Here is a 113,741-nt window from a genome sequence, read left to right on the forward strand (position 1 = left end):
GCCTCGGACGGACGGCCGATGACCCGCGCAGAGACCCTTCGCACTGCATCCGCTGCTGTGCCGCGCGCCGACCACGCATCCGATGTCCATCCCACGTCGCCGGCGGAGGTGGGTGACCCGTGTTGGCCCAATCTCTGACCTGCGCGGGCGTAGCGGTGCTCTGTTGGCCACGGGTGCGCGGCGCGGCAGCCCGCCTGCGGGCGCTCACCCCACCGGCCGAGCGGCGGCCTCTCCCGAAGCTTCGGCCGGCGTTCGCGGTGGCACTGGTTCCCGTGTTGTTCTTCGTACCGCCGATGGTGTGCGCCGCCGTGGTCCTGCTCGGCTGGGCCGGGTGGCGCCGGTGGCGCGCCCGCCGCGCGGCGAAGGCAGGGTTGGCGATGCGCCGGGCGCTGGCCGAGGCATTGCACGCCATGGTCGTCGATCTCCGGGCGGGCGCGCCGCCCGCGTTTGCGGCGGAATCCGCGGCAGCGGACGCGCCCGGTCCGGTCGCCGACATCCTCGAAGCCGTGTCCGGCGCCGCCCGCCTTGGCGGCGACCTCGCTGCGGCTCTGGCGACGGTCCCGACCGCGGACCCACTGCTGCCTGCCCGGGGACGACTGGTGCGCGCATGGGTGCTGAGCCAACGGCACGGGCTCCCGCTCGCCGACTTGCTCGATGCGGTCCGCCGGGACATCTCCGCCGAACTGCGCTTCACGAACCAGGCCGCGGCCGCGATGGCCGGCCCCCGTGCCAGCGCCGCGGTGCTCGCGGCCCTGCCCGGATTCGGGCTGCTGCTGGGGGAGGGGATGGGCGCGCATCCGGTGCAAGTCCTTCTCGCGACCGGCGGCGGCAACCTGCTCTTGTTGCTCGGCACCGGGCTGGTGATCGCGGGCGGGACGTGGAGTGCCCGGATCACGAGCCGAGGAGCGCGGCGATGAGCGCGGCCGCCACCGTCGTCGCGTTGCTGGGCGCGGCGCTGCTGACCCTGCCGCGCAGGCCGGTTCCCGGTCTACGGCTGGCCCGTTTCTCCCCCGCGCCACGGGCACCGGCTCGGCTCCAGCGGCGCCGGCGGCGCAGCGACCCGCTCGACCTCGCCGCGACCTGGGACCTGCTGGCCGCTTGTTTGCGCGCCGGGCAACCGGTCCCGGCCGCACTGCGAGCGGTGGCCGATGACGGGGTGGGACCCGAAGCCCAGGCCCTCCGCGCGACGGCCGGTCTGCTGGAACTCGGCGCGGATGCGAACGAGGCGTGGGCGCCCGCGCTGGTCTGCTCCGGCACCGCCGAATTCGCGCGCGCGGCCCGGCGGACCGCACGCAGCGGGACCACCCTCGCCGACGCAGCCGCGGACCTGGCCCACGGCATCCGCGCCGACCTGGGAGACCGGGCCGAGGCACGCGCCCAGCGGGCGGGCGTGCTGATCGCCGGGCCGCTGGGACTCTGCTTCCTCCCGGCCTTCGTGTGTCTCGGGGTCGCGCCCGTGGTTCTCGGTCTGGCCGGCCGCCTCAACGTGTTCTGACCATCCACAGTAGAGAGAAGGGGTACACCCATGTTGTTCCGCTCGAAGTCCACCGGCCGTCACGCAGCCCCGGCCCCGCCCCGGTGGTGGCGCCGCTGGTTCCGCCCGGCGCTGGCTGCCGACGACGGGATGAGCACCGCCGAGTACGCGATCGGCACGATCGCCGCCGCTGCCCTCGCCGCCGTGCTCTACTCCGTCGTGACGGGAGACTCGGTGGTCGGCGCGCTCACCGGGCTGGTCCAGCAAGCCCTCACCCCGGGGTTCTGATGGCGACCCGTCCACGCGCGGGCCCGTCCGGAATGCGCCAGGGCCCGGTGCCGGCTCGCCGTGCCGGCCGGCCGGCCGCGGATCGTGGGGCCGTGACGGTCGAGGCGGCGATCGCGCTGTGCGCCCTGACAGTGGTGGTCGGGATGGTGCTCGCCGGCATGACGGCCGTCTCCGGTCAGCTGCGCTGCACCGACGCCGCCCGGGAAGCAGCACGGCTCGTCGCCCGGGGAGAACCGCAGCTGGCGGCGCAGGCGGTCACGCAGATCGCCCCCGCGGGTGCGCAACTCTCGGTGCGGACCGAGGGTGATGGCATCACCGTCGAGGTGCGGGCGTCCGCGGCCGGCTCGCTCCTGCCGGGCCTGCACCTGACTGCCACTGCCTTCGCGGTGCTCGAACCGGGAGCCGGGGATGCACCCTGACCCGCGGTCCCGAGACGTGGAGCAGCGCGCACTGGACCAGACGTCCGGCCGGATCCCGCCGGCTCCGCCCACGGGAGGTGCTGAGCGAGCACCAGATGTGCAGCCGCGGACCAGCCCCGGAGGGTGGCGACGCCCCGGTCCACCGGCGGCGCCCGAGCTGAAGAGAGGACCACGCCGCCAAGCCTCCCCGCGGGCCGCGGCCGACCACCACGAGCTGCGCGAGCGTGACCGCGGTGCCGCGACCGTGTGGGCCGCCGGCGCGATCGCCGCATTCGTGGTCATCGCGGGGCTGCTCTGGGGCCTCGGTGCCGCGACGATCGCACGGCACCGGGCCGCCGGGGCCGCCGACCTGGCCGCGCTGGCCGCCGCGGGGCAGACCCTCCTCGGTGTGGACGTCGCGTGCGGACGGGCGCAGTGGGTCGCCGACCGGATGGCGGCCCGGATGGTGAGCTGCCGGTTCGACGGGTGGGATGCGCTCGTCGAGGTGTCCGTCGACACCGGCCTCGGGTCGGCGGCGGGGCGGGCTCGGGCCGGGCCGTGATGCGCCCGCAGTAGATGCGGTCGGCCACGCGGCGGACCACCCGCCGCGTTGCCTGCTCATCGCGGCTCGGCGGCGGGATGAGTCCGGAGACGCGAGCGGGCTGCTCCGCGCGGCGGGGCTGCGCAACCCGTGCGGAGGCGGGGCCGGACCCCGCTCCGGGGTGGGGTGAGTGGTGCGACGAGTGGTTGCCGCCGTGGTGAGCGGTGGGTGAGCGGGCGCCGGGTGGACGGTCGCCCTCGTGCGGCGAGCGGTCACCGGCTTCGGCCGGCGACCGGGCCGCGAGTATCGGGAAAACAACGGTACGCAGGAGAAACGTGTGCTGGAGATCACGTGCGGGTGTCGAGGCCGGACGCGTTTCGCCGCCGGGAGGGGATCGGCCGTGGGTGTTCGGCCGGGCCGAGCGGGCTGGTTCGCTCGTCGCCCCGGAGCGGCCGGTTGTCGCGCGGCGGGTTCCGGCACTGTGCAACTTGCCGTTTATTGAACACAGGCAGCCACCGCGAGCGGTGGAACAAGCAAGGAGTTGTGGACGGAAATGTTGGACACGGATTGGTCGGACAGCTGGCGGGGCGCCTTCCGCATCGAGCTTCGTGCGGAGGCCATCGGCCTTGCCTGGCACGGGTGGCCGGTGCTGCCCGGTACCTTTCCGGCGCACGCCGACGCCGGAGGCTCCTGGACCGGCCCGGTGCCCGTCCACCAGGACTGGGCCGACCGGCTCGACGCCCACCCCAACGAGGTGGCCACCTGGTGGAACGGCCGGCCGTACAGCCTCCTCGTCGCGACCGGCACCGTGCTGGACGCCGTCGAGGTCCCCGATGAACTGGGCAAGCGGGCGGCTCGACTGCTCCGGGCGACCGGCCACCCCGCGCCGATCGTGGCCACGCCCGACGGCCGCTGGCTGTTCCTGACCACCGTCGCCGACTGCCTCCCGGAGGAACTGGCGGCCGCAGGCACGGTCCGCCGGCACGGGCAGGGCAGCTGGATCCCGCTCCCGCCCACCCCGTTCCAGCACGGTGTCGTCCACTGGCGGGTCAAGCCGGACGTGTGGGGCTGGCGCCTGCCGACCGCCGACGCCGTGCACTCCGTGCTCGTCCGCGCTCTCGACCAGCAGGGTGCTGACCAGGCCGCCTTGGCCGGCGCCGGTCAGTTCGCCGCAGCCTGAGCCACCCCGTGGCCGTGCCGGGCGCCGTGAGAACTGACCGCCCCGAGCACGGTGTCCAGCACGGCCACCGCCCCCGCCTTGTCCAGTGGATCGTTACCGTTCCCGCACTTCGGTGACTGCACACAGGACGGGCATCCCGCCGGGCACTCGCAGGAGACGATGGCCTCCCGCGTAGCGGCCAGCCACGGGACCACGGCAGCGAAACCGCGATCGGCGAATCCCGCGCCTCCGGGATGGCCGTCGTGCACGAACACCGTCGCCTCCCCGGTGTCAGCGTGCAACGCGGTCGAGACGCCGCCGATATCCCACCGGTCGCACGTAGCGAACAGCGGTAGCAGGCCGATCGCCGCGTGCTCGGCGGCGTGCAGGGCGCCGGGGATGCGCGCCGGATCCAGACCGGCGCCCCCCGGCGCCCCGCCGACCTCCAGCAACTCCGGGGTGATCGTGTACCAAACCGCCCGCGTTTCCAACGTCTGCGCCGGCAGGTCCAGCGTCACCTGATCCAGCACCTCGCCCGACGGGCGGCGCCGCAGATACCCCACCACCTGCGAGGTCACCGCGACCTCGCCCAGGCACACGCTCACCCCGCCGTAGTCCACCCGCTCCTGGGTGCGCAGCACGGCGATGTCGGCGACCTCCCGTGCCGACGTGGTCCACTCCGGGTCCTCCGCGTGCACCAGTGCGATTCCGGACTCCAGATCCAGCTCATCCACCACGTACGACGAGCCCTGGTGCAGGTACACCGCCCCCGGGTGCACGGTCGTGCACGCCGAACCCGGGTCGACCGTCCCCAGCAGCCGGGAGGTGTCCGCCTCGACCACGGCGATCTGCTCGCCACCCGAGCCGCGGATGTCCACCTCGTACTGCGGTCGGTCTCGTGACGTCCAGTACCAGCCACTCGGGCGGCGGCGGAGCAGCCCCTCGGCGACGAGCCGGTCCAGCACCTCCCGCGCCGCGACGCCACCGAACGTCTCCAGCTCACCGCTGGTCAACGGCAACTCCGCCGCCGCGCACGCCAGCTGTGGCGCGAGCACGTACGGGTTCGACGGGTCCAGCACCGCCGTTTCCACCGGCCGCTCCAGCACCGCCGCCGGGTGGTGCACCAGGTATGTGTCCAGCGGATCGTCCCGCGCCACGAACACGACCAGCGCGTCGTCTCCCGACCGCCCGGCCCGGCCCGCCTGCTGCCAGAACGACGCCAGCGTGCCCGGGTACCCGGCCAGCACCACCGCGTCCAGCCCCGCGATGTCCACCCCCAGCTCGAGCGCGTTCGTCGTCGCGACCCCCGTCAGCTCCCCCGACAGCAGTGCACGCTCCAGTGCCCGCCGCTCCTCCGGCAGGAACCCGGCCCGGTACGCCGCCACCTGCGAGGGCAACTCGCTGTCCACTTCGGACAACAAGCGCCGGGCGCCCAGCGCGGTCAGCTCCGCGCCCCGCCGTGACCGGACGAACGCCAGCGTCCGCGCGCCCTCGATGACCAGCTCCGCGAGGATCCGGCTCGCCTCCGCCCCGGCCGACCGGCGCACCGGGGCACCGTGCTCGCCCAGGTGGTCCTCCAGCAGCGGGGGCTCCCACAGCGCCACCGTCCGCGCCCCGCGCGGCGACGCGTCCTCCACGACCGGCACGCAGTCGGCGCCGACCAGCCGGCACGCGAACTCGCCAGGCTCGGCCGTGGTCGCCGACGCCAGGATGAACACCGGCGACGACCCGTAGTGCCGGGCCACCCGCTGCAGCCGCCGCAGCAGCAACGCGACGTGCGATCCGAACACGCCCCGGTAGCTGTGGCACTCGTCGATCACCACGTAGGAAAGCTTGCGGAACAGCCGCGCCCAGCGCGAGTGCGCCGCCAGGATGCCGCGGTGCAGCATGTCCGGGTTCGTGAACACCCACCGCGCGTGTGCCCGCACCCAGTCACGCTCGGCCATCGGCGTGTCCCCGTCGTAGGACGCCGCGCGCACCCCGGCAACGTCCAATCCGGACACCGCCCACAGCTGGTCGGCGCCCAGCGCCTTCGTCGGTGAGAGGTACAGCGCGCACGCCTTGTCGTCAGCGGTCAGCGCCGACAGCACCGGCAGCTGGTAGCACAACGACTTGCCCGAGGCCGTGCCCGTGGACACGACGACGTGCTGCCCGGCGAAGGCCAGCGACGCTGCCTCCGCCTGGTGCGCCCAGGGCCGCTCCACGCCGCCCGACCGCAGCGCCGCCACCACCCGCTCGTCCGCCCAGTCCGGCCACTCGGTGTGCCGCGCCGCGCGGGCCGGCAGGTCGGCCACGTGGGTGACCGGGTTCGCCGGGATGCCGGCGGTGACCCGGTGCAGCAGCCGCCGCGCCCGCTCGGTTCCCGCCACGACTTCCACGGTAGACAGCTTCGCACACGTGTACGACAGAACCGGCCGGGCGGGAAAAGATCATGAACCGTGAGCAGGGTCACATGTACGGAGGGTGATCGTTAGGGGACGCCCTGACCGCGCGGATTCCATTACCAATACACTCCGGGCAACCGGCACCACTTGTGGTGTAGATCCCATGCCAGCGTCGGCACGGCTTCCCCTAGGCGGGCTGTCACTGGCGACAGGAACGTTTCCAGGAGGACGGATGTCCCGGCAGACCCTCGCGGAGGGCCTCGACTTCTCCGGAGGTGACTACGGCATCGTGGCCGTGGTCGCCGTCATAGCCCTGGCCGCTCTGGTCATCGGCTGGTTCCTGCTCAAGGAGGTGCTGGCCGCGGGCCAGGGCACCGCCAAGATGCAGGACATCGCCAAGGCCGTGCAGGAAGGGGCGGCCGCGTATCTCAAGCGGCAGCGCAACACCCTCTCGATCTTCGGGGTCGTGGTGTTCCTGCTGTTGCTCGCGCTGCCCGCGGACGACTGGAACGAGCGCATCGGCCGTTCCGTGTTCTTCCTCGTCGGCGCCGTGTTCTCGTTCCTCATCGGTTACACGGGCATGTGGCTGGCGACGCGGGCCAACCTGCGTGTCGCCGCTGCCTCGCGGGAACCGGGTGGCCGGGAGAAGGCGATGCGCGCCGCGTTCCGCACCGGTGGCGCGGTCGGCATGTTCACCGTCGGCCTCGGCCTGTTCGGCGCCGCGGTCGTCGTGCTCGCCTACACCGGTCAGGCCCCGAAGGTGCTCGAAGGCTTCGGTTTCGGTGCCGCCCTGATCGCGATGTTCATGCGGGTCGGCGGCGGCATCTTCACCAAGGCCGCCGACGTGGGTGCCGACCTGGTCGGCAAGGTCGAGCAGAACATCCCGGAGGACGACCCGCGCAACGCGGCCACGATCGCCGACAACGTCGGTGACAACGTGGGTGACTGCGCCGGGATGGCGGCGGACCTGTTCGAGTCCTACGCGGTGACGCTCGTCGCCGCGCTGATCCTGGGCAGCACCGCCTTCGGCGTGCACGGCCTGCTGTTCCCGCTGATCGTGCCGGCCATCGGGGTCATCACCGCGGTCATCGGCGTCTACATCACGCGGGCCCGCACGGGTGAGAACGGCCTGGTCACGATCAACCGCTCGTTCTACATCTCCGCCGCCATCTCGGCGGTGCTGTGCGCGGTCGCGTCGTTCGTGTACCTGCCCGGGTCCTTCGCCGACTTCGGCGCTGCGCACGCCGGGGTCGCGGGCAACCCCGCGGTCATCGCGTTCGTCGCCGTGATCATCGGCATCGTGCTGGCCGGTGTCATCCTGCGGCTGACCGGCTACTACACCGGCACCGAGCACGGCCCGGTGCGCAACGTCGGCGAGACCTCCCGCACCGGTGCCGCGACGGTCATCCTGTCCGGGATCTCGGTCGGCTTCGAGTCGGCCGTCTACACCGCGCTGGTGATCGGTGCCGCGGTGTTCGGTGCCTACCTGCTGGGCGGCACGGTCGCCCTGTTCGCGGTCGCCCTGGCCGGCACCGGCCTGCTGACGACCGTCGGTGTCATCGTCGCGATGGACACCTTCGGTCCGGTCTCGGACAACGCGCAGGGCATCGCGGAGATGTCCGGCGAGGTCGACGAGGACGCGGCGCAGATCCTGACCGAGCTGGACGCGGTCGGCAACACCACGAAGGCCATCACCAAGGGCATCGCGATCGCCACGGCGGTGCTCGCCGCGACGGCGCTGTTCGGTTCGTACCAGGACTCCATCTCGAAGGCGCTCGCCGACATCGGTGAATCCGCGGCGGGCGTGAAGTCGTTCGTGGACACGATCGTCAGCCCGAACACCCTGGTCGGCGTGATCGTCGGTGCCGCGGTGGTCTTCCTGTTCTCCGGTCTCGCGGTCAACGCCGTGTCCCGCGCCGCGGGTGCGGTGGTGTACGAGGTGCGCCGCCAGTTCCGCGACATCCCGGGGATCATGGAGGGCACCACACGGCCGGAGTACGGCAAGGTCGTCGACATCGTGACCCGCGACTCGCTGCGGGAGCTGGCCACCCCGGGTCTGCTCGCGGTGTTCGCCCCGATCGCCGTCGGCTTCGGTCTCGGCACCGGTGCGCTCGCCGGGTACCTGGCCGGCGCGATCGCCACCGGCACGCTGATGGCGATCTTCCTGGCCAACTCCGGTGGGGCGTGGGACAACGCGAAGAAGCTGGTCGAGGACGGTCACCACGGTGGCAAGGGTTCCGAGGCGCATGCCGCGACGGTCATCGGCGACACCGTCGGCGACCCGTTCAAGGACACCGCGGGCCCGGCCATCAACCCGCTGATCAAGGTGATGAACCTGGTTTCGGTGCTGATCGCGCCGGCGATCGTGCAGTTCTCGATCGGGCCGGATGCCTCCGCGGGGGTGCGGATCGCGATCTCGCTGGTCGCCGTGGCGATCATCGTCGTCGCGATCGTGGTGTCGAAGCGGCGCGCAAGCGTCATGACCGACACGCCGAGCGAGGACGCCACCCCGGCGAAGACCGTCTGATCCGCTCTGCCGGAGCCGGGCCCGTCACCACAGAACGTGACGGGCCCGGCTTTTTGTGCTGCCCGACGGTTGCGGTCCGCAATCGTCTCGGTACCGTCGGGTAAGAGGTTGGCGTCGACAGGAGGTGCGTGCGTGCGGCCCGGGAAGTCCGTGTTCCTGGTGGTGCTGACCGGGTTGTGTGTGGGCCTTTCCGGTTGTGGCCGGCCACCCGCGAGCACCGACCCGGGCGGGCCGGGGCTGTCGCGGCAGCAGGTTCAGCTGCAGGACGCCGAGGCCCGCTGGGCGGACGACTACTGCGTCGCGGTCGGCTCCCTGGTCGAGAACCTGGTGACCATGCCGAGCGTGGACCCGAGCACCCCGCAGCGTGCCGTGCGGTCCTCCAGCGAGCTGCTCGGCTCGGTGATCAACGGGCTGGACCGCGCGCTGGACGGACTGCACACGATGCCGCCGTCGCCGGTGCCGGAGGGCGAGGTGGTGCGGGAGCGGGCCGTGACGGACTTCCAGGGCGTGCGCGACCGGGCGGCCGCCGCGCGGCAACGGCTCGATGCGGTCGCGCCGGGCGACATCGACGCGGACACCCTCGGGCAGGCGAACGGGCCGCTGACCGAGGTGGCGAGTCTCGATCTGCTGGACCGTTTCGATGCCGTGCCGGAGCTCGCGACCGCGGTCGCGCACGCCCCGGTGTGCCGGCAGCTCGCCGCCCAGGTGACGGCCGCGCCGCGCTAGTTCATGCGGGTCCGGGCGTAGGCGCCCATGGCATCGCGCAGGTACTCGGCGAATCCCGGCTGGATGGCCTCGTACTGGTTCCGGAACCGCTCGTCGTCGCTGTAGAGGCGGCCGAGCCCGGCGTAGGACGTGGCATCCGGCGTCCAGAAGTGCTCCAGCCACGCCCGGTGCGCCGCGACGGCGTCGAGCGCGCGCTCGTCGTCGGCCGGCACACCTTCGCGGGCCAGCTCGGCCAGCCGATCGGTCGCCTCGGCGCCCTCCCGCTTCACCGCGGCCCACTTCTCGTCCGGCCAGGTTTTGCTTCGTTCGTGTGACCGGACGGCGTTCTCACCCCACCGTTCGGCTGCTTCCTGCGCGAGCCATTCCGCCTTCTCGGAGTGCGGTGAAAACCCCTCGAACAGTTCGTGCGCGGACATGTGGTCCCCTCCTTCGAGTTCGGCGATCGTCCGGGTGACGGTGGTGGCGAGCCGGTCCAGCCGGTCGCGCTCCGCCAGCAGCCACTTCCGGTGCAGCCGCAGCGCCTGGGCGTGGGACACCGACCCGCCGAGGATCTCGGCGATCGTGTCCAGGCCGAGGCCCAGCTCCCGCAGGAGGCGGATCTGCTGCAACCGGATGAGCTGTTCCCGCTGGTAGAAGCGCCTCCCGCTGCTGTCGACGGATGCCGGTGGGAGCAGGCCGATGTCGTCGTAGTGCCGCAAGGTCCGGGAGGTCACCCCGGATACCTTCGACACCTGTGCGATCGACAGCGGCTCGTCCATCTCGTCTCCTCCGTCCCCGTCCAAATCCACGCTAAAGGTTGACGCAGCGTCAACTTCAAGGACTTTTTCCCCGCGACGACTCGCGGGAAATCGAACGCGTGTTCTACCCTGTCCGCTGTGGATCAGATGTCGCTCTTCTCGGCGGAGGCGAGCGGCCCGGACATCGCCGACCTGAGCGGCGTTCTGTGCGGGCAGGGCCAGATCACCGGCTTCGCGCGCACGGCCGCTCGCCTCACGGTGGAGGTCGACGAGGCGTGGCGCGCGAGTGTGCTGGCCGCGGAGTTCGGCAGGCGCGGGGTGTCGGCCGAGCTGAGCCGCACCGAGGACGGCACGCCGGTGATCCGCACGGCCTTCCGGCGCGACCTGATCGCGCTCGCGCGGGCCTGGCTGGGCGGCGAGGGGACGGGGAAGGTGCTGCCGGGCCGGTTCCGGCTCACCGGGGCGGCTCTGCGGCTGTGGGCGCTGGCGTCGGGCCGGCCGGGCGTGCAGGGGTACCTGCTGGCCGTCGACGCGCGGGCGCCGGACACCCACGAACCGCTCGCCGAGGCGTTTCGCCAGCTCGGCCTGCCCGCGCAGCTGGTCGGCCCGAAGGGCGGCGGCCCGGCGGTGCGGGTCACCGGGCGACGGCGGCTCGCGACGCTGGCCGAGCTGATCGGCATGCCGCCGCCGGGCGCCGAGCCGGTGTGGCCGCGGCACGCACCCGCCCGGCAGGCGGTGTGATCAGGCGGGAACGGGCAGCGGCAGCGCGGCAGGCTTGGGCAGCCGGCAACCGTCCCGGACGAGGCTGAGCTGGTTGTTCCGGGTGAAGCAGGCCGGGACGCGGTAGGTCTGCTGGCCGTAGGTCAGGCCCCGCTGGGCGAAGACCTCGCCGTTTTCGTCGACCTCGCACGGGTTGTCGAACGTGCAGGCTTCGCCCTTGTCGTTGCCCGTGTTGTGGATGCCGACGATCTCGCCGCTGCCCTCGTCGACGACCGGGGCACCGGAGGTGCCGTGGATCGTGTTGCAGCCCGGCGCGTAGCGGATCGAGTCCTTCCACGTCCAGCCGCCTTCGCGCACCGAATACACGATCCGGTCGATCGAGCAGTGCCAGGTGCGGGTGAAGAAGCCGGAGACGATGCTGACCGGGGTGCCGACGTTCGCCGGTGCGGCGGCGAGCGTGAGCGGGTGGCCGCCGAGTTCCCGGGCGATGTCGCGGTAGGACGCGTCGACGGCGTAGAGCGCGATGTCGGTGTCGGTCATCGTCGCGTACACGACCTTGGACGCGTGGAGCAGGCCGAGCTGGTGGCCGTCCGCGCCGAGCAGCGCCATCTCGCGGCTGACCGGCTGGTTGACCACCACTTCGCCCGGATCGGGCATACCGGACTCCAGGCAGTGTCCGGCGCTCAGGACGAGCGCCCGGTCCAGTTCGCTCGACTGGGGCAACCGGACGAGTGAACCGGAGCAGTTGCTGAGCTTGACGATGCCGCTGTAGCCGCCGGCTGCGGCGGTGGCGGTGACGGCCCCGGTCAGGCCGGGCACGAGGAGCAGGACGGCCAGTACGGCGAGCAGGCGGCGGAACATAGCGCGGAGCGTAGCGGAACGGCTACGGAAAGGCCCCGGTCGGCGTGTGTCCGGTATCACGTGCTAGGTGTGGAAAGGGGACGATGCCGCACGCTGTTGCCCATCCCGGACGGGACGCGCGACGGCGTGTTACGTCACCTCGGGGGACATCACCGGCAGGCAACGTGCACACTTGCTGGTTGAACCGGCGCCGCTGCGTGGACAGCGGTGGGATCGAAGCAGGAGAGCGGACAGCGTGGCTGGATCGACGAAGACGAAGAAGAACGACGCCGGGGCGAACGGCGCCGGTCGTCGACGGCTCGTGATCGTCGAGTCGCCCGCCAAGGCCCGCAAGATCGCCTCGTACCTCGGCCCGGGGTACGTGGTGGAGTCCTCGGTCGGGCACATCCGCGACCTGCCGTCCAGGGCCGAGGACGTCCCGGCCAAGTACAAGGGCGAGTCCTGGGCGAAACTCGGCGTGAACGTCGACCACGACTTCGAGCCGCTCTACGTCGTCTCGCCGGACAAGAAGGCCAAGGTCACCGAGCTCAAGGGCCTGCTCAAGGACGTCGACGAGCTCTTCCTCGCCACCGACCCCGACCGTGAGGGCGAGGCCATCGCCTGGCACCTGCTGGAGACCCTCAAGCCGAAGGTCCCGGTGCGCCGGATGGTCTTCCACGAGGTGACCGAGCAGGCCGTGCGCGCCGCCGCCGAGGACACCCGTGAGCTGGACGGGGACCTCGTCGACGCGCAGGAGACCCGCCGCATCCTCGACCGGCTCTACGGTTACGAGGTCTCGCCGGTGCTGTGGAAGAAGGTCATGCCGAGGCTGTCGGCGGGCCGGGTGCAGTCGGTGGCGACCCGTCTGGTGGTCGAGCGCGAGCGCGAGCGCATCAAGTTCACCTCGGCCTCCTACTGGGACATCTCGGCCACGATGTCGAGCGCGGACGCTGGTGCCGAGGAGCCGCGCCAGTTCCCGGCGCGGCTGGTGTCGGTCGACGGCGCTCGCCTGGCGACCGGCAAGGACTTCGACGCCTCGGGGCAGCTGAAGGCGAACGCCCAGGACGTCCGGGTGCTCGACGAGGCCGGCGCCCGGGCGCTGGCCCAGGGCCTGCACCAGCGGGACTTCAAGGTCACCAGTGTCGAGGAGAAGCCGTACACGCGGCGCCCGTACGCACCGTTCATGACCTCGACGCTGCAGCAGGAGGCCGGCCGCAAGCTGCGCTTCAACGCCGAGACCACGATGCAGATCGCGCAGCGGCTGTACCAGAACGGCTACATCACCTACATGCGTACCGACTCCACCACGCTGTCGGAGTCGGCGCTCGCGGCGGCGCGCAGCCAGGCGACCGAGCTGTACGGCAAGGACCACGTCTCGCCGACCCCGCGGCAGTACACGCGCAAGGTCAAGAACGCGCAGGAGGCCCACGAGGCGATCCGCCCGGCCGGTGAGGTGTTCCGGACGCCGGGCCAGGTCGCGGGCGAGCTGCAGGCCGACGAGTTCCGGCTGTACGAGCTGATCTGGCAGCGCACGATCGCCTCGCAGATGGCCGACGCCAAGGGCACCACGATCTCGGTGCGGATCACCGGCACGTCGAGCACCGGGGAGGAGTGCACCTTCGCCTCGTCCGGGCGGACGATCACCTTCGCCGGTTTCCTCAAGGCCTACGTCGAGGCGGTGGACGCCGACTCCGGTGCCGAGGCCGACGACAAGCAGAGCCGCCTGCCGCGGCTGGTCGAGGACCAGCCGCTGACGGCGGGCGAGCTGTCCCCGGACGGCCACGCGACCACGCCGCCGGCGCGTTACAACGAGCCCAGCCTGGTCAGCAAGCTGGAGGAGCTGGGCATCGGCCGCCCGTCGACGTACGCGTCGATCATCAAGACCATCCAGGACCGCGGCTACGTGTGGAAGAAGGGGTCCGCGCTGGTCCCGTCGTGGGTGGCCTTCGCCGTGGTCGGGCTGCTGGAGCGGCACTTCGAGCGGCTGGTGGACTACGACTTCACGGCGGCGATGGAGGACGAGCTCGACCGCATCGCGGCCGGGAACGAGCAGCGCACCCGCTGGCTGTCGCGGTTCTACTTCGGCGGCGAGCAGGGCGTGGACGGCTCGGTCGGGCGCCTTGGCGGGTTGAAGAAGCTCGTCAGCGGCGGGGTGGAGGACATCGACCCGCGCGAGATCAACTCCATCCCGATGTTCGAGGACCACGACGGCCGCACGGTGTACGTGCGGGTTGGCCGGTACGGCCCGTACATCGAGCGCGAGGTGGACGGGAAGCCGCAGCGCGCGAACCTGCCCGAGGACCTGCCGCCGGACGAGCTGACCGCGGAGATCGCGGAGAAGCTGTTCGCGACGCCGCAGGAGGGCCGGTCGCTGGGCGTGGACCCGGTCACCGGGCACGAGATCGTCGCCAAGGCGGGCCGCTTCGGGCCGTACGTGACCGAGGTGCTGCCCGAGCCCGAGGAGGCCGAGGACGGCAAGAAGACCAGTAAGGCGAAGAAGCCGAAGCCGCGCACGGGCTCGCTGTTCCCGTCGATGAACATCCAGACGGTGACCCTGGACGACGCGCTCAAGCTGTTGTCGCTGCCGCGTGTGGTGGGCAAGGACCCGGAGTCGGGTGAGGAGATCACCGCCCAGAACGGCCGCTACGGGCCGTACCTGAAGAAGGGGACCGACTCGCGGTCGTTGTCGAGCGAGGACCAGATCTTCTCGATCACGCTCGACGAGGCGCTGAAGATCTACGCCGAGCCGAAGCAGCGTGGTCGCCGCGGCCCGGCCAAGCCGCCGCTGAAGGAGCTGGGCGAGGACCCGGTGTCGAAGAAGCCGATGGTGGTCAAGGACGGCCGGTTCGGGCCGTACGTGACCGACGGGGAGTACAACGCGACCCTGCGCAAGGGGGACAGCATCGAGGGGCTGACCCCGGAGCGCGCGTCCGAGCTGCTCGCCGAGAAGCGGGCGAAGGGCCCGGCGCCGAAGAAGAAGGCGCCGGCGCGGAAGGCCCCGGCGAAGAAGGCGACCGCCGCGAAGAAATAGAGCTCGAACAGCAGTTCGACCGAAATTGTCGGTGCCCGGGTGCACACTGCCCGCGTGACGACGATCGACGAACTGCTGACCGAGGCCGCCCGGCCGGTGCTCGACGCGGTGCCGGAGCGGGCCAGCACCTGGGACCTGTACGCCCCGTTCGCGACGGACGAGGACGTGGAACGGATCCGGTACCCGCTGAGCCGCTCCAGCGATCCGGCCGACCTGGTGGCCGAAGCCGAGGAGCACAACGCGTGGATGGCGCAGCTGCGGGACTCGCCGTTCGTCGAGGGCGGCGACCTGACCGACGACGCCATGCGGGCGTTCGCGCTGATGCTGCGCGGCCCGATCCGGATGGTGCTGACCGGCGTGCACAGCGGGCTGGCCGGGCCGCTGGACGTGCGGGTGTACGCCGACACGGCGGCCGGTGTGCTGTGGAGCTGGCGGCCGGACGCCACCCAGGTCGGCGGATGGGGCTTCCGCGAGCTGCGGTCGCTGTTCGACCGGGTGGTCGGGTTCGTACCGGAGCGGCGCCGGGGCCGGTTCGGTTCGCTGATGCTGCACGCCGGCCCGTCCGGTGAGCTGACCGGGCGGGACGCCGAGCAGGCGGTGCTGGTGCGGGAGTTCCTGCGCCGGCCGCGCACCGGCACCACGGTGGTCGACCTGATGGCGTTCGACCGCCGCTGCGCCCAGTTCCCCCGCCTCGGGTACGTGGTGGTGGACAACGACCTGGGCCGCCACGTGCTGGCGACGGTCACCGAGCCGGGCGAGGGCGGGCAGCTGTTCCTGGTGCCCTCCGACCGTGACCGGCTGGCGCAGTGGATGACCGAGGCGGTCGAGGCGGCGATGACCTGTGCCTGATCATCCGATCGCGGACAGTGATCACCAGGTGGCCCGGATGGGCGCGTGCTCGCCGGGAATTGCCCACTACCCTGGGACGAGGTGTTTCCAGACGCACGGGAGTGGTCAGCATGAGTCCGGCGAAGGACGACGCTCGTTTCGACGGCGACGGCACGCAGTCCGGACTGCAGCCGCTGACGTTCGGCGACGCGGTGTCGGGATCGGTGGACGACGGCGAGCGGTACGAGCCGCTCAAGGTGGCCAAGCCGGTCGAGCCGGACCCGGAGAAGGTGCGTCAGATGATCGAGGCCATGGCCGACAAGCCGGCCGCACCGGCCGCCCCGGCCGCACCGCCCGAGGTGCCGGTGGACGACACGCCGCCCGCGGCCCCGGCTCCGGCGGTGCCGCCCGCGCCGCCGCTGGGCATCCTGCCCCGGCAGCGCACCTGGCGCGGCAGGCCGAAGCTGGGCTCGTGGTCACGGCCGTCGTTCCGGCTGCCGCGGCCGGGTCAGGGCGGCACGGTCCGCCGCGCGAAGCCGTCCAGCGGGTCGGCCGCGTTCCTGGTCGCGGTGCTGTTGATGGTCGTGTTCGGCGTGCTCGCGATCCAGTTCCTGACCAGTCTGATCGACACTATCGGCGGAATCTTCCGCTGACGCCCATCCGGGCGATCCCGGCGAATCGGGCGGGTGCGGCCCACCAGGACGGGCACTCTCAGCTCGGCACAGCTACCCTGGCTCCACGGTTGGGGGACACCGGCTTGTTGCGCCAGGGGTTCCTCAGCGCCACGGGAGTGAGTGGGGTGGGTTCGATCAGCGAGGTCATGCAGGGGCAACCCGGCGCGGGGAAAGACGCGCCGGCCGGGCGTGACACCTCGACGATCCACCGGGCCCGGCGGGTGCTGGCGATCCGCCCGTTCCGGCGGCTCTGGGGGATCACCTACCTTTGCAGTGTCGCCGACTGGCTGACCCTCCTCGGTCTGTCGACCTACGCGGCTCAGATGACGGGCAGCTACACCGCGAAGAACTTCGCGTTCACCGGTGTGGTGCTGTCCGCGCTGCTGCCCGGCCTGATCTTCGCCCCGATGGGCGGGCTGCTCGCCGACCGCTTCGACCGTCGCAAGGTCATGTTCGTCGCGGACCTGTTGCGCTGCGGCTTCCTGCTGTCGGTGACGTTCGTCGGCACCTGGTGGTGGCTGTACATCGCCAACTTCCTGACCAGCGCGAGCGCGATGATGTGGATCCCGTCGAAGGAAGCGGCGGTCCCGAACCTGCTCAAGCGGCCCGACCAGGTGGAGACGGCCAACCAGCTCGGCATGGTGATGACCTACGGGCTCGCCACGGTCACCGCGGGCGGCGTCTACGCGGTGATAACCCGCATCGTGGCGGCGGTCGGGCTGCCCGATGGGTTCCTGGGGGAGCTGGGCGTCGCCAAGGTCATCATCGTGCTGATCGCGCTGCTGTACCTGGCGAGTGGCGTCCTTTTGCTGACCCGCGTCCCGGAGCTGTCGATCCGCAAGCCGCGAATGGCGGGGCTCGCGCACGAGCAGGCGGAGAAGGCCGCGAAGCCGGTCACCGAGGACGCGCCGGGGCTGGGCGCCCTGGTCAAGGACGCCGGCAAGTACATCAAGAGCACCCCGTTGGTCCGCGGCCTGCTGATCGGCGCCGCGGGTGCGTTCGCCGCGGGTGGCGCGGTGGTCGGGTCCGCCCAGACGTACGCGTCGAGCCTGAACGCCGGTGAATCCACGTGGGGCCTGCTGGTCGTGGCCGTGTTCATCGGCCTCGCCACCGGGATGGGCGGGGCGCCGAAGCTGGCGCGGCGGCTGCCGCACGACCGGTTGTTCGGCATCTCGATCGTGCTGGCCGGGCTGGCGCTGATCCTGGTGGCGCTGTCCCCACACGTGACCGTGTCGCTCGTCGCGGTGGCGATCGTCGGCGCGTGCGCCGGCGCCGCGTTCCTGACCGGTGTCACGATCATCGGTTCGCAGGTCGAGGACGCGATCCGGGGCCGGATCAACGCGATCTACCAGTCGATGCTGAAGGTCATCGTGTTCGGGTCGGTGTCGCTGGTGCCGCTGCTGATCGCTCTGACGGACTCGCACCGGGTCAGGGTCTGGGGCAACGAGATCACCATCGACGGCACCCGCCCGGTGATGCTCGGCGGCGGCGCGCTCGCCGCGATCGTCGGCATCATCGCCTACCGGCAGATGGACTCGCGGCGGTCCGAGCCGATCATGGCCGACCTGCGCAACGCCATCCGCCGCCGTCCGCGCCGGGTCAACGGCCTGCTCATCGCGCTGGAAGGCACCACGGTCGCGGACACCGCGGCGCAGGCGACCAAGCTCACCGAGTGGCTGTGCTCGGTCAGCCCGCGCCCGGTGGTGCTGGCCGCCGACCCGGCGCTGGACGACGAACGGCTGACCACGATCATCGGCAGCGCCTCGCTGTCCGGGGCGCGTGCTCAGGCGCTCGCGGCGGCGGCGGTCCGGGCCGACATCGTGGAACGCAACGTACAGCCGGCCCTGGACGGCGGCGCGATCGTGGTGATGGAGCGCTTCGTCGACTCGCCGCTGGCGCACCTGTCCGCGGTCGCCGGGCTGGACGCGAAAGAGCTGGAGGGCCTGGCCGACTGGGCGACCGGCCGCCTGCGGCCGGACGTGACCGTACTGCTCGACGCCGATCCCGGCGCCGCCCACGCGCCCGGCCCGATCTCGGTCGAGACCCAGTGGCGCGTGCAGACGCTGCTCAGTGAGATGGCCGCGGCCGACCCGGACCACTACGTCGTGGTGGACGCCGATGCGCCGGAGGACGCGGTCGCCGACCGCGTGCGCACGGCCGTCACCTCGGTGCTCGTGCAGCGCAAGCTCGGGCTCGCGCCGCTCGCCGAGTCGGAGGCCGAGTGACCGCTGTCGTTACCCCGGCCGGGGTGTGGACTCAACTGGTCGGTCAGGACCACGCGGTCGAGGTGCTGTCCGCGGCCGCGCACGCGGCGGCCCGGATCGTCGCCGGCGAACCCGCGCCGCCGGGTGCGATGACGCACGCCTGGCTGCTCACCGGGCCGCCCGGGTCCGGCCGGTCGGTCGCGGCGCGGGCGTTCGCGGCGGCGTTGCAGTGCATCACCGGCACCGGCTGCGGCCAGTGCCCCGGTTGCCGCACCGCGATGCACGGCACCCACGCCGACGTGCGGCTGGTCATCCCGGAGGGCCTGTCGATCTCGGTCGCCGAGATGCGGTCGCTGGTGCAGGCCGCGGCGCGCAGGCCGACGACGGGCCAGTGGCAGGTCGTGATCATCGAGGACGCCGACCGGCTCACCGAAGGCGCGTCGAACGCGCTGCTCAAGGCCGTCGAGGAGCCGCCGGAGCGGACGGTGTTCCTGCTGTGCGCGCCGTCGGACCACCCGGAGGACGTCTCGGTCACCATCCGCTCGCGCTGCCGTCTGGTGACGCTGCGGACGCCGGCGGCCGAGGCGATCGCGCGGGTGCTGGCCGACCGGGACGGCGTGGACCCCGAGCTGGCGGAATGGGCGGCGTCGGTGTGCGGCGGTCACGTCGGCCGCGCGCGGCGGCTCGCGACGGACGACAGCGCCCGCAAGCGCCGGGAGGCGGTGTTGCGGATCCCGTTGGGCCTCACCCGTCCCGGCGACGTGTTCCGGTGCGCGGACGACCTGATCGCGGTGGCCGAGGCGGACGCGACCGAGGAGAGCAAGGTCCGCGACGAGGCGGAGAAGGCCGAGTTGCGCAACGCGATGGGTGGCGATGCGACGGGCAGGGGTGTCGCCGGGGCCAAGCGGGCGGCCGAGGCCGCGGTCAAGCAGCTGGAGAAGCGCCAGAAGTCGCGGGCGACGCGCACCCAGCGGGACACGCTCGACCTCGCCCTGGTGGACCTGGCGGGCTTCTACCGGGACGTCCTGGTCACCATCAGTGGCGCCGACGCCCGGTACAACCACCCGGATCACGCCCAGGACATCGCCCAGGCCGCCCGGCAGTGGACGGCCGAGTCGACCCTCAAGCGCCTGGAAGCAGTGCTGGCCTGCCGGGAAGCGATCCTGTGGAACGTCAAGCCGAGGATCGCCGTGGAAGCGATGCTGACGGCGCTGCGGCACGGCTGACCGCGCTCCGAACGGGAACCGGCCCCCTCCCGCGGCGCGGAGGGGGCCGGACCCAGGAGGAACCTCAGTCCCGCGGCCGTGGCGTCGGCGAAGGCTTCACCACCGCGGCCGTCATCCGGCGCCGTGCCGGGAATGCTGCCACCAGCACGACCCCGAGCAGCAGCAGCGCGGTCCCGGTCCAGAACATCGGCACCGCCGAGTAGGCGCCGGCGGTGTACGCCAGCTTCTGCGGCACGCCGGGCGCGGCGCCACCCGCCGGTGTGGCGGGCGTGGTCGAACCGCACACGACCCCGCCCTCGGGCGCGTACGCCCGGCCGATCTGCTCGCCCAGCGACAGCTGCGCCAGCGACGACGGCAGCGCGTCGTTCCCTGCCGGGAGCAGGTTCTTCAGCCCGGTGGTCGGCAGGATCTGCAGGTCCAGCATCCGGGCGGAGGCGCCCAGCTGGAAGCCCTTGAACGGCTCGGTCAGGTTCTGGCCCTTCTGGGTCAGCTCCGCGATGCTCAGCCGCAGCACGCCCAGGTCGAGCACCTTGCCGGCGGTGTCCGGAACCTGCTGCAGGCCCTTCTGCGCGGTCGCGACCAGGCCGCCGACAACCGGCAGGTCCTGCAGCGGGCCGAACTGCTGCGACAGGCCGGACAGGGGCAGCCCGATCGGGATGTCCTTGGTGGGGTTGGTGGCGTCCAGCGTGTAGAGCACCTTGCCCTGCCGCTCGATGCTGATCACCGGAGCCGTGTACTCGACCTTGGAGGTCTTCTCGTCGCCGGTGGAGGTGATCTTCAGCATCGGCTGGCTGACCACCTTCAGCGTCAGCTCGAGCGGGGTGTCCTTGAGGATCTCGATGTCGGCGGCCTGCAGCGTGGACACCGACTGGACCGCCTTGTTCGGGGAACCGGGGATGTCGACGAGTTGCACCACCGACCGCGAGGACAGCGTGTTGGGCAGGCTGAGCACGGAGTTCGTGCCGTCGGACTTGGTCTGGGTGCCGCCGCTGAGCAGACCGCCGAGCGTCTGCAGGCCCTTGGTGGGGTCGAACCCGTCGGCCAGCTGCACGTTGCTCAAGTTGAGCCCGTCGATCGGCAGGTTCGGCAGCGACGGGATGACGTTCAGCAGGGACAGGCTCGCCACCGACGTGCTCGCGTCGGCGATCGTGCCGACGCACGGGCCGAGGGTGGGGCTGTAGCGCGCGTGCACCTTGCCGTTCAGCAGCCCGACGTTGAGCAGCGGGTTCTGCGGCGCGTTCAGTCCGCCGGTCAGCGGCTGCTCGTTGTCCGGCAGCGCCGTCTGCACGAGGCTGCCCGGCGCCTGGGGGGCGTTCCCGCCCACCGCGAGCCCGAACGGGGACGACTGGGCGATCGACTTCTCGTAGCTGAGCAGGGCCTCGGAGTTCGCCTGCGCGCTGGACAGGCCCATCCCGGCCTCGAGCGCGGACTGCTTGGGCAGCTGGTCCCCGAAGCCCGGCAGGATCGTGCTGGTGGGGACCGAGTTCGGCAGCAGGCGCAGCACCCCGAGCGCGGCGGCCGCGTCACCGACGGCGTGGCCGAGCGGCTGGGGGCCCTCCTGGCCGATGAACGGCGGCTGCCCCGGGTGGGCCGGCTGCGGGGTCGGGGTGGTGGGGATCGTGCTCTCCGCCATGGCCGGCGTGGCCGACAGGACGAGCACGGCCGCGGCGACCGGCAGCGCCAGCGCGCGAGGCATGCGTCGACGCATGTGGATGGTCCTCCCAGTACGACCAGGCCGGTCTGGGGTGACCGGCGTCGCAGAGCCTAACGACACGGGGGGTGCCGAGTGACGCAAGAGGGGTCGCTACACTTGTCCGTGTTGCCGCCTTAGCTCAGTCGGCCAGAGCGGCTCACTCGTAATGAGCAGGTCAGGGGTTCGATTCCCCTAGGCGGCTCCGGCAACAGCAGGGCCTCCCCGGATCTTCCGGGGAGGCCCTTGTGCCGGCTGGGGGAGGAGTGGTGCGGCGGTGGCGACTCGGCACCTGTACGTGGTGCGGCACGGCGCGGCTGATCCGTTCGGTGAACTGACCGAGGTGGGGCGGCGGCAGTCGGAACTGCTCGGCGAGCGGCTGGCTGCCCTTCCGGTCGATGCCGTGTGGCATTCGCCCCTTGCCCGGGCCGTGAATTCGGCGCGGATCATCGGTGCGCAGCTGCCGGGTGTTCCGGTGCGGGAAGCGGCCGAGCTGGTCGACCACGTGCCGTACGTGCCGGCCGAGCCGCCCCCGGCCTGGGCGGGGTTCTTCGACGGCTACGACCCGGCGGAAGCCGCCTCCGGCGCCCGGCTGGCGGAAGCGCTGATCGCCAGGTTCGCGCGCCCCGCCGAAACCGAGACCCACGAGGTCCTGGTCACCCACGCCTACCAGGTGGCCTGGCTGGTGCGGCACGCGCTGGACGCGCCCCTGGTCAGGTGGCTCGGGCTGAGCTGCGGCAACACCGCGCTGACGGCGATCGAGTACCGCGACGGCGTGACGCCGGCCGTGCTGCTGTTCAACGACATGGGTCACCTGCCGCCGGAGCTGCGCTGGACGGGCTTCGGGCCCGGCCCGCGGCCCTGACGCAGCGTCTCGCTCAAGCGGTCCGGAGTACCGCCTGAGCGGCGCGGAGGCGTTCGGTTTCGTCGCGCGGGGAGTGGTCTCCCGCCACGTCGTCTGCCCACTCGAGCAGGCGGTGCAGGTGGGCGTCGGCTGCGGTTGTCACGACCGGCGGCCGGCCGAGGGCCACTTCGCCGCTGGTCCCGTCGATGGTGATGAGGGTGCCTTCGCCGACGGTGCGTCCACCGGCCCGCACCGAGCCCGCCGCCACGTCGACGGTCAGGCCGCCGACGCCCACGACCGCCGGTTTCCGCAGGGCGCGCGCGACGACCGCCGCGTGGCTGGCCGGGCCCCCGTAGGCGGTCACGATCCCGGCGGCGGCGGCCAGACCACGCATGTCGTGCGGTGAGGTCTCCGGGCGCACCAGGACGACCGGCCCATGCGCGGCCATGCGCACCGCTGACTCCGGCGTGGTCGCCACCCGGCCCGCCGCGACCCCCGGGCACGCACCCAGCCCGCGCGCCAGGATGTCGGCGCCCGCGATCGTGATCCGCGGCGTGCGGACGTGCTGGAGATGGTGCGGCGAGATCCGGAGCAGCGCCTCGCGGCGCTCGATCACGTGCTCGTCGGCGAGCTCGGTCGCCACGCGCACCGCGGCGGCGCCGGTGAACCCGCCGGACCGGACCTGCAACATCCACAGCTCGCCGGCCTCGAAGGTGAACTCGACGTAGCAGGCGTCCCGGTAGTGCCTTTCGACCCGATTCAGGGCGTCGAGCAGGCCGGCCCACACCGCGGGTTCCCGGTCGGCGAGCTCGTGCAACGGCCGGGTCAGCGCAGAGCCGGAGACGACGTCGGCACCGATGTGTCCGAAGAGGACTTCACCGAACGGGACGTTCTCGCCGGTGTTGGGGTCGCGGCTGAACGCGACTCCGGTGCCGCTGCGCTCGTCGCGGTTGCCGAACACCATGGCCTGGACGATCACGGCGGTGCCGAGGTGGTTCGGGATGCCGTGCAGCTCGCGGTAGGTTCGCGCGCGCGGGGTGTTCCACGACGAGAAGACGGTCTCCACCGCCAGCGCCAACTGCCGGTGCGCATCGTCCGGGATCGGCCGGTCGCCGGTCATCGCGGCGGTGAAGCCGGACAGGAACCGCTGCCGCGAATCCCGGGCGAACGTGGGGTCGCCCGTCTCGGCTGCCAGCGCGGCCGTGGCCCGGGCGGTGAGGCCGAGGTTGAGGATCGTGTCCATCATGCCGGGCATCGACACGCTAGCCCCGGAGCGGACGGACACCGCCAACGGCCGTCGTGATCCCCCGAACCAGCGCCCGGTGACGGATTCGAGGCCCGCCACGGCTGCCGCGAGTTCGTCGTCGAGTTCGCCGGGAAGCCGCCCGTCACGCAGGAACGCGCGGCACGCCTCGGTGGTGACGACGAACCCGGCGGGCACCGGCAGGCCGAGACGGCGCAGAACCACGAGGCCGTGTGCCTTGTTGCCCAGGAGATCGGCGCTGCCCAGGAGATCCGCGTCGTCCCCGGCTCGCGCGGAGAGCGGGCGGATCCACCTCACCGCGGGATCCCGAGCGTGGCGAGGAGATCTTCGTGCAGTTCCGACCACACCGTGTGGTACGACGCGGTGTGGTCGGCCACGTACTCCAGTGCTCCGGCTGCGGCCTGAGTGAGGGCCTTGGTGAGGCGGACCCGGTAGCGGCCGAACCGGGGCAGCGCCGTGGCCAGCTCGTCGCAAACCACGGTGGCGCGCCGGTGGAATTCGGCGAACCGGTCGAGGACCCGCGTGTCGTAGGTCCGGTCGCGGTGGTCGTTACCGGTCAGGACACCGTCCACGGGGCGCAGTTGCCACGCCGTGCAGAGGTCGAGCAGTTCCGGGTTGAGCGGGAGGAACCTCTGGTAGGCCGCGGTCACGGCGGCGCGTCCAGCGGCCTCGTCCAGCTCGGTGCTGATCCAGTCCGCGTCCGCCGCCCGGCCGTCGTCGGTCAGCATCCACCCGCCGAACTCGCCGGGGAAGTGCGTGACGAGACCGGCGACCGCCAGATCGATCAGTTCGGACTCGACGTCGGATTCGCCCAGCCCGGTGGCCGCCGCCAAGCGGGTGAGGCCGGCGCTGCCGCCGCACCGCAGGGCGTGCAGCACCAGCAGGCGGGCCTCGGTCGCGGGGAGCTCGGGCCGGATCATGCGCCGGCCCGCCGCGGCCGCGTGCTGCGCGGAACGCCGGCAGCGGAGGCCGCGTAGGCGGCGCCCCGGCCGCCGGCTCTGGCGACGATCACGCCGTCCTGGACGCGCACCGCGGCCTCCGTCTCGTCGTCGACCCCGGGCATGCCGACCGCCGCCGCAACCCGGGCCGCGTCGTCGGCGTCGGCGACGACCAGGCGCACCGAGCGCCACGCCTCCGAGGGGAACACCCGCCGCAGGCAGCCGGTGAGATCCCCGATCCGGAGGCGGACCAGGCGACCGGTCTCGGCCGGGTCACCGGTGACCGCGACCACGGTGACCTGTTCACCGGGCCGGGCGCAACGGATCGCTTCCTCGGCGGCGGTGAGCCGGCCGGCGCCCAGCACGGTGATCAGGCCGTCGGCGCCCCACCCGACCTCGTCGCCGCTGATCCGGTCCACCAGCCCGGCGGGCGGATGCCACGCGTCCGCGCACGGCTGCGCGGGCGCGACGTGGGGCAGGTGCGGTGGCGCCCAGGTGTCCGCGAGGTCGCTTCCGGCCAGGTGGCGGCACGCGCGGACCACGTCGAAGGGATCGCCGAAGCCCGGCGCGGTCTCGGCCAGGTGGCTCCAGCCGTCCAGCATGGTCAGCACCAGCTCGGCCAGCCGGACACGCCGGACCGGCGCCGCACCACGTTCGCCGGATTCGAGCGCCACCGCGAGCAGTACCGCTTCCAGCCCGGCCACCTGTGCCCGCACCGTGCGCGCGTGGTCGTCGTCGAGGACACCGGCCAGCGAACGTAGTTGCAGGCGCCCGCCCGCGGCTGTGTCACCGGTCAGCGGCAGCCGCTCGAGCCAGGCGCGGGCGAACGCGGCCAGTGCCTCCCCCGGCGACGCCGGCGGCACCTGCGGTCCGGTTCCGGCCGACCTCTCGACCAGCTCGATCAGCACTGCCAGGTACAGGGCCCGTTTGCTCGGGAAATTCGAGTACACGGCGCCGCGGGTCAGCTCGGCCCGCTCGGCGATCCGGTCGACTTTCGCCAGGGCGTAACCGTGCTCGCCGAACTCCTCCTCGGCGGCCGCCAGCACCGACGCACGGGTGCGTTCCTGCTGTTGCGCACGGGTCAGCCGGACCATCCGCAGCTCCTCCCCTGAAGGCATCACCGGATACTCTACACATTCCGATGTTCACAACATCCGAGTGGGCACGGCGTCAACGGCCTACAACCGCGGGGGATGCGCGGCCGCCGGCTCGTCCGGGTGGCCGAGGTGGCGCGCCAGCAACCGGTCGAGCAGCATCGCGCCGGTCGCCAGCGCGAGGAAGAGCGCCGCGATCACCAGGCAGTTCACCGCGACCCGCGGGTAACCGAGCGCCGTCACGTCGATGAACGGGTACGGGTAGAAGCCGTCGATCGCGCCACGGACCAGGGTGAACGCCAGCCACGCGATCGGGTAGACCACCGACCACCCGATGATCCGCGGCGTGACGGCGCCACGCGGCCCGAACAGCAGCCAGCCGAGCACGCCGAGCAGCGGGGACGCGGTGTGCAGCAGGAAGTCCGCGACCCAGGCCCACCCGCTGAGGTCCTGCAACCCGGCCAGCGCCAGGTGGAACACGATCCCGGTGACCGCGATCGCGAGCACGCCGTCCAGCCGCAGTGTGCGGAACGCGGTGGACGTCCACCGTGGACGGATCGCGAGCAGCAGGCTGGTGGCGCCCACGATCAGGTTGGACTGGATCGTGAAGTAGGCGAAGACGTTGGCCACCCGCGCGGCCGCCGAGTCGTACCGGCCGCCCATCACCCCCGACGTGACGAACAGCTGCGTGACCACACCGAGCAGCACAACCAGGGCGTGCAGCCCGAACCACCAGCGCGCGATCCTCATTCCGGGACGGTAAATGGCCGGGCACCGCTCGCACCGAAGCCACGCCGGGGGTTCATTGGGACACCAGTCCTGAACGGTAGGCTCAGCGTCCTCACCAGCACCAGGAGGACATCGCAGTGGCCGTCACCCCGCCCGGGCAGCGCGAGCGGCTCTCCCCGAACCAGCTCGCCAAGCAGGAGCAGATCGTCGAAGCCGCGCGGCAGGTGCTCGCGCGGGACGGGCTGGCCGGGTGCACGGCGCGGGCGATCGCCGACGCGAGCCCGCTCACCAAGAGCGCCATCCACTACTACTTCAGCGACATCGACGTGCTCGTCGACCGCGCGATGGCCGCGCACGTGACCGCCTTCCTGGACGAGCTGCGCGAGGTCGCCGCCCACCACGACGACCCGCGGGAGAAACTGTGGGCCGTCCTCGAGTCCTACCTCGACAGCTTCGCCAAGGAGGCCGACTCCGCGTTCCTCTGGTTCGAGTACTGGATCGCGGTCAGCCGCGCCGAGCACCCGGAGGCGATCGAGGCGATGCTGCGGTCGGTGACCGAGCTGCTCACCGAGCTCCTCGCCGGGGTCGGCGTGATCGACCCGCGCGCCCGGGCCCGGGCGCTGACGTCCTACCTGCTGGGCGCGGTCGTGCAGCAGCGCGTCCGGCGACGCCCGTTCGGCACCCTCCGTGAGGAGATCGAGTCGCTCTGCCTGCCCTAAGGTTCCGGGTATGCCATTGTTTTCCTTCGAGGGCGTCAGCCCCACCGTGCACCCGGACGCCTGGATCGCGCCCACCGCGACCCTGATCGGCGACGTCGTGATCGAGAAGGACGTCTCGATCTGGTACGGCGCGGTCCTGCGGGCCGACTTCGGCAAGATCATCGTGCGTGAGGGCGCCAACATCCAGGACAACTCGGTCGTCCACGTGAACACCGGCGTGTGCGAGATCGGCCGGAACGTGACGGTCGGCCACATGTGCCTGGTGCACGACTGCACGGTCGGTGAGCAGGCCCTGATCGGCAACGGCTCCACGGTGCTGGACCAGTCGGTCATCGGCGAACGGACGCTGATCGCCGCCGGGTCCACCGTCACACCTGGCACCCAGGTGCCGCCCGAGGTCATCGCGATGGGCAGCCCGGCGAAGAAGTTCGTGCCGCTGAGCGACTCCGCCCGCGGCTGGATCGAGCACAACGCGGCGATCTACCAGCAGCTGGCCAAGCGGCACGCGGACGGTGTCGCACCCGTCGACTAAGCTGGTCGCAACCGAAATGCGACTGGCGCCGTAGAGGTGGAGCACCACCGGGAAGCGACCGACGAGGCCGGCACCGCGCGCCTGGGTGTAGCCAGTGTCAGGAGTAGGAAGATGACGCACCAGCCAGCCATCCCCACGCTCACCGCGGCCGACCCGCAGATCGCCGGACTCGTCGAGGACGAAGCGCGCCGCCAGGCGGAGAAGATCCGCCTGATCGCCTCGGAGAACTACGTGTCCGAGGCGGTCCTGGAGGCCACCGGGTCCGTGCTGACCAACAAGTACTCCGAGGGCTACGCGGGCAAGCGGTACTACGAGGGCCAGCAGTTCATCGACCAGGTCGAGCAGGTCGCGATCGAACGGGCCAAGGCGCTCTTCGGCGTCGACCACGCCAACGTCCAGCCGTACTCGGGCTCGCCGGCCAACCTGGCCGCCTACCTGGCGTTCGCCAGCCCCGGCGACACGGTGATGGGCATGGCCCTGCCCGACGGCGGCCACCTCACGCACGGCTGGTCGGTCTCGGCCACCGGCAAGTGGTTCAACCCCGTCCGTTACGGCGTGCGGAAGGAAACCGGCCGCGTCGACCTCGACCAGGTCCGTGAGCTGGCGCTGGAGCACCGGCCGAAGCTGATCTTCGCCGGCGGCACGGCGATCCCGCGCACCATCGACTTCCCGGCCTTCGCCGAGATCGCCAACGAGGTCGGTGCCGTCCTGGTGGCCGACATCGCGCACATCGCCGGTCTGGTCGCCGGCGGTGCGCACCCGTCGCCGGTGGGGCACGCGCCGGTCATCACCACGACCACGCACAAGACCCTGCGCGGTCCCCGGGGCGCGATGATCCTGACCGACGCCGAGCACGCCAAGGCCATCGACAAGGCCGTGTTCCCCGGCCTGCAGGGCGGCCCGCACAACCACACCACCGCCGCGATCGCGGTGGCCCTGGGCGAGGCGGCCAAGCCCGGCTTCCGCGACTACGCGCACGCCATCGTCGCCAACGCCAAGGCGCTGGCCCAGGCTCTGATCGAGCGCGGCTTCGACCTGGTGTCCGGCGGCACCGACAACCACCTGCTGCTGGTCGACCTGACCAGCAAGCAGATCGGCGGCAAGCCGGCCGCGCAGGCGCTCGACCGCGCCGGTATCGAGCTGAACTACAACACCGTGCCGTTCGACCCGCGCAAGCCGTTCGACCCGTCCGGTATCCGGCTCGGCACCGCGGCCATCACCACCCGCGGCCTCACCCCGGAGCACCAGCCGCAGATCGCGGAGTGGATCGACCGCACCGTCACCGCGGCCGCGGCCGGTGACGAGGAGACGATCACCCGGATCGCCGGCGAGGTGCGCGACCTGCTCGCGGCCTACCCGATCCCCGGTTATCGCGCGTAGCACCGGTCCGGGAGCAGCTCGACCCGAACGAAACGCCCCTTCCCCGCGCGGGGAAGGGGCGTTTCACACGTCCGCACTCAGTGGTGCTCGCCGCCCTCGGCGGCCTCCTTCGCGAGCCGGTCGATCTCCCGCTGGTAGGAGCGCTTGATCTCGGCCTCGGCCTCGGCGCGGCCGACCCACTGCGAGCCCTCGACGCTCTTGGCCGGCTCCAGGTCCTTGTAGACCTGGAAGAAGTGCTCGATCTCGAGCTTGTGGAACTCGTTCAGGTGGTGGATGTCCCGCAGGTGCTCCAGCCGCGGGTCGTCCGACGGCACCGCGAGGACCTTGTCGTCCGGTCCCTTCTCGTCCGTCATCCGGAACATGCCGATCGCGCGGCAGCGGATCAGGCAGCCCGGGAACGTCGGCTCCTGGACGAGCACCAGCACGTCGAGCGGGTCGCCGTCCTGCCCCAGGGTGTCGTCGATGAAGCCGTAGTCGGCCGGGTACTGGGTGGCCGTGAACAGGGTCCGGTCCAGGCGGATGCGACCGGTCTTGTGGTCCACCTCGTACTTGTTGCGCTCCCCCTTGGGGATTTCGATCGTGGCGTCGAACTCCACGGCGTCCTCGCTGACCTCGTCTTTTCCCGCCGATACCGGCGGCTTACGGTTTCGCTAACTTGTCGTCACTAGTGTGGACCACGCGCCGTTGGGAAGTCGCACTGATGTCGTCTTGACAACAGTGAGTCTGCCCGCGGCGTGTCGCCGGTGAGGAGGAGGGGTGCGTGCCGAGCAACGACCAGCCCGAGTGGCCTTCGGAGGACACCGACGCCGCGCGGGAGGAGAACCCCGCTGACGGCGGTGCGACGGCCCAGCTGCCCTTGCCTGGCACGGCTTCGCTGCCGGAGTCCCCGACGGTGTTCGTCCCCGGCCCGCCGGAGCGGCACGACCGGACGGACGCGGCGGCCGGCCTGCCGTCCGAGCAGGAGACCGCCCCGCACCGCGTCCCGCGCGACGAGCGCCCCGGTGAGCAGCCGACCGCACCCCAGCAGCTCCCGCACCGGGCCGGGTGGCCCCGCCTCGCGGGGCCGGATCAGTCCGAGTCGCGATCAGCTGCCACGGGCAGCCCGGACGACGGCGCGCGGTCCGGTGGGCAGGGCGCGGGTGATCCGGGCTCGGGCCGGTCCGCCCAGCACGGCCAGCCGGAACAGTCCCGCCCGCAGCCGGGTCCGCGTGGGCACGCCGAGCGCGACGGTGGCCAGTTCGGCGCGCCGGGTGAACGGGGTGGTGGCGGACCGGACACGGCGCGGCTCGGTGCGCAGGGCGTGGCCCAGCCGGCCTCGGGCCGGCAGGGCGAGCAGGACGGCGCACCGGGACAGCGCGGCCGGGGCGAGCCGGACCAGTCCCGCCCGCAGTCCGGTGTTCAGGGGGCGCACGGTCCCGCCGAGCGGGCGTGGGCGCGGCCGGGCGCCGAGGGTGAGCCGGGCGCGGGTCAGCAGGACCGGTCGTGGCCTGGTGCCCAGGGTGGGCCGGGTGGTGGTCAGCAGGACCGGCCGCGGCCCGGAACCCAGGGTGAGCAGGGGCCCGCCGAGCCGGAGTGGGCCCGGTCCGGCGGCCAGCAGAACACCCCCGGCCGGCCGGATCGCCCCCAGCCGATGCCGCCGTCGGCGGTCCCGCTCATGCAGCCGATGCGCATCGAGCCGAGCGGGGAGATCCATCCCGCCGAGGCGACCACCGGGGAGGAGAAACTCCCGCCCCAGCTCCCGGCCCAACCCCCGGCCGGGCCGAAGCGCCGCCGTGGCCGGGTACTGGCGATCAGCGCGCTGGTGCTGGTGCTGGTCGTCGCGGTGGGCGTCGCGCTGGCCACGCCCTACGTCTCCAACCGGCTGGCTCTCCCGTGGGCGCCGAACCGTCCCAAGGCTGCCGCCCCCGAGCCGGTTTCGGTCGCCCTCTCGCTCCAGCCACCCAGCCCCTCGGCGCCGGAACCGACGCCTTCCGGGGTGTCGTCGGCGCTGGCCGGCCCAGCCCAGAACGGGGCGCTGGGCACGCTCACCGGCTCGGTCATCGACCCCGCGACGGGCCAGATGCTGTGGGACCGCAATTCCGGCCAGCTGCGTACCCCGGCCTCCACCACCAAGCTGCTGACCAGCTCTGCCGCGCTGCTCGCGATGGATGCCGGGACGCAGTTGAGCACGAAGGTCGTCGAGGGCTCCTCGCCGGACACCGCGATCCTCGTCGCGGGCGGTGACATCACCCTGTCCTCCCTGCCGCCCGGTCAGCAGTCGGTCTACCCGGGCGCCGCGCACCTCGACGACCTCGTCGCCCAGGTCAAGCAGGCCAGCGGCGGCGCCGTCAAGCAGGTGCAGATCGACACGTCCGTCTGGACCGGTCCGCAGACCGCGCCGGGCTGGGCTGGGGACGACGCGCCTGTCTACACCGCCCCGATGACGCCGGTGATGCTCGACGGCGGCCTGACCGATCCGAAGAACGACCACTCGCTGCGCGTCATGCAGCCGGCGAACACCGTGCTGCAGACCTTCGCGCAGCGGCTGGGCGCGACGGCGGCCGGGACCGCCACCGCGCCGCGGGACGCGAGGGTGCTCGGCGAGGTCAAGTCGGCCCCGCTGAGCGAACTGATCGCGCACGCGCTGGAGGCGTCGGACAACACGCTCGCTGACGCGATCGGCCGGATGACCGCCAAAGCCACCGGCAACGACCCGTCGTTCGCCGGTGCGGCGCAGGCCACGTTGTCCGTGCTCGCGCAGCACGGGTTCGACGTCTCCCAGGTGAGGCTGAGCGACGAAAGCGGGCTCTCCCCGCAGAACACCGTGCCGGCGAAGCTGCTCGCGCAGATCCTGGCGGCCGCGTCCGGACCGGACGCCAAGGACGCGCGGACCGCTCGGCTGCGCCCGTTGCTGGCCGGGCTGCCGGTGGCCGGGGGCAGTGGCACCCTCGCCGGGCGCTACGAGGACACCGCGTCCCGGTCCGGCCGTGGATGGGTGCGTGCCAAGACGGGCACTCTGTCCGGTGTCCACACGTTGGCAGGAGTAGTGCTCGACGCGGATGGGCGCGTCCTGGTGTTCGCGTTGATGTCCGACGGGGCCGACCAGCGGAGCGCGCGGGCGGCACTGGACGTCGTCGCGGCCTCGCTACAAGGCTGCGGGTGCCGGTAGCTTCGGGAAGGTGGACACGATGAGCGAGGGCACGACCCGGCCGGTCGTCGACTGGTCTCTGGCCGCGTCCACGGGTGCCTTCCTCGTCCGGGGTGGCCCGGTGGTGTCACGCGAGGAGGCTCGCGAGGCCGTCACCGAGCTGCGAGAGCTGACCGTGGACGCCGAGGCGCACGTGCGTGATCTGACCGGACTGGGTGCCGGGCTCCCGCTGCTGCCCGGCGACGTCGTGGACCGGCCCGGCTGGGTGCGCTCGGCCGCCGCCGGTCTCGATGCGCTGACCGCGAAGGCGTTGCCGCCCAACCCGGCCGGGGCGTTCGGCCCGGTGCTGGCCGGTGGTGCGGGAGTGCAGACCGGTGTGGTGCTGGCCTTCCTCGCTTCCCGGGTGTTGGGGCAGTACGACCCGTTCGGCGGGCCGGACGGGGCCGGGCGGTTGTTGCTGGTGGCGCCGAACGTGGTCACCGCGCAGCAGGCGCTGCGGGTGCCGGGCCGGGACTTCCGGCTGTGGGTGTGCCTGCACGAGAGCACGCACCGGTTGCAGTTCACCGCGGTGGGCTGGCTGCGGGACTACTTCGCCGGTGAGGTCGAGCGGCTGGTCAGTGGCCTGACCGGGGACACCGACGGGATGACCGACCTGCTCGGCCGGCTGCCGGACGCGCTGCGCGAGGCCCGCCGTGCCAAGGCCGATGGGCTGGTCGCGGTCGGTCAGCTGTTGCGCTCGCCCGAGCAGCGTGCGGTGTTCGACCGGCTGCTCGCGCTGTCCACACTGCTCGAGGGGCACGCGGACTACGTGATGGACGCGGTGGGGCCGGGTGTGGTGCCCAGCGTGGAGACCATCCGCGCGCGGTTCACCGACCGCCGCAAGGGCGGTGGCCTGCTGGACCGGTTGCTGCGGGCGTTGCTCGGGGTGGACGCCAAGATCCGCCAGTACGCGCAGGGCGCGGCCTTCACCCGGCACGTCGTGGACCGGGTCGGGATGGCCGGGTTCAACGCCGTCTGGACTTCGCCGTACACGCTGCCGACCCGGGCCGAGATCGTCGATCCCGAGGCATGGGTGCGGCGCGTCCACCGGTGACCGGCCCGCACCCCGCGGTGGCCGCGGCGCGCCGCGCGGTGCGGAAGCTCCTCGCGCGGTGCCCGGGCGTGCCGGCGGTCGACGTCGCGGTGTCCGGCGGCGCCGACTCGCTCGCGCTCACCGAGGCCGCGGTGTTCACCGGGCGCCGGCTCGGGCTGCCGGTGCGGGCGCTGGTCGTCGACCACGGTCTGCAGGCCGGGTCCGCACGCGTCGCCGCGGAGGCGGCCGAGGTCGCGCGCAAGCTCGGGGTGGATGCGGCGGAGGTGCTGACCGTCGAGGCGACCGGGCCCGGCGGACCCGAGGCGGCTGCCCGCAACGCCCGGTATGCCGCGCTGCGCGCGCACCACCGCGGCATCGTCCTGCTCGGGCACACGCGGGACGACCAGGCCGAGACCGTCCTCCTCGGACTCGGCCGCGGCTCCGGCCCGCGCTCGATCGCCGGCATGCGTGCGCTGGATCTCCCGTGGGGTAGGCCACTTCTGGACCTGCCCCGGTCGGCCACGCGAGCGGCCTGCCAGGCGCTCGGCCTGACCCCGTGGGAGGACCCGCACAACAGCGATCCGCGCTTCACCCGGGTGCGGCTGCGCACCGAAGTGCTGCCCCTGCTGGAAGACGTCCTCCACGGCGGGGTGGCGGCGGCGCTCGCGCGCACCGCTGCCCAGCTCAGGGAGGACGTGGAGGCGCTCGACGCCCTGGCCGCCGGCTTCCTGGACCGGCACGGCGAACCGGACATCGCGGCGTTGTCCCCGCTGCCGGCCTCCCTCCGGCGGAGGATCCTCCGCGCCTGGCTCACCGCCGGGGGCGCACGCGACCTCACCGACGCCCACCTGCGGTCGGTCGACGCGCTCGTCGGTGACTGGCGCGGTCAGGGCGGTGTTTGGCTACCCGGCGGCTTGGTGGTGACCCGGACACATGGCAGGCTTGCCATGAATCCACCGGAAACCAGAGGGGACTGACCCGTGTACGAAGGCGAGATCGCCTCCGTCCTCATCACCGAGCAGCAGATCGGTGACAAGATCACCGAGCTCGCCAAGCAGATCGCGGCGGACTACGAACGCGAGACGACGGCCGGCGATCTGCTGCTGGTGGGCGTGCTCAAGGGCGCGGTCATGTTCATGACCGACTTCGCCCGCGCGCTGCCGATGCCCGCGCAGCTGGAGTTCATGGCCGTCTCCTCGTACGGCTCGTCCACGTCGTCCTCCGGCGTGGTGCGCATCCTCAAGGACCTCGACCGGGACATCACCGGGCGGCACGTGCTGATTGTCGAGGACATCGTCGACTCCGGCCTCACCCTGTCCTGGCTGCTGAAGAACCTGGCTAGCCGCAACCCGGCGTCGCTGGAGGTCGTGACGCTGCTGCGCAAGCCGGAGGCGGTCAAGGTCGACGTGCCGGTGCGTTACGTCGGTTTCGACATCCCGAACGAGTTCGTCGTCGGCTACGGCCTGGACTACGGGGAGCGCTACCGCGACCTGCCCTACATCGGCACGCTTGAGCCGAAGGTGTACGGCGCCTGAACACTATCCGTGACCACCGGGAATTCCCGATCCCGATCACCCCGGAACGCGTCATGGGTGTCGGTGTGGTGCGTTAGCCTGGCGAGCGAGGGTGACGGACCGCGACGCGGTACCGACATGGGGTAGGGAGAGCTGATGGGGAGCTACGCGGACGCCGCGGCGTTCCGGAACGCCGCCGTGAACGGTCAGCTGGGGGTCGACCCGGACGCCGCGCAGACGGTTCTGACGAAGATCCGGCTCGGCAAGGACCAGGTGGAGAACCTGCTGCGCAACGCCGGGTCCCTGGCCGAGCCGCCGAAGCTGGGGAACAACCCGGTGGGCAACGCCATCGCCGCGAAGTTCGTGCAGCGCGCCGACGGGGGCGGCGAGTCGTACGTGACGGCGTTGCGCAACCTCTACCACCAGTACCAGCAGGCCGAGGATGCGATCGTCGCGGCCATGAGCCACTACGACAAGATCGAGCAGGCCGCCGGGGACGCGCTGGCGTCCGGCCGCCAGGTCTGAGTCCGGGGGGACCGAGCACATGACTTCACCGACCTCACCCACTTCTCCGGGCAGCGAGGCCAGCGGCGGGAGCGTCCAGCTGGGCGACAACGGCGAGGCCGCTGCGCTGGTGCAGCAGGCCCGCAGCAGCGCGGGCGGGTTCACCTACGGCGGCGACCGCGCCATCGGCAGCCCCCCGAACTGGGCGTCCCAGGAGAGCACCCAGCTCTACCTCGGCGCCACCCAGGACAACGACCCGGCCACGGCCGAGGCCACCGGGCGGCACTGGCAGTCCCACGGCGACAGCCTGCACCAGGCCGCCGACGACCTCTACCGGGCGATCACCGAGCTGGGCAACGCCTGGATCGGGCAGGGCGCGGGTTCCGCGCAGGGCGCGCTGGTCGGTATCGCCAACTCCAGCAAGCAGGCCGGCGACGCGGCACACACGATGTCCAGCCGGATGGTGCAGCAGGCCGCCGCGGCCGCCGAGGTCAAGAAGATGCCGGCGCCGAAGGAGTTCGACCCGGGCAAACAGACCGCGGCGATGCTCGCCGGTGGCCCGGCCGCGATGGTCGCGGACATGAAGCAGCAGTCCGACGAGGCCCGCGCCGTGCACGCCCAGCAGGTGCAGTACTTCAACGCGTACACGCAGGCGATGTCCGAGGTGGACAGCGCCACCCCGAGCTTCGGGCCGGAGTCGCTGGGCCTGCCCGCGGACGGTCGTCTCGGCGGCACCTCGGCGCAGTCGCTGGGAGCGGTGTCCGGTGGGGTGACGAGCGGCCTCGGTGCCGTCGGGATCGGCGAGGTCGGTGCGGTCGGCGGGGGTGTCCCCGGTGGCGGTGCGACCGGCTTCACCCCGGGCGGCCAGCCTGGTGGCGCTCCCGCTGGGCACGGTGCCCCGGCGCCCGCGGTCGCGCCGGGCACGGTCAGCGGTGCCGGCCAGGCGGTCCCCGCGCCGACCGGGTCCGGCGGTGGTGGTTCCGCGGTATTGGGTGCGGTGGCCGGGCTCGGCGCCGCGGGTCTGGCCGCGGTGGGCGGCAAGGCCGTCCTCGGGCGGGGCAGCAGGTCCGGTGCCAAGGAGCCGGCCGACGGGACGGCGGCCAGCTCGGACCAGTCCCAGCAGCAGAACAACGGCGCCGCGCAGCAGCAGGGTCTGGTCAACGCCGGTGGCACCATCGGCAGCACCAGCGCGCCGCCCGCTTCGGGTATGGGCGGCGGCATGGGTGCCGGCGGCGCGCACGGGGCGGAGGACGAGGAGCACACCCGCGCGTCCTTCCTCGTGGAGGCCGACCCGGACGAGGCGTTCGGCGCCACCACGGCCACCGCGCCGCCGGTCATCGGGGCCTGGGACGACGAGGACGACGGCTGATCCGGCGCTGAGGTGATCCGGCGCTGAGGCGCGAACCGGAAAGAGGGACTTGATGGCGCGAGCGGAGCTGCTCACTCCGCTGGAACTGGACTTCCTGTGGGAGTCCTTCGGTGCAGGTGAACTGCCGTACCCGTTGGACGTGCGCTCGCACGGCGCGACGATGGACGAGCGCGCCCGGTTGCGCCGGGAGACCCTCGACCGGCTCGCCGCACGGGGCGCCGCGGACGGCCGTGGCCGTCCCGCGCCGCACGTCGAGGAGTTCTTCCAGGTGCTGGCGGCGCCGGAGACCAGCCTGGACAGCGTGCACATCACCGCGCCCGACGCGCCGCCGCTGCTCGCGGTGGCGGCGGCCCTCGCCGGCCGTGCGGTGCTCGCGGTGCACGACCAGCGCGGATTCCACTTCCAGCCGCTGCCCGCGGACGGCCTCGCGAGTGCCATCGTGTCGCTGCTGCCGGCCGCGCTGCGGGGCACGGAGAAGTCCATCACCGTCCCGCTCGAACAGCTCGTAGGGGCCACGGGGGCCGATTTCCTGCAGCGGCGCCCGGTGGCCGGTGCGCGCACCGGTGCCGACGACGACCGCAAGGCCCTGGCCCGGATGCAGGCCCAGCCCCGCCTGCGGGGCGGCCAGATCGGCGCCAACGCGCGCAGCCGCAGCGGCGCCCGGACCCGCCCGCCGGTGCTGAGCTGGTTCGACACCGGGAGCGGCCGCTACTTCACGCAAGCCGGCCGCGGGCAGGACGGGCGCGACTGGATCACCATCGCCCCGGCCGACGCGGCGACCCTGCGGCACCGGCTGGGCGAGATGCTGGCCGGCGCCGCCCGCGACACCCTGGCGCCGGGCGGTGCCTGGTGAACCGCGCGGGGTTCTCGACGTCCTTCACGTTCTTCACGCCGCTGACGTTCGACTTCCTGTGGGAGGCGGCGGGCATCGGCGAGCTGCCGTACCCGCTGCGGGTGCGCTCGCACGGCGCGACCATGGACGAGCGCGCGCGGCTGCGCCGGCTGGCCCTCGAGGAGCTCAAGGCCCGCGGCCTGCGCGACCACCACGGACGGCTGGACCCGCGGGTCGAGGACTGGTTCCGGGTGCTGGCGCAGGCCACGCTCAGCGTCGACGCCGTGCACATCCCGGACTTCCAGGCGCCGCCGGTGTCGATCCTCGCGGCAACCGACGGCGTACTGGGCGTGGTCGCGATCCAGGACGCGTCCGGCATCCGGGTACGGCCCGCGTTCCCGGAGGGGCTGGCGTCCACGGTCGTCGATCTGCTGCCGCCGGGCACGCGCGGTACGGAGGCTTCCATCACACTTCCGGTCGACGAGGCCCTGTGGATCCCGCCGTCCCGGCCGGCCGTCCCGGTCGGTGGGGACCCGAAGCCGCGGCGCCGGTCGCTGTCCGAGCGTCCCGCCGACCCGCGGGAGGCGTACGCGCGGCTCGCCGGCCAGCCCCGCCTGCGCGGCGGTCAGCTCGCCGCGAACAGCCGGTCCGACGTGCACGGCCGGCGCAGGTCACCGGTCCTGGGCTGGTTCGACACGGCCACCGGCCGTTACCTCAGCCTGTCGCGGCCCGGTGCCGACGGGCGGGAGTGGGTGACGGTCTCGGCCGCGGACGGGAAGACCCTGCGTACGAGGCTGTCCGAGATGGTGGCGAGCGTCACCGGGGAGCCGGGCCGCTGACGCGACCCGCCCGGGGAACCCGCGCGCGTGACCGGCCGTTGACCTGCTGGAGACTCGTGCAGGTGCCCATGTCGGCCGGACTGTACCCTGGATGGACGGGGTGTTCCTCGCACACCGCAAGTTGTTGTCTACACCGTGACGGCGGATGTGACATCTACCGCCTAGCCAGGGAGGGTCGAGGCCGAACGGCCGAGGCATATGGACCGGAAGCGCCTGCTCAGGAACCCGCTGCTGTGGATCGTCGCGGTTGTGTTGATCTTCCTCTTGGTCAACACCCTCACCGACAGCGACCGCGGTTACACCCAGGCACCCACTTCACAGGCGATCGCGCAGATCGACGAGAACAACGTGAAGGAAGCCAACCTGGAGGACAAGGAGCAGCAGCTCAAGCTGACGCTCAACAACAAGATCGATGTCGACGGTCAGCAGGTCGATCAGATCATCGCGCCGTTCCCGTCGGAGGCGGCCGGGGCGATCTACGGGAAGCTGATCGAGAAGAAGAACATCAAGTTCACCACCACGGTGACGCAGCAGGGCTTCTTCACGCAGATCCTGTACTACATCATCCCGCTGGGCCTGCTGCTCCTGCTGCTCATGTGGATGATGAACAACGCCCAGGGCGGCGGGAACCGCGTCCTGAACTTCGGCAAGTCCAAGGCCAAACAGCTGAACAAGGACATGCCGAAGACGACCTTCGCCGACGTCGCGGGGGCGGATGAGGCGGTCGAAGAGCTCTACGAGATCAAGGACTTCCTGCAGAACCCGGCCCGCTACCAGGCGCTGGGCGCGAAGATCCCGAAGGGCGTGCTGCTCTACGGCCCGCCCGGCACCGGTAAGACGCTGCTCGCGCGCGCGGTTGCCGGTGAGGCCGGCGTGCCGTTCTACACGATCTCCGGTTCGGACTTCGTCGAGATGTTCGTCGGTGTCGGCGCCTCCCGGGTGCGGGACCTGTTCGAGCAGGCCAAGCAGACCGCCCCGTGCATCATCTTCGTCGACGAGATCGACGCGGTCGGCCGCCAGCGTGGCGCCGGCCTCGGCGGTGGTCACGACGAGCGCGAGCAGACGCTGAACCAGCTGCTCGTCGAGATGGACGGCTTCGACTCGCGCGGCGGCATCATCCTGATCGCGGCGACGAACCGGCCGGACATCCTCGACCCGGCGCTGCTGCGCCCGGGCCGGTTCGACCGGCAGATCCCGGTGTCCGCGCCGGACCTGGCCGGCCGGCGCGCCATCCTCGAGGTGCATTCGAAGGGCAAGCCGCTGGCCCAGGGCGTCGACCTCAACGCGCTGGCGAAGCGCACCGTCGGCATGTCCGGTGCCGATCTGGCCAACGTCATCAACGAGGCCGCGCTGCTCACCGCCCGGCAGAACGGGCACGTGATCACGGACGCGGCGCTCGAGGAGTCGGTCGACCGGGTGGTCGGCGGCCCGGCGCGCAAGAGCCGGATCATCTCCGAGCAGGAGAAGAAGATCACCGCCTACCACGAGGGCGGGCATGCGCTGGCGGCGTGGGCGATGCCGGATCTGGAGCCGGTCTACAAGCTCACGATCCTGCCGCGTGGCCGCACCGGTGGGCACGCGCTGGTCGTCCCCGAGGACGACAAGCAGTTGATGACCCGCTCCGAGATGATCGCCCGGCTGGTGTTCGCGATGGGGGGCCGCACCGCCGAGGAACTGGTCTTCCACGAGCCGACCACCGGCGCGTCGTCCGACATCGAGCAGGCGACCAAGATCGCCAAGGCGATGGTCATGGAGTACGGCATGAGCGCCCGCCTGGGTGCCGTGAAGTACGGCCAGGATCAGGGCGACCCGTTCCTGGGACGCTCCGCAGGGCGCCAGCCGGACTACTCGCTCGAGGTCGCGCACGAGATCGACGAAGAGGTGCGCAAGCTCATCGAGACCGCGCACACCGAGGCGTGGGAGGTGCTCAACACCTACCGCGACGTGCTCGACGACCTGGTGCTGGAGCTCCTGGAGAAGGAGACGCTCACCCGCAAGGACCTCTCGCGGATCTTCGCGACCGTCGAGAAGCGGCCGCACATCACCGTGTTCAACGAGTTCGGTGAGCGCACCCCGTCGGACAAGCCGCCGATCAAGACGCCGGGTGAGCTGGCGATGGAGCGCGGCGAGCCGTGGCCGCCGCCGGAGAAGAAGCCGGCGCCGCGTCAGGTGCCGACCCCGGTCGGGACCGCTCCGGGCGGCGCTGACCTGCCCGGTGGGCCGCCGTACCACCAGCCGGAACCACCGTCGAACCCGTACGCGCCCCCGTCACCGGGCGGCAACTACCCGCCGTCCAACGGCGGCCGCCCGTACGGCCCGAACGGCACCGGCCAGTGGCCGCAGCCCAACGGCGGCAACCAGGCCGGCCCGCCGAACTACGGTGCGCCTCCGGGGTGGACCCCGGCGACGCACCCGGGTGGACCGGGACCGGCGTGGCGCCCGAACCAGGGCGAGCAGCCACGACAGGGTGACCGGTTCGGCGGCTCCGAGGAGGGCCAGCACCGGCGGAACCCCGACGAGCAGGACGGTCAAGATCGACAGTGAGCTGACGCCCGAGGAGGGTCCGGTCTTCGACCAGGCGCGTGCCGAGAAGGCGGTGCGTGAGCTGCTGGAGGCCGTGGGCGAGAACCCGGACCGGGAGGGTCTGCGTGACACCCCGGCCCGGGTCGCTCGCGCCTATCGGGAGATGTTCGCCGGGCTGTACACCGATCCGGCGGCAGTGCTGGAACGCACCTTCGACGAGTCGCACGAAGAGCTCGTGCTGGTCACCGACATCCCGATGTACAGCACCTGCGAGCACCACCTCGTGCCGTTCCACGGGGTGGCGCACGTCGGGTACATCCCGAACAGCCACGGCAAGGTCACCGGCCTGTCGAAGCTGGCGCGGCTGGTCGACCTCTACGCGAAGCGCCCGCAGGTGCAGGAGCGGCTCACGTCGCAGATCGCCGACGCGCTGGTGCGCAAGCTGGAGCCGCGCGGGGTGATCGTCGTGGTCGAGGCCGAGCACCTGTGCATGTCGATGCGTGGTATCCGCAAGCCGGGTGCCCGCACGACGACGTCCGCGGTGCGCGGCATGCTCCAGACGTCCGCGAGGTCCCGGGCGGAGGCGCTGGACCTCATCAAGGGCCGTCGATGACCACCGGCGCGCCGGACCGTTGTCTGGTGATGGGCGTCCTGAACGTCACGCCGGACTCGTTCTCCGACGGCGGCCGGTACCTGGATCTGGACGCGGCGCTGGCTCACGCGCACGAGATGTGGGAGCGCGGCGCGGACATCATCGACGTGGGCGGCGAGTCGACCCGGCCCGGGTCCGCCCGGGTGGACGCGGAGACCGAGATCGGCCGTGTGCTGCCGGTGGTGCGCGCGCTGGCGGCGGACGGCCTCCGGTTGTCGGTCGACACCACCCGCGCGGCGGTCGCGGAGGCGGCGCTGGACGCGGGTGCCCGGATCATCAACGACGTGTCGGGCGGGCTGGCCGACCCGGACATGGCGAAGGTGGCCGCGGCCGGTCAGGTGCCGTGGGTGCTGATGCACTGGCGCGGGCACAGCAAGGACATGAACGCGCTGGCGACGTACACCGACGTGGTGTCGGAGGTCCGGGACGAGCTGCGTGCGCGGGTCGACGCGGCGCTGGCCGCCGGGGTTCCGCCGGAGAAGATCATCCTCGATCCGGGGCTGGGGTTCGCCAAACGCGGTGAGCACGACTGGGCGTTGCTGAACCGGCTGGATGTGTTCCTGGGCATGGGTTTCCCGGTGCTGGTGGGGGCGTCGCGCAAGCGGTTCCTGGGCAGCCTGCTGGCCGTCGACGGGGTGCCGCGCCCGCCGGACGGCCGGGAGGACGCGACGGCGGCGGTGTCGGCGATCGCGGCGGTCAAGGGCGCGTGGGGGGTGCGGGTGCACAACGTGGGTTCCTCGCTGGACGCGGTCGCGGTGGCCGCGGCGTGGCGGAGCGGGCATGCCTGACCGGATCACGCTCACCGGGCTGCGCGTGTTCGGCCGGCACGGGGTGTTCGAGCACGAGAAGCGGGACGGGCAGGAGTTCGTGGTCGACATTGTCGCGTGGCTCGATCTCGCCCCGGCCGCGGCGACGGACGACCTGACGCGGACGCTGCACTACGGCGAGCTGGCGCAGCTGGCGGCGGACATCGTCGGCGGCGAGCCCTACGACCTGATCGAGAGCGTGGCCGGCCGCATCGCGGACGAGGTGCTGAAAAAGGATTCGCGTCTGTCAGCGGTGGAGGTGACGGTGCACAAGCCGTCCGCGCCGATCCCGCTGAGTTTCGACGACGTGGCGGTCACCGTGCACCGGGAGCGTGGGTGAGGGCGGTTCTGTCGCTGGGTTCGAACCTCGGTGACCGGCTGGGACACCTGAAGTCCGTGATCGACTTCTTCCGGCCCGCCGTCGTCGCGGTGTCCAGTGTGTACGAAACGGAGCCGTGGGGTGTCGAGGACCAGCCGGACTTCCTGAACGCGGTGTGCATTGTGGACGATCCGGCCCGGGACGAGTGGGCGTGGCTGCGCGCCGGCCAATCGCTGGAGGCACGTGCCGGCCGGGTCCGCGAGGTGCGATGGGGCCCGCGGACGCTGGACGTGGACGTGGTGACGGTCGACGGTGTCCGCTCGGACGACCCGGAACTGCTGCTGCCGCACCCGGGAACGCCGGACCGCGCCAGCGTGCTGATCCCGTGGATGGAGATCGAGCCGGACGCGGTGCTGCCCGGCCACGGCCCGATCCGCGAGCTGCTGGAGGCGCGCCCCGAGTCGGACCGCGCCTCCGTGCGCCTGCTGCACCCCTTTCCCCGCTGACCGCGGAGCCAGAGGGCGCGCCGGTGCTGGGGACGCTGCTGAGCACGCGATCCGGTCAGGCGCGCAAGGCCGCGGTCAGCCACTCGACCGCTGGTACGCGTGCCGGTATCTCCGGCCAGCCGTTCATGATCGCCATCAGCTGCCAGTACCGTTCGGCCCCGCGGTCGGTCCCGGCGGCGATCCGGTCGGCCAGCGACGTGCGGAACGTGTGGTCGGCCGGGTCCTGCCCGTCCCGCGCCCACGTTCGCGCGATGTCGTCGGCCAGTGCGCGGCCTTCCGGGGATTCCGGCGGCAGCCCTGCTTCCAGCGCCTGTTGTGCCCGCTCGCTCCACCCGGACCACTCCTGCGGCGGCGGGTCGAATTCCGCGCCCGCCTCCACGGCGTCCGCATGCCGCTCGCTCATGCGCCGGATCGCGGCCCGGAACTCCGGGTCCTGGATCAGCTCCGCGAACTCGATCCACGCCTCCAGCTGTTCGGGCGACGGGTCGTCGGGCAGTTCCGGTTTCGCCGAGCGCATCCGTTCGTAGAACTCGGTGTCGACGGCCAGCCCGTCGGTCATCTCCCGCCAGAACTCCGCCACCAGACGCGCCCGCTCCTCATCGGACATCGATGCGAGTTTGTTCATCAGTTCCACCTCCGCCAGTTCGGATTTCCGCTTCACGACCGCACGCAGCACCGCGCGCCGCAGCCGGAGCCTGCGGATCTGCTCGTCCAGCGCGTCCAGATGGCGGCGCGCCAGCCGGGACACGCTCGTCTCCCGGTCCAGCACCGCGGACACCTCGGCCAGCCCCAGGCCGAGCTCGCGCAGCGTCTTGATCAGCTCGAGCCGGGCCATGGCCGTCACGTCGTAGAGCCGGTAACCGGATCCGGTGCGGTCGGCGGGCGGGAGCAACCCCTCGTCGGAGTAGAACCGGATGGTCTTCACCGGCAACCCGGTGCGCCGGCTCAACTCGCCGATGGTGAATGTCCCGTCCACGCGTCCCATGGTCAACCCTCCAGTCACTGGAGAGTCAACTGTGCCAGGACTCGCTGGGTACCGTGGGCCGTATGCACTTCACGCGGCCTCGTGAGCTGGTGATCGCCGGGCTGATCGGGCTGGTGGTCGCGTACCTGCTGTTCCGGTTCGCCTACGGTGACCTGCCCCAGCTGCCGCGGCCGGCCGGCGCGACCCTGCTGGTACTCGCGGTGATCGAAATCCCGCTCGCGTTCTCGATGCGATCACGGGTGCGGTCCGGCCGGCTCGTCAACGCCGTGTCGGCGGCCCGCACGGTGGCGCTCGCGAAGGCGTCCTCGCTGCTGGGCGCGATCATGCTCGGGGCGTGGGCCGGCATCGCCGGCGCGCTGATCCCGCGGGCACCCGAGCTGGCCGCGGCGTCGAGAGACCTCTACAGCGTCGCGATCGGGGCGGTGTGCGCCGCGGTGCTGATCGCCGCGGCGCTGTGGCTGGAACACTGCTGCCGCACCCCCGACGACGACGAGCGTGATCCCGATCATCACCCGACCGGTTAACGCGGCGAACCGACCGCTCGAAGTACCAACTAGGTCTCGGACGGATAACTAGCGGGTACGGTGTTGGTCATGACTGGCGAGGGTGACGAGACGCGCGGCCGCGTCGTGACCAGGCCGTGGTTTCTCATCGGCCTGGTCCTCGTGGTCGGCGCCACGATTCCGCTGGTGCTGGCCGACGACGTGCGCTTCATGCGGCTGGGGATCGTCGCGGCGCTGTGGGCGGCGCTGATCGGCGCTTTCCTCGCGGTGCGGTACCGCCGCCAGGCGACCGACACCGAGGAGGCGGTCGCGCAGGCGCAGGAGGTCTACGAGCTGGAGCTCGAGCGCGAGATCGCCGCGCGGCGCGAGTTCGAGCTGGAGGTCGAAGCCGAGACGCGGCAGCGCATCGAGTCCGAGTCGCGCAGCGAGCTGGACGCCCTGCGTGCGGAAATCGCGTCCCTGCGGGACAACCTGCAGAACCTCTTCGGTGGCGAGGTGCTGCTCGAGCGCGTGGCGCTGACCGCGCAGGCCACCCGCATGCGGGCGCTGCGCGAGGAGCAGCGGGTCGTCGAGCCCGGCCCGGCCAAGCCGGTGCAGATCGCCGCCGCCACGAAGCGGGAGGGTGCCGACCGGCCCACCGAATTCATCGAGCGCGTGCGGGAGAAGGAGGCGGCGCGCAGCGGTGGCCGGCCGAGCGCGCCGGAGCCGCGGCGGCCCGAGGTGTCGCTGGACCTGCCCGCGCGCCGGGTCGTCAACGCCGAACCCGTGGACGCGGAACGGACCCGGGTGCAACCGGCGGCGAAGAAGCCGGAGCGCCCGCAGGCCCGGCCGGTCGAGCCGAGCCGTCCCGCGCCCAATCGTCCGGAACGCGCCCGCCCGCCCGCCGCCACGGCGCCCGTCAAGCGCGAACTGCCGCGCGTCGAGCAGCCGACGGAGGTCGCCAAGGTCGTCGAACCGGACCGCCCGCCGCGCGCGGAACGTCCGGCGGCCAACCTGTCCGCGGCGTTCCCGACGCGCGTGACGCGCCCGGTGCAGCCGTCGGTCGCCCAGCCGCGTGGCGAGGCCGCCCGTGACGAGGGTTCCCGGGCGGAGCCGCCGCGGAACGAGCCGGAACCCGGGAAACCGGCGGTACCGGAGGACCACCCCGCGATCAACGAGACCCTGCCGGTCGAGGTCCGGAAGCTGGCGCAGCAGGGCCGGCCGGGTGGCCGCCGTCGCCGGGCCGAGGAGGACGAGGCGCCCACCGGCCGCCGTCGCCGACCGGTGGAGAGCGAAGCGCCGCGCATCGCCGACGAGCCGGAGGAGGAACGGGCGACAGCCTCACGCCGGTCCACGGCCGGCGCCGCGGTCACGGGCCGCCGGTCGGCCGATTCCAGCGGGTACCGGTCCGGCGCGGCCATCTCGGGCCGGCGTTCCGCGGAAGCCACGACGGGCCGCGCGGCCGAGGAGCCGACCGGCCGCCGTCACCGCTCGGATGGCGAAACCCCGTCCCGGACGGCCACCGGCCGCCGCGCGAAGCCCGACGCGGATGATCCGCGAGCCGGCCGCCGCGCCGTGGTGGACGAGGACACCGGCTCGCACTCCGCGGGGCGCTCGGTGAGCGAACTGCTGGCCGCCAACGGCAAGACGGCGACTCCGCGACGCCGCCGCCGCGCCGAGGACTGACACCCCGCCGGTTGCCCGTCCGGGCAGCCTCCGTCGTGAAACGCGATGATCGTCCGGACGCCGGACAGGCGCTCGCCCGGTCGACCGGTCACCGTAAAGTGCCCGGCTGTGACGGCACCCCCTCGCAGGCTCACCGTGCTCCTGCCCGTGCTCGGCCTCGTCGTGCTGGCCGCGTGCGGCCTCACCGTGCTCGGCGTGGTCACGGCGCAGGTGGGCCCGCTCGCGGTGGCCATCGGCGTCGCCGCGGCGCTGGTTCCGGTCGCGGTCGTCGTGGCCGCCATCCTGTGGGTCGACCGCTGGGAACCGGAGCCGGCGAAGTTGCTGCTCGTCGCCTTCTTCTGGGGCGCCTGCCTTGCCGCGATCACCGCCCTGCTGATCAACAACACCGCCGAAACGGTCGGCGACCTGCTGCTCGGCGAGGGACGCGGCAGCAAACTCAGCGCGCTCCTGTCCGCCCCGCTCGTCGAGGAAGCCGCGAAGGCGTCGTTCGTGCTCGTCGTGCTGCTGCGGCGCGCCGACGAGTTCGACGGGATCATCGACGGCATCGTCTACGCCGGGTTCACCGCCGCCGGATTCGCCTTCTCCGAGAACATCTACTACTTCGGCCGCGCCTTCGCCGACTACGGCTTCGGCGACGCCACCAGCACCGGGGTGGTCGCCGCGTTCGTGCTGCGCGGCGTGATGTCGCCGTTCACCCACCCGCTGTTCGCCGCGCTGACCGGCATCGGTCTCGGCTACGCCGCCCGGGCCGACAACCGGACGGTCAAGATCCTCGCTCCGCTCGGCGGTTACCTCGCCGCCGTCCTGCTGCACGCCCTGTGGAACGGGGCGGCGGTCCTCGGCGGCGCGAAGACGTTCCTCAACGTCTACTTCCTGATCATGGTTCCGCTGTTCGTCGCGGTCGTGCTGCTCATCCTCCTGCAACGCCGGCGCGAACAACGAATCGTCACCGCCGCACTGCCCGCGATGGTGCAGGCGCGGCTCATCGCGCCGTCGGAGGTCGAGTTGCTGTCCACGCTCGCCGGCCGTCGCGAGTGGCGCCGCGAGGCCCGGCAACAGTCCGGGCGGGCCGCGGCGAAAGCCGTCGCCCGGTACCAGGCGAGCGTGACTGAACTCGCCTTCCTGCGCCGCCGCGCGGGCACCCCGGACCACGAGCAGCGCAAGCGGGAACTGCTCGCCACGCTGCGCAGTTCCCGCGCCGACGCGGTGCGGCTGGCGGGTGAGGGTGAGCACTCCCGGTGAACCGGGTCGGGTGAAGCTGGTCACCTGCGCCCGACCGGTGGCGTACCCGCGAGCTACCCTCGCCCCGTCGTCCGGTACCTGCGAGCGGAGCGGGACTGGAACGAGCTGAGGAGTTCTGCTGCCATGAGCGTCCACAGGGGCACGCCGTGAGCCGGCCCGCCCGGCTCGGCGTCGGAGTGATCTCCGCCGGCCGCGTGGGCAGCGTCGTCGGCGCCGCGCTGGCCCGCGCAGGGCACACCGTGGTCGCCGCCTCCGGTATCTCCGCCGCCTCCCAGGCCCGTGCCGAGCGCATGCTGCCCGGCGTCCCGCTGGCACCGCCGGACCAGGTCGCCACCTCCACCGATCTCGTGCTGCTCGCGGTACCCGACGACGAGCTCGCCGGCCTGGTCCGCGGGCTGGCCGCCACCGGATCCTGGCGGCCGGGTCAGATCGTCGTGCACACCTCCGGCGCGCACGGTCTCGACGTGCTCGCGCCCGCGGCGGAAGCCGGTGCGCTGCCGCTGGCCCTGCACCCGGTGATGACGTTCACCGGCCGCTCCGAGGATCTGGACCGGCTGACCGCGTGCAGCGTGGGCGTCACCGCCGAGGCCGGCGACGAGGCGGCGTGGAACGTCGGCGAGGCGCTGACGGTGGAGATGGGCGCGGAGCCGGTGCGCGTGCCGGAAGCCGCCCGGCCGCTCTACCACGCGGCGCTCGCGCACGGCGCCAACCACCTGATCACCCTGGTCGACGACTGCGTGGACCTGTTGCGGAGCGCGGGAATCGCCAACGCCGAGCGCATGCTCGGCCCACTGTTGTCCGCCGCGCTGGACAACGCGCTGCGCCACGGCGACCGCGCCCTGACCGGTCCGGTCGCCCGCGGCGACACCGGTACGCTGCGCACGCACCTCGAGGTGCTCGAAGCCACCGAGCCCGCGATCGTGCCCGCCTACACCGCACTCGCGCGGCGCACCGCGCGGCGCGCGGAAGCGGCCGGCCTGCTCGACGCCGGTGCCGCCGCCGACATCACCGAACTCCTGGAAGGGCCGGGAAACCCGTGACCACACCCAAATTCAGCCGCGGGCGGCTGAACACGTTCCAGACGCCCGGCGACGTCCACCGGGTCACCGCCGCGCTCCGCTCGGTCGGCCGCAAGGTCGCGCTGGTGCCCACGATGGGCGCCCTGCACGCCGGGCACCGTGAGCTCGTCCGCCGCGCCAAGCGGCTGCCGAACACCGTCGTGGCGGTGTCGATCTTCGTGAACCCGTTGCAGTTCGGTGAGGGTGAGGACTTCGACGCGTACCCGCGCCCCCTGGAGCGGGACCTGGCGATCCTCGCCGAGGACGGCGTGGAGATCGCGTTCGTGCCGAAGGTCGGCGACCTGTACGCCGAGGGCCACGCGGTGACCCTGCACCCGGGTCCGCTCGGCGACGAGCTGGAGGGCGCCCACCGCCCCGGGCACTTCGCCGGGGTGCTGACGGTGGTGGCGAAGCTGTTCAACATCGTCACGCCCGACTACGCGTTCTTCGGCGAGAAGGACTACCAGCAGCTGGTCCTGATCAAGCGGATGGTGCGTGACCTCGATCTCGACGTCCGCGTGATCGGGGTGCCGACCGTCCGGGAGACCGACGGGCTGGCGTTGTCCTCCCGCAACGTCTACCTCGCGCCCGAACAGCGGGAATCGGCCGTGGTGCTGTCGGCGGCGCTGGCCGCGGGCGGGCACGCCGGGCCGCGCGGGGCGGAGGCGGTGCTCGCGGCGGCGCGGGACACGCTGGCCGCCCGTCCCGAGGTCGCCGTCGATTATCTCGAGTTGCGCGGAACCGATCTCGGTCCCGCACCCGTCGATGGGGAAGCACGGTTGCTGATCGCCGCCCGCGTCGGGCGGACCCGGCTGATCGACAACGTCCCGGTGGTGCTGGGCGCGTCGGAGGAAGAGAGATAACCATGTACCGCACGATGCTGAAGTCGAAGATCCATCGCGCGACGGTCACCCAGGCCAACCTGCACTACGTCGGGTCGGTCACGATCGACGAGACGCTGATGGAGGCGGCCGACCTGCTGCCCGGCGAACTAGTGTCCATTGTGGACGTGACGAACGGCGCGCGCCTGGAGACCTACGTGATCCCCGGCGAGCGGGACAGCGGCGTCATCGGCATCAACGGCGCGGCCGCCCACCTCGTCCACCCGGGCGACCTGGTGATCATGATCGCCTACGGGCAGATGGACAACGCCGAGGCGGCCACCTACCGGCCGCGGATCGTTTTCGTCGACGACGAGAACCGCATCAAGCACTCCGGCAGCGATCCCGGCCACGCACCCGCGGGCTCGGGGCTGGTCAGCGGCAGCATCCCGATCGGGTCGCCGGACCGGGAGAACCCGTTCCCGGTCGCCGAGACCGTGGACGCGGCGCGCCTCGACGCGCTGCTGCACGCCGAGAGCTGAGCCGCGGTGCTCCTGGCGATCGACGTCGGCAACACGAACATCGTGCTCGGCCTCTACGAGGGCCGGGGGGACACGGCGAAGCTGGTCCGCGACTGGCGCATGCGGACCGACGCGCAGATGACCGCCGACGAGCTGGCGCTGACCATGCGCGGGCTGCTGGGCGCGCACGCCGACGCGATCACGGGGATCAGCGCCCTGTCGACCGTGCCGGCGGTGCTGCGGGAGATGCGGGTGATGCTCGGCCGCTACTACCCGCGGGTGCCGAAGGTGGTCGTCGAGCCCGGCGTGCGCACCGGCGTCCCGCTGCTGGTCGACAACCCGCGGGAGGTGGGGGCGGACCGGCTGGTCAACACCCTCGCCGCGCACCACCTCTACCGCACCGCCTGCGTGGTGGTCGACTTCGGGACCTCGACCAACGTCGACGTGATCTCGGCGAAGGGTGAGTTCCTCGGTGGCGCGTTCGCGCCGGGCATCGAGATCTCGGTGGACGCGCTGGCCGCGCGGGCCGCGGCACTGCGCAAGGTCGAGCTCGCCCGGCCGCGGTCGGTGATCGGGAAGAACACGGTGGAGTGCTTGCAGTCCGGCATCGTGTTCGGGTTCGCCGGCCAGGTCGACGGTCTGGTGCGGCGGATCGTGCGGGAACTGACCGCGCGCACCCACGAACCGGTCACCGTGCTCGGTACCGGCGGGCTCGCGCCGCTGGTGATCGGCGAGTCGGAGACGATCACCGAGCACGTGCCGGATCTGACCCTGCTCGGCCTGCGGCTCGCCTTCGAACGGCAGACGCGTTAGGGCGTGTTCCGGGAGCGGCCCGCGTCGCGGCGTACCGCCCGCCGGACGGTGGTGACGAGCGGCAGGTCGAATTCGCCGCCGGTGGTGGCCGGGTGGGTGCGCAGGAAATCCAGCATCCGGGCCCGGGCCGCGGCGCGCTCGGCCGCATCGGCGACGAGCAGGTACGAGTGCGTGGAAATCGTTTCGACCAGGCTTTCGGGCGTGCGGCGGTGGGCGTGCGGAAAGGCGGTTTCCTCGACCGGGCCGAACGCGGGGTGCTCGACCAGGTTCGCTACCGACCGCGCGCGGGAGGCGAAGCCCGCGACCCGCGCCAGTTCGGCGACCCACGGGACGGATTCGTCGTTGCCGTTCCACAGCCCGGCGACCACCCCGCCCGGACGCAGCACCCGCGCGATTTCGGTGAGCGCGGCCTCGGCGTCGAACCAGTGGAACGCCTGACCGGCGAGCACCGCATCGACGCTGGAACCGGGCAGCGGAATCAGTTCGGCCGTGCCGTCCAGGATCGGCACGTCCGGGTGGTGCCGGCCGAATTCGGCTCGCATCTCCGGGTCCGGTTCCACGGCCGTGACCCGGAGGCCGAGCGCGCGCAGTCCGCCGGTGAGCTTTCCGGTGCCCGCGCCGAGATCCACCACTTCGGCGGCCCGCGGTGGCAATGCCCAATGCAGCGCGTCGAGCGGGTAGTCCGGACGGTGCCGCGCGTAGTCCGCGGCCCGTCCCCCGAATGAGCGGGAGCGCCGGTTCCAGAGGTCACGTTCCGCCGCGGAAGTGGCTTCGCCCACCCGCGCGATGCTATCGGTGATCTCGACCGGCCGATACAGGTAATCCGGTTGGCCCAGCCGGAAGCGGGGTTCGTACCCTGTGCGCATGACGGATTCCCCCTCCCCGGATCGCCCCGTGCCCGCTGACGACCTGCCCGAACAGATGCGGGTCCGGCGGGCCAAGCGCGATCGCCTGCTCGCGGAGGGTGTGGAGCCGTACCCGGTGGAGGTGCCGCGCACCCACACGCTCGCGCAGGTGCGCGCGGCGCACCCGGACCTGCCGCCGGACACCGCGACCGGCGAGATCGTCGGCGTGACCGGGCGCGTGATGTACCTGCGCAACACCGGCAAGCTGTGCTTCGCCACGCTGCGCGGCGGTGACGGCACCGAACTGCAGGCCATGATCAGCCTGGCGAAGGTCGGCGAGGAGGCCCTGGCCGCGTGGAAGGGCGATGTCGACCTCGGCGACCACGTGTTCGTCCGCGGCGAGGTCATCACCTCCAAGCGCGGTGAGCTCTCCGTGATGGCCGACGAATGGCGCATGGCCGCGAAGGCGTTGCGCCCGCTCCCGGTCGCGCACAAGGACCTGGCCGAGGAGACACGTGTCCGGCAGCGTTATGTCGACCTGATCCTGCGCGAGCAGGCGCGCGATGTGGTGCGCACGCGCGCGGCCGTGGTGCGCTCGCTGCGGGAATCCTTCCACCGGCGCGGTTTCACCGAGGTGGAAACGCCGATGCTGCAGACCCTCCACGGTGGGGCTTCGGCGCGCCCGTTCGTCACCCATTCGAACGCGTTCGACATCGACCTGTATCTGCGGATCGCGCCGGAGCTGTTCCTGAAGCGCTGCGTGGTGGGCGGGATCGAGAAGGTCTTCGAGATCAACCGGAACTTCCGCAACGAGGGCAGCGACTCCTCGCATTCGCCGGAATTCGCGATGTTGGAGTACTACGAGGCGTACGCCACATACGACACCAACGCGGTGATGACCCGTGAGCTCATCCAGGAAGCCGCGCAGGCGGTTTTCGGGAGCCTGGAGGTCACGCTGGCCGACGGCAGCACCTACGACCTGTCCGGCGAGTGGACGTCGCTGAGCATGTACGACTCGTTGTCGGACGCGCTGGGCGAGGAGGTCACGCCGCAGACCCCGGCGGAAAAGCTGCGCGGGTTCGCCGAGGCCCGTGGTCTGGAGGTCGACCCGAAACTGGGCCACGGGAAGCTGGTCGAGGAACTGTGGGAGCACCTCGTGGGCGACCACCTGCACGCCCCGACTTTCGTGCGGGATTTCCCGATCGAAACCTCGCCGCTGACCCGCCAGCACCGCAGCAAGCCCGGGGTGGCCGAGAAGTGGGACCTCTACGTCCGCGGATTCGAGTTGGCCACCGGGTACTCCGAGCTCGTCGATCCGGTGATCGAGCGGGAAAGATTGGTGGACCAGGCCCGCCGCGCCGCAGCCGGCGATAGTGAAGCGATGCGCCTGGACGAGGATTTCCTGCGTGCGCTCGAGTACGGAATGCCACCGAGTGGTGGCGTCGGAATGGGCGTCGATCGCCTGCTGATGGCGCTCACCGGTCTCGGCATCCGGGAGACGATCCTCTTCCCGCTGGTGCGGCCCGAATAGTTACGCAACACACCGGGTGCGGTATCGGTAAGGCGATTTGCGTGCCGCCCTGATTCCAGGTATTAATGTCCTAGTCATTGGGTTCTGGTCAGGGCGCCTGCCCCTGCCCGATCATTCGCGGCTGGCCCAAACGGGAGGAAACACATGGCACAGAAGGTGCTGGTGTCGCTCATCGACGACATCGACGGCTCGGAGGCGGACGAGACCGTCGAGTTCGGACTTGACGGCATCTCGTACCAGATCGACCTCTCGGCGGAAAACGCCGAAGAGCTCCGTGACGCGCTGGCCCAGTACGTCGAGCACGCGCGGCGTGCCGGTGGCCGCAAGCGCGGCTCGGCGGGCCGCCCGCCGGCGGGTAAGGCGCCCGGCCGGCCCGCCTCGGTCGATCGCGAGCAGAACCAGGCAATTCGCGCCTGGGCACGGAAGAACGGCTTCCAGGTTTCCGACCGCGGCCGTATCCCGTCCGAGGTGGTGGAGGCCTACCACAAGAAGAACTGAGCTCGGGCAATGAGGGGCGTGGAAGGGCCGCCGGGGATTCCCGGCGGCTTTTTTCACGGCGCGTCGCGGTTGAACGCAGTTCTATCCTGGTGGTCATTCGTGAGTACCTGTCGCCTTTGTTCAAGACATCGGTGGCGCGATTCGGCTGAATGGGGGCATGACGGACCTTCGATCGATGCTCGACCGCGCGGCGCGCGAGTTCACCCGCCTGCTCCGCGCCGTCGAACCCGGGCAACTCGGCAACCGCACGCCGTGCACCGAATACGACGTGCGTGCCCTGCTCAACCACCTTCTTCATTGGGGGCCGTGGCTCGCGGCGGCCCTGCGGCGGGAGCCGGCGCCCGCCGCGGTCGGGGGAGAGCGGGACGCGGACCTCACCCGCGGTGACTGGCTGGGTGATCTGTGCACCCTTGTGGATGATCTTGTGGACGCCTGCGGGCGACCGGGAGCGCTGGCGGGGACGACGAAGTTCGGCTCGGCGGAGATGCCGGCGCGGATGATCGCCGAAATGGTGCTGACCGAGTGGGTGGTGCACGGCTGGGACCTGGCGCGGGCGACCGGGCAGTCGCCGGTGGTCGACGCGGACGTGGCGGAGGCGCTGTTCACCTCCGCCCAGGGGTTGGCCGATCAGGCACGGGAGATGAAGGTCTTCGGCCCCGCGGTGCCCTGCCCTGCCGACGCGCCGGTGCTGGACCGCGTGCTGGCCCTCACCGGCCGGGATCCGGCCTGGCAGCGGCCCGGCGCGTGACGGCCCGCCGGTCGTGAGTGCCCACGGCGGCAGCGGGGAATGTTGCGGAGGTCACCGGCGGCAGGTGCGGGGGCAGCCGTCGCACAGCGGCTGCTCCGGGAGCAGGTAGGAGAAGCAGCAGCTCTCCCGCCGCCGGGCCCACCCCTGTTCCGACCGCCGCAGCCGGCTGGATGCGGTGAGCGGCGGGTGGTGCTCGTCGAGCACCAGGCGGGCGTCGGCGACGCCGGCGTCCTCGTCGCCGGCGTACGACCCGGACCACCACAACGTGCTGTCCAGGGCGTCCGTCGCCGCGGCCCAGAGCGTGCGCCGCCCCAGCCGGCTCACCGGCGCGTACGCCTGCACGAACCGCGCCGCGTGCGCCGTGTACCTGGCGCGCAGCACCGCGGCCAGTGCCCGCTCGTCGGCCACCACGGTCGCCTGGGGCAGGCCGGCCCCCGGGTCGCCGGGCAGGCAGTAGAACTGCTCGCCCAGCACCGCCACGCCTTCCGGGTGCGGGCGGTCCGCGCACAGCCGGAACGCGAGTTCACCCGGCCGCAGCGTGGGTACTCGCCGTTCGTGATGGAGCAGCAACGCAGCGGTGAACGCGGGCACGTGCAGGTACCACGACATGACGAACCCGGCCGTCGTCCGCTCGGGTGCTTGGCCGAACTGCGCCCGCAGCCAGTCGCCGAGCAGCTTGCGCCACACGTCGAACCGCGCCGGGTCGTCCAGCAGATCGCTGCAGCGCTGCCAGGTACCCGTCGCCGGCACGTCGGTGCGCAGCTCCAAGCGGTCCTGGCGGGCGGCCACCCGGGTGATCGACGCGCCGAGGGCATCCGGCGCACCCACCGCCTTCAGGGCCGTGTCGATGGCGGACCTCCCTGCTCCATCCGGGTAATTAGGTTCGCCTTACCTTACTCGTCGCGGCCGCGCGCGCCAGTTCCGGTACCCGCCGGGGTGTTCGCGGTGAGCGGACAAACCCGGGCCCGTGGAATCGCCGGGAGAAGCCGTGCGTTGGACTCTTACGTCAGCGACCAGCGCAGACTCATCGCCGGGCACGTCCGGCGTCTACACCAGCTGTGACCTAATCCGCCCCAGTGGTAGTCCGGCGGGACCGCCTGGCTACTACAGTGGACTCACGGTGCTGAATCCATCGCCACGTGATGGGTGCTCACCGCCGGCGCAGCAGTCGAGGGAGTGGGAATGTTCGAGAGGTTCACCGACCGCGCGAGGCGGGTGGTCGTCCTGGCCCAGGAAGAGGCCCGGATGCTCAACCACAACTACATCGGCACCGAGCACATCCTCCTGGGCCTGATCCACGAGGGTGAGGGTGTCGCCGCCAAGGCGCTCGAATCGTTGGGTATCGCGCTGGAAGGCGTCCGTCAGCAGGTCGAGGAGATCATCGGCCAGGGCCAGCAGGCGCCGAGCGGGCACATCCCGTTCACCCCGCGTGCCAAGAAGGTGCTCGAGCTGTCGCTGCGCGAGGCGCTGCAGCTCGGCCACAACTACATCGGCACCGAGCACATCCTGCTCGGCCTGATCCGCGAGGGCGAGGGCGTCGCCGCGCAGGTGCTCGTCAAGCTCGGCGCGGACCTCAACCGGGTGCGCCAGCAGGTGCTGCAGCTGCTGTCCGGCTACCAGGGCAAGGAGCCGGCCGAGGCCGGCGCCGGCCGTGGCGAGGGCACCCCGTCGTCGTCGCTGGTGCTCGACCAGTTCGGCCGCAACCTCACCCAGTCGGCGCGTGAGGGCAAGCTGGACCCGGTGATCGGGCGCGGCAAGGAGATCGAGCGGGTCATGCAGGTGCTGTCCCGCCGCACCAAGAACAACCCGGTGCTGATCGGCGAGCCCGGCGTCGGCAAGACCGCCGTCGTCGAGGGCCTGGCCCAGAACATCGTCAAGGGCGAGGTGCCCGAGACGCTCAAGGACAAGCAGCTCTACACGCTCGACCTGGGCTCCCTGGTCGCCGGTTCCCGCTACCGCGGTGACTTCGAAGAGCGCCTGAAGAAGGTGCTCAAGGAGATCAAGACGCGCGGCGACATCATCCTGTTCATCGACGAGCTGCACACGCTCGTCGGCGCGGGTGCCGCCGAGGGTGCGATCGACGCCGCGTCGATCCTCAAGCCGATGCTGGCCCGTGGCGAGCTGCAGACCATCGGCGCCACCACGCTCGAGGAGTACCGCAAGTACATCGAGAAGGACGCCGCGCTGGAGCGCCGCTTCCAGCCGATCCAGGTCGGCGAGCCCTCGCTCGAGCACACCATCGAGATCCTCAAGGGCCTGCGGGACCGCTACGAGGCGCACCACCGGGTGTCGATCACCGACTCCGCGCTGGTCGCCGCGGCCACCCTGGCCGACCGGTACATCAACGACCGGTTCCTGCCGGACAAGGCGATCGACCTGATCGACGAGGCCGGTGCCCGCATGCGCATCCGCCGCATGACGGCTCCGCCGGACCTGCGCGAGTTCGACGAGAAGATCGCCAAGGTCCGCCGCGACAAGGAGTCCGCGATCGACGCGCAGGACTTCGAGCGCGCCGCGCGGCTGCGTGACGAGGAGAAGAACCTGCTCGCGCAGAAGTCCGAGCGGGAGAAGCAGTGGAAGGACGGTGACCTGGACGTCGTCGCCGAGGTTGACGACGAGCAGATCGCCGAGGTCCTCGCCAACTGGACCGGCATCCCGGTGTTCAAGCTCACCGAGGAGGAGACCACGCGTCTGCTCCGCATGGAGGACGAGCTGCACAAGCGGATCATCGGCCAGGAGGACGCCGTCCGGGCCGTCTCCCAGGCGATCCGCCGCACCCGTGCCGGCCTGAAGGACCCGAAGCGCCCGTCCGGCTCGTTCATCTTCGCCGGCCCGTCCGGTGTCGGTAAGACCGAGCTGTCCAAGGCGCTGGCCGAGTTCCTGTTCGGCGAGGACGACGCCCTGATCCAGATCGACATGGGCGAGTTCCACGACCGCTACACCGCCTCGCGGCTGTTCGGTGCCCCTCCGGGGTACGTCGGCTACGAGGAGGGCGGCCAGCTCACCGAGAAGGTGCGCCGCAAGCCGTTCTCGGTGGTCCTGTTCGACGAGATCGAGAAGGCCCACCAGGAGATCTACAACACCCTGTTGCAGGTCCTCGAGGACGGCCGCCTCACCGACGGTCAGGGCCGCACGGTCGACTTCAAGAACACGGTGCTGATCTTCACCTCGAACCTGGGCACGTCGGACATCTCCAAGACCGTCAGCCTGGGCTTCTCTTCCGGTGGCGACGAGGGATCGCGCTACGAGAAGATGAAGCAGAAGGTCAACGAGGAGATGAAGAAGCACTTCCGGCCGGAGTTCCTGAACCGGATCGACGACATCATCGTCTTCCACCAGCTCACCCAGGAGCAGATCATCGAGATGGTCGACCTGATGGTGACGCGGGTGGAGACCCAGCTGAAGGCCAAGGACATGGCCATCGAGCTGACCGACAAGGCGAAGGCGCTGCTCGCGAAGCGCGGCTTCGACCCGGTGCTCGGTGCCCGTCCGCTGCGCCGGACCATCCAGCGGGAGATCGAGGACCAGCTGTCCGAGAAGATCCTGTTCGGCGAGATCGAGCCGGGTCAGATCGTGATCGTCGACGTCGAGGGCTGGAGCGGCAACCCGGAGGACCGCGACGACGAGGCGCGCTTCGTCTTCCGCGGCGAGCCGAAGCCGGCCGAGGTCCCCGACGCCCCGCCGGTGAGCATCGGCGCGGGCCACGAGGACGACGCCGAAGGCGAGCGCTGATCGACCAGCCGATCGCGCGAGTGCCCCCAGGGACTTCCCTGGGGGCACTCGTATGTCCGGGACCAGTGAGGCCGCGCCGCGATCTGGAACAGTGGTACCCGTGCGGGTGGCACTGCTCGGCCCGGTGCGGGCCCAGGCGGACGACGGCACGCCGATCGACATCGGCGGCGCCCGGCTGCGCATGCTCCTCGCCCGGCTCGCGCTCGATCCCGGCCGCGCGGTCGGTACCGGCGCGCTCATCGACGGCCTGTGGGGCGCCGACCCACCCGCGGACGCCGGCAACGCACTACAGTCCCTGGTCTCGCGGCTGCGCCGGGCGCTGGGCGGCGCGGGCACGGTCCGCTCCTCGCCCGGCGGCTACACGCTGGACGCCGAGGTCGACACCCACCGCTTCGAGGAACTCGCCGGGCGCGGGCGCCGCGAACTGGCGGCCGGCCGGCACGCGGAGGCTGCCGCGGTTCTCGCCGAGGCCCTGGCGTTGTGGCGCGGGGAGGCACTGACCGGCGTGCGCGACGCCCCGTTCGCGCAGGCGCCGGTCACCCGGCTGGACGACCTGCGCCTCGCGGCCCGGGAGGACCGGTTCGAGGCCGAGCTGGCCCTCGGCCGCCACGCCGAGGTGCTCGCCGACCTGAAGGCGGCCGCGGACGCGCATCCGATGCGGGAACGGCTCGCCGCACTGCGCATGCGCGCGCTGGCGGCGAGCGGGCGACAGGCCGACGCGCTGGCCGTCTTCGACCGGATCCGCGCCACGCTCGCCGAGGAGCTGGGCGTCGACCCGTCCGCCGAGCTCAGCGAGACGCACCTGAAGGTCCTGCGCGGCGAGGTGACACCACCGCGTGCCGAGTCCACCCTGCCGGTGCGGCTGACCAGCTTCGTCGGCCGCGAACGCGAGCTGGACCGGGTGGCGCGGGCGTTGTCGTCCGCGCGGCTCGTCACCCTCGTCGGCCCCGGTGGCGCGGGCAAGACCCGTCTGGCGACCGAGGCGGCGGAGCGCGATCCGGCACACGGCCCCGGGCGCGTGTGGTTCGTCGCGCTCGCGGGTGTGCGGGACGCCGGAGACGTGCCGGCGGCGATCCTCGGCGCATTGGGGCCGCTGGACTTCCGGGTGACCAGCGCGCCGCGCGTGCCGGTGGACGCGATGGCCCAGATCGTGGCGCGGCTGGACGGCGGTGACGCGTTGCTGGTGCTGGACAACTGCGAGCACGTCGTGGAAACGGTGGCGGAGGTGGCGTTCCAGCTGCTCGCCCGCGTGCCCGGGTTGCGCATCCTCGCCACCAGCCGGGAACCGCTCGCGATCACGGGCGAGGCGTTGTGCCAGGTCGGCCCGCTGGAGGTCGCCGAGGCGGTGCGGTTGTTCACCGAACGGGCCGTCGCGGTGCGCCCGGGTTTCACGCCGGCGGGGTCCACCGCGGATGCGGTGACGGAGATCTGCGAGCGCCTGGACGGGATGCCGCTCGCACTGGAGCTGGCCGCCGCCCGGCTGCGGTCGATGACCGCGGAGCAGATCGCGCGCCGCCTGGACGACCGCTTCCGGCTGCTGAACTCCGGCAGCCGCACGGCGATGCCGCGTCAGCGCACGCTGCGGGCGGTGGTCGAGTGGAGCTGGGACCTGCTGGAGAAGCCGGAGCGGATCCTGGCCCGGCGGTTGTCGATGTTCGCCGGTGGCGCCACGGTCGCCTCGGCCGAGGCCGTGTGCGCCGACGAGCTGCTGCCGGCCGAGGACGTGCTGTACGTGCTCGGATCACTGGTCGAGAAGTCCATCGTGGACGCGGTCGCGACGGCCGGTGAGCCGCGGTACCGGATGCTGGAGACCCTCCGCGCGTACGGCGCCGAGCGGCTCGACGAGGCTGGGGAACGGGTGGCGGTGACGCGGCGCTTCGCCGGGTACTTCCTCGCGCTGGCGGAGGAGAACGAGCCGAAACTCCGCGCGCACGAGCAGGTCCGCGCGCTCGAGACGTTCGGCGCCGAGTACGACAACATCATGTCCGCGCTGCGCCGCGCCCTCGACGAAGGGGACTCGGAGACCGCGGCGCGGCTGATCCTCGCCACCCAGTGGTACTGGGTGATCCGCGGTTTCAACGCCGAGCCGGCGCCCCTGCTGGAGGAGGTGCTGCGGCTGCCGGGCCTGCCCGCGGACGCGCACGCGTGCATCACGATCATGCACACGCTGATGACGAGCATGCCCGCTATCCGGCGCGACGACCTGCCCGACCTGGTCGAGGAGTGCGTGCGCAGCGGTGCGGTGGAGCGGTACCCGATGCTGGCGCTGGCCCTGCCGATGAGCTGCTACCTCGGCGGGCACCGGGAGCTGGCCGAACGCGAACTGGCCCGGGCGCGGCGCAGCGGCGATCCGTGGACGATCGCGTGCGCGAGCTGGGTGGAGGGGTTCCTGGCGGACCAGCAGGGCGATCGTGAGCGGGGTGCCCGCGCCCGCGACCGGGGACTGGCCGGGTTCCGCGAGTGCGGTGACCGGTGGGGAACCGCGATGACCGTGGCGATGCAGGCGGAAGCGCATTCGCTGCGCGGTGACCACCTGGCAGCGATCGCGGGGTTCGAGGAAGGGCTGCGGATAGCCCGCGAACTGTCCTCGGCCGACGACGCGGTGCAGCAGCTGACCCGGCTCGCGGAGGAGCGGGCGCGGGCCGGGGACGCCGACGCGGCGTGGCGGGATCTCACCGAGGCGGAGCGGCTGGCGGGTGACAAGATCGACCGGCAGGCGATGATCGCGTTCCGGAAGCTCGAGGTGGCCCGCCGGTGCGGAAAGCTCGACGTGGCGCGCGCGGCACACGCCTGGCTGGCGGCCAACGGGCACCGGGTCGCGTTCCCGGCGGAGATGGCGGCGGAACTGCTCGCGGTCTCCGGGGCATCGCTGCTGGCGAGCGAGGGCCGCACCGCCGAGGCGTGGCGGTTGCTGCCGGAGCCGTTGCGCTCGTCGAGGCGGCGCCGGGACCTGCCGGACGTGGCGCGCGCGGCCACCGTGGTCGCCCGGCTGTGCCACGCCGACCGCGATTTCGAGCGTGCCGCCTGGGTGCTCGGGCTGACCGCGGCGATCCGCGGCGCGTTCGACGACGGGGACCCGGAGCTGCGCGCGGTGGTCGCCGAGCTTCGCGAGGAACTCGGCATGGACGGCTACGAGTCCGCCTACCGGCGCGGCGCGGAGCTGCCCAGCGACCGCGCGGTCGAGGCGCTCGAGGACGCGGTGGCCGACCGGCTGCGCTGACGGGCCTCCGCCGACCCCCAGCCCCGGCGGAGACCCGTCGCGGGCGGTCAGGCCACCCGGTTCCGGTAGGCACGCATCGCGAGCGGGAAGAACACCACCACGATCCCGGCCAGCCAGGCCAGCGCGCCCAGCAGCGGCCCGGCGACCGGGCCGCCGCCCAGCAGCCCGCGCATCGTCTCGGTGAGCAGGCTGACCGGACTGACCTCCGACCACGCCCGCAGCCAGCCGGGCATCGTCCCGGACGGGACGAACACGTTGCTGCCGAAGGTGATCGGCATCATCACCGCCACCATCACGCCCTGCACGGCTCCCGGGCTGCGCAGGAGCATCCCGGCGAAGACGGCGATCCAGCAGAAGCACAACCCGGCGAGCAGCATCAACGCGACGGCGACCAGCAGCGCACCCGGGCCGGCGTGCAGCCGGTAACCCATGATCGTGCCGGTGACCAGCAGCACCGCGAGCGCCACCGCGTAGCGCACCACGTCCGACAGCACCGCCCCGACGAGCGGGGCCGACCGCGCGATCGGCATGCTGCGGAACCGGTCGAACACGCCCTTCGCGACGTCGGTGTTGAGCGAGGTGCCGGTGGCCATGCTGGCGAACACCGTGTTCTGCACCATCAGACCGGGCACCAGTGCCTGCAGGTAGGCGCTCGTGCTGCCGGCGATCGCACCGCCGAACAGGTAGCCGAACATCAGCAGGAACAGGATCGGCTGGAGGGTCACGTCCAGCAGCTGCTCGGGGTTCTTGCGGATCTTCAGCACGCCCCGCCAGGCGAGCGTGAACCCGTCCTGCAGGGCGGTGCCCGGGCCGATCCGCCGGGGCGGGCCGGCAACGGCGGTGGTCACACCAGGCTCCTTTCGGGTGCGGTCTCCTCGGCCGGTTTCCCGGTCAGCGCCAGGAAGACCTCGTCCAGGCTGGGCAGGCGCAGTGCCAGTTCGTCGGCGGTGATGCCGGCTTCGTCCAGTTTGCGGACCACTGTGGACAACAGGACCGGATCGCCCACGGGCGCGGTGAGCAGCCCGGCGTCGTGGTCGCGGCCGGGTTCGGCGCCGGTCAGCTCGGTCAGGATCCGCGCCACCGCCTCGAAGTCCCCTCGCGCGCTCGGCCGGACCTGCATGGTCTGCCCGCCCACGCGGCGCTTGAGCTCGTCCGGGCGGCCCTCCGCGACGACCCGGCCGTGGTCGATCACCGTGATCGTGTCGGCGAGCTGGTCGGCCTCGTCGAGGTACTGCGTCGTCAGCAGCACCGTCGCGCCGTCGTCCACGAGCCGCCGCACGAGCTGCCACACCTCGTTGCGCGCGTGCGGGTCCAGCCCGGTGGTGGGCTCGTCCAGGTAGAGCAGTTGCGGGCGCCCGACCAGGCTGGCCGCCAGGTCCAGCCGCCGCCGCATGCCACCCGAGTACGTTTTCGCGGCGCGCCCGGCGGCGTCGCCCAGCTCGAACTGCTCCAGCAGCTCGGCCGCGCGAGCCTTCGCGCCGGCCCGGCTCAGCCCGAGCAGGCGGCCCAGCAGCACCAGGTTCTCCGTCCCGGACAGGTCCTCGTCCACCGAGGCGTACTGGCCGGTCAGCCCGATCAGGCCGCGCACCCGCACCGCGTCGCGCACCACGTCGTAGCCGCCGACCGTCGCGTGCCCGGCGTCCGGCCGCGCCAGGGTGGCCAGGATCCGCACCATCGTGGTCTTGCCGGCGCCGTTCGGGCCGAGCACGCCGACCACCTTGCCGGTGGGCACCTCCAGGTCGACCCCGTTCAACGCGGTGGTGGACCCGAACCGCTTCACCAGGCCGTCCGCCTGGATCGCCAAGGTCATGAAATCCTCCTCCTGTGTCGGAACCGACTGTGCCGGGGGAACCTGACAGGGCACGCACAGATGACTGTCAGCCGCGCCCGGGGCGTGTCAGGAAGACTGGCCGGGTGGTGTTCTTCGCCGTCCTGGCCGCGGTGTTCGCGGTCTTCGCGGTGATGCGCCTGGCCGGTGCCGACGGCGGGCGGCTCACCGCGTCGCTGATCGCGCTCACGCCGTACTGGGTCGTGTGCGGCCTGCTCCTCGGGGTTGTCGGCCTCGCGCTCCGGCACTGGTGGATCGGCGGGTTCGTGCTGGTGCTCGCGCTCGTGGTGGGCGGCGTGGTGGTGCCCCGCGCGGCCGCCTCGGCCCAGCCGCCGGTGCACGGGCGGACACTGCACGTGATGTCGTCGAACATGTACTACGGCGAGGCCGACCCGGACACGATCGTGCGGCTGGTGCGGGAGAACCAGGTCGACGTGCTCAACCTGCTGGAGCTGACGCCGTCGGCGATGGGCGCGCTGCGGGCCGCCGGGCTGTCCGACCTGCTGCCGTACCAGGTGCTGCGGCCGGCCGCGCGCGCCGCGGGAACGGGGGTGCTGTCCCGGTACCCGCTCACCGAGCTGTCCCTGCCCGGGCCGTCGGTCTTCGCGCAGCCGAGCGCCCGGCTGGACCTCGGCGGCGGGTCGTCGGTGGAGGTCGTCGCGGTGCACCCGACGGCGCCGGTGGCGGACGCGGGGGCGTGGAAGTCGGAGATCGCGGGTCTGCCGCATCCCGACCCGAGCGGCCCGGTGCGCGTGCTGGCCGGCGATTTCAACGCCACGCTCGACCACGGCACGTTGCGGAACCTGATCGCGACCGGCTACACGGACGCCGGCGACGCGACGGGGGAGGGCTTCACGGCGACCTGGCCGTCGAAGCTGCTGCCGCCCCCGGTCGCGATCGATCACGTCCTGGTCGACGCCCGCGCCGCGGTGACGTCCTACCGCGTGTTCCCCATGCCGGGCTCCGACCACCGGGCCGTGGTCGCGTCGATCACGCTCCCGTGAGCTGCGCGTGCCGCACGAACCGCGCCACGTCCCGGGAGGTCGCCGTGGCCGCCCACACGACGTGCAGCTCGCTGGGGGACAGCCCGGTCACCCGCGCGACGGCGATGCCGGTGAGCGGCAGCTCCGGCAGCATCGTGGCGGGCACGAAACCGACCGCCTGACCGAGCCGGACCGCCCCCGCGTACTCCGCGCCGTTGCGCACCCACGGACCCGGCCGCCACTCGTACTCCGCGAGGTCGGTGCCCGTCCAGTACGCGGTCTCCGCCGCGGAGGAGTCCCGCCACCGCGGGAACGCCTCGCCCGCCAGCTCGGCCCGGTCGATCTTGTCCAGCCCGGCCAGCGGGTGCGTGCCGGGCAGCAGCGCGACCCGCTCGTCGACGCGGACCGGGTCGCTGTCCAGGCCGCGGGCGTCGAACGGGACGCGCAGCAGACCCACGTCGGCCGCGCCCGTGCGCAGCTCGTCGGCCTGCACCGGCCAGTCGGCCACCGCCGCCACCGCGGCCGGTTCGTGCTGCTCGTTGTAGGAGTCGACGAGCCGCTGGAGCGTGTCCACGTCGCAGGCTCGCGCCGTCACCCGGAGCCGGGGACCGTCCTGGCCGAGCCGGGCCACGCGGGTGATCGCCGCGCGGGCGTGCTCGTCGATCCCGCGGCCCTCCTCGGCGAGCAGGTGCCCCGCGGCGGTGAGCTCCGCGCCCTGGCGCCCGCGGGTGAACAACGCCGTGCCCACCTCGTCCTCCAGCGCCCGGATCGCGCGGGACAGCGCCGGCTGGGTCATCCCGAGGCGCTGCGCGGCGGCGGTGAAGGTGCCCTCCGCCGCGACGGCGAGGAAGTACCGCAGGTGCTTCAGATCCACTCCGACAGGCTGCCATGCCGGGCGGGCATGGCGGCATGTTCGCGCGGCTTTGGACGGATTCCCGCCAGTCGGCTGGAGTGGAAGCCATGACACAGAAGGCAATCGTGACGGCAGGAACCCGCGGGCTCGGATTCGCGGTGGCGCGGGAACTGTCCCGGCGCGACTACGAGGTGACGATCATCGGACGCGACGCGGAACGCGGGAAGGAGGCCGCGGGGGAGATCGGCGCCCGGTTCGTCCAGGCCGATCTCTCGGTGCTGGCCGAGGTGCGCGCGCTCGGCCGACGGCTGGCCGACGAGGGGCCGTGGCAGCTGCTGGTGAACAACGTCGGCGGAATGTGGTCGGCGCGGTGGGAGACCGCGGACGGTATCGAGGCGAGCTTCGCGGTCAACCACCTGTCCCCGCTGCTGCTCACCGAGGCGCTGCTCGACGCGCTGCGGGCGGGCGGCCCGAGCCGGATCGTGGACGTCACGTCGTCGTCGATCCAGGCCGCGCTGCTCGTCGGCACGCCGACCTACCGGGAGGTCGAGGAGCCCGGCGAGTACTACGGCATGGCGGTGTCCGGGCGCGCCAAGCTCGCGCACCTGGCCTACAACCGGGAACTGGCCGAGCGGTTGCGCGGCAGCGGCGTCGCGGTGCTCGCGGCCGATCCCGGCCCCGCGGCGACGCCGAACGCGGCCGAGATGACGCCGGAGATCCTGCCGCCGGCGCTGCGGCCGCAGTGGGAGCAGATCCGCGAGGCGTGCCGGCGGCCGATCGCCGAGGCGGCGCGCTCGATCGTGTTCGCCGCGACCGAGCCGCTGGAGAGCGGACTGGTGATCGGCCCGGACTGCACCCCGTCGACGGAGCTGACAGCCGCGCTGACCGGCGAGCTGACCGCGGCGGCCCGCGCGCTCACCGAGCGGGTGCTGGGCTAGGAAACAGAACCCAGTGCTCATCGAACCAGTGCTTACCGGATCCGGCCGCTCGGGGGGCGTGACGGCCGGATCCGGTATGCCCGGACGACTGGTGGAGGCACGGTGGCGCCCGTGCGACCGCAGTCCTGTGATGAGAGGGGAGAAGTGGCCCCACGGGACGCGTGGAACCTTCACATTCACCGGATCGGGTGGTGGCGATCAGTAGGTCTTGATCGCCATGCCCTGGTTGGCCACGACGGCCACGAGGTGGTCGCCACCGGCCGCGGCGTGCTCACCGGCCAGCACGTAGGCACCGGCGCCGGAGATCAGGACGTTCGTGTTCGGCATGCTCCGGCCGTGCCCGGCGCGGCTGACCGGCGGCTGGCAGCACGATGTCAGCCACCGAGCAGGGCTGTCAGCGCGGGAAGGGCGGGGTAGGGCAGGGACACCCCGCGGCCGTGCCGGACCTCCGGCTCACGCGGGTTGATGCGGATCAGCGCGCCGGTCGCGGCGGAGGCCAGTTCGGCGTAGCGGCGCACGGTCGGCACCGCGCGGCCGGCGCCCACCTCGACGACGACCGCCCGCCGGTTCGCGCGGCGCCACTCGTCGAGCGTGCGCATCTGCGCGTCGGTGCGTTCGGACAGCCAGTCGAAGTCGCCGAACATCAGGATGTTCGGCCGGGCAGGTGCACCGCAGTCCGGGCACGACGGCAGCGGTGGGCGGGCGCGCATGGTCGATTCGTCGATGTCCAGGGACAACTCACCGGCGGGCCAGATGGCCGGGCCGCACGGGATCGTGCACTGGAGGTGGTGGATGGAGCCGTGCGCCTCGGCGACCAGCCCGAACCCGGCCGCCTGGAACTGCCCGTCCACGTTGGACGTGAACACCGCGGCGCCGCCGGGGAGCCCGGATCCGAACCGCAGCAGCAGCCCGAACCCGGCGTGCGGTGCGGTGCGCCGGTACAGATCGAGCCGATGACCGTAGAAACCCCAGGCCAGTTCCGGATCCTCGGCGAAGTGCCGTGGGTCGGCCAGCTCGGCGAAGCTCAGCCCGAGCCGGGCGTAGGGCGGGTAGGCCCGCCAGAACCCCTCGTCGCCGCGGAAGTCCGGCAGCCCCGAGTCGACACCCATGCCGGCGCCCGCGCAGACCAGGAGCGCGGATGCGCCGGCGAGCATCTCGGCGGCCTCGGCCAGGCCGTCACCGGTCATCAGTCGAGCGGGACGACCTCGAACTCCAGCAGGTTCGCCCCGCTGGCCACCGGACGCGAGCTCTGCCCGGCGTGCGCCTCCTTGGCCGCGCCACCGGCCCACGCCTGGTACGCCTCCTCGGACTCCCACTTCGTGTAGACGAAGTAGCGGTTGTCCCCGGCGACCGGGCGCAGCAGCTCGAAGCCGAGGAAGCCGGGCTGCCCGTCCACCGAGTGGGCGCGGTTGGCGAACCGCTTCTCCAGTTCGGGGCCGGCGCCTTCGGGGACCTCGATCGCGTTGATCTTCACGACTGCCATGACCTCAGCCTACCGAGCGGCCCCGGCGCGCCCGCCGCAGTCGCTATGGTGGACCGTAATGGGGATCACAGATGACGAACGCACACTGGCCCGGGGGCTCGCCGCGGACCTGCGGAGGATCGTTCAGGCGGCCGCTCTCGTCGTCGACGAGGACAGTCCGGCGGAGGAGCTGATCGGCCGGATCGCGGGATACCTCGGTGTCGGGTTCCGCCAGGTCGTGCTGGTCGCGCAGGAGTTCCCGCCGTGGGAACACGCGAACGTCCACCGCGGGGTGGCGGCCTACCTCGCCGAACGCGGCGGCGATCCGGACTGGTTCGGCATCACCGGGGCGAACCGGACGAACGAGGAACTGACCGGGATGCTGACGGCGGCGCGGCGGCACGGCGCGTACGAACTCGGCGCGGTCGACATGGCGACCGTCGCGGTCGGACCGGAGGAGGCCGTCGAGGTCATCCAGTTCGGCCTGGTCGTGACCACCGCCCCGGACGGTGCGCCGGTGATCGTCGCGCTGCGCGGGCCGAACGTGCAGCACGGGCCGCTGGCGGTGTCGCGCGTCGAGGTCCTGGCCCGCGACCACGCCACCGCGGGTGTGGTGCGCGACCGCATCGAGCAGCTCACCCGTGCGCACGACGTGCTGCGCGGGAAGGTCCTGGCGTTCGGCAGCAGCGAGTACCGGGGCAACGAGCTGCTGACGTTCCTGCCGCGGCCGGCGCTGACCGCCGAGCAGGTGGTGCTGCCCCCGGGCGTGCTGCCGACCATCGAGGACCACATCGTCGGCATCGCCGAGCACGCCGACCGGCTGCGGGCCGCTGGTCAGCACCTCAAGCGCGGGCTGCTGCTGCACGGCCCGCCGGGCACCGGCAAGACGCACACCGTGCGGTACCTGATGAGCCGGCTGTCCGGCAGCACAGTGATCATCCTGACCGGCGCGGCGATGCGGTTCATCAGCAAGGCGGCCGAGCTGGCCCGGCGGTTGCAGCCGTCGATCCTGGTGGTCGAGGACGTCGACCTGGTCGCCGAGGACCGCACCACGCCCCACGGTGGCGGCCCCCTGCTGTTCAGCCTGCTCGACGCGATGGACGGGATCGGGGCGGACGCGGACGTCACGTTCGTGTTGACGACCAACCGGCCGGAGGCTCTGGAGGCGGCGTTGCGGGACCGGCCCGGGCGGGTCGATCTCGCCGTGGAGATCCCGCGACCGGACGCCGAGGGGCGGCGGAAGCTGCTGGAGCTGTACGCGCGCGGCGTGGATCTGCGGGCCGACCTGGAGCCGGTGATCGCCGAGACGGAGGGCGTGACGGCGTCGTTCATCAAGGAGCTGCTGCGCCGGGCGGTGCTGCACGAGGTGCGGGCCGGCGCGGACGGCGAGCGGTTGCGGGTGGGCGGGGAAGCGCTGTCGGTCGCGTTGCGGGACATGCAGGATTCACGGAACTCGCTGACCAGGTCGTTGCTCGGCAGCTGATTGAATGACGCGCGTGAGCGTGGTCGACTTCGGTGGCGGCGGCCGCCCGATCGTGGTGATGCACGGGCTGATGGGCCGGGCACGCACGTGGTGGCGGGTGGCGCAGTGGCTGCGCCGGTACGGACACGTGGTCGGCTTCGACGCACGCGGGCACGGGCGGGGGCCGCGCGGCGGGCCGTGGACGACGGAACAGTTCGTCGCCGACGCCGCCGCGCTCGTGCGGTCACTGGGGGAGCCGGCGGTGCTGATCGGTCATTCGATGGGCGGCCTGCACGCGTGGTCCCTGGCGGCGACGCACCCCGAGCTGGTGCGCGCGGTCGTGGTGGAGGACATGGCGCCGGACCACCGCGGCCGGACGGTCGACACGTGGCGCGGGTACTTCGAGTCGTGGCCGGTGCCGTTCCAGTCGCTGGCGCACGTGCGTGACTTCTTCGGTGACGCGGGCGAGTACTTCACCGAGTGCGTGGAGGAACGCTCCGACGGCTACCACCTGATCGCCGCCCTGGACGACCTGTACGAGATCGCGTCGGAGTGGGGGCGGCGGGACTTCTGGTCGGTGGTGGAGTCCGTGCGGTGCCCGATGCTCGTCATCGAGGCTGAACACACCTTCATGCCCGCCGGGCAGCAGGCGGAGATGGCCGAGCGGGCACCCGAGGGCCGGCACCTCGTGGCGCCGGGAGCGAGCCACGTCGTGCACGACTCGGCGCCGCAGTTCTACCGGGGCGCGGTCGAGGCGTTCCTGTCGGAGCTGCTGGGCCGGTAATCCGGCCCAGCACCGCCGGGATGACACCCGGGCCACTCCCGCGGGCGTCGCTACGCGTGTTCTCCGGGCAGGGCGAAGCGGCCGTCGGTGGTTTGTTCCACGAGACCGTCGACCAGGAGGGAGTCCAGGCAGCGGTCCCGCTGGCCGTTGTCGGACCAGACCACGTCCAGGCTGGACTTGAGCACCGGACCGGGAGTGCCCCGCAGCACGTCGAGCAGCAGGCCGCGCACGTGCCGGTCCGTTCCGGCGTACTTCTGCGTCGCCTTCGGCGGCCCGCTGTAGGCCGGGCGGCCGGCCTTCTGCCAGGCGCACTCCGCGTACAACGGGCAGTCCGCGCACCTCGGCGACCGGGCCGTGCACACCACGGCGCCCAGTTCCATCAACGCCGCGGAGAACCGCGCCGCGCGGTTCTCCGCGCGCGGGAGCATCACCTCGACGTCGGCCATGTCCCGCGAAGTGGACGGCGGGCCCGCGTCGCCCGCACCGTGGACCGCGCGCGCCACCACGCGCCGCACGTTCGTGTCCACCACCGGTGCCCGCTTGCCGTACGCGAACGCCGCCACGGCGCGCGCCGTGTACGCGCCGATCCCGGGCAACGCCAGCAGGGTGTCCACATCGGACGGCACCACGTCGCCGTGCTCCGCGGCGATGGCCGTCGCCGCGGCGTGCAGCCGCAACGCGCGGCGCGGGTAGCCGAGCTTGCCCCACGCCCGCAGCACCTCACCCTGGCTCGCCGCCGCCAGTGCGGAGGGCACCGGCCACCGCGCCATCCACTCGTGCCAGATCGGTTCGACTCGCGCGACCGGCGTCTGCTGCAGCATGATCTCGCTGACCAGCACACCCCACGCGGTGCACTCCGGACGCCGCCACGGCAGGTCACGGGCGCACGAGTCGAACCAGTCGATCAGCAGTTCGGGGTCGATGGGCACGCGCCCAGGTTAGTTGCCGGTCACCTCGGTGACCTTGCCGGTGTGCACGTCGTACACGAACCCGCGCACCTTGTCCGTGTGCGGGAGGTACGGGCTCCGCTGCACGCGCCGCACCTGCCGGCGAACGCTGTCCTCGACATCGCCGAACGCCTCGACGGACCAGGTCGGCCGGACGCCGCACTCCGACTCCAGCTCGTCCTTGAAGCCGTCCTCGGTGACCGTCGAGACGCCGCACGCGGTGTGCTGCATGATCAGCACCTCCTCGGTGCCCAGCTTGCGCTGGGACAGCGCGAGCGACCGGATCACGTCGTCGGTCACCACGCCGCCACCGTTGCGCAGGACGTGCGCCTCGCCCTCGGCGAGCCCGAACACCTCCGGCACGCGGATGCGGGCGTCCATGCAGGTGAGGATCGCGACCTTCAGCGCGGGCCGCGCGTCCGACCGGTCGCCGACGGTCTCGGGGTGCTCCTGGTTGCGCTGGAGCAGGGTGTCGATTGCGGTCACATGTGCCTCCCGGGATCGGTTCGGGAACAATTCCACCGGGCGCCCGAACACCGCGCAATGAGCAGGATCACGGTCCGAACCAGTGCTGCTCCATGGTGCGCGGTGGCGCGGACGTGGTGCCGATCCGCAGCTGCGTGGTGAGCGTGATGATCCGCGGCTTCACGTGATCGCCGGAGGACAGCAGCAGCTTCCCCGCTGCCCGGCCCTTCTCCAGCACCGGCTGGTGCACGGTGGTCAGCCCGGCGCGTTCGGCCTCGGCGATGCCGTCGAACCCGGTGACCGTCAGGTCCGCCGGCACCCGCAGGCCGCGCCGGTGCGCCTCGGCGAGCGCGCCAAGCGCGAGGATGTCCGAGGTGCAGATCACCGCGGTGACCTGGGGATGGGTGTCGAGCAGCTGGCGGGCCGCGGTGGCGCCGTCGTCCACGTTGTGCTCGAAGCGCTCCACCACCGGCACGGTCGACCAGTCGACGCCGACCTTGCCGAACGCCTTCGCCAGTGCCTCCAGCCGGGCGCGCTGCACGTGGAAGTGCGCGCTGCGCTGCCGGTCGAGGTAGGCGAAGCCGTCGTTGCGGTCCCGCGCGAGCCGCATGCACAGCACGCCGACCTGGCGGTGCCCGAGCCCGATGATGTGCTCGGCCAGCGCGGTGACGGCCGTGGTGTCGTCGGGGCCGACGCGGTCCACACCCTCGATGCGCGGCTGGTCGATGATCACGGTCGGCACCGGGCGTGCCAGCACGGCACCCAGGTGCGGGTCGTCGTCCGGCACGGAGTAGACGACGAACCCGTCGACCCCCGCCCGGTGCACGGCCACCACGTCGTCGCGGCCGGGGCTGGCCGGTACCAGGTGCAGCCCGACCCCGGCGTCCTCGCAGGCCAGTGCGAGACCTTCGAGCACGCCGATCGCGGCCGGGTCGCGGAAGGCGTACGACAGGTTCTCGGTGAGCAGCAGGCCGACGGCGCCGGCCTTGCGGGTGCGCAGCGACCGCGCCACCGGGTCCGGACCGGGATATCCCAGGCGGCGAGCGGTTTCCAGCACGCGCTTGCGCAGTTCGGGTGACAGCTGGTCCGGGCGGTTGTAGGCATTGGACACGGTGGTCCGCGACACGCCGAGCTCCGCGGCGAGCGACGCCAACGTCGCCTGTCGCCTCATGCGCATAGGACGCCCCATGAGGGAACCGTAACGGTTCAGAACGAAGTCGTGAAGTCGAACGCCGTCCGTGCGTCGTGCGCCACTGCGCAACGTCACGTTCAGACGCCCGTAACCGAGGGGGTGAGATCGTCACCCGTTGGGGTAAGGTGAACTCGAAAACCGTTTCCAATAGTGCCCGAACAGGTGTCCTACCTCGTACTTCAGGAGTGCTCGCGATGAGATCCCCCCGCCTCCTCGGCCTCGCGTCCGTCGCGACGGCCCTCGTCCTCGGACTCACCGCCTGTGGCGGGGGTAACACCGGGAGTGACACCGGCGGCAAGATCAAAGTCGTCGCGTCCACCAACGTGTGGGGCAGCGTGCTCGCCGCGATCGGCGGTGATCAGGTCGCGGTCACCTCGATCATCAACGACGCGAGCGCGGACCCGCACTCCTACGAGACCACCCCCGCCGACGCCATCGCCGCGCAGAACGCCCAGCTCACCCTGGCCAACGGCGGCGGCTACGACGACTTCTTCGGCAAGCTCGCCGACCAGGCCACGCAGGCCCGCAAGCTGACCGCCACCGAGATCGGCGCGACCGGCGACGAGAACGAGCACGTCTGGTACAGCTTCCCGGCGGTGACCAAGGTCGCCGGCCAGATCGCCGCACAGCTCGGCCAGATCAAGCCCGACGCCGCGCAGACCTTCACCGCCAACGCCGCGAACTTCACGGCGCGGCTCGACCAGCTCACCCAGCGGGCGGCGCAGATCGGCGCCGGCCACCCGGGCACGAAGATCCTGGTCACCGAGCCGGTCGCGCACTACCTGATCGAGGCCGCCCAGCTCACCGACGCCACTCCCGCGAAGTTCTCCGAGGCCGTCGAGGAGGAGGCCGACGTGCCGCCCGCCGCGCTCGCCGAGTTCACCTCCCTGATCAACGGCAAGCAGGTCAAGGCGCTGATCAACAACGAGCAGACGGTCACCCCGGTGACCCGGCAGGTCGTCGCCGAGGCGAACCGGGCCGGCGTCCCCGTGGTGGACGTGACCGAGACGCTGCCCACCGGCGCGACGGACTACATTGCCTGGATGACCAGCGAAGTCGACGATCTGGCGAAGGCGCTGAACTCTTGAGCCCCGCGGTCGAGATCACCGGCGCGACCCTCGCGTTCGGTGCGCGCACGTTGTGGTCCGGTTTGGACCTTTCGGTCGAACCCGGCGAGTTCGTCGCCGTCCTCGGCCCGAACGGATCCGGCAAGACCAGCCTGCTGAAGGTGCTGCTCGGCCTGCAGCCCCTGTCGCGGGGCAGCGTGCGCTTCCACAGCGACCACCCGGTCGGGTACATCCCGCAACAGCGGGCGATGGCCGACAGCCTGACGTTGCGCGGCGTCGACCTCGTCGGGCTGGGGCTCGACGGGCACCGGTGGGGCACCGGGCTGCGCGGGCTGTCCGAACGGTCGCGGCGGGTGTCCGCCGCGATCGCGGCCGTCGGCGCGCAGTCGTACGCGAAGCAGCCGGTGGGCAAGCTCTCCGGTGGTGAACAGCAACGGCTGCGGGTCGCGCAGGCGCTGGTCGGCGAGCCGGACGTGCTGCTGTGCGACGAGCCGCTGCTGTCCCTGGATCTCGCGCACCAGCGCGCGGTGAGCGAGCTGATCGACGCCCGCCGCCGCGCGGCCGGCACCGCGGTCCTGTTCGTGACGCACGAGATCAACCCGATCCTGCCCTTCGTGGACCGCGTGCTGTACCTGGTCGAGGGCCGGTTCCGGATCGGCCCACCGGAGGTCGTGATGACGTCGGAGACCCTGTCCGAGCTGTACCGGGCGCGCGTTGAGGTGGTCCGCGTCGGCGGCCAGATCCACGTCGCCGGTGCGCGCAGCGCGGTCTGCGAGGACGAACCCCACCACCTCGACGAACGCGTCTCCTGAAAGCCCCGAAGGTTCCCGCTGACATGCACAAGTTCTTCGACTTCGGTCTGACCGCGCAGCTGCTCGGGCTGCCGTTCGTGCAGACCGCCCTGCTCGCCGCGGGCGTGCTCGGCCTGGTCGCCGGGGTGCTCGGCCCGCTGATCGTGACCCGCCGGATGTCCTTCGCCGTGCACGGCACCGCCGAGCTGGCGTTCACCGGTGCGGCCGGTGCGCTGCTGCTCGGTGTCGGCGTCGAGTTCGGCGCACTGGCCGGTGCGGTGATCGCCGCGTTGCTGCTCGGTCTGCTCGGCGGGCGCGAATCCGACCGCGACTCGGTGATCGGCGCGATCCTGTCCTTCGGGCTCGGCCTCGGCGTGCTGTTCCTCTGGCTGAACCCGGGCCGCACGGCGAACAAGTTCGGCATCCTCATCGGCCAGGTCGTGTCGATCGAGACGACCAACCTGGTCGTGCTCGTCATCGCCGCGGTGGTCGTGCTGCTGATCCTCGCCGCGATCTACCGGCCGCTGCTGTTCGCGAGCGTCGACCCGCACGTCGCCGCCGCGCGCGGGGTGCCGGCGCGCACGTTGTCCGTGGTGTTCGCGGTGCTGGTCGGCGTCGCCACCGCGCTCGGCGTGCAGATCGTCGGCGCGCTGCTGGTCGTCGCGATGATGGTGACCCCGGCGGCCGCGGCAGCACGGCTGACCGCGAGCCCGTGGAAGGTGACCGTGCTCGCGATCGTGTTCGCCGAGACCGCCGCGCTGGGCGGCATCGTCCTCTCGCTCGCGCCTGGAGCACCCGTGAGCGCTTTCGTCACCGGCATCGCGTTCGCGATCTACCTGATCTGCCGCCTCGTCGCCCACCTGCGCGACCGGGCAGGCCGGGTCAGCGAACCGGATGCTGCTCCAGTTGCGCCTGCAGCGCGGTGAGGAACCCGTCGGTCAGGAACGGCAACTGACCACTGGACACGTTGCGCTCCACCGTCTCCACCACCACCACGTCGGAGTTGACGAACATCCCGATCGCCTGGTCCTGACTCGTCTTCGGGGTGAAGTAGGCGAGCATCGTCAGGTTGGCGAACCCGGCGGCGAGGTAACGCGAGGACGCCTTGGTGAACGAGTCGCCGTAGAACAGGGTCTTCTGGTTCACCGTCGAGGACATCGGTGCGGCCAACCGGTAGGACGGCGTGTCGATGTCGGCGATCGTCTGCCCGGTCCGGTCGACGAGGCCGTCCGGCCGCAGGTCGTACAACGTGTTCGTCTTGTCGGCCTTCTTGCCCAGCAGCGGCGGCAGGTCCGCGGCCACGGTGTACCTGCCGACCTGCCTGCTCTGCCAGGTCGCGGTGATCCCGGGCTGCACGGCCTCGGCGACCGCGCGGGTCATCACGAGCGAACCCTCGTCGGCCCAGTGCGTGTCGTTGGACGGGTAGACCGGGTGGCCGACCCGCTGCGCCTCGGCGGTCAGCCCGGGCCGCAGGTCCACCGCGCCGGCCGCGTCCAGCTGCTGCCAGGTCGGCGCCTCGGCGGCGTGGTGGCAGTCCTTGCCGGGGTAGCTCGCGGGCAGGTACTGGGGGACCATCGTGGACTTGTCCGGCGCGACGACCCACACGAACTTGCGGCCGGACCCTTCGATGAGGGCGCGCAGCCGGTTCATCCGGTCCACCGTCTCGGACAGCATGTGGACCGGCGCGCACTTGGCCTCGGCGTCGTAGCCGAAGTACAGCCAGCCCTGCCCGCCCTCGATCACCTGCCGGTAACCGGCCTGGTCGACCGGCCCCGAGGTGGTGGGCTGGTCGTCCGCTGCCGGTGTCTGCGCCGGCGGCGGGCCGCCCGGCAGCGGTCCGGTCCCGGTGGTGCCGCCCTGGTCGCGCGGCGGCGTCTCGCCGAAGAACGTGCGGCTGATCCAGTCCGCCGCCTCGATCGCGGCGTCGCGGAAGACCAGCTGATCGGTGCCCCAGGCGGGCAGGCCGGTGAAGAACGCCCAGCCCTCGCCCATGCTCGGGAAGCCGGTCAGGTGCCGGTTCTCGATCTCGGCGGGCCGCGCACCGAACACCCACAGCAGCGCCGGGGTCGTGAAGAACACGACCGCGCTGATCAACGCGGCGAGCTGCCGGCCGCCATGGCGGGGCCGGTACAGGGAGTGCTCGCGGGGCAGCCACGCCTCGTGCACCGCGGGAAGCTGCTGCGGTTCGTGCGCCACGCGGCACACGGTAACCGTTCATCTAGTGCAGCATCAGCAGTACCTGCAACTCGCCGACGGCGAAACCGATCACGGCGCCCACCGCGATCAGCTTCCACTCCTCGCGCCGGAACGCCGGCCGCAGCAGGTTCTCGTACTCCTCGGGAGTCAGCGCGATCATCCGCCGCTCGACCACGTTCGCCAGATCCATCGCCTCCACCAGGTACGGTTCCGCGTGGCGGAGCAGGTACGGCAGCTGGGCGAGCGAAGCGGTGGCCGCGGTCCCGGTCATCTCCCGCAGCCGCTCACCGCCGACGGCGGCGGACACCAGCGGACGGATCAGCCCGGCCTGCTCGTCCACGGCCCGCGCCACCACGCGCCGCACCAGCGCGGCCAGCCGGTCGGCGCGCGGACCGGTCAGCAGCTCGCCGAGCAGGTTGGGCACGGTGAGCACTTCCCCGGCGATGATCGCGCCGTACTGCCGGGCGACCTCGGCCTTGCGCCGCTGGAACTTGCCGTGCAGCGTGACCGGCCCGATCCGCACCGGACGGCGCGGCACGAAGATCATCTTGATGGCGAGCCAGTCGGTGAACAGCCCGATGACACCGCCGAACGCCGGCAGCACCCACGGGTTCTTGGTCAGCGCCCACACCACTGCCTGCACGAGCCCGAGGGCGAATCCGAAGTAGATCCCGCACCGGGCGATGAAGGTCATCTCGGGCCGGGACGTCTCCCGGATCAGCCGCACCAGCAGGGCGCGGTCGCGGGTCAGGCGCTCGACGATCATGTGCTTGACGTCGAGCACGCCGTCGAGGTCGGCGCGGATCTCGTCGAGCAGCTCCCGCACCAGCCGCGGCGCCCCGGCCTGCAGCTGCTTGACGATCAGGTCCTGGGCCATGGGTGGCAGCGACTCCCACAGCCGCGGGTGGTGCCGGGCGAGCACGTCGCGGGCCAGGTCGTCGATCGCGCGCAGCAGCGGTTGCTCGATCTCCCGCACCAGCCGGCCGGGCTGGATCCGGGCGATCACCTCACGCAGGTCGATCAGGTTCGCGGTGAGCAGGTCGGTCGCGATCGCCGCCATGCGACCGCCGTGTTTGGGCACCACGCCCTGCCAGCCGAAGACCGGGCGGACCCCGACGAACTCCAGCGGGCGGAACATCATCTCGATCGCCACGCGTTTGGTGACGTAACCGATCAGGGCGGCGATGAACGGGATCGCGGCGTAGAGCGGCCAGTGGCGGGCGAGATCGGCCAGAACCGCGTCCATCGCCACCCCCATCCCGGCCCCGCGGAGACTAGTGCAGGAGCACGATCGCCTGGAGCTCACCCACGAGCCCGCCGATGATCGCACCGACCGCGATCAGCTTCCACTCGTCCTGCCGGAACGCCGGCCGCAGCAACTCCTCGAACTCCACCGGCGTCAACCGCCGCATGCGGTCGACGATGGTGTTCCGCACGTCGAGTGCGTTGACCGCGTAGTCCTCCGCGTACCGGATGGTGTCCGGCACGCGCTCGGCGGCCTTGAGCGCGGCGGCCTGTTTCATCTCCTGCCACTTGCGGGTGCCCACCGCCGCCGCGACGAGCGGCTTGACCACGCCGGCCTGCGCGTCGATGGTGCGCTGCACCTCGCGGCCGATCAGGTGGAACAGCCGGTCGGCCTTCGGGCCCTTCAGGATCGCCTCGAGCAGGTTCGGGATGGTGATGATCTCCCGCGCGATCATGTCACCGTAGTCGGCGGCGACCTGGTCGCGGCGCTTCTGGAACACGCCCTGCCAGGTGTAGAGGCCGAGGAACTCGCGCGGCTCGCGCGGCAGGAAGATCATCTTCAGGGCGAGCCAGTCGGTGAACCAGCCGATGCCGAGACCGAACACCGGCATCACGATCGACGACTTGGTCAGCGCCCACACCAGCAGCTGGACGCAGCCGAGGGCGAAGCCGAACACCAGCCCGGAGTTGGCGATGAACCGCATCTCCGGGCGGGAAATGTCCCGGATGAGCCGGTTCAGCAGGCTCTTGTCGCGGACCAGGTTGGTGATGACCATGCTCTTCAGGTCGAGGACGTCCTCGATGTTGTCCGCCAGCTCCCGCATGATCTTCGCGATCACCTTGGGCGCCTCGGCCCGGATGCGGCGCAGCAGCAGTTCGCGCGCGCCGGCGGGCAGTGCCTCCCACAGCCGCGGCTGGTACTGCTCCATGACCTCCTCGGTGATCTCCCCGACCACCTGCAGGAGTGGTTCCTCGATCTCCTTGGCCAGCTGTTCCGGGTCGAGGCGGGCGAAGATCTCCTTCGGGTCGACCAGGTTGCTGGTCAGCATGTCGGTGGCCGTGGCCGCCATGCGCTCCGCGTTGGCCGGCAGGACGCCCTGCCACCCGAGGAACGGCCGGATGCCGACGAACTCGATCGGCCGGAACATCATCTCGATCGCAACGCGCTTGGTGACGTAACCGATGAGGGCGGCGATGAACGGCATCGAGACGTAGAGCGGCCAGTGTTCGGCCAGGTCGGCCACGATCTGCTGCAGTTGCACCGGCCCCTCCCTCGCGAGTCCCGCCGAACCGTATCCCAGCTTCCCGGGGGCCGGTGTGCACCGGATTCAGTTGATCTTCGACAATGGGTCACCCGAAAGTATGGAAACCCAGGTCCAATAGCACTAAGGTGCCCGCATGCCTCCTGCCGAGTCCCAAGATCCCATCGCTGGCAATCCCCTCTTCCCGCTCGTGTTCCGCGGCTACGACCGGCCGCCGGTGGACGAGAAGTTCGCGCAGCTCAACGCCGAGCTCAAGGAGACCGCGGTCTCCCGCGACGAGGCGCTCTCATCGGTTGCCGAGCTGACCCGCGCGCTGTCCTACGCCCAGCAGGAGCTGAGCGAGGCCAAGCAAGCGCTGTCACGGATGGCGAGCGACCCGTCGAGCGCCACGACGATGACCGAGCGCGTGCGCACGATGATGACCCTCGCCGAGGAGGAGATCGCCGAGCTCAAGAGCCGCGCCGACGCGCAGGCGGACGACATCCGTGCCGCCGCCGACAAGTACGACCTCGACACCCGCAAGGCCGCCGACAAGATGGTCGCCGAACGCGAAGCCGAGCTGGCCAAGCGGCGCGACGACCTGGAGCTGGAGTTCCAGGAACGGCACACCGCGCTCACCACCGAGCACGAGAACCTGATGGAGCAGGGCCGGGCCGAGATCGCGCGCCTGAACGAGGAGGCCGCCGAGGAGCGCGCTCGCCTGGACGCCGAAGCAGCCGAGGCGCGTGCCAAGGCCGAGCAGGAGACCGCCGAGGCGCTGGCCCGCAAGACCGAAGAGGTCGAGACGGCTCTGGCGAAGAAGACCGAAGAGGTCGAGTCCGCCCTGGCCCGCAAGACCAAGGAGATCGAGGAGCGGCTCGCCAAGGACACCCGGGAGACCGAGGAGCGCCTCGCCAAGCTGGTCGCCGACACCGAGGCCAAGATCGCCAAGGACACCGAGGAGACCGAGAGCCGCCTGGCGAAGCTCACCGCGGACACCGAGTCGCGGCTTTCCAAGCAGACGTCCGAGGCGGAGAACCGGGCATCCACCCTGGTCGCCGACGCGGAGCGTCAGCTGTCCGAGGCGCAGCAGGCCCGCACCGAGGCGTTCGAGTTCCGCCGCGAGGTCACCGAGCGCCTCACGGCCACCCACTCGGCCCTCCAGGAAGCCCTGGACACCCTCATCCCGGCCGACGACCGGGCCCCGGTCGCCTGACGGGTTTTTTTCGAGGCGCTGGCGCAACGAGGCGCCAGCGCTTTTTCTTTGCCCAGCGCTTCGCCACGAGTTCGCGGGCTGGTCATCCCGGAGCCCGCCGGCCGGCGAGGAGGATCTCTTGATCTTTGTTCGTGGCCTTCAGCGGCTGGTCGGTGCGTTCCCGGGGGCTGTGTGAAATGGGGCCCGTCCAGCGTGCCGCAGCGCGAAAACCGGCGCTGAGGCTCGTGATTTTCGAGGAGCGACTTGGAAATCCAGTGCTGCGGAATGCGCCGCCGGGCGGTGGCAACTCCGGCCGTCGGTGTCCGGCTCGCCTTGATCCCGCCGGAACCGACCTTGCCGGGGACGCCTCACATCCACCCGCGCCGGGTCAGTTCCGCGATGAAGCGCTGGTAGTTCTCCTCGAGCGCGGGCTGTTCCGCGGGAGCCGGATGAATCGTGCTGCTTCCCCCCGGGATCAGGTCCGCCGCCTCCGTCAAGCCGCCCGGCAACACCGCGGCCGCGGCGAGCATCGCTGCTCCGTAGCCGGTTTCGGCTTGGGGTGAGATCCGCAGGTCCAGCCCCGTGACCGTCGCCCGGATGCGTGTCCACAACGGACTCCGGCTGCCGCCACCCGCGGCCACCAGCGAGCCCGTCACGGGCACCCCCAGCTCCCGCAACCGCTCCAACGCCAGCCGCTCCACGAACGCGACGCCCTCCAACCGCGCGCGGTGCAGCTCGACCTCGTCCCGCGGCTCGCCCAGCACGAAGCCGCGCGCCTCCGGCGAGACGAACGGGAAGCGCTCTCCAGCCCGCCGCAGCGGGTACGCCACTACGCTCGCGGGACCGCGCTCCGCTGCCGCCGCGTCCAGCTCGGCCAGGTTCGCCACACCGGCCACGGCCTCGCCGCCGGTGTTCGACGCCCCGCCCGGCAGCCACCACCCGTCCGGGTGCCGGTGGCTGTACATCGCACCCGAGGGATCACGCACCAGCTGCTCGGTGACGCCCTTGAGCACGTACGTCGTGCCCAGGATGCCGGCGAACCGGCCCGGCGTCACCGTACCCGTCGCCAGCTGGCCGGCGCACCCGTCGGTCATGCCGGCCACCACCAGGCACCCCCGGGGCAGGCCGGCGACCGGGCCGGGCAGCTCGCCCAGCACGGTCGTCGGCGGCACGACCTCGGGGAGCCAGTCCACCCCGAAGTCGAACACCTCGGCCGCCCACTCCTCGCGCAACGGGTCGTACCCGCTTTTCAGGGCATGCGAGGAGTCGGTCGCCACCGGGCGGCCGAGGAGTTTCTCACCGATCAGGTCCGGCGTGTGCCGGATGCCGGCCGCCTCCGGGCACGTGCGGCGCAGCCAGTTGATCCGGCCCAGTGCGGCCGTGGGGGACACGCTCATCCCCAGCTCCTGCCACCGCCGCGCGCCCACCTCCGCGGCCTTCGCGTTGTCGTCCGCGCCGCGGCGGTCGTCGTACATCAGGGCCGGGCCGAGCGGCTCGCCCCGCGAGTCGACCGCGACGATCGTGCCCGAGGTGGCGGACACGGCAACGGCCCGCACCGGCTCGGCGACCTCCGCGGTCACCCGCCGCAGCACCGCCTCGACCGCAGGCCACCACGCCTGCGCGTCCTGCTCGCTGCGACCCGACTCGTCCCGCACCGGGGCGGGCAGCGGCGCCGATGCTGTCGCCCGCACCGCGCCGTCGCCGCCGACCGCGAAGGCACGCACCCCCGCGGTCGCGACGTCGACACCGACGACGGTCACGAGCGCGCCGCCGTCACGTCCTGCAAGCTGGCGTCCTCCTCGATCGCCTTCTTCGTGGTCTCCGGCAGCTTGAGGAACCGGGTCAGCACCGCGGCCACGATGTACAGGGCGGCGAAGATGATCACCACGCCCGCCGCGCCGGCCGGACCGAGGAACAGCGACACGATCGCCGGACCGACGAACGCGGCCGCACCGGCGCCGAGGTTCAGCAACGCCATCGCACCGCCCTTGTTCTCCGGTGCGAGCGACGGCAGCAGCGCCGAGATCGGCACGAACCCGGCCAGCGTCGCACCGTAGAGCGCGCCGACGAGCAGGGCCACCCAGTAGTAGTCCGCGCCCAGCGCGGTCGGCACGAAGTACAGCAGCAGGATCGAGATGGCGCAGCCGATCGCGCCGAACCAGAAGATCGTGCGCTGCCAGCCGATCTTGTCCGAGGCCACGCCGAAGATCAGGTTGAAGAAGATGTTCGTGCCGTAGATGACCGACACCAGCAGCAGCCACCGGCCCTCGCCGAACCCGATCTTGTCGGCGAAGATCGTCGGGAAGAACACCAGCATGCCGAACTCGGGCGCGGTGTTGATGACCCGGACGATCATGCCGATGCCCACCCGCGGCTTCTTCCAGGCGATGGACACGCTGGACACCAGGCTCTGCACCGGCTGCACACCCTCCGGCGCCAGCCGCGTGAAGCCGGTCCGCTCCCGCACGCCGAGCACGCACAGCAGGCCACCGATGGCGAGGACGCCGACCGACAGCCACAGCGTGGCGTAGTGCCCGAGCACCGGGTTCGTGAAGCTCGCGACCAGCGAACCCAGCGTGGGCAGGCCACCGGTGAAGGCGAAGTAGAACCAGCCGACCGCGGCACCGAGGCGGGCCACCGGCGCGACCGCGGTGATCCAGACCAGGAACCCGAACGCGAACATCGGGTAACCGAAGCCGCGGACGCCGTAGGTGATCAGCATCAGCGCGAAGTTCTCACTGGGCACCGCGACGGCGAGGAACAGCACGTCGAACACGACCCAGATCGTCAGGCCGATCCACATCACCCGGCGCGGCCCCCACAGCTCGGACAACGCACCGGACAGCCACGACGCGAGCATCACCGCGACGCCGTACGCGGTGATCACGTACGAGGCGTGAATCTCGGTGCCCGCGCCGTTGTCCGCCATGAACGGGGCGATGAACCCGGACTCGACGCCGTCGCCGACCATGAACAGCAACAGGCCGACGTAGCCGAGGAACAGCGGGGCCGGCAGCCCCCACCTGGCGAGGAGTCCGCCGAATCCCCTGTCCGGCTGGGACAACCTCGATGTTGCCGTGTGCGTCATCACGCGCCTCCATGAGTGTCGAACTCAAGTTATCATGGGGCATGTGAAATTCACACGCAAGAGTGTGAACCGATCAGACCTCGGCGAGTGTCACGTTCGTCTGGTCCGCCAGCTCGCTCAGCACGTACTTGGAGACGCCGGAGTCGATGACCAGGTGGTGGAAGTCCTCCACCTCGGCCAGCCGGTGCAGCGCCGTGCGCGGCACCTTGCTGGAGTCCATCAGCAGCACCCGGATCCCCGCGCTGGCCAGCATCGCCCGCTTGACCATCACGATCTCGGGCTCCTGGTGGTAGGTCATCTCGCTGTTCATCGCCGAGGTCGACACGAACGTCGCGTCCACCGTCAGCCGCTCGACCGCCTCCAGGCAGGGCATGCCGAGGAACGAGTCGTGCGTGGGCGAGTAGTCGCCGCCCAGGGCGATCAGGCGCAGGTCGTCGACGTGTTTGAGCACGTCGATGGCGCGCAGGTAGTTCGTGGCCACCGTCAGCGGGGTGACCTCGTGCAACAGCCGGGCGAGCGCGAGAGCGGTGGTGGAGTCGTCCAGCAGGATCGACATGCCCGGCTCGACGAAGCGCAGTGCCTCCCTGGCGATCGCCGCCTTGGCCTCGACGTGCGCGTTCAGCCGGTATTCGGTGTTGCTCTCGAACACCGTGGACGGCTGGGCCGACACCCCGCCGCGGTACTTGCGCAGCAGCCCGCGGCGGGCGAGCTCGTCCAGGTCGCGGTGCACCGTCATCACGCTCACGCCGGTCAGTTCGGCCAGTTCCGCGGCCGATGCCTGGCCCTTCTTCACGACGTAGTCGGTGATGCGCTGCTGCCGGATGTTACGAGAGCGGGCGCTCCCGCTGGACTTGTCTTCCACGGCTCAAGGCTAGGCCGTGGGCAGGTTGAACCGGCGCAGGCTCGTCGCGTCGCCGTCGATCCCGATCTCGGTGAGGGCCGCGTTCTCCACCCGCGGGAAGACCCGGCGGTAGTCGCGGACGGGGATGCCGAGCAGCTCGCACAGGGTCAGCCGGATCAGCGTGTTGTGCGCGACGACCAGCACGCGGCCGTTCTCGCGCGCCGCGATCGCCCGGAGGGCGGCCGCGCCCCGGCGCGCCGCGTCCTCGGTCGGCTCCGCGCCGGGGAAGGCCCCGACCACCGGGTCCGCCCGGAAGGCCGCCACGACCTGCGGGTCCAGTTCGGACAGCACCCGGCCTTCGGCGATGCCGAAGTGCACCTCGCGCAGCTCGTCCAGGACGACTGGCTCGAGCCCGAGCGCGCGGGCGGACGGTTCCGCGGTGACCCGCGCGCGGCCCTGCGGCGACCGGTAGAGCGCGCTGATCCGTTCGCCGGAGGCGGCCAGGTACGCGGCCAGCTGTTCGGCCTGGCGGCGCCCGCGCTCGGTGAGGCCGACCTCGCTGGTGCCGGCGTACCGGTTCTCCGCGTGCCATTCGGTCTCGCCGTGGCGGACCAGCAGCAGCCGGGTTTCCATCCGTCCTCCCGTGACAAGTCTCGGATCCGGTGTTAATTTAACACCAACGGCGTGAAAGGGGTTCTCGCAATGGGTTTCGCCGCGGTGGTGTTCGACCTCGACGGTGTGCTGGTCGAGAGTGAACACCTCTGGGAGGAGAACTGGGTCGCCTACGCGGCGGCGCACGGTGTCGAGTGGACGGCCGCCGACACCGCCACCGTCCAGGGCATGAGCGCTCCGGAGTGGGCGGCGTACCTGGCGGACCGCAGCGGCACCCCGGAGACGCCGGAGCAGGTCGAGAAGGCCGTGGTCGACGGGATGATCGCGTCGATCGCGAACGGGGAGGCCCCGCTGCTCGACGGGGCGGAGGCGATGGTGCGGGACGTGGCGGCCCGCGTGCCCGTCGCGCTCGCGTCCTCGGCGGCGCGCCGGGTCATCGACGCGGTGCTGGAGACGCACGGGCTGACGCGGGAGTTCTCCGCGACCGTGTCCAGCGCCGAGGTGCCCCGAGGCAAGCCGAGCCCGGACGTCTACGCCGAGGCCGCGTCCCGCCTGGGCTTCCGGGGCGAACAGTGCCTGGGGGTGGAGGACTCCAGCAACGGCATCCGCGCCGCCGCGGCGGCCGGGCTGACCGTCATCGCGCTGCCCAACCCGACCTACCCGCCCAAGCCGGACGCGCTGGAGCTGGCCGCGCAGGTCGCCGGGTCCAACCACGACGTCCGGAACCTGCTGCTCGCCTACCTCACCGGAGAGCTGGTGCGCTCATGACCACCCTGGGAACAGCCGACACCTTCAAGCGGGACTGGCTGGACGGTTTCGTCACCGCCTACGGGCGCGAGGTGCGCAAGGTGCCGGACGCCTACGGCGTGCTCGGCCGCGGTGCGCCCCGCCGGGGCAAGGTCGCCGTCGTCATCGGCGGCGGCTGTGGCCACTACCCGGCCTTCGCCGGCCTGGTCGGGCCCGGCCTGGCCGACGCAGCCGTGGTCGGTGACGTGTTCACCAGCCCGAGCGCGGAGCAGGTCTACCGCACCGCCCGCGCCGCCGAGGGGGGCGCGGGGGTGCTGTTCGCCTACGGCAACTACGCCGGGGACGTGCTGCACTTCGGTCTCGCCGCGCGCCGCCTGGCCGCGGAGGGTATCGACAGCCGCACGATCCTGGTCACCGACGACATCGCCAGTGGCCCGGCCGACGCGCCCGGGCGGCGCCGCGGCGTGGCCGGCGACTTCATGGTCTTCAAGGTCGCCGGTGCGGCGGCCGAGCGCGGCGACGACCTGGACGCGGTGTACGCCGCGGCGGTGAAGGCGAACGCGCACACCCGCACGTTCGGCGCCGCCTTCGGCGGCTGCACACTGCCGGGCGCGAACGAGCCGTTGTTCACCGTCGGTGAGTCCGAAATGGAGCTCGGCCTGGGCATCCACGGCGAGCCGGGAGTCCGCACGGTGGGCCGCCTCGGCGCGGCGGAGCTGGCCGACGAACTGGTGGACGGCCTGCTGCCGGAGCTGCCGGAGGGCGACGGCCGGGTCGCCGTGCTGGTGAACGGCCTGGGCCGGACCAAGTACGAAGAGATGTTCGTGACCTACACCCGGATCCACGAGCGCCTCACCGCCGCCGGGCTGACGCCGGTGCACACCGAGGTCGGCGAGTTCGTCACGTCGCTGGACATGGCCGGGGTCTCGTTGTCGGTCCTGGTGCTCGATGACGAGCTGGCCGAGCTGTACGGCGCGCCATGCGACACCCCCGGCTACCGCAGCGGCGGCGCGATCATGGCTCCGGTCCCGCTTTCGTCTACTGTGGACAAGCAACTGGACCGGCCGGAGGGTGACGGCGTCGAGGTCGTCGACCGGGTGCTGACCGCCGCGATGCGCAGCATCGAGGAGAACGAGGCCGAGCTGGGGCGGCTCGACGCGGTGGCGGCGGACGGTGACCACGGCCTCGGGATGACCCGGGGGATGCGGGCCGCCGTGTCGGCCGCGCGCGAGGCGGCCGGTTCGTCGGTCGCCGACACGCTGCTGGCCGCCGGGACCGCGCTCGCGGACGCCGCCGGCGGTGCGTCCGGCGCGCTGTACGGCGTGCTGCTCGCCGAGACCGGCGCCGGGCTGCGGGTCGAGGAGATCACGACGGGCACGGTCGCCGACGCCGTGGACGGCGCGGTGCGCGCGTTCACCGAGCTGGGCAAGGCCGAGCTGGGCGACAAGACGATGCTGGACGCGATCGAGCCGTTCCGGCAGACGCTGCGCAAGCAGGCCGGGACGGGCGCCGCGCTGCCGGACGCGTGGCGCAAGGCCGCGCAGGCGGCCACGCTCGCCGCCGAGGAGACCGCGAACCTGGTGCCAGCCAAGGGGCGCGCGGCCCGGCTGGCGCAGCGCAGCAAGGGGCACGCCGATCCCGGCGCGACCTCGTTCGCCCTGATCGTCACGGCGATCGGGGAAGCTCTGAGCAAGGAGGGGAACTGATGCGGGTCGTGGTGGCCGCGGACAACGCAGGCGTGCTGCTGAAGAACGAGGTGCGGGACCTGCTGCGCGCCGACGAACGCGTCACCGAGGTGATCGACCTCGGCGTGGACAGCCCGGACGACGACCGCGCGTACCCGATCTTCGGGCTGGCCGCGGCCGAGAAGATCGCGGCCGGTGAGGCCGACCGGGGTGTCCTGGTCTGCGGTACCGGGATCGGCGTGGCGATCTCGGCGAACAAGGTACCGGGGGTGCGCGCCGCGGTCGCGCACGATTCATACTCGGCCGAGCGGTCGGTGAAGTCGAACAACTGCCAGATCATCACGTTCGGTGCCCGGGTCATCGGGGCCGAGCTGGCGAAGAAGATCGTCACCGAGTGGCTCGGCTATACGTTCGACCCGGGCTCGCCCAGCGCGGCCAAGGTCGCCCACATCACCGAATACGAACAGGTTCACGCGGCCGGCTGAGGCCCGACGGGTTCAAGGAGGAGCCACAGTGCGCGTTCTGTGCGCGGGAGATGAGTTCGTCGGCAACAACCTGCTGGCCGACGCGGTGCGGGCCGAGCTGCCCACCGAGCCCGAGTTCCGCGAGCTGTTGCTGCCCTGGCCGATCGAGCCGTTCGGCCCGGTCGGCGGGGTGCACGAGGCGAGCGGCACCGAGGAGCAGGTCATCGAGGCGCTGGGCGGGGCCGAGGTCGCGGTCACCCAGATGGCGCCGTTCACCAAGAAGGTCTTCGCCGCCGCGCCCGAGCTGAAGCTCGTGTCGGTGTGCCGCGGCGGCCCGGTGAACGTCGACCTGGCCGCCGCCACCGAGGCGGGGGTCGCGGTGACGTACGCGCCGGGGCGCAACGCGACCGCCGCCGCGGAGTTCGCGATCGGCATGATCCTCGCCGCGATGCGCCGCATCTCGACCTCGTCCGCCGAGCTGCTGGGCGGCACCTGGCGCGGTGACTACTACGCCTACCCCAACGCCGGTCTGGAGCTCGAGGGCACCACCGTCGGCCTGGTCGGGTACGGCGCGATCGGCTCGCGGGTGGCGAAGGTCCTGGTCGCGTTCGGGGCGAAGGTGCTGGTCGCCGACCCGTACGCGAAGCCGGAGCACATCGCGGCGGACGGCGCCGAGCTGGTCGAGCTGGAGGACCTGCTGCGCCGCAGCGCGGTCGTCAGCCTGCACGCGCGGCTGACCGACGAGACCCGGCACTTGATCAACGCCGAGCGACTCGCCCTGCTGCCCGAGGGCGCGGTGCTCGTCAACTCCGCCCGCGGCGGCCTGCTCGACTACGCGCCGCTGCCGGAGATGCTGCGCACCGGCCGGCTCGGCGCTCTGGCCCTGGACGTCTACGACGTCGAACCGCCGCCTGCCGACTGGGCGTTGCGCGACGTGCCGAACGTCATCGCGACGCCGCACCTGGCGGGTGCCAGCCGCCAGACCGCGGAGCGCGCCGCGCGGATCGTCGCCGCCGAGGTCGGTCGTTACGCCCGCGGTGAGCAGCTGGCCAACGTCGCGAACCCGGACGTGCTGCGATGATCATCGGCGTCGACATCGGTACTTCACTGACGAAGGCCGTCGTGTTCGACGACGCCGGGGTATCGCTGCACCAGGCCACCACGCCGTCCGAGGTGCACCACCTGTCCGGCGGCCGCGTCGAGCAGGACCTCGACCAGGTCGTCGGCACGGTCGCGACCGTCGTGCGCGAGGTCGCGGCGAAGCTGGACGCCCCGGTCACCGCGCTCGCGCTGACCGGCCAGGGCGATGGCGTGTGGCTGCGGGACGAGGACGGCAACGCGGTGCGCCCGGCCATCTCGTGGCTGGACGGGCGGGCCAACGCCCTGCTGGCGAAGTGGCAGGCCGACGGCATCAGCCGCGAGGTGTTCCGCCGCACCGGCTCCGGTATGTTCCCCGGCTGCGCCGCCGCGATCCTGTCCTATCTGGACACCCACGAGCCCGAGGTGCTGGACCGGGCGGCGGTCGCCGGTTACTGCGTCGACGCGGTCGTGCAGCGGTTGACCGGTGAGATCACCGTCGACGTCTCCGACGCGTCGCTGCCGTTCCTCGACCCCAAGACGCGGCAGTACGACGACGGCGCGATCGCCGCCGTCGGGTTGTCCCACCGGCGCGGCCTGCTGGCCGAGCCGGCCCCGCCGAAGGCGGTGTTCTCGCTGAACCGCCGGGGTGCGGAACTGCTCGGCCTGCCGGAAGGACTCCCGGTGACGGCCGGACCGTTCGACCTGCCGGCCAGCGCGATCGGCGCCGGTGTGCGCGCGCCGGGCGACGGCATCCTCACGGCGGGCACCACGTTGGCCTGCCAGGTGCTCACGGACAGCGCGGAGTTCGACGGCGAGGGCGAGCCGGCGGGGATGTTCCTGTCGACGCCGGCGCCGGGCGAGTACCTGCACGCGATGCCGGCGATGGTCGGCACCGCCAGCATCGACTGGATCTGCCGCCTGCTGGGCATCGAGGTCACCGGGATCGGGGCACTGCTCGCGCAGAGTCCGCCCGGTGCCGCCGGGGTGCGGGCGCTGCCGTTCCTGTCCGCGTCCGGTGAACGGGCGCCGTTCGTGGACGCGTCCGCGCGGGCGCAGTTCGCCGGGCTGAGCCTGGAGCACGGGCGGGCGGACGTGGTGCGGGCGCTGTGCGAGTCGATCGCATACGCCGCCCGGCACTGCTTCGAGGCCGCCGGGCTGTCCGGCCGGTTGTACGCGTGCGGCGGTGGGGTGCGCTCCGCCGAATGGACGCAGATCTTCGCCGACGTGCTCGGCCGCCCCATCGTGATCCCGAGCGATCCGGGGGTGGGGGCGCGGGGTGCCGTCCTGGTCGCGGCGGAGGCGCTGAACCAGCCGTTCGACGCGGAGCTGTGGGCGAGCAGCTCGCGGACCGTGTCGCCGGTGCCCGAGAACATCGACTTCTACCAGGGCGGTTACGCGGACTACCAGGCGTCGCTGACCGCCGCACGAGGGTTGTGGCGACTGTGATCCTGGCTGACGAACGACGAGCGGTGTGCGAGTACGCGCGGCGGTTGTCCGCCGACGGGCTCGTGGTGGGCACGTCCGGCAACATTTCCGCGCGGTCGGGTGAGCTGGTCGCGATGACCCCGACCGGGGTGGACTACGGCGTGCTGACCCCGGAGGACATCCCGGTGGTGTCGCTCGACGGGTCTATTGTCGAGGGAAAGCTGCGGCCGACGAGCGAGATGCCGATGCACCTCGCGGTGTACAGCAAGGCCGCCGACCCGGACGGCGCGCCGATCACCGGTGTGGTGCACACGCACTCGGTGCACGCCACGGCAGTGTCCACTTTGGTCGACGAGGTGCCTGCGGTGCACTACATGCTCGCCACCATCGGGCCGTCCGCCCGGGTGGCGCGCTACGCCACCTACGGCACCGAGGAACTGGCATCGGCGATGCTGGAGGCGCTGGACGGCCGCCGCGGCTGTGTGCTGGGCAACCACGGGACGATCACCTACGGCGACGGCCTCGCGGCCGCGTACAGCCGGGCCGAGCAGTTGGAGTGGCTGTGCCGGGTGTGGCTGTTGGCCCGGTCAGCGGGTGAGCCGCGGCTGCTGCCGCCGGAGGAGATCGCGCACGTGGTCGAGAAATTGCGGGGATACGGCCAGAAATAGGTCGCGCGGCCCCGGGCGCGGCGGCATGCTGGGCGGGGTGGAGGAGATCGTCACCCATCTCGAGATGACCGGCCCGCCGACCTGCGCCCGGCCCCGCTCGTGCCCGGGGTCTCGGTCGAGCACGTCGCTGCCAGTTCCGAGCTGGTGGGCCCGACCACCGTGCGGATCGGCAAGCCCGACAACTGGCCGAGCTCCCGCTGGAGTGACGACGAGTGGGGCGGCTATCCGCTACGCACTGACCCTGGTGGTCGAACAGGCATGGCACGCCGCCCCGGACGTCCGGCGGATCTGGTTGCACACCTCGAATCTCGACCACCCGCACGCCCTGCCGAACTACCACCGCCGGGGCTTCCGCACGGCCCACGGACAGCGCTGACCGCGAGTGCGGTTTCGCGGCACGGCAGGGGGTTCGACCGATGTTCCAGAGTTTCCATTTGACGCTCGCCGTACGCGGCGGTTCCGGTGTGAAGCGGCGGGAGTTCCTGGACTACGTGATCGATGGGCGGCCCTTGCTGTCGCTCTTCGACGACGTGGACGTGGTCTCGGCGCTCGCTGCTGATCTTCCGGCTCGGGCCCTGATCGGCGCGGTGGACGGGCTGTTGCTCCGCGAAGCGTCAAGCCTTGCCGGCGACCGCTACGTGCTCTACTGCTGCCCGGAGTGTGGTGATCTCGGCTGCGGAGCGATCACAGCGGCGATCGTTCAGCACGACGAACACGTTGTCTGGCGCGACTTCCGCTGGCAGGACTCGGTCGATCAACAGCTCGAACGCTACCCGGACGTCGGTCCGTTCCGGTTCAGCGCCGACGAGTACCGGAGTGCCCTTGAGCAGGTGCGCTGCCGTCAGAACTGGTAGTAGAGGAACGGGCTGAACGTCCCGTTCGCCACGAGGATCGCGGCGTACAGGGCACCGGCGGTCATCACGCCGATGCGCAACCCGACCGCGGGCCGGGTGCGGGCGGATTCGAGCAGCGGCCCGGTCACCGGGGTGGCCGGCAGCGCGAAGATCGCCAGCGCGGCCAGCAGGATCACCACCCGCTGGTTCGTCAGCGCCGCGTCGACGACATCGGTCAGGCCGTCCGCGTCCGGCACCACCATCTGCCCGATCATGGTGAACGCGTGCCCGATGTCGGGCGACTTGAAGAACACCCAGCCGAACACCACGAGCACCAGGGTCAGGATCCGGCGGCCGATCCGGGCGGCCACCGCCGGTGGCGTGCGGTCCCAGCCGAAGCGGCGTTCGAGGATCAGCAGCAGGCCGTGGTAGCAGCCCCACACCAGGAACGTCCAGTTCGCGCCGTGCCAGAAACCGGTCAGCACGAACACGATGCACAGGTTCCGGTAGGTCTTCGCCGCGCCCTCGCGGTTGCCGCCGAGCGGGATGTACACGTAGTCGCGGAACCAGCGGGACAGCGACATGTGCCAGCGCCGCCAGAACTCCGTCACCGTCACCGACGAGTACGGCCGCGCGAAGTTCTCCGGCAACCGGAACCCGAACATCCGGCCCAGCCCGATCGCCATGTCGGAGTAGCCGGAGAAGTCGAAGTACAGCTGCAGCGTGTAGCCGACGGCACCGAGCCATGCGATCGCGAACGTCAGGTCGCCGTCGGACGTCGCGAAGCACGCCTCGACCATCGGGCTCAGCGAATCCGCGATGATCGCCTTCTTGCACAGCCCCAGCGCGAACCGCGGGAAGCCGGCCGCGATGTCGTCCAGCCGGTGCGATCGCCGCTGCGGCAGCTGGTCCGCGATCTCCCGGTAGCGCACGATGGGCCCGGCCACGAGCTGCGGGAACATCGCGATGTAGGTCATGAACGACACCGGGTCGCGCAGCGCCCGCCGCTCGCCCCGGTAGATGTCGACCACGTAGGAGATGTGGTGGAACGTGAAGAACGAGATGCCGATCGGCAGCGCCAGGTGCGCGACCGGGAAGGAGCCGCCGAACAGCCCGGTGAAGTAGTCGATCTGCTGCGTGGCGAACCCGGCGTACTTCCAGATCACGAGGATGCCGATGTCGAAGCAGATCACCGCGCTCAGCAGCGCCCGCCGGCGGGCCGCGGGCGCCGCTGAGCCCGGTTCGAGCGCGGTGCCGGCCGCGAAGTTGACCACCATGCAGGCCAGCAGCAGCAGGGTGAACGCGCCCGCGCCGCTGGCGTAGAAGACCAGGCTGGCGATCGCGATGATGCCGTTCCGCCAGCTCCTCGGCAGCACCAGCACGGCGAACAGCACCGCCGGCAGGAAGTACCAGAGGAACAGCGGTGAAGCGAACGACATCGACCTGAAGTCCCCCTGTGAAGTCCCCCCGTGCAACCGGATCAGCGTGCTGACCTTAACCGACGCAGTTGGTCCGAAGGAGTGAAACTCCCCGCTTCGCGCAACGGACGGTCACCGCTGGTCTTGGTCAGGTCCGGCCCCCCGCCGCCGCGTCGACGGCTGAGGTAGCGGGACTCTGCGTCCGGCGCCGGGTCAGACGCGGCCCGCGGTGCGGCGGCGCCGCGCGACCTCGGCCAGCAGCACCGCCGCGGCGACCGAGGCGTTCAGCGACTCCACCCCGGCGGCCATCGGAATGGACACCGTCTCGTCGCAGGTTTCCCGCACCAGCCGGGACAGGCCGCGGCCCTCGGAGCCGACCACGACCACCAGCGGGTCCGTCGCCAGCGACAGGTCGTCGATCCCGACCGAACCGTCCGCGTCCAGGCCTGCGATCATCAGGCCCTCCTCCGCCCACAGCTTCAGCTGCCGCGTCAGGTTCGTCGCGATCGCGATCGGCATCTTCGCCGCGGTACCGGCGCTCGTCCGCCACGCCACCGCCGTGATACCCGCGCTGCGGCGCTGGGGCAGCAGCACACCGTGCGCCCCGAACGCCGCCGCCGACCGCACCACCGCGCCCAGGTTCCGCGGGTCGGTCACGCCGTCCAGCGCCACCAGCAGCGGCGGTTCACCGGAGTTCTGCGCGATGGCCAGCAGGTCGTCCGGGTGGCTGTACTCGAACGGCGGCACCTGCAAGCCGAGGCCCTGGTGGACCGCCCGGTTGGTCTTGCGGTCCAGCTCCTCGCGCGGGATCTCCAGGATGGAAATGCCCTTGTCCGCCGCCAGGCGCACGGCTTCGGTGACCCGGTCGTCGGCGTCGATGTTCAGCGCCACGAACAGCGTCGTGCCCGGCACGCCCGCTCGCAGCGCCTCGACCACCGGGTTGCGGCCGGCGATGATCTCCGGCCCTTCGCGCCGGTCCCGCGACTTCTCCGCGCGCGCCGCAGCCGCCGCCGCACGCTTCTGCGCCGGGTGCCCGGGACGCATCTCCGCCCGCGGGGTCGGGCCCTTGCCTTCGAGCCCGCGGCGGCGCTGACCGCCGGAGCCGACGACCGCGCCCTTCTTCGTGCCGGTCTTGCGGATCGCACCCCGGCGCTTGGAATTGCCTGCCATTTAAGCTTCTTTCACGGTCCACACGGGACCATCGGGAGTATCTTCGACCGTGATGCCCGCCTTGAGCAGGCGGTCGCGCACGGCGTCGGCCCGGGCGAAGTCCCGTGCGGCGCGCGCCTCCTGGCGCTCCGCGAGCATCGCCTCGACCAACTCGGCCAGTGCGGCCCTCGCCGGCGTCTCCGCCGCCGAGCTCTCCGCCCATTCGGGTGCGAGCGGGTCCAGCCCGAGCACACCCATCATCGCCCGCACGGATCCGGCGGCCGCGTGCGCCTTGCCGTCATCGCCGGAGTCGAGCGCGGCGTTACCCTCGCGGACCAGGTTGTGCACGGCCGCGACCGCCGCCGGTGTGGCCAGGTCGTCGTTCATCGCCGTGACGAACTCGGGCGCCAGCTCGCCGGGCTCGACCGTGCCGGTCCGCTGCGCCGCGCGGCGCAGGAAGCCCTCGATCCGCCGGTAGCCCTGCGCGGCCTCGGACAGCGCCCCGTCGGAGTACTCGATGGTGGACCGGTAGTGCGGTTGCACCAGGTAGTAGCGCAGCTCGACGGCCCGGTAGTCGCGCAGCATCGCCTCGATCGAGACGACGTTGCCCAGCGACTTCGACATCTTCTCGCCGGACAGCGTCACCCACGCGTTGTGCAGCCAGAACCGCGCGAACGGGTCACCGGCGGCCTGCGACTGGGCACGCTCGTTCTCGTGGTGCGGGAACACCAGGTCGACGCCGCCGCCGTGGATGTCGAACTCGGCCCCCAGGTACGTGGTCGCCATCGCCGAGCACTCCAGGTGCCAGCCCGGACGCCCGTCGCCCCACGGCGTCGGCCAGGACGGCTCACCGGGCTTCGCGCTCTTCCACAGCGTGAAGTCACGCGGGTCGCGCTTGCCCTCGGCCAGGGTCTCGCCCTGCTGCACCTCGTCCAGCTTCTGCCGTGACAACGCCCCGTAGCCGGGGAAGGTCGACACGGCGAAGTACACGTCCCCGCCGGCCGCGTACGCGTGCCCGGCGTCGATGAGGCGCTGCATCAGCTCGACCATCTGCGTGACGTGCCCGGTGGCACGCGGCGCGATGGACGGCGGCAGGCAGCCCAGGACGGTGTACGCCTCCTCGAACGCCCGTTCGTGCGTGGCCGCCCACTCCCACCACGGGCGCCCGGCGTCCGCGGCCTTGGTGAGGATCTTGTCGTCGATGTCGGTGACGTTGCGCACGAAGAGCACGTCGAGTCCACTGTGGATCAGCCAGCGGCGCAGGACGTCGTAGTTCAGGGCGCCGCGGACGTGCCCGATGTGCGGGATGCCCTGCACGGTGGCCCCACAGACGTACATGGACGCCGTTCCACTACGGGCGGGGTGGAACTCCCGCACGCTCCTGGTCGCGGTGTCGTAGAGATGAAGGGCCACTCCGAAATGGTACGGGTCACGTTCGCGCCGCTCAGAGCACCCCGTGCGTGCGCAGGGCCGTGAGCAGGCCGTCCGGGCGCTCGGCGGTCGGCAGCGGGTCGACGAGGGCGAACGCGCAGCCCAGCGCCTTCGCCCCGCCGTCGGCCTCCGCGCTGTCGCCGACCATCAGCGTGTGCTCCGGCGCGACGCCCAGCCGGTCGGCCAGCAGCTGGAAGATCTCGGGTTGCGGCTTGATGACGCCGTGCTCGAAGGAGAGCACGAACTCGTCGACGAACTCGCTGTAGCCGCGCATGGCGAACGCCGGCCGGATGTCGAAGGCGATGTTGCTCAGCACGCCGACCTTGACCCCCTTGGCGGACGTGTCCTTCAGCGCGGCCTCGGTGTCCGGGTACGGCGTCCACTCCGCGGGATCGTTCAGACGGCGGTACAGCGCCTCGGCCTGCCCGGCGTTCGCGACGCCGGACTTGCGCAGCACCTCGAGGTAGACCTTGCGGTGCAGGACCGGGTCGAGGTCGCGGTTGTCCCACGCGTACTGGTACTCCCCGGACAGCTCGACCACCTGCCCGGTGGGGGCGGTCATGCGGCGCATCAGCTCGGTCTGGGCCTCCACGTCGAGCGGGGCCCCGTCGGAGCCGGTGAGGTCGGAGAGCCAGCTGGGGTCCTGCTCAAGCCGGAAGAGGGTGCCGGAGAAGTCGAACATCACCGCCTGAATCGTCACAGATCACAGGCTACCGGCGATGACCTTGGGATCGGTGTGGGTTATCCGGCGGGCAGCAGCAACGCGGTGGCGATCGCCGCGATGCCCTCGCCGCGGCCGGTCAGGCCCAGCCCGTCGGTGGTGGTGCCGCTCACGCTGACGGGGCCGCCCGCGGCCTTGCCCAGCACCTCCTGGGCCTCGTCGCGGCGCGTGCCGATCCGCGGCGCGTTGCCGATGACCTGCACCGATGCGTTACCCAGCCGCCAGCCCTCCGCCTCGATCAGCCGCCGCGCCTCGGCCACGAACTCCGTGCCGTGCGCGCCGGCCCACCGCGGGTCGCTGGTGCCGAACACCGCGCCCAGGTCGCCGAGCCCGGCCGCGGACAGCATCGCGTCGCACAACGCGTGCGCGGCCACGTCACCGTCGGAGTGACCGGCGCAGCCGGCCACGTCCGCCCAGAACAGCCCGGCTATCCAGCACTCGCGGCCCGCTTCGATCGGATGGACGTCGACCCCGGTCCCGACCCTCAACCCTGCTCCTCGAGTAGCGCTTCCGCGACGGCCACGTCGAAGGCCGTGGTGAGCCGGAGCGCGGTGGGGTGCCCGGTCACGGTCCGCACGTTACCGGGGAGATCCGACAGCGGGTCCGAGCCGCGGGCGCAGACCTTTCCGAGCACGTCGAGGCGGTAACCGACGGGTGTCTGCACGACCCGGAGCCGGTCCCGGTCCGAGGTGCTCTCGATCACTCCGCCGGAGACGAGTTTGACCGTGTCGGTCACGGGTAGCACCGGGACGATCGCCTCTGCCCCGGCGAGCACCGCCTCGGCCACCGCGTGGACGGTGGCGGGCGGCACGAACGGCCGTGCGACGTCGTGCACCAGGACGACGTCGGCGAACTCCCCGGCCGCGTCGAGCGCCAGCCGGGCCGACTCGGCACGGTCGGCCCCGCCAGCCAGTACCCGGCACCGGGAACCGGCGCCGGGAACGGCTCGGATGATCACTTCACAGTCCCCGAGGGCGGGTTTGGGAACCGCCACCACCAGGCGGTCGCATCCGGACGCCAGGAGGCCCGCCACAGCGTGCCGCAGCAGCGGCGCACCGTGCACGAGCGTGCAGGGGTCCGGCCCCTCGGCGTCGGCGATGAGTAGCGCTGCCACCTTCATCGCCGGTGTCTCATTTCGCGGGACGAGCTGTGTCTCATGAGCTCAGCGTGGTGGATGAGCAGAGTGCCCGGCTCATCTCGCGAGGTCAGTCCGTGCTCTAGACGGCCGCTGTTTCCAGGACCTCGTCGAGCAGCGTCTCCGCCTTGCCCTCGTCGGTGCCTTCCGCCAGGGCGAGCTCGCTGACCAGTATCTGACGGGCCTTGGCCAGCATCCGCTTCTCGCCGGCGGACAGGCCGCGGTCCTTCTCGCGCCGCCAGAGGTCGCGCACCACTTCGGCCACCTTGTTGACGTCGCCCGAGGCGAGCTTCTCCAGGTTGGCCTTGTACCGCCGAGACCAGTTCGTGGGCTCCTCGGTGTGCGGCGCCCGCAGCACGTCGAAGACCCGGTTGAGGCCGTCCTGGCCCACGACGTCCCGTACGCCCACGATCTCGGCGTTGTCAGCGGGCACGCGGACCGTGAGGTCCCCTTGCGCGACCTTGAGGACGAGGTACTGCTTCTCCTCGCCCTTGATCACACGGGTCTCGATCGCTTCGATGAGTGCGGCACCGTGGTGCGGGTAGACGACGGTCTCTCCGACCTTGAAAACCATGTGTCCTCTGCCCCTTTCGCTTCGTCCATCTTAGCACGTCGCGAGGGGGGTCACCTAGCGGGCCGAGATCGTCATCGCAGGTCAGGGGCCATCCGGGGGGTTGACAAACCGACAAAGTGCATGCTCATGCAGGTGATGGGGAACCCTGTCGACAATGTCTTGCTGATCCACTGTGGACGGATATCCGGCCGCTCGGCGCACCCTCGGTGGCGGGCTTTCCGGCCCTGGTTAGGATCAGGCCGGTACGGCTTCTAGGAGGGACTGAGACCGTGAGGCTGCAGAAACGTCGTGTGTTCGGCGCGAGCGTGGTCGCCGTGGGTGCCGCCCTGGCTCTCGCCGGGTGCGGGGCCGGGCAGATCGCCCAGACCAGCACCATGCTGCCCGCGGTCAACGGCGCCCTGGGCCAGGCGGGCAAGCTCGCGGTGCGGGACGCCGCCCTGGTGAGCCGCAACGACTGCGAGCAGGCCTACGCGAGCGGTTCCAGTGCCCCGCTGACGCTGGTCATCGCCAACGACGGCGCCGCCGACGACGATCTGGTCAGCGTGAGCAGCCCGAACGCCGCGAACGCCACCATCGCGGGCCAGAAGACGGTCGTGGCGGGCAGCAAGCTCCTCGTCGGCCCGGCCACCGAGGGCGAGTCGCTCGTGCAGCCGGGGACCGGCTCCGCCACGCCGACCTCACCGACCTCACCGACCTCGCCCGCCGCGCAGGCTTCGGGGTCCCCTTCGCCCACGGCGGGTCCGACCGGGCAGCCGCCGCGCATCGGCCACGCCGAGGTCGTCCTGCAGAACCTGAAGTCGGTCGTGTGGCCCGGCCAGTTGGTCCCGGTCACCTTCACCTTCCGCAACTCCGGCTCGGTGACCCTGCAGCTGCCGATCCAGGCGCCCACCGTCCAGCTCAACTGCCAGGCGCCCGCCTCGCAGGAAGCCGGCGGTCACTGAAACTGTCGGTGGTGCCCGCTAGCGTGACCGGCCATGGTCAAGAAGGGCACCAGCTACCGGTGTGGTGAGTGCGGGTACGAGGCCGCCAAGTGGGTCGGCCGCTGCCCGGAGTGCCAGGCGTGGGGCACGATCGAAGAGCGCGGGGACGCGCGCCCGGCGATCGCCCGGGTCGCGGCCGGTGCGCCGAGCGCGCCCGCGCGGCCGATCGGTCAGGTCGACGTGGAGGCCGCCCGCGCCCGCACCACCGGCGTGGGCGAGTTGGACCGCGTGCTCGGCGGCGGGCTGGTGCCGGGTGCGGTCGTGCTGCTGGCCGGTGAGCCCGGGGTCGGCAAGTCGACCCTGTTGCTCGAAGTGGCGTACCAGTGGGCCCGGGGCGGGACGGGGCCCGCGCTGTACGTCACCGGTGAGGAGTCCGCGGGTCAGGTGCGGCTGCGCGCCGAGCGGACGAAGAACGTGCACGAACGCGTGTTCCTCGCCGCGGAAAGTGATCTGTCGGCGATCCTCGGGCACGTCGACGCGGTCAAGCCGGGTGTGCTGATCGTCGACTCGGTGCAGACCATGGCGTCCCCGCAGGTCGAAGGCGCGCCGGGGGGTGTCACGCAGGTCCGGGCCGTCACCGCCGGGCTGGTCGCGCTCGCCAAGGAGCGCGGGCTGCCGGTCGTGCTGGTCGGGCACGTCACGAAGGACGGCTCGGTCGCCGGTCCGCGCGTGCTGGAGCACCTGGTGGACGTGGTGCTGCACTTCGAGGGCGACCGGCATTCCACACTGCGCCTGGTCCGCGGCGTGAAGAACCGGTTCGGGCCCGCGGACGAGATCGGCTGCTTCGAGCTGCGTGAGGATGGCATCGTCGGCGTGCCGGACCCGTCGGGGCTGTTCCTGAACCGGCGGGAGGACGCGGTGCCGGGCACCGCGGTCACGGTCACCGTCGAGGGCAAGCGGCCGCTGCTGTGCGAGGTGCAGGCGCTGGTGTCCAGCGCCGGTGCGCCGCAGCCCAGGAGGGCCGTGAGCGGCCTGGATTCGGCACGGGTGGCGATGGTCCTCGCGGTGCTGGAGAAGCGCGGCGGGATCAGGCTGGGCGACCGGGACGTGTATTCGGCGACGGTCGGCGGGATGAAGGTCACCGAGCCGGCCGTCGACCTCGCGGTGATCCTCGCGCTGTGGTCGTCGGTGCGGGACGTGGCGCTGTCGCCCCGGCTGGTGGTCGTCGGCGAGGTCGGGCTGGCGGGGGAGATCCGCCGGGTCACCGGAGCCGGACGGCGGCTGGCCGAGGCGGCCCGGCTGGGCTTCACCCATGCGCTCGTGCCGCCGGACCCGGGGAAACTGCCGGACGGCATCCGCGTGCTGGAGGTCGACTCCGTGGCCGCGGCGCTGCACGCGGCCAACCACGCCTGACGCCCCCGGGGTGCGGGGCCGGGCGTGACGAAGGCCCCTCCGGAGCCGGAGGGGCCTTCGACGACGAACGGGTCAGGCGGACAGCAGCTTCGCGCAGCGGATCAGGCCCAGGTGCGAGTACGCCTGCGGGTGGTTGCCCAGCGAGCGTTCCGCGACGGGGTCGTACTGCTCCGGCAGCAGGCCCGTCGGCCCGGCCGCGTCGACCAGCTGCTCGAACAGCTCCTCGGCCTCGGTGCGGCGCCCGGTCAGCAGGTACGCCTCGATCAGCCACGCGGCGCACAGGTGGAACCCGCCCTCACCGCCCGGCAGACCATCGTCCCGGCGGTACCGGTACACGGTCGAGCCGCTGCGCAGCTCGGCCTCGATCGCGGTCACCGTGGACTGGAACCGCTCGTCCGACGGGTCGAGCAGCCCGGACAGCCCGACGAACAGCGACGCCGCGTCCAGGTCCGTGCCGTCGTAGGCCGTGGTGAACGCCTGGACCTCCTCGTTCCAGCCGTGGGTGAGCACGTCCCGGGCGATCTCCTCGCGCAGCTCCTGCCACGCGGCCGGGATCTCCCGCCCGTACACCTCGCCGAGCTTGATCGCGCGGTCCACGGTCACCCAGCACATCACGCGCGAGTACACCCGGTGCCGCGGCACGTGCCGCTCCTCCCAGATGCCGTGGTCCGGCTCCGACCAGCGCCGCGTCACCGCCTCGGCCATGGCGCGCACCAGCTGCCAGTCCTCGTCCCGCAGCTCGCCGCGCACCTGCGCCAGCTCGGCCACCAGCTCCACGACCGGGCCGAACACGTCCAGCTGCACCTGGTGGTTCGCCAGGTTGCCGACCCGCACCGGGCGCGAACCCGCGTACCCGGGCAGCGAATCGATCACGGCCTCGGCGCCCAGCTGGTTTCCGTTGATCGTGTACAGCGGGTGCAGCCGCTCCGGGCCGGCCAGCGTCGACAGCACGCCGTGCAGCCACCGCAGGTACCCCTCGGCCTCGGTCAGCGAGCCCAGCCCCACCAGCTCGCGCACGGTGAACGCGGCGTCGCGGATCCAGCAGTAGCGGTAGTCCCAGTTCCGCACGCCGCCGATCTCCTCGGGCAGCGATGTGGTCGCGGCCGCCAGCACCGCGCCGGTGTCGGCGTTGCACAGGCCGCGCAGCGTCAGCGCCGACCGCGCGACCAGCTCCGCCTCGACGTTCGGCAGCTTCAGCGTGGTGGCCCAGTCGCTCCAGTAGGCGCCGGCGCGGGCGCGGCGGTCCGCTTCGGACAGGTCGTGCGCGCCGAGATCCGTGGTGCCGCAGCGCAGTTCGAGTACGACCGGCTCGTCCGGGGTGGGCTGGACCAGTGCGGTCGCCGTGTCGTGCAGCCCGTCGGAGGTGATCTCCCACGCCACGCCCGGCGAGCGCAGCACGATCGGCTCGGACGTGCCCAGCACGCGCAGGCCCTCGGGGTCGGCCACCAGCCGCACCGGCACGCCACCGAACTCCGGTCGCGGCGCGAACACCACGGACGCGGCGGCGGTGCCGGAGACGACGCGCACCAGGTCGGTGCGGTGCGGCGGGCCCTCCGGTTCGAGGTAGTCCGTCACCAGCAGCCGCGACCAGCGGGTTTCGACGGTCATCGTGTTCGGCAGGTACCGCTGGCCCAGCGGCAGGCCGTTGTGGTGCGGCTTGATCGAGAAGTGGCCCGCGCCGGTGCCGCCGAGCAGGTCGGCGAACACCGCGGGGGCATCCGGACCGGGGTGGCACATCCAGGTCAGCCGGGCATCCGGGGTGACCAGGGCGACCGCGCGCTCGTTGGACAGCATGGACAGCCGCTCGATCGGCGGAGCCTGCTCGCCGTAGAGCCAGTTGCGGCGCTCCTCCAGCATGAACGCCAGGACCGTGGCCACGTCCTCGGTGCCGGGCACCGTGTACGCCGCCAGCGTCTCGCCGTCGCCGACCTTCACCCCGACGTCCGGCCCGGACAGCCGGGCGAACGCCTTCTCGTCGGTGACGTCGTCGCCGAGGAAGATCGCCGCGGTGGCGCCGACCTGGTGGCGCAGTGTGTCCAGCGCACGGCCCTTGTCGGTCTGCACGACGGCCAGCTCGACGACCTCCTTGCCGTCGGTGGTGGTCACACCCTCCCACGTGCACGGTCCACTGTGGACCTCGTCGAGCACGCGGCGGGCGGCGTCCCGGTCGGCGCGGCGGACGTGCACCGCGATGCTGGCGGGTTTGACCTCCAGCGACACCCCGGGCACGTCACCGGCGATGCGCTCCAGCTCCGCCTCGACCCGGCGGTGCAGGTCGCGGGCCTGGGCGTCGAGCTCGTGCACGAAGCCGATGTCGAATTCGGAACCGTGGCTGCCCACGAGGTGAACCTCGTGCGGCAGTCGCGACAGGATGGCGAGGTCGCGCAGCGCCCGGCCGGAGATGACCGCGGTCGTCGTCTCGTGCAGCCCGGCCAGCGAGCGCAGCGCGCCCACCGACTCGGGCAGCGGGCGCGCCTCGTCCGGATTGGTCACGATCGGAGCCAAGGTCCCGTCGTAGTCGCAAGCGACCAGCAAACGCGGCGTGCGGGCGATCTGCACGATCGCACGGCGCAGCTCAGCGGGCAGGGACTCGGCGGTCACCACTCCTCCTTAAGGAGCTCAAAAGCTGTTTTGCTACAGGTGGGCCACTCAGGCGGCCGGTTCGGACCCGAGTGCCTCGAGGAACGACCGAGCCCACCTGTCGACGTCGTGGGTGAGGACCTGACGCCGCAACGCGCGCATCCGGCGTCTGCCCTCGGCAGGGTCGAGCGTAATGGCCGCCTCCAGCGCGTTCTTCACCCCGTCGAGATCATGTGGGTTGACGAGAAAAGCGCTGGTCAGCTCGGCGGCGGCACCGGCGAACTCGGAGAGCACGAGTGAGCCACCGAGATCGTGACGGCACGCGACGTACTCCTTGCAGACCAGATTCATCCCATCGCGCAGCGGGGTGACGACCATGACGTCGGCCGCGCTGTAGAACGCGGCGAGTTCCTTGCGGTCCACCGACTGGTGCAGGTAGTGCACGACCGGGTGACCGACGCGGGCGAACTCCCCGTTGATCCGGCCCACCATCTGCTCGATCTCGGTGCGCATCCGCTGGTAGTGCTCGACCCGTTCCCGGCTGGGGGTGGCCAGCTGGACGAAGGTGACGTCCTCGGGCTGGACGCGGCCCTCCTGGAGCAGTTCGTGCAGTGCCTGCAGGCGCAGGTCGATGCCCTTCGTGTAGTCCAGGCGGTCGACCCCCAGCAGGACCGTCCTCGGGTTGCCGAGGTCGCGGCGCAGCTGGGCGGCCCGCTCCGACACCTCCTTGGTGCGGGCGAGCGAGTCGAGGCCGGCGGCGTCGATCGAGATCGGGAACGCCCCGACCCGGACCGTCCGGTTGCCGACCTGCATCATGCCCGGCCGGGACCGCACGCCGACCGCGCCGCGGCTCGGTTCGAGCCCGAGCAGCGTGCGGGCCAGCCAGAGGAAGTTCTGCGCGCCGCCCGGCCGGTGGAACCCGACCAGGTCGGCACCGATCAGGCCGCGCACGATCTCGGCCCGCCACGGCAGCTGCATGAACAGCTCCACCGGCGGGAACGGGATGTGCAGGAAGAAGCCGATGCGCAGGTCCGGCCGCAGCTCGCGGAGCATGCTCGGCACGAGTTGCAGCTGGTAGTCCTGCACCCACACGGTGGCGCCGCCGGCCGAGACCTGCGCGCTGGCTTCGGCGAAGCGGCGGTTGACCTGGACGTAGGACTCCCACCAGCCGCGGTCGAACACCGGCGGCGCGACCACGTCGTGGTACAGCGGCCACAGGGTGGCGTTGGAGAAGCCCTCGTAGTAGTCGCGGACCTCTTCGGTGGACAGCGACACCGGGTAGAGCACCAGGCCCTCGTCACTGAACGGGTCGACGTCCACGCCCGGCACGCCCGGCCAGCCGACCCAGGCGCCCTTGCGCGAGCGCAGGAACGGCTCCAGCGCCGACACCAGCCCGCCCGGGCTCGCGGTCCAGCGCTGGTTGCCGTCGGCGGTCCGTTCGAGGTCGACGGGCAGCCGGTTGGCCACCACGACGAAGTCCGCCGAGGCCGTGCCGATCCCTGGTTCGCTCACCTGGACATGCTCCCTTGTCGTCCGCTGGAACACTATCTCGCGCCGGCAAACCAGGAGCCACCGCGCGGTGGCTCAAGGACGGCTACTCCAGTCGCCGCTCGCTCGTCTGCAGCGGCCCCGCCATCCGGGGGCCCGCGAGCCTCCGTTCGAGACGGCCGAGACCGGTGCGGACCGGCTGCGCGAGGTACTCCCCGAGTACCACACCCGCGGCCAGCGCAAGCCCGATCGCGGCCGCTTTGATCAGCGTCGAGAGGTTGCCGTTGCTCTGGGTGGCCAGTTCGTACAGGCCACGGTACGTGGACAGACCTGGCAGCAACGGGGTGATCCCGGACACCGCGACGACCAGTGGGGTCACCTTCAGCCGGCGCGCGAGCACACCGCCGGAGAAGCCCACCACGATCGCCGCCACGGCCGAGGAGGTGATGACGTCGAAGCGGCCCACGATCACCAGCGCGCCGTACACGCCGGCGCCGATCGCGCCCGCCGCGGCCGCCACCAGCATGGACCGCATCGTCGAGTAGCTGGCGAGCGCGAAGCACGCCGCCGCGGCCGCGCCCGCGGGCACGATGACCAGCAGGCTGTTGGCCGTCTGCGCGGGCAGCACCGGTTCCGCCGGGGCGAACCCGAGTGCCTTGGCGATGTTCAGCGCGAGCGCGACACCGGTGATCAGCCCGGCACTCATCAGGACCGTTTCCATGGTGCGGCCCGCGGCGGTGACGTTGTACCCGGTGATGGCGTCCTGCACCGCGGAGACCGTGGACAGACCGGACAGCAACACGGTGATGGCCGCCGCGGCGACCAGTGTGGAGAAGCGGGCCGGGACGAGACCGGTGTTCACGGCGACGGTTGCCAGCCCCGTCGCCACCAGGCCGCCCACGGCCTGCTGGAAGAAGAACGGCAGCGCGACGCGGTTCAGCAGCCGGCCGAGCCGGTCGATGAGCGCGGAGATGATCAGCGCGCCGACCGCGACGTCCGCGGTGCCGCTGAGCAGCAGGGTGATGAAGAAGGCCATCCCGCCCCAGGCCAGCGTGGCGACCCAGCGCGGGTAGGGGTGCGGCGCCGTGGTGATCCGATGCAGCTCGGTGTACGACTCCTCGGCGCCGAGGTTGCCGCGCAGGATCTGCTGGACGAGCATCTCCGTCTGCGACAGACGGGTGTAGTCGAGGCTGCGCGACCGGACCACCCGCAGGGCGGTGATCGGGTTGGCGTCGGTGCCCCGGTGGCAGGTGACGGTGATGGACGTGAAGATCACGTCCACCTCGCAGTGCGGGAGACCGAAGGCGGCGGTCAGCGACAGGATCGTCGCGGTCACGTCCGACGCGCCCGCCCCGCTGGCCATCTGCACCTCGCCGATGCGCAGGACCAGGTCGAGCACGAAGTTGACGGTCGCCTCGTCCGGCAGGGCAGGACCGAGTTCGGTGGTCGCGTCCGGCGCCGGCTGGTCGCCGGTCGGCGCTTCCAGGATGTGCCAGGCCCGGCGCCGCGGCTCGGTCGACCGCCGCCGCCGGTTGGCCTTGTCGACGCCCGGATCCACCGGCGCCTCGAGAATGTGCCAGCCGCGCCTGCGGGTCACCGGGCCCCGGACGCGCTGGGTGCTGTTCATGCGGCCGTCACCTCCTTGATTTGGCCTCCCGGCTGGCCCATCGCCTGAATCACGCCGGTCGTTGCAAAGGGGCAACCGTGGCGTGCGCCACTCAGCCGATCATCCACGAAACCGGAGGGCCCAGCAGCGGTTGCTAGGATGGCCCCGGCCAGGCCGACTTAGCTCAGCTGGTAGAGCAGCTGTCTTGTAAACAGCAGGTCAGGGGTTCGAGCCCCCTAGTCGGCTCCCCGTGCGGCCAGGGTGTCCCCCGTGACCGGAGACACCCTGGCCTGCTCGTCTCAGTTTGTTGAGCCGAACTCGTGCCGAAGCGGCTGACGGCCTCCCCGCTGAGCCGTGCCGATGATCGGCCACCCCGTTCCACGCCTGTCGCCGTAACGCCCGCCGAGCGCTGAACATTCCCGCGACCTGCGTGAAGGCGCCGACGCCACGGAGCCCGCCCCGCGCCCGGCCACCGGTCATCCTCGGGTGCCGCATCGCGGCGTGGGGGCTCGAGTGGCTACGCGGTGGCGGGTTGCGGAGCGGTCCGGCGGAGTGCCACGACCACCGTTCCGGCGGCAGCCGCCACCGCACCCGCACCGGAGGCCACGATCGGAAAACCCTCGGCGATCTCCGCCGCGGATGCCTACAGCATGCGACCGCACCCGCACGCACACCTGTCGTCGATCGCCCGCACGATCGGAAGTACCCGAGTTATCGAAATACCGATTTCGATCGCTCGTTCGGCGGAGCCGGGAGTCCGATTGATCCCATATGGTGCGGCCGGGAGGAATGCATGGAGCGAGATATCGGCGGTCCGGGCGGTGGTTCCAAACCCGGGCGCGGCAAGAAGACCGGCCGGGTGGTCGCCGCCGCCGCGCTGGTCGGCGTGGTGGGCGTGGGTGGCGGCGCGGTGAGCCTGGGCGGCGGTGCCGCGGTCGAGGGTGCGGTGGCCGATTCGGGGGCGAACGCCGTGGCCGGCCGCGGACTGAACGCCCGGAAGGCGGACGGCAAACGCTCCGCCGAGCGCGGCAAGCCGGACGAGGCGTGGCAGCGACTCGGGTTGCGTGGAGTGCGGAAGGCGGTGCGGCAGGACGCGTCCTGCCTGCTCCAGTCGACCGGTGAGATCCGCGAATTCTTCCTGCGCGCACCGTGCACGGCCCTGGAGCGGCGATTGCTCGCCGTGGGGGACGGCGACGGGAACACGGCGCTGATCTCCGTGGTCTGGGTGAGTTTCCGCTCGCGCGGCCAGGCGCGCGACTTCGACCGCCTCGAAAAGGTCACGGCAACGGCGACATCGTCCCGCTCGGCGCTGCGTTGATCGAAATGGCAGACGTCCGGTTCACGGCGCGGCACTTCGATTCCCGGGTGAGCGGCAGCACGGTCGTCATCGCCGAGTCTGAGCGCGCGACCGGCCGCGTCAGCGGTGCCGTGCTGGACGCCCTGGCCGAGGTGGCGGTGCACCTGCCGCGCAGCTGACGGGTAACACCGGCGCCGGGCCGGTGCCCTGATGAGGAGCCCTAAGCCTCTGGCCGCGCAGCCCGTCCCGGGTGTCCACTGCCTGGCGCGGCCGCGGCAGGAGTCGGCGGGCGCCGCCCGCCCGGCGCGGCCGGAAGGAGGCACTCATGACTTCCGACGAGCGACGTGAGCGCATGCGGCGGGTGCTGGACCTGATGTGGAACCAGGGTGAGCTCGCCGCCTGCGCGGACCTGTGCGCCCCGAACTGCACCTTCCACGACCCCAGCTTCGAGGTCGACGGAGTCGAAGGGTTCCAGCGCCAGGTCAGTGAGCTGCGCACGGCGAACCCGGACCTGCACATGGACATCCACGACGTGGTCGTCGAAGGCGACCTGTGCGCGGTGCGGTGGACCATGGGCGGCACGGCACGGGCGGAGTTCCGCGGGCTGCCCGCGACCGGCAAGACGTACGTGATGAGCGGGATGCTGTTCGGCAAGTGGGCCGACGACCGCGTCGTGGAGATGTGGACCAACTACGACCTGCTGGGCGCACTGCAGCAGCTCGGAATCATCCCGGAGATGGCGTCGCGCGAAACCGCCGGCTGAGGTCATTCCAGTTCGGCCAGGCGCAGCCGCAGGTGCGCCATCAGCGGTGCGCTCATGCCGAGCGCCAGGGCACGCCGGTACGCGGCCCGCGCGGCTTCGGTGTCGCCGAGGCGGTGCAGCAGCTCCGCGCGGGTCGCGTGCCACCAGGGGTAGCGCGTGAGCCCGGGAATCGCGTCCACCAGGGACAGGCCGGCCGCCGGGCCGTCGCGCTCGGCCACCGCCGCCGCCCGGTTCAGGCGGGCCACCGGGGAGTCGGCCACCTCCAGCAGCACGTCGTACCACGAGATCAACGCGTCCCAGTTCGTCTCGGCGTAGGTGGGCGCCAGCGCGTGGCAGGCCGCGATCGCCGCCTGCACCAGGTACTCCTCCGGAGCCGCCGCGCGGCGCAGTCCGCGGCCCAGGTACGACACGCCCTCCTTGATCGCGGCCACGTCCCAGCGTGACCGGTCCTGGTCGGGCAGCAGCACCGGTACCCCGTCGGCATCCACCCGGGCGGCGCGGCGCGAATTCTGCAGCAACAGCAACGCGAGCAGGCCCAGCGCGGTCGGCTCGTCCGGCATCAGCCCGGCCAGCAGCCGGGCCAGCCGGATCGCCTCGTCGACGAGTTCGGCCCGCACCAGGTCGGCGCCCGCGGCGGCCGCGTAGCCCTCGTTGAAGATCAGGTACACCGTCGCCGCCACGCCTTTCAGCCGGTCCGGCAGCTCGGCCGCTTCGGGCACGCGATAGGGGATGCGAGCCCGGGTGATCTTCTGCCGCGCGCGGGTCAGGCGTTTCGCCATCGTCGCCTCCGGCACCAGCAGCGCTCGCGCGACCTCCGCCGTCGACAATCCGCCCAGCGTCCGCAACGCCAGGGCGACCTGCGCCTCCAGCGACAGCGCCGGATGACAGCAGGTGAACACGAGCCGCAGCAGGTCGTCCGGCACGGCGTCGGCCGGCTCCGGTTCGACGAACGGCATCGCCGCCGCTTCCTTCCCGGACCGCGCGGCCTCGCGGCGGAACAGGTCCACCGCCCGCCGCTTCGCCGTCACCAGCAGCCAGCCGCGCGGATTGTCCGGCACCCCGTCCCGCGGCCAGGTTTCCAGCGCCCGCACCACGGCGTCCTGCACCGCGTCCTCGGCCAGCCCGACGTCACCGGTGACGCGGATCAGCGTGGCCAGCACCCGGGTCCCCTCGTCCCGCACCAGCCGCGCGACCGCGTCACCGGCCTCCATGATCAAAAACCGGGTCAGAACTCGATCACCGGGCGGATCTCCACGACCCCGTCCCACGCCGCCGGGAGCCGCGCCGCGAGCCGCACGGCCTCGTCCAGATCGGCGCATTCGAACAGGTAGAACCCGGACAGCGCCTCTTTCGTCTCGGCGTAGGGGCCGTCGCTGGTCAGGACGTCACCGCCCTTGCCCCCGGACACGCGCACGGTGGTGGCGGTCGAGGTCGGGTAGAGGGCCTTCCCGCCGCGGATCACGGCAGCCGCGGCCTCCCCGAACTCCATGTACTGCTCGGTGGTCTCCGCGTGCTCGGGCGCCGACCAGTCGACGTCCGCGGTGTAGAGCAGGGCGGCATAGGTGGGCATGGCTGCTCCTCGGGTGTGCGCACCGGCGCCGATCGCCGGTGTTCACGATAGGGACGAACAGCCTCCCGCCGCGCTGGACAACGTGGACCGAGTTTTTTTTCCGGCCCGGCAGCGGCGCTACTTGGTGATGCCGCCCAGCGCGCGGACCACCGCGATGCAGCGGTTCTCGATGTAGTCCATGCCCGCGGCTTCGGCGATGCGCCGCGCCTGCGGGGAGACGATGCCCTGCTGCAGCCACAGCGCCTTGGCCCCGATGGCGGCCGCCTGCTCGGCCACCGCCGGTGCCTCCGGGGCGGGGCGGAACACGTCGACGAGGTCCACCGGCTCGGGGATGTCCGCCAGGGACCGGTAGACCTTCTCACCCAGGAGCTCGTCGGCCGAGGGGTGCACCGGGATGATCCGGAACCCGGCGGCCTGCATCGCGGCCGGCACCGAGTGCGCGGCCTTCGCCGGGTCGCGGCTCAGCCCCACCACGGCGATCGTGTTCGCGGCTTTCAGAATCTCTTCGCCCACATCGGCCATACCCGGTCGAACCATCGCCGACCAGGCGTTATTCCACGGCCAGTCCCCGGGCGGCCCGGAACCGCGCCACCAGGTCCATCGCGACCCGCGGGTCGAACGCCATCTGCTGCCGGGCCAGGGCGAGCAGCTGTGGTTCACCGCCCGGCACGCGGTGCAGCCGGTCCAGGGTGAGGTCGCCGGTGAACAACTCGAGGATCGTCGCGCAGAACAGCAAGTACGCGGCGGCCTGGGCACGCAGGTCCGGCAGGCCCGGACCGCTGCTGATCTTCGCCCCGAGCGCGCGCAGCTCACCGGGTCCCTCCGTCGCCGGGATCGCCACCAGGTCCGCGATCAAGCTCGACCGTTCCGGTGACGGCTCGGCGCCGCGGGCCGCGCCGGTGAACGCGTGCGCCTTGCGTTCCAGCTCCCGCTGGACCAGCAGCGCGGCGACCGCGCTCAACGTCTGCCCGGCGGGGATGTCGAGCAGTTCGACGACCGTGCGGCGCAGGTCGCGCGGCAGGCCGCCGGAGAGGCAGTGGCACAGGCACCCGAACTGTTCCGGCAATCCGGGAACCCGGCGGCTGATCCACGCCCGGCTGTCCTCGGGGGTGAAGTTGTCCAGCCGCACCATTTCGGAGAAGGCGCTGTCGAACGCGTCCCGCGCCGGGATGCCGCGGCGTTCGAACGAGACGACGGCGTCGTCGGACACCGACACCAGGAACAGGCACCCGGGCACGTCGAACACGCCCTTGATGTCGTTGACCAGCTCCTGGGCCTTCTGCGGGTCGGCGATCTTGTCCAGCTCGTCGACCGCGATCACGACCCCGTCGGTCACGCCCGCGGCCCGCAGGACCCCGGCCGCGTATTCGGCGAACGCGCGGAACTCGTCGACCACCTCCGGGTAGCTCAGCTGCTGCTCGGCGGTCTGCGCCGACCGGGTCCAGCCGGCCTCGCCCTGGAGCGGCAGGGCGAGCTTGCCGGACCAGCCGGTCGTGTAGGTCTGCAGGAACCGGATGCGGCGCAGTTGCTGCCCGGCCACCGCACGCAGCTCCCGCAGCCGCGGATCGGCGGCCTTTGGCACCGGCCGCGCCCCGCGGGCCACCCGGATGCCGAACGCGACCAGGTTCGCCACGATCGCCAGTGCCACGAGACCGGCGAGCACCAGCACCGCGACCCGCCACCCGGTCAGATCGCCGGTCAGCGGGGGCGGGTCGGTGACGAACCGCACCGGCGACCGTCCCCACGCCCAGCTGCCGAGCAGGAGGGTCACCGTCAGCGCGGCGAGGTGGCCGAGCAGCCGGCGCAGCAGGTGTGCCAGCCGTTCCCGCCGCCGCACGGGCGCCACCAGCCGCGTGAACGTCGCCCACCGTTGCGGCCGTTCGGTGCCGTGCGTGCGTGTGATCACCTCCTTGCACAGCAGTGCGTGCAGGTACAGCACGAAGTCGCGGGCCTCGTAGCGGGCGGGTGCGGAGGCGATCGCGGCGAGTGGTGGCCGGGCCGGATCGCCGAGCACGCCAGTGGCGACGAGCCGGATCGCGGTGCTCTTGCCGGCCCCGCGGTGTCCGGCCAGCGCGATGGCCCCGGTCTCGGACCGGGTGACGGCCGTGCGCAGCCGGTCGACGGCCGCGGTGAGCACCGGCGGGGCGGTCGGTGAGTCGGTGTAGAGGTCCTGGATCGCGCGGTAGGTGAACTCGGTGCTGTCCGGCGGGGTCCGCGTGGCCTCGAGGTAGCGGAGCAACGCCGGCCAGACGATCCGCTCGGCGGCGTGCACGCGCCACAGGTCGTCCACCGGGAGCGTGACGACCCGGGTGAGGAGCCCGTGCAGCGGCTCGACCCAGCGGGACCCGGCCAGGCAGGCGATCGCGAGCACGGCGAGATAACCGGCCACCCCGACCAGCGCCGACCACCACGGCAGGTTCGGCCAGGCGCGGACCAGCAGCAAGTGGTAGCCGAACACCGCGGCGAATCCGGCGGCGAGCCGGACGTGGTCCAGCGCGCCGGGCCGCGGGTACTCGTCGGCCAGCCGGGACACGATGACCCCTTCGAAGGAGGGGTCGCGCAGGAACCCGGCCCTGCCCCCGGCGAGCTGGTCCGCCAGGTCCAGGTCCTGGCCGAGCGCCTCCCGTGCCGCGCGCAGCGGGATGTGCTGTTCGGCCAGCATCCCGCGGGCCCGGTCGGAGAGCAGGACGGCGGTGATCAACGCGTCGTCGTCCCCAGCCGCCACGGGTGATCAGCTTAGTCAGCGCACCACCACGACGTGCTCCCCGCGCGGGACGAACTCACCGATCACCGGGGCACCGGGGATCTCCCCGGCCAGCAGCAGGCCGCCCGAGGTCTGCGCGTCGGCCAGCAGCAGGGCCTCCTCCTCGGGCACCGCGGACAGGTCGGTGTGCGGCCGGACCCAGTCGAGGTTGCGCCGGGTGCCCCCGCTGACGTACCCCGCCGCCAGCGCCGCCCGTGCACCATCCACATAGGACACCGCGGCGGCGTCGACCACCGCGGTCACCCCGCTGGCCCGCGCCATCTTGTAGAGGTGCCCGAGCAGGCCGAACCCGGTCACGTCCGTGGCGGCGGTGATGCCGGCGCCGAGCGCGGCGCGGGCGGCCGGGGCGTTGAGCGTCGTCATCACCTCGACCGCCTCCGCGAACCGCTCACCGGTCGCCTTGTGCCGCGAGTTGAGCACCCCGATGCCGAGCGGTTTGGTCAGCGACAACGGCATCCCGGCCCGGGCGGCGTCGTTGCGCAGCAGCCGGTCCGGATCGCCGGTGCCGGTCACCGCGAGACCGTACTTCGGCTCCGGGTCGTCCACGCTGTGCCCGCCGGCGAGGTGGCAGCCGGCTTCGGCGCAGACGTCCGCTCCGCCGCGCAGCGCCTCCGCTGCCAGCTCGAACGGCAACACCTCCCGCGGCCAGCCGAGCAGGTTCACCGCCACGACCGGGCTGCCGCCCATCGCGTAGACGTCGGACAGCGCGTTGGCCGCCGCGATCCGCCCCCAGTCGTAGGCGTCGTCGACCACCGGCGTGAAGAAGTCCGTGGTCGCGATGAGGGCGAGCCCGTCCCGGATCCGCACCGCCGCCGCGTCGTCGCCGTCGTCCAGCCCGACCAGCAGCTCCCCGGCCGGGGCGGACGGCTGCCGCCCGACCAGCCCGCGCACCACGTCCTCCAGCTCGCCGGGCGGGATCTTGCAGGCGCACCCGCCGCCGTGCGCGTACTGCGTCAGTCGGTAGCCCATGTGCACATCGTGCCGTGCTCGCGCTGCGCCGGCCGTCCGAAGTTGCGATCATGGGGGTGTCCCCCAGGGAGGCGTATCCGGTCTGGTGGCCGGCGCGGTCTTCAAAACCGTTGAGCGGCAGGCACTGTCGCTGGCGGGTTCGATTCCCGTCCGCCTCCGCCACCCAGGGAGGAGCGAGGAGTGGCCGACCCCCGTCGCCGGGTGCCGCGGACCGACGCGCTGCTCGCGCACCCGCGCCTGGCCGCGGCCGAGCGGGTGCTGGGCCGCGGCCTGGTGAAGGCCGCCGTGGTGGCGGCGCAGGACCGCGCGCGGGCCGGGGAGATCTCGCCGGAGCAGGTCGCCGAGCAGGCGATCGCGGCGTTGCCGGTGGCGGCGACGACCTTGCGACCGGTGGTCAACGCGACCGGTGTCCTCGTGCACACCAACCTCGGCCGGGCGCCGCTGTCCCGGGCCGCGCTGGACGCCGTGGTCACCGCGGGCCGTGGCACCGACGTCGAGTTCGACCTCGCCACCGGCCGCCGCGCCCGCCGCGGACGTGGGGCGCTCGCCGCGCTCGCCGAGGCGGTGCCGGCCGCGGGCGCGGTGCACGTGGTCAACAACAACGCGGCGGCGCTGCTGCTCGCCGCGCTCGCGCTCGCGCCGGGCAAGGAGATCGTGAT

General features: G+C 72.0%; 109 protein-coding genes, 3 tRNA genes and 1 riboswitch (2 of these 113 running past the window's edge). Of the genes, 69 read left to right on the forward strand and 43 right to left on the reverse strand.

The features are described 5' to 3' along the window. The 7 genes from FHX45_RS18190 to FHX45_RS18220 all read left to right on the forward strand — a co-directional run. A protein-coding gene (locus tag FHX45_RS18190) for a TadA family conjugal transfer-associated ATPase (protein WP_167103223.1) crosses the window boundary here: on the forward strand, positions 1-22 show its 3' portion. It extends 1,139 nt beyond the left edge of the window; only the last 22 of its 1,161 coding nucleotides appear in the window; its start codon lies beyond the left edge, outside the window; it ends in the stop codon at positions 20-22. 286 nt (positions 23-308) lie between these two features. Continuing rightward, the gene (locus tag FHX45_RS18195) at positions 309-917 is read left to right on the forward strand and encodes a type II secretion system F family protein (protein ID WP_341771516.1); all 609 of its coding nucleotides are present in this window, start codon (positions 309-311) and stop codon (positions 915-917) included. Next, positions 914-1,495, forward strand: coding sequence for a type II secretion system F family protein (locus FHX45_RS18200; protein ID WP_167103229.1), 582 nt, complete (start codon positions 914-916; stop codon positions 1,493-1,495). Before FHX45_RS18195 ends, FHX45_RS18200 begins: the two co-directional genes overlap by 4 nt. A 30-nt stretch (positions 1,496-1,525) precedes the next feature. Then, positions 1,526-1,762: a DUF4244 domain-containing protein gene (locus FHX45_RS28435; protein WP_167103232.1), complete on the forward strand. Its 237-nt coding sequence runs from the start codon at positions 1,526-1,528 to the stop codon at positions 1,760-1,762. Between the two features lie 32 nt (positions 1,763-1,794). Next, a complete protein-coding gene (locus FHX45_RS18210) occupies positions 1,795-2,181 on the forward strand; it encodes a TadE family type IV pilus minor pilin (protein ID WP_167109153.1) in 387 nt (128 codons plus the stop codon). A gap of 214 nt (positions 2,182-2,395) precedes the next feature. Further along, positions 2,396-2,722: an Rv3654c family TadE-like protein gene (locus FHX45_RS28745; RefSeq protein WP_424923839.1), complete on the forward strand. Its 327-nt coding sequence runs from the start codon at positions 2,396-2,398 to the stop codon at positions 2,720-2,722. Positions 2,723-3,254: 532 nt separating this feature from the next. Next, positions 3,255-3,881, forward strand: coding sequence for a bifunctional DNA primase/polymerase (locus FHX45_RS18220; RefSeq protein ID WP_167103235.1), 627 nt, complete (start codon positions 3,255-3,257; stop codon positions 3,879-3,881). Here the strand turns inward: FHX45_RS18220 and FHX45_RS18225 are convergent. Continuing rightward, positions 3,863-6,238: a DEAD/DEAH box helicase gene (locus tag FHX45_RS18225; protein WP_167103238.1), complete on the reverse strand. Its 2,376-nt coding sequence runs from the start codon at positions 6,236-6,238 to the stop codon at positions 3,863-3,865. The genes FHX45_RS18220 and FHX45_RS18225 overlap by 19 nt on opposite strands. A 238-nt stretch (positions 6,239-6,476) precedes the next feature. On the opposite strand from FHX45_RS18225, the gene FHX45_RS18230 reads away from it, so the two are divergent. Further along, positions 6,477-8,771: a sodium-translocating pyrophosphatase gene (locus tag FHX45_RS18230; protein WP_167103241.1), complete on the forward strand. Its 2,295-nt coding sequence runs from the start codon at positions 6,477-6,479 to the stop codon at positions 8,769-8,771. 132 nt (positions 8,772-8,903) lie between these two features. After that, positions 8,904-9,497: a hypothetical protein gene (locus FHX45_RS18235; RefSeq protein WP_167103244.1), complete on the forward strand. Its 594-nt coding sequence runs from the start codon at positions 8,904-8,906 to the stop codon at positions 9,495-9,497. Here FHX45_RS18235 and FHX45_RS18240 read toward each other — a convergent pair. Then, a complete protein-coding gene (locus tag FHX45_RS18240; protein ID WP_167103247.1) occupies positions 9,494-10,255 on the reverse strand; it encodes a MerR family transcriptional regulator in 762 nt (253 codons plus the stop codon). The two genes, FHX45_RS18235 and FHX45_RS18240, sit on opposite strands and share 4 nt — an antisense overlap. Before the next feature lie 126 nt (positions 10,256-10,381). Here FHX45_RS18240 and FHX45_RS18245 point away from each other — a divergent pair, with 126 nt between their 5' ends. Continuing rightward, positions 10,382-10,975, forward strand: coding sequence for a hypothetical protein (locus FHX45_RS18245; RefSeq protein WP_208407249.1), 594 nt, complete (start codon positions 10,382-10,384; stop codon positions 10,973-10,975). Here the strand turns inward: FHX45_RS18245 and FHX45_RS18250 are convergent, their stop codons facing one another. After that, entirely contained in the window at positions 10,976-11,815 is an 840-nt protein-coding gene (locus tag FHX45_RS18250) for a S1 family peptidase (RefSeq protein ID WP_167103253.1), read from the reverse strand. 235 nt (positions 11,816-12,050) lie between these two features. Here FHX45_RS18250 and topA point away from each other — a divergent pair, with 235 nt between their 5' ends. From topA to FHX45_RS18275, 5 genes are all read left to right on the forward strand, one after another. Further along, complete coding sequence (gene topA / locus FHX45_RS18255) at positions 12,051-14,825, forward strand: type I DNA topoisomerase (protein WP_167103256.1); 2,775 nt, start codon at positions 12,051-12,053, stop codon at positions 14,823-14,825. Positions 14,826-14,879: 54 nt separating this feature from the next. Beyond that, positions 14,880-15,674 (forward strand): hypothetical protein, encoded by a 795-nt coding sequence (locus FHX45_RS18260; RefSeq protein ID WP_167103259.1) that lies wholly within the window; start codon positions 14,880-14,882, stop codon positions 15,672-15,674. A gap of 110 nt (positions 15,675-15,784) precedes the next feature. Continuing rightward, positions 15,785-16,306: a hypothetical protein gene (locus FHX45_RS18265; protein ID WP_208405989.1), complete on the forward strand. Its 522-nt coding sequence runs from the start codon at positions 15,785-15,787 to the stop codon at positions 16,304-16,306. Positions 16,307-16,473: 167 nt separating this feature from the next. Beyond that, positions 16,474-18,552, forward strand: coding sequence for a bifunctional MFS transporter/dTMP kinase (locus FHX45_RS18270; RefSeq protein ID WP_167109157.1), 2,079 nt, complete (start codon positions 16,474-16,476; stop codon positions 18,550-18,552). After that, positions 18,549-19,757 (forward strand): DNA polymerase III subunit delta', encoded by a 1,209-nt coding sequence (locus FHX45_RS18275; RefSeq protein WP_167103265.1) that lies wholly within the window; start codon positions 18,549-18,551, stop codon positions 19,755-19,757. The genes FHX45_RS18270 and FHX45_RS18275 overlap by 4 nt, the downstream gene beginning before the upstream one ends. Positions 19,758-19,821: 64 nt before the next feature. Here the strand turns inward: FHX45_RS18275 and FHX45_RS18280 are convergent, their stop codons facing one another. After that, the gene (locus FHX45_RS18280) at positions 19,822-21,453 is read right to left on the reverse strand and encodes a hypothetical protein (protein ID WP_167103268.1); all 1,632 of its coding nucleotides are present in this window, start codon (positions 21,451-21,453) and stop codon (positions 19,822-19,824) included. A gap of 125 nt (positions 21,454-21,578) precedes the next feature. Between FHX45_RS18280 and FHX45_RS18285 the strand changes: the two genes are divergently transcribed. Together FHX45_RS18285 and FHX45_RS18290 are read left to right on the forward strand one after the other, a co-directional pair. After that, a tRNA-Thr gene (locus FHX45_RS18285) sits at positions 21,579-21,652 on the forward strand. 72 nt (positions 21,653-21,724) lie between these two features. Next, positions 21,725-22,312: a histidine phosphatase family protein gene (locus FHX45_RS18290; protein WP_167103270.1), complete on the forward strand. Its 588-nt coding sequence runs from the start codon at positions 21,725-21,727 to the stop codon at positions 22,310-22,312. Between the two features lie 13 nt (positions 22,313-22,325). On the opposite strand, the gene FHX45_RS18295 is transcribed toward FHX45_RS18290, so the two are convergent. From FHX45_RS18295 to FHX45_RS18310, 4 genes are read right to left on the reverse strand one after another with little or no spacing between them, the layout of a single operon-like run. Continuing rightward, on the reverse strand, positions 22,326-23,852 hold the full coding sequence (locus FHX45_RS18295; protein ID WP_167103273.1) for a pyruvate, phosphate dikinase: 1,527 nt from the start codon (positions 23,850-23,852) through the stop codon (positions 22,326-22,328). After that, positions 23,849-24,475, reverse strand: a complete 627-nt coding sequence (locus tag FHX45_RS18300; RefSeq protein ID WP_167103276.1) for a transcriptional regulator — start codon at positions 24,473-24,475, stop codon at positions 23,849-23,851. Before FHX45_RS18300 ends, FHX45_RS18295 begins: the two co-directional genes overlap by 4 nt. Beyond that, positions 24,472-25,611, reverse strand: a complete 1,140-nt coding sequence (locus tag FHX45_RS18305) for a TetR/AcrR family transcriptional regulator (protein WP_341771517.1) — start codon at positions 25,609-25,611, stop codon at positions 24,472-24,474. Before FHX45_RS18305 ends, FHX45_RS18300 begins: the two co-directional genes overlap by 4 nt. 60 nt (positions 25,612-25,671) lie before the next feature. Continuing rightward, a complete protein-coding gene (locus tag FHX45_RS18310) occupies positions 25,672-26,337 on the reverse strand; it encodes a Pr6Pr family membrane protein (RefSeq protein WP_167103279.1) in 666 nt (221 codons plus the stop codon). Positions 26,338-26,453: 116 nt separating this feature from the next. Here FHX45_RS18310 and FHX45_RS18315 point away from each other — a divergent pair, with 116 nt between their 5' ends. The 3 genes from FHX45_RS18315 to FHX45_RS18325 all read left to right on the forward strand — a co-directional run bounded on the left by FHX45_RS18315 (position 26,454) and on the right by FHX45_RS18325 (position 28,947). After that, positions 26,454-27,035 carry a TetR family transcriptional regulator gene (locus tag FHX45_RS18315; protein ID WP_167103282.1) on the forward strand — a complete coding sequence of 194 codons (582 nt, stop codon included), beginning with the start codon at positions 26,454-26,456 and terminating at the stop codon, positions 27,033-27,035. A gap of 10 nt (positions 27,036-27,045) precedes the next feature. Beyond that, positions 27,046-27,567: a gamma carbonic anhydrase family protein gene (locus tag FHX45_RS18320; RefSeq protein ID WP_167103285.1), complete on the forward strand. Its 522-nt coding sequence runs from the start codon at positions 27,046-27,048 to the stop codon at positions 27,565-27,567. 8 nt (positions 27,568-27,575) lie between these two features. Beyond that, positions 27,576-27,661: riboswitch (ZMP/ZTP riboswitch) on the forward strand. 17 nt (positions 27,662-27,678) lie between these two features. Next, positions 27,679-28,947, forward strand: a complete 1,269-nt coding sequence (locus FHX45_RS18325; protein WP_167103288.1) for a serine hydroxymethyltransferase — start codon at positions 27,679-27,681, stop codon at positions 28,945-28,947. Between the two features lie 77 nt (positions 28,948-29,024). Here the strand turns inward: FHX45_RS18325 and FHX45_RS18330 are convergent, their stop codons facing one another. Beyond that, entirely contained in the window at positions 29,025-29,543 is a 519-nt protein-coding gene (locus tag FHX45_RS18330) for an inorganic diphosphatase (protein WP_027933612.1), read from the reverse strand. A 164-nt stretch (positions 29,544-29,707) separates the two neighbouring features. Between FHX45_RS18330 and dacB the strand changes: the two genes are divergently transcribed. The 13 genes from dacB (at position 29,708) to folK (ending at position 43,010) form a co-directional block, all read left to right on the forward strand. Next, positions 29,708-32,095: a D-alanyl-D-alanine carboxypeptidase/D-alanyl-D-alanine endopeptidase gene (gene dacB, locus FHX45_RS18335; protein WP_341771518.1), complete on the forward strand. Its 2,388-nt coding sequence runs from the start codon at positions 29,708-29,710 to the stop codon at positions 32,093-32,095. A 19-nt stretch (positions 32,096-32,114) separates the two neighbouring features. Then, positions 32,115-33,167: a zinc-dependent metalloprotease gene (locus FHX45_RS18340; protein ID WP_167103291.1), complete on the forward strand. Its 1,053-nt coding sequence runs from the start codon at positions 32,115-32,117 to the stop codon at positions 33,165-33,167. Then, entirely contained in the window at positions 33,164-34,123 is a 960-nt protein-coding gene (gene tilS, locus FHX45_RS18345; protein WP_167109161.1) for a tRNA lysidine(34) synthetase TilS, read from the forward strand. The genes FHX45_RS18340 and tilS overlap by 4 nt, the downstream gene beginning before the upstream one ends. 3 nt (positions 34,124-34,126) lie before the next feature. Then, entirely contained in the window at positions 34,127-34,681 is a 555-nt protein-coding gene (gene hpt, locus FHX45_RS18350; protein ID WP_167103294.1) for a hypoxanthine phosphoribosyltransferase, read from the forward strand. A gap of 135 nt (positions 34,682-34,816) precedes the next feature. Next, positions 34,817-35,185 (forward strand): hypothetical protein, encoded by a 369-nt coding sequence (locus tag FHX45_RS18355; protein WP_167103297.1) that lies wholly within the window; start codon positions 34,817-34,819, stop codon positions 35,183-35,185. A 19-nt stretch (positions 35,186-35,204) separates the two neighbouring features. After that, entirely contained in the window at positions 35,205-36,533 is a 1,329-nt protein-coding gene (locus FHX45_RS18360) for a hypothetical protein (protein ID WP_167103300.1), read from the forward strand. 52 nt (positions 36,534-36,585) lie between these two features. After that, positions 36,586-37,386 carry an ESX secretion-associated protein EspG gene (locus tag FHX45_RS18365; RefSeq protein ID WP_167103303.1) on the forward strand — a complete coding sequence of 267 codons (801 nt, stop codon included), beginning with the start codon at positions 36,586-36,588 and terminating at the stop codon, positions 37,384-37,386. Further along, positions 37,383-38,204, forward strand: coding sequence for an ESX secretion-associated protein EspG (locus FHX45_RS18370; protein ID WP_167103306.1), 822 nt, complete (start codon positions 37,383-37,385; stop codon positions 38,202-38,204). Before FHX45_RS18365 ends, FHX45_RS18370 begins: the two co-directional genes overlap by 4 nt. Before the next feature lie 198 nt (positions 38,205-38,402). Further along, complete coding sequence (gene ftsH, locus FHX45_RS18375; protein ID WP_167103308.1) at positions 38,403-40,748, forward strand: ATP-dependent zinc metalloprotease FtsH; 2,346 nt, start codon at positions 38,403-38,405, stop codon at positions 40,746-40,748. Beyond that, positions 40,738-41,340 (forward strand): GTP cyclohydrolase I FolE, encoded by a 603-nt coding sequence (gene folE, locus FHX45_RS18380; protein WP_167109163.1) that lies wholly within the window; start codon positions 40,738-40,740, stop codon positions 41,338-41,340. Before ftsH ends, folE begins: the two co-directional genes overlap by 11 nt. Continuing rightward, entirely contained in the window at positions 41,337-42,167 is an 831-nt protein-coding gene (gene folP, locus FHX45_RS18385) for a dihydropteroate synthase (protein ID WP_167103311.1), read from the forward strand. Before folE ends, folP begins: the two co-directional genes overlap by 4 nt. Continuing rightward, positions 42,160-42,525 carry a dihydroneopterin aldolase gene (gene folB / locus FHX45_RS18390; protein WP_167103314.1) on the forward strand — a complete coding sequence of 122 codons (366 nt, stop codon included), beginning with the start codon at positions 42,160-42,162 and terminating at the stop codon, positions 42,523-42,525. The genes folP and folB overlap by 8 nt, the downstream gene beginning before the upstream one ends. Beyond that, positions 42,522-43,010 carry a 2-amino-4-hydroxy-6-hydroxymethyldihydropteridine diphosphokinase gene (gene folK, locus FHX45_RS18395; protein ID WP_167103317.1) on the forward strand — a complete coding sequence of 163 codons (489 nt, stop codon included), beginning with the start codon at positions 42,522-42,524 and terminating at the stop codon, positions 43,008-43,010. Before folB ends, folK begins: the two co-directional genes overlap by 4 nt. A gap of 55 nt (positions 43,011-43,065) precedes the next feature. On the opposite strand, the gene FHX45_RS18400 is transcribed toward folK, so the two are convergent. Then, complete coding sequence (locus FHX45_RS18400; protein WP_167103320.1) at positions 43,066-43,995, reverse strand: helix-turn-helix domain-containing protein; 930 nt, start codon at positions 43,993-43,995, stop codon at positions 43,066-43,068. 62 nt (positions 43,996-44,057) lie between these two features. Here FHX45_RS18400 and FHX45_RS18405 point away from each other — a divergent pair, with 62 nt between their 5' ends. The 7 genes from FHX45_RS18405 to FHX45_RS18435 all read left to right on the forward strand — a co-directional run bounded on the left by FHX45_RS18405 (position 44,058) and on the right by FHX45_RS18435 (position 50,618). Beyond that, a complete protein-coding gene (locus FHX45_RS18405; RefSeq protein WP_167103323.1) occupies positions 44,058-44,519 on the forward strand; it encodes a DUF3180 domain-containing protein in 462 nt (153 codons plus the stop codon). 69 nt (positions 44,520-44,588) lie between these two features. Continuing rightward, positions 44,589-46,163 carry a DUF6779 domain-containing protein gene (locus FHX45_RS18410; protein ID WP_167103326.1) on the forward strand — a complete coding sequence of 525 codons (1,575 nt, stop codon included), beginning with the start codon at positions 44,589-44,591 and terminating at the stop codon, positions 46,161-46,163. A 135-nt stretch (positions 46,164-46,298) separates the two neighbouring features. Continuing rightward, on the forward strand, positions 46,299-47,405 hold the full coding sequence (locus FHX45_RS18415) for a PrsW family glutamic-type intramembrane protease (RefSeq protein ID WP_167109165.1): 1,107 nt from the start codon (positions 46,299-46,301) through the stop codon (positions 47,403-47,405). Positions 47,406-47,500: 95 nt separating this feature from the next. Further along, positions 47,501-48,445: a Rossmann-like and DUF2520 domain-containing protein gene (locus tag FHX45_RS18420; RefSeq protein ID WP_208407260.1), complete on the forward strand. Its 945-nt coding sequence runs from the start codon at positions 47,501-47,503 to the stop codon at positions 48,443-48,445. Further along, positions 48,442-49,326, forward strand: coding sequence for a pantoate--beta-alanine ligase (gene panC, locus FHX45_RS18425; protein ID WP_167103332.1), 885 nt, complete (start codon positions 48,442-48,444; stop codon positions 49,324-49,326). Before FHX45_RS18420 ends, panC begins: the two co-directional genes overlap by 4 nt. Before the next feature lie 2 nt (positions 49,327-49,328). After that, positions 49,329-49,826, forward strand: a complete 498-nt coding sequence (gene panD, locus FHX45_RS18430; RefSeq protein ID WP_167103335.1) for an aspartate 1-decarboxylase — start codon at positions 49,329-49,331, stop codon at positions 49,824-49,826. A 6-nt stretch (positions 49,827-49,832) separates the two neighbouring features. Continuing rightward, positions 49,833-50,618 carry a type III pantothenate kinase gene (locus FHX45_RS18435; RefSeq protein ID WP_167103338.1) on the forward strand — a complete coding sequence of 262 codons (786 nt, stop codon included), beginning with the start codon at positions 49,833-49,835 and terminating at the stop codon, positions 50,616-50,618. On the opposite strand, the gene FHX45_RS18440 is transcribed toward FHX45_RS18435, so the two are convergent. Next, entirely contained in the window at positions 50,615-51,397 is a 783-nt protein-coding gene (locus FHX45_RS18440; protein ID WP_167103341.1) for a methyltransferase domain-containing protein, read from the reverse strand. The two genes, FHX45_RS18435 and FHX45_RS18440, sit on opposite strands and share 4 nt — an antisense overlap. 85 nt (positions 51,398-51,482) lie before the next feature. Here FHX45_RS18440 and lysS point away from each other — a divergent pair, with 85 nt between their 5' ends. The 3 genes from lysS to FHX45_RS18455 all read left to right on the forward strand — a co-directional run bounded on the left by lysS (position 51,483) and on the right by FHX45_RS18455 (position 54,240). Beyond that, positions 51,483-52,994 (forward strand): lysine--tRNA ligase, encoded by a 1,512-nt coding sequence (gene lysS, locus FHX45_RS18445; protein WP_167103344.1) that lies wholly within the window; start codon positions 51,483-51,485, stop codon positions 52,992-52,994. 144 nt (positions 52,995-53,138) lie between these two features. Further along, positions 53,139-53,492, forward strand: a complete 354-nt coding sequence (locus FHX45_RS18450; protein WP_167103347.1) for a histone-like nucleoid-structuring protein Lsr2 — start codon at positions 53,139-53,141, stop codon at positions 53,490-53,492. Between the two features lie 157 nt (positions 53,493-53,649). Continuing rightward, positions 53,650-54,240: a TIGR03086 family metal-binding protein gene (locus FHX45_RS18455; RefSeq protein WP_243869123.1), complete on the forward strand. Its 591-nt coding sequence runs from the start codon at positions 53,650-53,652 to the stop codon at positions 54,238-54,240. Between the two features lie 51 nt (positions 54,241-54,291). On the opposite strand, the gene FHX45_RS18460 is transcribed toward FHX45_RS18455, so the two are convergent. After that, entirely contained in the window at positions 54,292-55,029 is a 738-nt protein-coding gene (locus FHX45_RS18460) for a (2Fe-2S)-binding protein (protein WP_167109169.1), read from the reverse strand. Between the two features lie 393 nt (positions 55,030-55,422). Between FHX45_RS18460 and FHX45_RS18465 the strand changes: the two genes are divergently transcribed. Continuing rightward, on the forward strand, positions 55,423-57,972 hold the full coding sequence (locus FHX45_RS18465; RefSeq protein WP_167103350.1) for an ATP-dependent Clp protease ATP-binding subunit: 2,550 nt from the start codon (positions 55,423-55,425) through the stop codon (positions 57,970-57,972). Positions 57,973-58,072: 100 nt separating this feature from the next. Next, positions 58,073-61,192: a BTAD domain-containing putative transcriptional regulator gene (locus FHX45_RS18470; protein WP_167103353.1), complete on the forward strand. Its 3,120-nt coding sequence runs from the start codon at positions 58,073-58,075 to the stop codon at positions 61,190-61,192. 47 nt (positions 61,193-61,239) lie between these two features. On the opposite strand, the gene FHX45_RS18475 is transcribed toward FHX45_RS18470, so the two are convergent. Together FHX45_RS18475 and FHX45_RS18480 are read right to left on the reverse strand one after the other, a co-directional pair. Then, entirely contained in the window at positions 61,240-62,040 is an 801-nt protein-coding gene (locus FHX45_RS18475) for an ABC transporter permease (RefSeq protein ID WP_167103356.1), read from the reverse strand. Beyond that, entirely contained in the window at positions 62,037-63,002 is a 966-nt protein-coding gene (locus FHX45_RS18480; RefSeq protein WP_167103359.1) for an ATP-binding cassette domain-containing protein, read from the reverse strand. Before FHX45_RS18480 ends, FHX45_RS18475 begins: the two co-directional genes overlap by 4 nt. A 104-nt stretch (positions 63,003-63,106) precedes the next feature. Between FHX45_RS18480 and FHX45_RS18485 the strand changes: the two genes are divergently transcribed. Then, entirely contained in the window at positions 63,107-64,024 is a 918-nt protein-coding gene (locus tag FHX45_RS18485; RefSeq protein ID WP_167103362.1) for an endonuclease/exonuclease/phosphatase family protein, read from the forward strand. Here the strand turns inward: FHX45_RS18485 and FHX45_RS18490 are convergent. Further along, on the reverse strand, positions 64,011-64,877 hold the full coding sequence (locus FHX45_RS18490; RefSeq protein WP_167103365.1) for a LysR family transcriptional regulator: 867 nt from the start codon (positions 64,875-64,877) through the stop codon (positions 64,011-64,013). The genes FHX45_RS18485 and FHX45_RS18490 overlap by 14 nt on opposite strands. An 86-nt stretch (positions 64,878-64,963) precedes the next feature. On the opposite strand from FHX45_RS18490, the gene FHX45_RS18495 reads away from it, so the two are divergent. Then, positions 64,964-65,794, forward strand: a complete 831-nt coding sequence (locus tag FHX45_RS18495) for an SDR family NAD(P)-dependent oxidoreductase (protein ID WP_167103368.1) — start codon at positions 64,964-64,966, stop codon at positions 65,792-65,794. A gap of 198 nt (positions 65,795-65,992) precedes the next feature. Here FHX45_RS18495 and FHX45_RS28440 read toward each other — a convergent pair whose 3' ends face one another. Genes FHX45_RS28440 through FHX45_RS18505 form a run of 3 tightly spaced genes read right to left on the reverse strand, consistent with a single transcriptional unit; the run spans position 65,993 to position 67,277 of the window. Further along, positions 65,993-66,121 carry a hypothetical protein gene (locus tag FHX45_RS28440; RefSeq protein WP_279588881.1) on the reverse strand — a complete coding sequence of 43 codons (129 nt, stop codon included), beginning with the start codon at positions 66,119-66,121 and terminating at the stop codon, positions 65,993-65,995. A 47-nt stretch (positions 66,122-66,168) separates the two neighbouring features. Next, a complete protein-coding gene (locus tag FHX45_RS18500) occupies positions 66,169-66,981 on the reverse strand; it encodes an SIR2 family NAD-dependent protein deacylase (RefSeq protein ID WP_167103371.1) in 813 nt (270 codons plus the stop codon). After that, positions 66,981-67,277 carry an antibiotic biosynthesis monooxygenase family protein gene (locus FHX45_RS18505; RefSeq protein ID WP_167103404.1) on the reverse strand — a complete coding sequence of 99 codons (297 nt, stop codon included), beginning with the start codon at positions 67,275-67,277 and terminating at the stop codon, positions 66,981-66,983. Before FHX45_RS18505 ends, FHX45_RS18500 begins: the two co-directional genes overlap by 1 nt. 58 nt (positions 67,278-67,335) lie before the next feature. Here FHX45_RS18505 and FHX45_RS18510 point away from each other — a divergent pair, with 58 nt between their 5' ends. After that, positions 67,336-68,739, forward strand: a complete 1,404-nt coding sequence (locus FHX45_RS18510) for an AAA family ATPase (protein ID WP_167103408.1) — start codon at positions 67,336-67,338, stop codon at positions 68,737-68,739. 4 nt (positions 68,740-68,743) lie between these two features. Continuing rightward, entirely contained in the window at positions 68,744-69,502 is a 759-nt protein-coding gene (locus FHX45_RS18515; protein ID WP_167103410.1) for an alpha/beta fold hydrolase, read from the forward strand. Between the two features lie 50 nt (positions 69,503-69,552). Here FHX45_RS18515 and FHX45_RS18520 read toward each other — a convergent pair whose 3' ends face one another. From FHX45_RS18520 to FHX45_RS18530, 3 genes are all read right to left on the reverse strand, one after another. Beyond that, positions 69,553-70,431, reverse strand: a complete 879-nt coding sequence (locus tag FHX45_RS18520; protein WP_167103414.1) for an HhH-GPD family protein — start codon at positions 70,429-70,431, stop codon at positions 69,553-69,555. Between the two features lie 9 nt (positions 70,432-70,440). After that, positions 70,441-70,935, reverse strand: a complete 495-nt coding sequence (locus tag FHX45_RS18525) for a beta-class carbonic anhydrase (protein ID WP_167103417.1) — start codon at positions 70,933-70,935, stop codon at positions 70,441-70,443. A gap of 67 nt (positions 70,936-71,002) precedes the next feature. Next, entirely contained in the window at positions 71,003-72,103 is a 1,101-nt protein-coding gene (locus FHX45_RS18530) for a LacI family DNA-binding transcriptional regulator (protein WP_167103420.1), read from the reverse strand. A gap of 197 nt (positions 72,104-72,300) precedes the next feature. On the opposite strand from FHX45_RS18530, the gene FHX45_RS18535 reads away from it, so the two are divergent. From FHX45_RS18535 to FHX45_RS18545, 3 genes are read left to right on the forward strand one after another with little or no spacing between them, the layout of a single operon-like run. Continuing rightward, positions 72,301-73,194, forward strand: a complete 894-nt coding sequence (locus tag FHX45_RS18535) for a metal ABC transporter solute-binding protein, Zn/Mn family (RefSeq protein WP_167103423.1) — start codon at positions 72,301-72,303, stop codon at positions 73,192-73,194. After that, complete coding sequence (locus FHX45_RS18540) at positions 73,191-73,985, forward strand: metal ABC transporter ATP-binding protein (protein ID WP_167103426.1); 795 nt, start codon at positions 73,191-73,193, stop codon at positions 73,983-73,985. Before FHX45_RS18535 ends, FHX45_RS18540 begins: the two co-directional genes overlap by 4 nt. Before the next feature lie 23 nt (positions 73,986-74,008). Further along, on the forward strand, positions 74,009-74,890 hold the full coding sequence (locus tag FHX45_RS18545; RefSeq protein ID WP_167103429.1) for a metal ABC transporter permease: 882 nt from the start codon (positions 74,009-74,011) through the stop codon (positions 74,888-74,890). On the opposite strand, the gene FHX45_RS18550 is transcribed toward FHX45_RS18545, so the two are convergent. From FHX45_RS18550 to FHX45_RS18560, 3 genes are read right to left on the reverse strand one after another with little or no spacing between them, the layout of a single operon-like run. Continuing rightward, positions 74,847-76,160: an alginate O-acetyltransferase AlgX-related protein gene (locus FHX45_RS18550; RefSeq protein ID WP_167103432.1), complete on the reverse strand. Its 1,314-nt coding sequence runs from the start codon at positions 76,158-76,160 to the stop codon at positions 74,847-74,849. The two genes, FHX45_RS18545 and FHX45_RS18550, sit on opposite strands and share 44 nt — an antisense overlap. Before the next feature lie 22 nt (positions 76,161-76,182). Next, positions 76,183-77,406, reverse strand: coding sequence for a DUF445 domain-containing protein (locus FHX45_RS18555; protein ID WP_167103435.1), 1,224 nt, complete (start codon positions 77,404-77,406; stop codon positions 76,183-76,185). Positions 77,407-77,434: 28 nt separating this feature from the next. Then, positions 77,435-78,667: a DUF445 family protein gene (locus FHX45_RS18560; RefSeq protein ID WP_167103438.1), complete on the reverse strand. Its 1,233-nt coding sequence runs from the start codon at positions 78,665-78,667 to the stop codon at positions 77,435-77,437. Positions 78,668-78,803: 136 nt separating this feature from the next. On the opposite strand from FHX45_RS18560, the gene FHX45_RS18565 reads away from it, so the two are divergent. Further along, the gene (locus FHX45_RS18565) at positions 78,804-79,862 is read left to right on the forward strand and encodes a coiled-coil domain-containing protein (protein WP_208405993.1); all 1,059 of its coding nucleotides are present in this window, start codon (positions 78,804-78,806) and stop codon (positions 79,860-79,862) included. Between the two features lie 347 nt (positions 79,863-80,209). On the opposite strand, the gene FHX45_RS18570 is transcribed toward FHX45_RS18565, so the two are convergent. From FHX45_RS18570 to FHX45_RS18585, 4 genes are all read right to left on the reverse strand, one after another. Next, on the reverse strand, positions 80,210-81,601 hold the full coding sequence (locus tag FHX45_RS18570) for an FGGY-family carbohydrate kinase (RefSeq protein WP_167103441.1): 1,392 nt from the start codon (positions 81,599-81,601) through the stop codon (positions 80,210-80,212). Then, positions 81,598-82,929 (reverse strand): MFS transporter, encoded by a 1,332-nt coding sequence (locus FHX45_RS18575; RefSeq protein WP_208405994.1) that lies wholly within the window; start codon positions 82,927-82,929, stop codon positions 81,598-81,600. Before FHX45_RS18575 ends, FHX45_RS18570 begins: the two co-directional genes overlap by 4 nt. 73 nt (positions 82,930-83,002) lie before the next feature. Continuing rightward, positions 83,003-83,791 carry a DeoR family transcriptional regulator gene (locus tag FHX45_RS18580; RefSeq protein ID WP_167103444.1) on the reverse strand — a complete coding sequence of 263 codons (789 nt, stop codon included), beginning with the start codon at positions 83,789-83,791 and terminating at the stop codon, positions 83,003-83,005. Positions 83,792-83,800: 9 nt separating this feature from the next. Further along, positions 83,801-84,403, reverse strand: a complete 603-nt coding sequence (locus FHX45_RS18585; protein WP_167103447.1) for a histidine phosphatase family protein — start codon at positions 84,401-84,403, stop codon at positions 83,801-83,803. A gap of 69 nt (positions 84,404-84,472) precedes the next feature. Between FHX45_RS18585 and FHX45_RS18590 the strand changes: the two genes are divergently transcribed. From FHX45_RS18590 to FHX45_RS18625, 8 genes are all read left to right on the forward strand, one after another. Next, the gene (locus tag FHX45_RS18590) at positions 84,473-85,150 is read left to right on the forward strand and encodes an HAD family hydrolase (RefSeq protein ID WP_167103450.1); all 678 of its coding nucleotides are present in this window, start codon (positions 84,473-84,475) and stop codon (positions 85,148-85,150) included. Further along, positions 85,147-86,835 (forward strand): dihydroxyacetone kinase subunit DhaL, encoded by a 1,689-nt coding sequence (gene dhaL / locus FHX45_RS18595; RefSeq protein ID WP_167103453.1) that lies wholly within the window; start codon positions 85,147-85,149, stop codon positions 86,833-86,835. Before FHX45_RS18590 ends, dhaL begins: the two co-directional genes overlap by 4 nt. Further along, positions 86,835-87,299 (forward strand): ribose-5-phosphate isomerase, encoded by a 465-nt coding sequence (locus FHX45_RS18600; RefSeq protein ID WP_167103456.1) that lies wholly within the window; start codon positions 86,835-86,837, stop codon positions 87,297-87,299. The genes dhaL and FHX45_RS18600 overlap by 1 nt, the downstream gene beginning before the upstream one ends. Positions 87,300-87,327: 28 nt before the next feature. Further along, complete coding sequence (locus tag FHX45_RS18605; RefSeq protein ID WP_167103459.1) at positions 87,328-88,359, forward strand: NAD(P)-dependent oxidoreductase; 1,032 nt, start codon at positions 87,328-87,330, stop codon at positions 88,357-88,359. After that, complete coding sequence (locus tag FHX45_RS18610; RefSeq protein ID WP_167103462.1) at positions 88,356-89,804, forward strand: FGGY-family carbohydrate kinase; 1,449 nt, start codon at positions 88,356-88,358, stop codon at positions 89,802-89,804. Before FHX45_RS18605 ends, FHX45_RS18610 begins: the two co-directional genes overlap by 4 nt. Next, the gene (locus tag FHX45_RS18615) at positions 89,801-90,451 is read left to right on the forward strand and encodes a class II aldolase/adducin family protein (protein ID WP_167103465.1); all 651 of its coding nucleotides are present in this window, start codon (positions 89,801-89,803) and stop codon (positions 90,449-90,451) included. Before FHX45_RS18610 ends, FHX45_RS18615 begins: the two co-directional genes overlap by 4 nt. A 202-nt stretch (positions 90,452-90,653) precedes the next feature. Continuing rightward, complete coding sequence (locus FHX45_RS28155; RefSeq protein ID WP_243869126.1) at positions 90,654-90,827, forward strand: hypothetical protein; 174 nt, start codon at positions 90,654-90,656, stop codon at positions 90,825-90,827. Between the two features lie 40 nt (positions 90,828-90,867). Then, positions 90,868-91,305: a hypothetical protein gene (locus tag FHX45_RS18625; RefSeq protein ID WP_167103468.1), complete on the forward strand. Its 438-nt coding sequence runs from the start codon at positions 90,868-90,870 to the stop codon at positions 91,303-91,305. Here the strand turns inward: FHX45_RS18625 and FHX45_RS18630 are convergent. The 7 genes from FHX45_RS18630 to FHX45_RS18660 all read right to left on the reverse strand — a co-directional run bounded on the left by FHX45_RS18630 (position 91,293) and on the right by FHX45_RS18660 (position 97,712). Next, on the reverse strand, positions 91,293-92,723 hold the full coding sequence (locus FHX45_RS18630; protein ID WP_167103471.1) for an MBOAT family O-acyltransferase: 1,431 nt from the start codon (positions 92,721-92,723) through the stop codon (positions 91,293-91,295). The genes FHX45_RS18625 and FHX45_RS18630 overlap by 13 nt on opposite strands. Before the next feature lie 192 nt (positions 92,724-92,915). Continuing rightward, positions 92,916-93,872, reverse strand: a complete 957-nt coding sequence (rlmB, locus tag FHX45_RS18635) for a 23S rRNA (guanosine(2251)-2'-O)-methyltransferase RlmB (RefSeq protein ID WP_167103474.1) — start codon at positions 93,870-93,872, stop codon at positions 92,916-92,918. Next, a complete protein-coding gene (gene cysS / locus FHX45_RS18640) occupies positions 93,873-95,264 on the reverse strand; it encodes a cysteine--tRNA ligase (protein ID WP_167103477.1) in 1,392 nt (463 codons plus the stop codon). 31 nt (positions 95,265-95,295) lie between these two features. After that, positions 95,296-95,982, reverse strand: a complete 687-nt coding sequence (locus FHX45_RS18645) for an HAD-IA family hydrolase (protein ID WP_167103480.1) — start codon at positions 95,980-95,982, stop codon at positions 95,296-95,298. 41 nt (positions 95,983-96,023) lie between these two features. Then, complete coding sequence (ispF, locus tag FHX45_RS18650; protein ID WP_167103483.1) at positions 96,024-96,491, reverse strand: 2-C-methyl-D-erythritol 2,4-cyclodiphosphate synthase; 468 nt, start codon at positions 96,489-96,491, stop codon at positions 96,024-96,026. Next, positions 96,488-97,123 carry an IspD/TarI family cytidylyltransferase gene (locus tag FHX45_RS18655; protein WP_167103486.1) on the reverse strand — a complete coding sequence of 212 codons (636 nt, stop codon included), beginning with the start codon at positions 97,121-97,123 and terminating at the stop codon, positions 96,488-96,490. Before FHX45_RS18655 ends, ispF begins: the two co-directional genes overlap by 4 nt. Before the next feature lie 97 nt (positions 97,124-97,220). After that, positions 97,221-97,712, reverse strand: a complete 492-nt coding sequence (locus tag FHX45_RS18660; protein ID WP_020417039.1) for a CarD family transcriptional regulator — start codon at positions 97,710-97,712, stop codon at positions 97,221-97,223. 269 nt (positions 97,713-97,981) lie between these two features. Between FHX45_RS18660 and FHX45_RS18665 the strand changes: the two genes are divergently transcribed. Both FHX45_RS18665 and radA read left to right on the forward strand, forming a co-directional pair. After that, positions 97,982-98,653, forward strand: coding sequence for a copper chaperone PCu(A)C (locus FHX45_RS18665; protein ID WP_167103489.1), 672 nt, complete (start codon positions 97,982-97,984; stop codon positions 98,651-98,653). Between the two features lie 33 nt (positions 98,654-98,686). Further along, positions 98,687-100,045: a DNA repair protein RadA gene (gene radA, locus FHX45_RS18670; RefSeq protein ID WP_167103492.1), complete on the forward strand. Its 1,359-nt coding sequence runs from the start codon at positions 98,687-98,689 to the stop codon at positions 100,043-100,045. 72 nt (positions 100,046-100,117) lie between these two features. On the opposite strand, the gene otsB is transcribed toward radA, so the two are convergent. The 3 genes from otsB to FHX45_RS18685 all read right to left on the reverse strand — a co-directional run bounded on the left by otsB (position 100,118) and on the right by FHX45_RS18685 (position 105,740). Further along, positions 100,118-102,646 (reverse strand): trehalose-phosphatase, encoded by a 2,529-nt coding sequence (gene otsB, locus FHX45_RS18675; RefSeq protein ID WP_341771519.1) that lies wholly within the window; start codon positions 102,644-102,646, stop codon positions 100,118-100,120. 48 nt (positions 102,647-102,694) lie between these two features. Beyond that, positions 102,695-104,137 carry a trehalose-6-phosphate synthase gene (locus FHX45_RS18680; protein ID WP_167103499.1) on the reverse strand — a complete coding sequence of 481 codons (1,443 nt, stop codon included), beginning with the start codon at positions 104,135-104,137 and terminating at the stop codon, positions 102,695-102,697. Between the two features lie 82 nt (positions 104,138-104,219). Beyond that, the gene (locus FHX45_RS18685; RefSeq protein ID WP_167103501.1) at positions 104,220-105,740 is read right to left on the reverse strand and encodes a threonine/serine exporter family protein; all 1,521 of its coding nucleotides are present in this window, start codon (positions 105,738-105,740) and stop codon (positions 104,220-104,222) included. 152 nt (positions 105,741-105,892) lie between these two features. On the opposite strand from FHX45_RS18685, the gene FHX45_RS18690 reads away from it, so the two are divergent. The 4 genes from FHX45_RS18690 to FHX45_RS18705 all read left to right on the forward strand — a co-directional run bounded on the left by FHX45_RS18690 (position 105,893) and on the right by FHX45_RS18705 (position 107,779). After that, positions 105,893-105,965, forward strand: a tRNA-Thr gene (locus tag FHX45_RS18690). A 547-nt stretch (positions 105,966-106,512) separates the two neighbouring features. Further along, positions 106,513-107,037: a hypothetical protein gene (locus FHX45_RS18695; RefSeq protein ID WP_167103504.1), complete on the forward strand. Its 525-nt coding sequence runs from the start codon at positions 106,513-106,515 to the stop codon at positions 107,035-107,037. A gap of 5 nt (positions 107,038-107,042) precedes the next feature. Further along, positions 107,043-107,195: a hypothetical protein gene (locus FHX45_RS18700; protein WP_167103506.1), complete on the forward strand. Its 153-nt coding sequence runs from the start codon at positions 107,043-107,045 to the stop codon at positions 107,193-107,195. Between the two features lie 146 nt (positions 107,196-107,341). Then, a complete protein-coding gene (locus FHX45_RS18705) occupies positions 107,342-107,779 on the forward strand; it encodes an ester cyclase (protein WP_167103509.1) in 438 nt (145 codons plus the stop codon). A gap of 2 nt (positions 107,780-107,781) precedes the next feature. Here the strand turns inward: FHX45_RS18705 and FHX45_RS18710 are convergent, their stop codons facing one another. The 5 genes from FHX45_RS18710 to selD all read right to left on the reverse strand — a co-directional run bounded on the left by FHX45_RS18710 (position 107,782) and on the right by selD (position 113,082). Then, positions 107,782-108,990 (reverse strand): RNA polymerase sigma factor, encoded by a 1,209-nt coding sequence (locus FHX45_RS18710; RefSeq protein ID WP_208405995.1) that lies wholly within the window; start codon positions 108,988-108,990, stop codon positions 107,782-107,784. A 14-nt stretch (positions 108,991-109,004) separates the two neighbouring features. After that, on the reverse strand, positions 109,005-109,349 hold the full coding sequence (locus FHX45_RS18715; RefSeq protein ID WP_167103512.1) for a YciI family protein: 345 nt from the start codon (positions 109,347-109,349) through the stop codon (positions 109,005-109,007). Between the two features lie 117 nt (positions 109,350-109,466). Further along, positions 109,467-109,871, reverse strand: a complete 405-nt coding sequence (locus FHX45_RS18720) for a CoA-binding protein (RefSeq protein ID WP_167103515.1) — start codon at positions 109,869-109,871, stop codon at positions 109,467-109,469. A gap of 28 nt (positions 109,872-109,899) precedes the next feature. Next, positions 109,900-112,074: a hypothetical protein gene (locus FHX45_RS18725; protein ID WP_341771520.1), complete on the reverse strand. Its 2,175-nt coding sequence runs from the start codon at positions 112,072-112,074 to the stop codon at positions 109,900-109,902. A gap of 15 nt (positions 112,075-112,089) precedes the next feature. After that, the gene (gene selD, locus FHX45_RS18730; protein ID WP_167103519.1) at positions 112,090-113,082 is read right to left on the reverse strand and encodes a selenide, water dikinase SelD; all 993 of its coding nucleotides are present in this window, start codon (positions 113,080-113,082) and stop codon (positions 112,090-112,092) included. Between the two features lie 67 nt (positions 113,083-113,149). Between selD and FHX45_RS18735 the strand changes: the two genes are divergently transcribed. Next, positions 113,150-113,244: transfer RNA gene (locus tag FHX45_RS18735), tRNA-Sec, on the forward strand. 18 nt (positions 113,245-113,262) lie between these two features. After that, positions 113,263-113,741: the 5' portion of an L-seryl-tRNA(Sec) selenium transferase gene (gene selA, locus FHX45_RS18740; RefSeq protein ID WP_167103523.1), read on the forward strand. 802 nt of this gene lie beyond the right edge of the window; only the first 479 of its 1,281 coding nucleotides appear in the window; it begins with the start codon at positions 113,263-113,265; its stop codon lies off the right edge, out of view.

It is taken from the genome of Amycolatopsis granulosa (genome assembly GCF_011758745.1).
Classification (GTDB): Bacteria; Actinomycetota; Actinomycetes; order Mycobacteriales; family Pseudonocardiaceae; genus Amycolatopsis_E; species Amycolatopsis_E granulosa.

Bases quoted from the DNA above. Each gene is read 5' to 3' on its own strand.
- FHX45_RS18200 (WP_167103229.1), top strand. From the start codon at position 914: ATGAGCGCGGCCGCCACCGTCGTCGCGTTGCTGGGCGCGGCGCTGCTG.
- FHX45_RS28435 (WP_167103232.1), top strand. From the start codon at position 1,526: ATGTTGTTCCGCTCGAAGTCCACCGGCCGTCACGCAGCCCCGGCCCCG.
- FHX45_RS18210 (WP_167109153.1), top strand. From the start codon at position 1,795: ATGCGCCAGGGCCCGGTGCCGGCTCGCCGTGCCGGCCGGCCGGCCGCG.
- FHX45_RS18220 (WP_167103235.1), top strand. From the start codon at position 3,255: ATGTTGGACACGGATTGGTCGGACAGCTGGCGGGGCGCCTTCCGCATC.
- FHX45_RS18230 (WP_167103241.1), top strand. From the start codon at position 6,477: ATGTCCCGGCAGACCCTCGCGGAGGGCCTCGACTTCTCCGGAGGTGAC.
- FHX45_RS18240 (WP_167103247.1), bottom strand. From the start codon at position 10,255: ATGGACGAGCCGCTGTCGATCGCACAGGTGTCGAAGGTATCCGGGGTG.
- FHX45_RS18245 (WP_208407249.1), top strand. From the start codon at position 10,382: ATGTCGCTCTTCTCGGCGGAGGCGAGCGGCCCGGACATCGCCGACCTG.
- FHX45_RS18250 (WP_167103253.1), bottom strand. From the start codon at position 11,815: ATGTTCCGCCGCCTGCTCGCCGTACTGGCCGTCCTGCTCCTCGTGCCC.
- FHX45_RS18265 (WP_208405989.1), top strand. From the start codon at position 15,785: ATGAGTCCGGCGAAGGACGACGCTCGTTTCGACGGCGACGGCACGCAG.
- FHX45_RS18270 (WP_167109157.1), top strand. From the start codon at position 16,474: ATGCAGGGGCAACCCGGCGCGGGGAAAGACGCGCCGGCCGGGCGTGAC.
- FHX45_RS18280 (WP_167103268.1), bottom strand. From the start codon at position 21,453: ATGCCTCGCGCGCTGGCGCTGCCGGTCGCCGCGGCCGTGCTCGTCCTG.
- FHX45_RS18300 (WP_167103276.1), bottom strand. From the start codon at position 24,475: ATGATCCGGCCCGAGCTCCCCGCGACCGAGGCCCGCCTGCTGGTGCTG.
- FHX45_RS18305 (WP_341771517.1), bottom strand. From the start codon at position 25,611: ATGCCTTCAGGGGAGGAGCTGCGGATGGTCCGGCTGACCCGTGCGCAA.
- FHX45_RS18310 (WP_167103279.1), bottom strand. From the start codon at position 26,337: ATGAGGATCGCGCGCTGGTGGTTCGGGCTGCACGCCCTGGTTGTGCTG.
- FHX45_RS18320 (WP_167103285.1), top strand. From the start codon at position 27,046: ATGCCATTGTTTTCCTTCGAGGGCGTCAGCCCCACCGTGCACCCGGAC.
- FHX45_RS18325 (WP_167103288.1), top strand. From the start codon at position 27,679: ATGACGCACCAGCCAGCCATCCCCACGCTCACCGCGGCCGACCCGCAG.
- FHX45_RS18340 (WP_167103291.1), top strand. From the start codon at position 32,115: ATGAGCGAGGGCACGACCCGGCCGGTCGTCGACTGGTCTCTGGCCGCG.
- FHX45_RS18355 (WP_167103297.1), top strand. From the start codon at position 34,817: ATGGGGAGCTACGCGGACGCCGCGGCGTTCCGGAACGCCGCCGTGAAC.
- FHX45_RS18360 (WP_167103300.1), top strand. From the start codon at position 35,205: ATGACTTCACCGACCTCACCCACTTCTCCGGGCAGCGAGGCCAGCGGC.
- FHX45_RS18365 (WP_167103303.1), top strand. From the start codon at position 36,586: ATGGCGCGAGCGGAGCTGCTCACTCCGCTGGAACTGGACTTCCTGTGG.
- ftsH (WP_167103308.1), top strand. From the start codon at position 38,403: ATGGACCGGAAGCGCCTGCTCAGGAACCCGCTGCTGTGGATCGTCGCG.
- folP (WP_167103311.1), top strand. From the start codon at position 41,337: ATGACCACCGGCGCGCCGGACCGTTGTCTGGTGATGGGCGTCCTGAAC.
- folB (WP_167103314.1), top strand. From the start codon at position 42,160: ATGCCTGACCGGATCACGCTCACCGGGCTGCGCGTGTTCGGCCGGCAC.
- FHX45_RS18400 (WP_167103320.1), bottom strand. From the start codon at position 43,995: ATGGGACGCGTGGACGGGACATTCACCATCGGCGAGTTGAGCCGGCGC.
- FHX45_RS18405 (WP_167103323.1), top strand. From the start codon at position 44,058: ATGCACTTCACGCGGCCTCGTGAGCTGGTGATCGCCGGGCTGATCGGG.
- FHX45_RS18410 (WP_167103326.1), top strand. From the start codon at position 44,589: ATGACTGGCGAGGGTGACGAGACGCGCGGCCGCGTCGTGACCAGGCCG.
- panD (WP_167103335.1), top strand. From the start codon at position 49,329: ATGTACCGCACGATGCTGAAGTCGAAGATCCATCGCGCGACGGTCACC.
- lysS (WP_167103344.1), top strand. From the start codon at position 51,483: ATGACGGATTCCCCCTCCCCGGATCGCCCCGTGCCCGCTGACGACCTG.
- FHX45_RS18450 (WP_167103347.1), top strand. From the start codon at position 53,139: ATGGCACAGAAGGTGCTGGTGTCGCTCATCGACGACATCGACGGCTCG.
- FHX45_RS18455 (WP_243869123.1), top strand. From the start codon at position 53,650: ATGACGGACCTTCGATCGATGCTCGACCGCGCGGCGCGCGAGTTCACC.
- FHX45_RS18465 (WP_167103350.1), top strand. From the start codon at position 55,423: ATGTTCGAGAGGTTCACCGACCGCGCGAGGCGGGTGGTCGTCCTGGCC.
- FHX45_RS18480 (WP_167103359.1), bottom strand. From the start codon at position 63,002: ATGACCTTGGCGATCCAGGCGGACGGCCTGGTGAAGCGGTTCGGGTCC.
- FHX45_RS18495 (WP_167103368.1), top strand. From the start codon at position 64,964: ATGACACAGAAGGCAATCGTGACGGCAGGAACCCGCGGGCTCGGATTC.
- FHX45_RS28440 (WP_279588881.1), bottom strand. From the start codon at position 66,121: ATGCCGAACACGAACGTCCTGATCTCCGGCGCCGGTGCCTACGTGCTG.
- FHX45_RS18500 (WP_167103371.1), bottom strand. From the start codon at position 66,981: ATGACCGGTGACGGCCTGGCCGAGGCCGCCGAGATGCTCGCCGGCGCA.
- FHX45_RS18505 (WP_167103404.1), bottom strand. From the start codon at position 67,277: ATGGCAGTCGTGAAGATCAACGCGATCGAGGTCCCCGAAGGCGCCGGC.
- FHX45_RS18510 (WP_167103408.1), top strand. From the start codon at position 67,336: ATGGGGATCACAGATGACGAACGCACACTGGCCCGGGGGCTCGCCGCG.
- FHX45_RS18515 (WP_167103410.1), top strand. From the start codon at position 68,744: ATGACGCGCGTGAGCGTGGTCGACTTCGGTGGCGGCGGCCGCCCGATC.
- FHX45_RS18530 (WP_167103420.1), bottom strand. From the start codon at position 72,103: ATGGGGCGTCCTATGCGCATGAGGCGACAGGCGACGTTGGCGTCGCTC.
- FHX45_RS18535 (WP_167103423.1), top strand. From the start codon at position 72,301: ATGAGATCCCCCCGCCTCCTCGGCCTCGCGTCCGTCGCGACGGCCCTC.
- FHX45_RS18545 (WP_167103429.1), top strand. From the start codon at position 74,009: ATGCACAAGTTCTTCGACTTCGGTCTGACCGCGCAGCTGCTCGGGCTG.
- FHX45_RS18555 (WP_167103435.1), bottom strand. From the start codon at position 77,406: ATGGACGCGGTTCTGGCCGATCTCGCCCGCCACTGGCCGCTCTACGCC.
- FHX45_RS18565 (WP_208405993.1), top strand. From the start codon at position 78,804: ATGCCTCCTGCCGAGTCCCAAGATCCCATCGCTGGCAATCCCCTCTTC.
- FHX45_RS18575 (WP_208405994.1), bottom strand. From the start codon at position 82,929: ATGACGCACACGGCAACATCGAGGTTGTCCCAGCCGGACAGGGGATTC.
- FHX45_RS18585 (WP_167103447.1), bottom strand. From the start codon at position 84,403: ATGGAAACCCGGCTGCTGCTGGTCCGCCACGGCGAGACCGAATGGCAC.
- FHX45_RS18590 (WP_167103450.1), top strand. From the start codon at position 84,473: ATGGGTTTCGCCGCGGTGGTGTTCGACCTCGACGGTGTGCTGGTCGAG.
- dhaL (WP_167103453.1), top strand. From the start codon at position 85,147: ATGACCACCCTGGGAACAGCCGACACCTTCAAGCGGGACTGGCTGGAC.
- FHX45_RS18600 (WP_167103456.1), top strand. From the start codon at position 86,835: ATGCGGGTCGTGGTGGCCGCGGACAACGCAGGCGTGCTGCTGAAGAAC.
- FHX45_RS18610 (WP_167103462.1), top strand. From the start codon at position 88,356: ATGATCATCGGCGTCGACATCGGTACTTCACTGACGAAGGCCGTCGTG.
- FHX45_RS18625 (WP_167103468.1), top strand. From the start codon at position 90,868: ATGTTCCAGAGTTTCCATTTGACGCTCGCCGTACGCGGCGGTTCCGGT.
- FHX45_RS18630 (WP_167103471.1), bottom strand. From the start codon at position 92,723: ATGTCGTTCGCTTCACCGCTGTTCCTCTGGTACTTCCTGCCGGCGGTG.
- rlmB (WP_167103474.1), bottom strand. From the start codon at position 93,872: ATGGCAGGCAATTCCAAGCGCCGGGGTGCGATCCGCAAGACCGGCACG.
- FHX45_RS18655 (WP_167103486.1), bottom strand. From the start codon at position 97,123: ATGAAGGTGGCAGCGCTACTCATCGCCGACGCCGAGGGGCCGGACCCC.
- FHX45_RS18660 (WP_020417039.1), bottom strand. From the start codon at position 97,712: ATGGTTTTCAAGGTCGGAGAGACCGTCGTCTACCCGCACCACGGTGCC.
- radA (WP_167103492.1), top strand. From the start codon at position 98,687: ATGGTCAAGAAGGGCACCAGCTACCGGTGTGGTGAGTGCGGGTACGAG.
- FHX45_RS18685 (WP_167103501.1), bottom strand. From the start codon at position 105,740: ATGAACAGCACCCAGCGCGTCCGGGGCCCGGTGACCCGCAGGCGCGGC.
- FHX45_RS18695 (WP_167103504.1), top strand. From the start codon at position 106,513: ATGGAGCGAGATATCGGCGGTCCGGGCGGTGGTTCCAAACCCGGGCGC.
- FHX45_RS18700 (WP_167103506.1), top strand. From the start codon at position 107,043: ATGGCAGACGTCCGGTTCACGGCGCGGCACTTCGATTCCCGGGTGAGC.
- FHX45_RS18705 (WP_167103509.1), top strand. From the start codon at position 107,342: ATGACTTCCGACGAGCGACGTGAGCGCATGCGGCGGGTGCTGGACCTG.
- FHX45_RS18710 (WP_208405995.1), bottom strand. From the start codon at position 108,990: ATGGAGGCCGGTGACGCGGTCGCGCGGCTGGTGCGGGACGAGGGGACC.
- FHX45_RS18715 (WP_167103512.1), bottom strand. From the start codon at position 109,349: ATGCCCACCTATGCCGCCCTGCTCTACACCGCGGACGTCGACTGGTCG.
- FHX45_RS18720 (WP_167103515.1), bottom strand. From the start codon at position 109,871: ATGGCCGATGTGGGCGAAGAGATTCTGAAAGCCGCGAACACGATCGCC.
- selD (WP_167103519.1), bottom strand. From the start codon at position 113,082: ATGGGCTACCGACTGACGCAGTACGCGCACGGCGGCGGGTGCGCCTGC.